Genomic DNA, 114468 nt, shown 5'->3' with positions numbered 1-114468 from the left:
AGGTAGACGAGGTCGGCACCGAGGACCTGTGCGGCGAGGATCGCCCGTCCGTCGCTGATTCCGCCTGCCAGCACCACCGGTCCGTCGAAACGTTCTCGAACCGCACGCACGAACGCGAAGGGATTGGCCCAGCCGGTCTGGCCGCCCGCGCCCGCGGTCAGCAGCACCAGTCCGTCCGCGCCGGCGTCGATGGCCCGCCGCGCATGCTCGAGGCTTGCGACATCGGCGAAGACTTGTGCTCCGGCGTCGTGCAATGGCCCGATGACCGGCTCGGGGGAGCCCACGCTGGTGATGACCATCTCCACCCGGTGGCGCAGGAGTACAGCCAGGTCGGAATCGCGGCGGGCATTGCTCCGGTGCACGACGAGGTTCGGTGCAATCGGCGCCGCTGTGGCGCCCGAATCGGCGGTCATCCGGTGCAGCCACGCGTCCAGTTCGCGCTCCGTCGCGGCATTGTGCGTCGGGAATGAACCGATCACACCGCTGCGGCACGCCGCGATGACCAGTTCGGGGCTGGACACAGCGGTCATGGGCGCCGCGATGACCGGCAGCTTGAGGCGACCGGTGAAAAGGGGCACAGGGGATGCACTCGCGGGCACAGTGAACCTCGGGATCCAGGGCAATAGTGAATTGAGAATAACTACGACGCCTTAGCCGCGTCAACGCGGAGCGGCCGGAGCGGACACCCTGCCAAACGGCTCTTGCTGCTAGTAGCCCAATCCACGCGGGATTGACAAAGTGATCCAGGTCACCAATGATGGGCACATTAGTAAATCAGGAACCGCATTCGCGTCGGTGAAGGAGCGCATCATCGATACCGGGAGGACGGTCGAGGCCATGGGCTTCGCCGCGCTGGCCGATCAGTTGGCCGGGGGGAGCGAAGATCGCGCCCGCGCCTTGACCGCCGCCAATGATCGAGCCAGCCGGGATCTGAGCGCCGTGTTGGATGCTCTTGGTCGCGTCCGTGAGTGTTCCGACGAAGTGGACACCCTGGACCGCGCAGCACGCGAACTCTGCGGGGTGGAGCTCTTCGACCGGGTGATGGTGTCGCGGGTCAGCGGCTCGACGTGGTTCCCGCTTGCGCTGTACGCAGCAGCCGGCGACGGCCGCGTCTCGCTCGACCTCGACGACTCCGGCGCTGGTGTCGACAATCTCCGGATAGCACTGGTCTCTCCGCTGATCGAGGCAGAAGTAGTGCGTCGCAGGCTGCCGGCGGTGGTCGCCGATGCCGATCACGAACCGCGCACCCATCGCCCACTCGTGGAGCGCACCGGTACCAAGGACTACGTCGTCGCGCCAGTTGTCGCCTGCGGCTCGGTGATCGGGCTGCTGCACGCTGATCTGCCGTTTGGCCAACGTCCGCTGACCGAGCTGGATCGTGATCTGCTGCGGATGTTCGCCGACGGCGTCGGGCTCGTCTACGAAGTGGCGGACCTGGCTTGGCGTCAGGAGCAACAGCGCCGAGCAGTCGCCGAGGCGTGTGAGGCCGCGGTACGAACTGTGGATGACTTGGGGTTCTCGGGCGTTGCGCGCATGAGCCCTTCACCCGACGGGATGTCGCCCGATCGCCCGTCGATTCCGGTTCTGGGCGCCGTCCGGGGCAACGCCAGCCAGCCACGCCCAGGGGCGCGGCTGGCCCGGTTGACCGCGCGGGAGCTCGAAGTCGTGGCGCTTCTGGCCAGCGGTGCGACGAATGCTCAGCTGGCGGATCAACTGACTGTCGCCGAGAGCACGGTCAAATCCCACGTGAAGCACATCCTGCACAAGTTGGGCGCCACCAATCGTGCCTCCGCGATTGCGTGCTACCTCAAGGAAACCCGTGACGACGAAGGGCGACCACGATGAGTGTCTCCATGGTCAGTGACAGCGCGCGGAGCGCCGCGGCGACCAGGTCCGGTGGCGACTGGTGGTCACGTGAGATCGAACTCGTGAACCACCTGAGGTCCCTGCGCGAGGCTGTCGCTCAGCAGATAGGCGGCTCGGTCACTCTTCCCGCGGTCGAATGGGACGTGCCGTGGCGATCGGCCGAGACCATCTCGGCGCTGACGCACCTGTGCATCGAGCAGTTGCGCAAGCTGCCCGGCAGCGAGATCGCACGCGCACAACAACTCTGCGACCTCGTCCTCGGCCTGCAACAGCTCGCGATGGACTGGTACCTGCACGACACAGCAATGCGCGGACAGCGTCTGGCCGACTGTGCTGCCGGGTTGAGCAGGCTGCGCGGTGTCAACGGTTCTGCGTCGCTTCTCGAAAACGCCTGCCGGGAGTTGGTGCTGCGGTGCGGTTTTCACCGCGCAGTGCTGTCCCAGGTCGAGAGCCGCGGGTGGAAACCGCTGATGCTGCATGATCGCTCGGCCGCGACCACCGGGTCCTGGTTCAGTGACTGGATCAACCAGACAGTGCCGCTGGTGGACGACGCGCCGGAGGCCGAAATGTTGTCACGTCGCCGCCCGTCGTTGGTGTACGACACCGCCAACGCGCCGGTGTACCGGCCGTTGATCGTGCAGGCCGGACAGTCTCGCTCCTACGTGGTGGCTCCGCTGGTCCATGGCAAGGATGTGGTCGGCTTCCTGCACACTGATCACCACCCGCTCACCCGCAGGGTCGACGAAGCGGACCGAGATGTGGCGTGGGCCTTCGCCGACGGATTCAGCCACCTCTACGAACGCGCCGTTCTCGTGGAGCGGCTGAAGGCTCAGCGCGACAGTGTTCGCGAACTGTTCTTCGGCGCCGTCGACCGGATCGACGAGCTCTGTGAGTCAGGCCTCGAGGCAACCCGGCATGCGGAGATGACGCACGACGATTCGACCGGCACGAACTCCGGCAGGGCGCCCGTCGGGCTCACCGAGCGCGAAGCCGATGTGTTCGGTCTGATGGTGACCGGGGCGAGCAACCAGGAAATCGCCGACCGGCTCGTGATCACCGAAGGTACGGTCAAATCTCACGTCAAACACATTCTCCGCAAGTACGGAGCGGTCAACCGTGCCCAGGCCATCGCGTGGGCGCTCAACGGCAGTTGATACTGCTTCAGGTGCTGACCGCGGGCAGCGGGCTGGTCGCCAGGAAAGCTCCGTTGTGGTACACCAGCGGGGCCGGCGTGACACCGTCGCGGTCATCGCAGTGGATCCGGGTGACCGCGGCGATCACCAGAGTCGAGTCGCCCGCCGGAATCAGTTGTTGCACATCGGCTCTCAACCATGTCGGGGTGTCGGCCAGTACCGGCTCGCCGGACTCCAGCAGGGACCAGGAGCGTTGATCGTTGAACCGGTGCTCGGCGCTTCGGGAGAACCGCTGGGCCAGCTCGCGCTGATGTTGGCCGACGATGTGCACAACCACCGATGCCGCCTGCCGCAGCGCCGCGATGCTCGATGAGGTGTGGGTGATGTTGAAGCACACCAGCGGGGGATTAAGCGAGAGAGAGGTCAGCGATGTCGCGGTGAACCCGACGGGGCCGGCCTGCGACATCAGCGTCACGATGGCGACCCCGGCCGGGTGTCGGCGCAGCGCTGCGCGGTAGGACTCCGGGGTGACGGTCATGCCGACTGCGATTCGTGCAGACCGAACCTGTTGACGCCGAGGGAGTTCAGGTGTGGGAGGACGACCTTCTCGATGAGCTCGATGACCACCGGGAGCAGGGGGAGAAGGACGGCCCCGTCGGCGATGCCCAGGGCGTGGAGGTCGCTGACCAGTCCCGCGAGCCCCGCCGGTGTTCCGACGTACAGAAGGGTGTCGGAACTTTGGCAGGAAGTCACGCTGGCAAGCAGCTCGCGAGCGGCCGGCGCCGTTGGGGCGATCATCACGTCGATGTCGACGAGGACGTCGACGTCGGGGTGCTGTTCGCGGGCCGTGGCCGCGCGCTGCGCCACCTCGCGCAGATCCCGTCCACGGACGCGGACGAACGCCGGCGCTGAGTCCGCACTCACGTCGTCGCCCAGGAATGTGACGACGCGTGGCGGCTTGTCCACCGCGATGTCATAGTCGGCCCGCAACCCCGTTGTCAATGTCATTGTGTCAGCACACCTTCAGCTGGCCGGATCGATGACGATCGCGAACGCCTTGTTCTCGATACCGCCCGACCGGTCGATCGAGATGAACTTCTCCTCGACGTACTCGTCGATCGCGTTCGGCCCGCCCTCCCGGCCCAGGCCGCTCTCCTTGTACCCGCCGAACGGGTAGGCGGGGTGGATCACATGCCAGTTGTTCACCCACACCATCCCGGCGTCCAGGCGACGGGCCACCTCGAGAGCGCGGGCTTCGCTGCCCCACACGCCGGCCGACAGACCATAGTTGGTGTCGTTGGCGATCTTGACGGCGTCGTCCACCGAGTCGTAGGTCAGCACGACGAGCACGGGACCGAAGACCTCCTCGCGTGCGATGCGCATGTCGTTGGTGACGTCGACGAAGATCGTCGGTTCGATCCAATAGCCCTTCTCGAATCCCGGACCTGCCGGTGACCGTCCGCCCAGGGCGATCGTCGCGCCTTCGTCTGCGGCGATGCTGAAGTAGTCTAGGATCCGGTCGCGCTGGTCTGCCGAGATGATCGGGCCCACATGGGTTGTCGGCTCCAGTGGGTCACCCAGCCGCAGCGTCGATGCGCGGGCCACCAGCTTGTCGACGATCTCGTCGCGTCGGCTGCTGGGTATCAGCAACCGGGTGCCGGCCTCGCAGGCCTCGCCGTTGTTGGCCATGCAGGCGAACAGCGCACCGTCGACCGCCATGTCGATGTCGGCGTCGTCGAGGATCACGTTGGCGCCCTTGCCGCCGAGTTCGAGGGTGACCCGCCGGACCGAGTCGGCGGACTGACGCAGGATGCTCTTGCCCACGGCCGTCGAACCGGTGAAGGCGACCTTGCGCACGCCGGGGTGCCCGGAAAGGTGAGCCCCGACGGGCTCGCCGTCACCGGAGACGACGTTGAGCACTCCCGGCGGCAGCCCGGCGGCGTCGAACTCACGGGCCAGCTCCAGTGGGAGCAGCGGAGCGTGCTCGTCGGGCTTGAGCACCACTGAGTTGCCTGCCGCCAGGGCGGGGCCGATCTTCCACACCGTGGTCAGCAGCGGGATGTTCCATGGCACGATCGCCCCGACGACACCGATCGGCTCCCGGACGACGATTCCCGTGGCCGGCACCGGCTCGATCGCGGGGCCTTCGGTCTCCCACTCGTAGGCTTGGGCGATGGCGGCGACATACTGCAGCTGGGCGGCAGAAAGGCCCACGTGCAGGGCACCGGTGATGCGTATCGTCGCGCCGTTCTCGCGGGATTGCAGCGCCGCGAGCTCGTCGCCACGGGCTGCCAGGCCTTCGGCCACGGTGTTGATCAAGGCGGCCCGTTCGGCGGGTGGGGTGCGGCGCCAGGTGCCCTCGTCGAAGGCGGCCTGCGCGGCGGCGACCGCGGCGTCGACGTGGGTGACGTCGCCCTTGGCGACCGTGGCCACGAGTTCCTCCGTTGCCGGGCTGCGGATCTCGTAGCTGTCGTCGGTGTCGATCCACTTGCCGTCGATGTAGAGCGGGTAGTCGTTGGTCATGGCATCTCTCCTCGTCACCCGATCTGTCGGGTTTTGTTCTGCCAGTAGGGGTTACGGATGGCCTTCTTGTCGACCTTGCCGGCCGGGTTGAGCGGCAGCTCGTCGGTGAACAGCACCTTCTTGGGTGCGGGAACGCTGCCAAGAGCCTTTTTGACGTGGCTGATCAGTTCGAGTTCGAGTTCGGAACCGGTGATCTCGCCGGGACGGGTCACCACCATGGCGAGCACCGCCTCTCCCCACTTCTGGTCGGGCACGCCGATGACGGCGGCCTGAGCGACGGTGGGGTGGGTGCTCAGCACGTCTTCGACCTGGCGTGGGAACACGTTGAAACCGCCGCTGACGACCATGTCCTTCTTCCGATCGACCAGGTAGAGGTAGCCGTCGTCGTCCATCCGGCCGACGTCCCCGGTGTGCACCCAGCCACCGCGCATCGTCTCGGAGTTGCGTTGCGGATCCAGGTAGCCCAGCATCTGGCCGAGTTGGCGGGTGCAGATCTCGCCGACCTCCCCGGTCGGCAGCACGGTGTCGTGGTCGTCCTGGATGCTGACCTGCACCCCGAACATCGGCCGGCCGGCCGAGGCCAACCGGGAAACCCACTCCTGCGGCGACTCCTGTTGTCCGGCGGCGTGTTCGTGCTTGCGCAGACACGACACGTAACCCTGCTCGGTGCCGGCGTAGGTCTGGATGAATATCGGGCCGAACTCCTCCAGCGCCTGCCGCAGCCGCTCCGGTGCCATCGGCGCGCCGGCGTAGATCACCGTCTGGAGGCTGGTGATGTCGTAGGCGTCTCGGCCGGCATGGTCGAGCAGCAGATAGATGATGGTGGGCACCACGGCGGTGGCGGTGACGCGGTGGCGTTCGATGTTGGTCAACAACGTCTCGACGTCGAGTCCGGGAAGCATCACGTTGGTGCCTCCGCGGACAAACGTCGGGATGGCGAAGATCTGGGTGAAGTGGGTGAGCGGTGCCCCGTGCGCGAAGACCTCGCCGAAGCGGATGTCGCCGATCTCCAGCCCTGCCGAGATCGCGTAGTAGCTCCACGTGAAGTGCGAGTTGACCACTCCCTTGGGCTCGCCCGTGCTCCCTGAGGTGAAGAGGACGTAGGCCTCGTCATGCTCATCGATGGCGACATCCGGTCGGTTGTCGGCGGCCGCGTCCACGACGGCGGTGAAGTCGAGCGCGTCCACGGCCGCCGTGCCGACCTCTCCGACCCGGACGAGGGTCTGGAGTTTGGGAAGCTGATCGCGGATCGCGGTGATCGCCCCCTCGAACTTGGCGTGATAGACCAAGGTGGTGGCGTCGGTCTGCGCAAGGTTGGAGCGGAACCCGTCGACTGCGGCCCGGGTCGGCATCTGCACCAACACCGCGCCGGCCGCCCAGACCGCCTGCTGGATGGGGATGAATTCCAGGCAGTTGGGCATCAGCAACCCGACCCGGTCGCCTTTCTGAACCCCGGCGCCGATGAGCGCGTTGGCAATGCGATTGCGCCACAGCCGCAGCTCGCGGTAGGTGATGCTGCGGTCGCCGTCCACGATCGCCGTGCGGTCTGCGTAATACGTGCAGGCCCGGTCGAGGACGTCGGGTAGAACCCCCCACATGCCGGGGTTGGAAGGCTTCACGGTGGCCGAACTCCCTACTGCGCGAGCGAGGCCGGGTCGAATCCCTCGACCCAATATTCCGGTGTGATGATCGGCAGGCCGAGCTCCTGAAGAACCGGGGTGTCGTTCCAGTAGGTGGTCTCCCGCGCGATCTTTCCCTCGGAATCAAGCTGCTGCCAGGTGATTCCACGTGTCTGGAGGGTCTTGCCTCCGGTCGGGACACCGCGGAATGTTGCCAGTCCTTCACCGGTCCAGTCCCACAGGATGACCACCGCCGGATTGCCGTTGACGCCGGCGAGTTGGAAGGCTTCGGTCGCGGTGAACGTGTGAACGCCCACGCCGTTGCCGGGGTCGGTGTTGGCGAACGGGGCCAGCCGCGGCCGCAGCTCGGCCTTGGTGATCGCCGTGTCCGTCACGTGGTCGGAGTCGGCGTGGTCGTCATAGACCAGGTCGTCGGCGTAGAGAGCGACAGCGTCGCCGGTGTCACTGGTCAGTGCGTTGGCCCAGCGGGCGGCGTGCTGCGCGGCCAGGGTGGTGTCGAGGCTCATGATGTTCCTTTCAGACCAGCGCCGGTGCTTTGGCCACGGCCGACGGGTCGACGGGCAGGCCGAGTTCGTGGACTGCCGTGGACACGTCCCAGAAGCTCGCCTCGCGCTTGATGCGGCCGTCGGTGTCGTAGATGTGGAACGTGATGCCGCGGGCGCCGGGCACCTTCCCGTTGGTGGGTACCCCGACGAAAGCGCCGGCGGTGGGGGCCTTCCAGGTCCAGCGGTAGATCGCCGCCTTGTCGTCGCCGACCACCTCGTCTATACGGAAGTTGTTGATTCCGATGCCGTTCTCGGTGTCGGCGTTGGCGTAGGGCGCGAAGACCCGCAGCAACTCCTCCTTGGAGGTGATCGTCTGGCCGAGGATCGGATCCTCGAACAGGAAGTCGTCGGCGTACAACGCGACGACGGCTTCTGGGCTGTCCCGGAAGGCCTTCAGCCATTTGACTGCGAACGTGTGGCTCATGAACGGTTCTCCTCGCTGGTGATGCAAGACATCTCCGAACGCTATGGAGATACCGAAGCGGCCACGACTACCGCGGGGAGGAAAGGGACTGCCCCATGGGGGGAGAAGCCCGGGTGACGGCTCCCCGCGGATGGCGTTGACCAGTGACGATCTCCCCCGATGTTGGAGCGAGTTACCCCTGGCGAGGGGTGTGGCGTGCGCACCATCCCGGCAGCATCGGTGCGAACCACACGAGTGAGGGAGTGACAATGCTGGAACAGGATCTGACCGACGAGGATTTCGAGCCGTACTTCGCCAAGGCACAGGAGGTGTCGCAGTTCTTCCGAGAGATCGGCCCCAAGCACGACGCCGAGAACACGTTCGCGTACCCGTCGATCGAGGTATTCAAGAAGTCCGGGCTGGGCGCCCTGCCCATACCGAAGGCGTTCGGTGGACCCGGCGGCAACATCCTTCAGGTCTCCAAGGTGGTCACGGAGATGTCCCAGGGCGACTCGGCGATCACGCTGGCCTACAACATGCACTACATCATGGTCGGCATCGCCGGGAACCTGATGAGCGAGGAACAGAACAAGTACTGGCTGGGCCGCGTCGCCGATGGTGAGTTGATGTTCGGGCCGTTCTCCGAACAGCGCGCCGGCTTCTCCGGCTTGGCCGACATGCAGGCAGTGCCCCAGAAGGGGGGCGGCTGGAAGCTTTACGGCAAGAAGACCTGGGGCACGTTGTGCGAGGCCGCCGACATCATCACCACCAACGCCACCGAAACCGACGCCGACGGCAACCTGCCGGACACCTTTGACGGTCGGGTGGCCGCCGAGAAACTGTTCATCGGCGACTTCAAGGTCGACGAGAACGGCGTCGGTGACGGTATCCGCATCGAGAAGACATGGAACGCACTGGGCATGCACGCGACCGGCACCCAGACCATCGTGTTCGACGGCTACTTCGTGCCCGAGGATGGCTTCGTCTCGCCCTGGCGCGCAGGCGCTTTCGGTGTGCTGGAGTGGGCGTCGCTGATGTTCGCCAGTATCTACCTCGGCATGCAGCAGCGCATCCTCGAAGAGACCGTCAAGGCGCTGTCCAAGAAACATCTCGGCGCGACGTTCGGTGCCATCGTAGCCGCCGACACCGAGGTCAAGAGCATCGGGCACATCATCGACGGCGTCGGCGACATGGCATCCCGCGTGGAGTTCAGCCGGCGGGTGCTGCATCAGACCTGTCAGGAACAGATGGAGGGCAAGGACAAGCTGTGGGCGCCGGAACTGCGGTTCCCGTATCTCGGTCTAGCCAAGACGTTCGTTGCCGACAACGTGATGCACATGTCGCGGCACGCGATGAGCATGGTGGGCGGACAGTCGTTCCGGAAGGGCGGCATCTTCGAGCGGCTCTACCGGGACTCGGCAGCCTCGATGTTCCAGCCGCTCAACGCCGACCAGACCCGCACCTACATCGGGCAGTTCCTGCTGGAATCCGCCGCCGCCAAAAGCTGATCCCGCCGACTGACGCAGAGTCGCACGTCTCGACGCCGAGGCGTGCGATTCTGCGTCTGCTTGTTTAACGGACAGCGCCCTTTACCCCCTCGACGACTGCCGATGTGGCCGCCTCCCCGAGGGGGTACGGCGTGTAGAGGGTGAAACGGTCCACGAGATCGCCGAACCTGCGCACGATCTCAACCCCGACGTCGGCCGGTTCGCCGGCGACCGCGAAGGTGGACAGCACCTCGTCGTCGATCAGAGCCGTCATGGTGGTCCAGTCGCCGGCCTTGGACAAGCGGTGCAGTTCGGTGTGCAGATCCCCCCAGCCGTGTAGGTCGAGCACTCCACGGTAGGCCGGAGTGGCGCCGTAGAAGGCGATCTGATGGCGAACCCGCTCGGTTGCCTCGAGATAGCCGCGTTCATCTGTGCCGGTGACGATCAGGCCGGGGTAGCAGATCGTGAAATCGGCACGGCCGCGCCCGGATTCACTCAGGCCGGCGTCGACCGCGGGAAGTGTCACCTCGCGCAGGTAGCGATCGGTGGTGAAACCGTGCACCAGAAGTCCGTCGGCGGCCTCGGCCGCCACTGCGGTCATCTTCGGGCCGACGGCTGCGATCACGACCGGCGGCGGGCCGAAGGGACTTGGCCCCGGGCTGAACATCGGCGTCATCAGCGTGTGCTGGTAATGATCCCCACGGAAGTCCAGATCGTCTCCCGTCTGCCAACTGCTCCAGATTGCCCGCAGCGCCTGGAGGTATTCGCGCATGCGTTCCGCAGGCGCCGACCAGGGCATGCTGAAGCGGCGCTCGATGTGCGGCTGGATCTGGGAGCCCAGGCCGAGCACGAATCGGCCGCGGCTGAACGTGTTGAGGTCGTTGGCGATGGCTGCCGTCGTCATCGGGCTGCGGGCGAACGCCACGGCCACAGCCGTTCCCAGTCGCATGGTGGGAGATTCCTGAGCCGCGACGAGCAAGGGCAGGAACGGATCCCGGCTGACCTCTGTCGACCAGAGGCCGTCGAATCCGATTCTTTCCGCGGCGTTGACTTGGTCGGTGAGGACGCCGAAGTCCGCCCCTCCGGTACCGTCGATCCCGCCGCCAATGTTGGTATCCACCTTCACGGGGCCAGCCTTGCACGTGCAGCGCGGGGTGCGAGGGCCGCACTACCCGGTGTGGGGAGGCATATCCTCCCTACTGGTGTGGAGGGAGATTGACCCCGGCCATAGATTTACGATATGGGACGCATGTCTGACGAGGTAATGCAGCATCCGCTGAATATGCTCTGGCAGAACATCTTCACGTGGGCGAGCTGGGTGATCGTCCTGATAATGCTCGTCATTGCCGTCTTCATGGGGCTGCGGCAACGTACCCCGTTCTATGTGATCGCCTGCCTGGCCGCGGCCGTGGCGGCGTTCGCGGAGCCGCTCTACGACGTCGCATTCGACCTGTGGTTCTACGATGCCCACGCTGACGGGACAGCGGGCGCCGCACTCAGCCACTTTTCCGCGTTCGGTGTGGTGCAGCCGATTTGGACGCACAGCGGATACGTCATCCTCTATGCCGCCGCCCCTCTCTATATCGGCAGGCGGATCTATGAAGGACGGTTGGGTCGGCGAGGCTTGTTTCTCGTTTGGGGGGCGGAGATCCTCATGTCGACCGCGTTCGAAGCCATCGGGACTGGAACTGGTGTCTATACCTATTACGGACCGTTCGTCGGACGCATCTGGAATTACCCGGCCGTCATAGGGGTGTTGGAGGGAACCCAAACTGTGCTCTTCACGGTTGTGGCGGTTCTGGTGTGGCGGAAGGTCTCGACCAGTTGGGGACTGTTGAGCATCTTCGTCGTGTTCCCCATGACCTTCTTCGGCGCGAATTTCGGTCTCGGTGCGCCGGTCATCATTGCATTGCATCTAGACAACGGACTGTCGACCGATGCGCTCGTCGCCGCCGCTACCATCGTCTCGATCTCGTTCTGCGCCTTGGTGGTGTACGGGCTGAGCAGGTACCTGCCGGATGCTCCGGTCAAGGACGCGCGGTCAGCCGCCGATGCCCAGCACCGCGCGGGCGGCTTCGGTGAGCAGCAGCCGAAGGCGGTGCTCGGCGAGACCGACGCCGTGGAACAGCGGTGACTGAATGGCCCCGATCGCGGCATGGACGACGGTGCGGGCGTCGGCGTCGTTGAGGTCGTCCCGCAGCTCGTCGACCAGGTGGACCCACTCCTCGAGGTAGAGCCGTTGTTTGCGGCGTAGCCGACGGCGATCCTCCTCCGGGAGGTTGTTGATCTCGTTGTGGTAGACCTGAGCCAATTCCCGGTCTGCGACCACGAACTCGACCTGGCCGGCGATGAGCTGGTCGAGTGCTGCGCTCAGGTCTCCCGTCGCGCCGAGGATCTGCTGTTCGTCCCGCAGCAAGTCGTCGATCACCCGGTCGAACAGCGCGACCAGAACGGCCGACTTGCTGTCGAAGTGGCGATAGACCCCCGAGCCGGTGATCCCCGCTGCGGCTCCGATGTCAGCGATCGACACTGCGTGGTAGCCGCTGCGGGCGACAAGTTCGGCGGCAGCTGCCAGAATCCGGGATTTGCGTTCGGGATCGCGGGTGCGCCGGGTGTCGCCGGCGCGCTCCGTGACGATGCTGCTCACCTCCATTTGTGTCTGGCGATTCATTATGCATCGTGTTCGAACTCACCATATCCGTCACCGATGGTGATTGACGACTCATCAGTGGGTGTCGGCCGCGGAAGCCAGTACTGGCTCAGCCGGTGATGTCGCGGCCCAGAGCGACCCGGGCGATGCTCCACAGTTGCACCTCGTTGGCGCCTTCGTAGATCTCGCCCACCTTGCTGTCCCGCCAGATCGATTCGAGATGGTTCACCGTGCCATCCGCAGTCAGTTGACGCACGAACCCGTACCCGCCGTGGACCTGGATGGCGTCGCGGGCAATGTCCACCGCAACTCGACTCCCGGTCACCTTGGCCATCGCTGCCTCAGGTTCAGCCCGTCCTGAGGTGTCCACCTTTCGGGCCGCCTTCTGATACAGCGATCGGGCCGACTCGAGGGCGATCGCGTGCTCGGCGAATTTGAACTGCCAATGCTGGAAACCGCCGAGTTTCGAGCCGAAGGCGCTGCGTTGACGCATGTGCCGCACGGCGTGGTCAAAGGCGCACTGTCCCATACCCACTCCCATGGCGGCGACGCCGATTCTTCCCATGGCCAGGCTCGCCAACGCGGTCGAGAGACCCCTGCCCGGTATGGCGATCACGTGTTCGTCGGGTACGAACACGTCGGTGAATTCCACGTCCGAGGTCAACTGGACGCGGTTACCCATCTTCAAGTCGGGATCGGCGACACAGACCCCGTCGGTATGCATATCTACCAACAGCATGGCTTGGCTGTCCTCGACGACACACAACACCGTCATGATGTCCGCGGCGCAGGAATTGGTGATCCAGCGCTTGCGTCCGTTGAGCCGATAACCACCCGTCACGGCCGTGGCCTGGGTGCGCATGGCGGCGGCCGAAAGATCGGTGCTGGCTCCAGGTTCGCTCGTTGCGAACGAGCCGACGATCTCGCCGCTGATGAGCCGCGGCAGGAATTCGCCGCGGATATGCGGCGGGGACCCGTCGAGGGTGCGGCCCACCAACAGCGCCTGACCGTCGTACAAGGCGGACGCGGCCCCCGGGGTGAAGTAGGCCAACTCCTCGGCAACGGTGGCCGCCGCCAGCACGGGGTACCGCAGACCCCGCCCGCCGACGTCGGTCGCGAACGGGACCGCGTACAGGCCGGCATCGGCGATGGCCTGATGGATGTCGTGCGGAAACGCTGCTTTGGATTCCGTTGCGTTGTTGAGTTCGGCGGCTCGCGGCCGCAGCGTCCTCTCGGCGAACTCGCGGGCCTCGGCCCGAATCTCGACCGTCTCCTCGGGCAGCAGCAGGTCGTCACTCAACGCAGTGGAGATCCGCGAAAGCCCCTCCAGCGAGGATGAATTCGGTTCGTGGCCTGTCAACGGGGGCGCGTCACTTCAGCGTGATGCGGATGGGCAGCCGTTTGAGCCCCCCGACGAAGAGTGTCGAAATCAACTCGGGCTCACCGGCCAACTCGACGGATTCGATCCGCGGGATCAGCTCGGCGAAGAAGCTGTTCATCTCCATGCGGGCCAATGACGCTCCCAGGCAGAAGTGCACGCCGTAGCCGAACGACAAGTGCTTGTTCGGGTCGCGACCGACGTCGAAGCGCATCGAGTCGTGGAAGACCTCCTCGTCGCGGTTGGCCGAGACGTAGCTCAGCAGTACCGCTTCGCCCTTCTTGATCGACACTCCGCGGACTTCGGTGTCGGCCTGGGCGGTGCGCATGAACTCCTTGACCGGCACGACCCAGCGGATCATCTCCTCGACCGCGGTGCCCATCAGCGAGGGGTCGGCCTGCAGCCGGGCCAGTTGGTCCGGGTTCTGGATCAGTGCCAGCAGGCCGCCGGCAATCCCCGCGCTGGTGGTGTCATGTCCGGCACTGGCGACGATCGCGTAGTAGGACAGCGTGTCCATGTCCGACATCGGCTCGCCGTTGATCGTCGCGTTGGCGATCGCCGAGGCCAGATCGTCGGTCGGCGTCTCCCGGCGCGAGGCGGTCAGCGCGGTGAAGTAGGCGAACATGTCCATGATCACGGCCATGAACGCGTCCGGGTTCGTGTCGCGCTGCATCTCTTCGTCGTTCTGACCGAACAGTTCCTGGGTGAGTTTTAGCATGAATGCGAAGTCGGATTCGGGCATGCCCAGCAGCGTCAGGATCACGTACAGCGGGTAGTTGACCGCGATGTCCTGGGCGAAGTCGAGTTCGGGACCCTTCTCGGCCATCTTGTCGACCCAGATCTTGGCCAACTCGTCGCAGCGAGTCTTCAGCGCTCGAAGCGCCGACGGCTTGAACCAGTCCGCGCCGATCTTGCGCAGGTCGCGGTGGTGCGGGTCATCGGTGTGAATCAGGGTGCGCAGACCGACGCCGGCTTCCCGTTCGGCGCGTTGCTTGTCGTCGAACTCGGCGACCTCGAGAAAGGGGCGGGGGTCATTGGTGAACAACTCGTTGTCCCGCTCGATGTCCATGACGTCGGCGTGCTTGGTGATCGCCCAGAACGGTGCATAGGGCGGCACGTCCACCCAGGACACCGGAGCGTGGGCCCGCAGATGGGCGAGCGCCTCCTGCAGGCGCGCTTCATCGGAGTAGGCCCTGGGCTCGGCGAGCACCCGGCCGGCCGGGTCCATGATCCGTGTGGCAGTCATGTGGTGCTCCTGTCGAGATGCGGCAACCGGCTGTCTATATCCAACGGCACGAAAACTCCCAGGTGTATACCGCCTACGGAATGTTTCATTGACCCGTTGGGGGTATCTCTGAGCGGCGAATCGCCCGAGGGGCGGTAGTACCCTTGTGCCGTGCGTCACAAGGATGCCGTGGCTACGGGCGAGGCGGCGGTTGCGGATGGGGATCGCCTGCGCGCGGTCCTGGATGGTCTGCGCTCGATCGCCGACGTTTCAGATCCGGACTGGCGGCCGCGGCTGTTCGACGCGCGCGCCATTGTCGATGGGGCATGGGCGGCACTGGCCGACGCCTTGGATGACAAACCGCAGGCCGGAGCGGTGCTGGAGTTGCTGCGCCGGCTGACGATTGCCGACGACACCCTTATGCGCTCTGCCGGCGCGCCCCGGCGCCCCGGCGCCTCGGGGAAGCGCTGGGACAGCTCGAGGCTGCACCGTCGACGCTGGCGGAGCTGATCAAGCTGGGTCCCCAGCTGACCCGCCTGCTGGGATTCGATCGTTCGATCTTCTCCCGGGTGATCGATGGGGTGTGGACCTCGGAGGCCGTCTTCGTCATCGATGATCCGAAATGGGCCGACGAGATCAACCGAATCGGCCAGGAAATGCCGCAACCGCTGATACCCGGCCTGCACGAGACGGAGATCGTGCGCCGCAGGGAAGCGATGATCGTCATCGACGTGCAGCGCAATTCGGGGGTGCACCGCCCGATCGCCGACGAATCCCGATCCGAGTCCTATGCCGCGGCACCGATCATGTCGGGAAACCAGGTGGTAGGGCTGTTACACGGAGACTGCTACATGCAGGGCCGCGACCCGAGCGGGGCGGATTGCGAAGCGCTCGCCGCGTACGCGAAGGGTCTGCAATTGGCGCTGAGCCGGGCCCGAGCCGCCGAACAACTCCACATGGTCGGCTCGCAGTTGCGTTCCATCGCCAACGACTGCCAGGACGGCGGCGCGTCCCTTCACGAATTCTCCTTCGACCGGGCGAGCCTCGTCGCTGAGGCTGGTTTTCCCCGTGCCGCCCGGGTGACAAAACAGGCTCTCCGGTCGGTGCGCTACCTCTTGACCGCGCGTGAGATCCAGATCATCGAACTCATGGCCAAAGGCTTGAGCAACTCGAGAATCGCTGAGCAACTGGTGATCTCGGAGGGGACTGTCAAGCAGCATGTCAAACACATCCTCCGCAAACTCGGTGCGGGAAATCGGGTCGAGGCGGTGTCGATGCTGTACCAGTCAGACGGTGCGTCTTAACCTCGACTGAGCCCTGAGACCCCCCTTATGAGAGAGGCGACCGCAGGGCGTGTTCGGTTAGCCTGCTCACTCATCGAGTGATTTCGCGAGGGGCCGCCATGACGTATGTCATCACGCAGAACTGTTGCAAGGATGCCAGTTGCGTGCCGGTATGCCCCGTCGAGTGCATTCGCCCGATCGGAGGCATGGGGTCGTTCACCGACACCGAGATGCTGTATATCGAACCGGACGTCTGCATTGACTGTGGCGCTTGCCAGGAGGAGTGCCCGGTCGGGGCGGTCTACCCGGAAGATGAACTCCCGCCGGAACTCGATCGGTTCCGGGAGATCAATGCCCGCTACTTCGAACATCATCCGCTGATGCCGGACGACGCCGCGCATGCCAGCCCGCATTCCGCCGTCAAGACGGGTTCGCTGCAGGTGGCAATTGTCGGCGCCGGCCCGGCCGGCTGCTACGCCGCTGATGAACTGATCCGGATAAAGGGTGTTGAGGTCGACCTGTTCGAGCGGCTGCCCACGCCTTACGGATTGGTTCGCTACGGGGTCGCTCCGGATCACCAACACACCAAGGCCATCACCCGGCTCTTCGACGAGACGCTCGACAACAGCCGACTGCACTGCTATTTCAACGTGCGCGTTGGCACCGACATCAGCCATGACGAACTGATGGCACACCACCACGCGGTCATCTACGCAGTGGGTGCATCCGAGAGCAGACAGCTGGGCGTCTCCGGGGAGACGCTGCCCGGCCACCATGCGGCAGCTGACTTCGTCGGCTGGTACAACGGCCACCCCGATAACGTCAACCGCAGTTTCGACCTGTCAGGGGAGCGTGCCGTCATCATCGGCAACGGCAACGTGTCACTCGACATCGTTCGAGTCCTGCTGTCGCCGCTGGAAACCCTTGCCGCCACCGACATCGCGGATCATGCCTTGGAAGCCCTGCGCGACAGTGCTATTCGGGAGGTTGTGATCCTGGCCCGGCGTGGGCCGCGGCATGCGGCGTTCTCGGTCGGCGAGTTCCTGGCCCTCGGTCTGCTGCCGAATGTCGACGTGATGATCGACGCGGACGACTTGGAGCCCGATCCCGACGACGATATCGAGACCATCATCAAACTCGAGGTCGCCCGTGATTACGCGCAACGCGAACCAACGCCGGGCAACAAGCGCATAGTGTTCCGCTTCTGCGCATCTCCGGAGGAGATTCTGGGCGACACCGGCCTGCACGGCGTGCGGGTGACGCTGCCCGATGGCGGAACCGAAGTCATCGAGACCCGACTTGTCCTGCGCTCGACCGGCTATCGCGGGGCGGCGATCACCGACGTGCCCTTCGACGTGGCGGCCGGAACCGTTCCCAACGACCGGGGACGGGTGGTCGACGAGACCGGGCGGGCGGTTACCGGGGTGTACGTCACCGGCTGGATCAAACGGGGTCCACGGGGAGTCATCGGAACCAACCGCACCTGTGCCGAGGAGACCGCCGCCCGACTCTGGGAGGACTTCGACGCGGGACTTCTGGCGTCGGAGGTTGGCGACCGCAACGAGATCGACGAGAGCCTCGCCGCCCGGGCCGTCACACCGGTGGGCCGGAAGGACTGGGCGGCCATCGACGAAGCCGAACGAGAGCGGGGCGCGGAATCGTCTCGGCCGCGGGTCAAGTTCGTCGATGTCGCCGACATGCTCGCCGTAGCCCGGGACTAGGACGTGAGCACACTGGCCCCCACCACGGACGGTCTCCGCCGGATGCCCGGTGCAGAAGGCATCTGGGCCCTGATCGGCGCCGACGCCGTCGTTTTCGCGATCCTGTTCGCGAGCTTCATGGCGGAACGGAGCCGCAATCCGGAGATCTTCGAAGCGGGCCGGCAGGCGCTCGACATGAATCTCGGTGGCATCGACACACTCATCCTCCTCACCAGTTCATGGACTGTGGCGCTGGCAATTCAGGCCATCAAGCGCAACGCTGTTCACCAGGTTCCGGGTCTCCTGCTGGCCGGGGTGCTGACCGGTGTGCTGTTCATGGCATCCAAGGTGATCGAGTACGCGGGCACGATCAACGACGGGATCACACCGGCCACCAACGCCTTCTTCATGTGGTACTTCACCTTGACCGGAATCCACTTGATCCACGTCCTGCTCGGCACCGGGCTGTTGACATTCGTATGGGCCCGTGCCCGCCGCGGCGCCGTCAACTCGGCGAATCTTGTTGTGCCTGAGAGCGTTGCCTCGTTTTGGCACCTGGTCGACCTGCTGTGGATCGTGCTGTTCCCACTGCTGTACCTGATGAAGGCGCAGTGATGTCGATCTGGCACGAGCGGGCGACGAAGGTGTGGCTGACGCTGATCGCACTGACGGTGGTCACCACCTGGGGACTGTCGAAGGACTTGTTCAGTCCTGCCGTCGCCGTGGGGGGGACGTTCCTCATCGCGGGCCTGAAGGTCAGATACGTGATGTTGGACTTCATGGAATTGCGGTACGCGCCGGCGGCCTCGCGGATCTTTTTTCAAGGCTGGATCGTCGTGGTCGTCGCGATCGTTCTCGGCTTCTGGTTCGGCTCGTGAAGTACGGAACTTCACATAAGGAAAGGTGACCTGATGTCAGCGGACGGCAGACCCAATTCGCTCAAGATCGGATTGTGGTGCAACTGGATTTTCGTGGCGTTGACCGCCGTCGGGTGGTTGGGCATCGCGCACTTCTTCGCCCCCGCGCGGGCGGATCTGGGTCTGGAAGCCACCAAAGTGTGGTTCACCGAGACCCATCGCACCGGTGTGATCGTCGGGTGCACGCTGTTCTACATCGGCGCCGGCCTCCTCACGCCAGGATCCATCGTGTTCGGCATGATGCTGTCGAAAATCGAAGGCCGGCACCCGTTGTGGTCGGCCACCACGGCGGTATGCGGGGTCTTCATCTCGCTGATCGTGTTTCTCAACTGCTGTGCCTGGATCGTGGCCGCCTATCGGCCGGAGTTCGGCGCCGACGTCATCCAATCCTGGTACGACTGGGCTTGGTTCGCCTTCCTCCTGGGCTGGATCTATCTGGCTATCGAGATGGCTGCCACCGGCATCGTCGAACTGATGGATGACCGACCCAACCCGATGATCCCGCGGTGGTTCACCTGGCTGACGCTGGCCGGCGCGCTGGCCATCTTCACCGCGGCCGGGCCGGCGTTCTTCAAGAGCGGCCCCTTCGCGTACCACGGCTTGCTGGCCTTCTACATGCCGGTCATGGTCTGGGGTTCGTACCTCTGCATCACCACCTGGTTCATGATGCGGGAACTCAACCGCGCGGCCTGACATCAGACAGCAGCCCCGGGGGTGAATCCCCGGGGCTGCTGTCTGCCGGCGAAAGCGGTTAAGCGCTCGGCTTCTTCTCCGGGGTCCAGGTGGCGGGCAGTCGCTTGGTGCCGTTCATGAAGTTGGATAGCAGCAAATCCGGCTCGCCGACCTCGAGATTGGGCATGCGGTGGTAGATCTCGCGCATCTGTGCCTTGAGAACCTCACGGCCCAGGATGTGGCCGAGGCAGTAGTGCGGGCCGCCCGCGCCGAAGGCCTGGTGCGGGTTGTGCTTCTCATCCCGGCTGATGTCCATCGTCTGGGAGTTCTCGAACACCTCTTCATCGCGGTTGCTGGCGATGTACCACAGGACGACCTTGTCGCCTGCCTTGAAGGTGACGTCATCGAGCTGGTAATCGCGAGTGGCGGTGCGGCGGAAATGCATCAGCGGCGGCTCCATCCGCAGTACCTCGTTGACCGCGTCGTCCACCCGGCCGTCGAAGTCCTCCATCAGGTAGGCGAGCTGAGCGGGATGCTGCTGGAACAGGTCCAGGGCGCTGGCCATCGCATGGCGAGTGGTGTCGTTGGCGCCCGCGGCGAGCAGGGCGAAGAAGACGCCCACCTCGTCCTGGTTCAGCTTTTTGCCTTCGTACTGTGCCTCGGCGACCCAGCTGAGCAGATCGTCCCCCGGATTCTTCATCCGCTCGGGCACCAGCTCGTTGGCGAGGGTGGCCAGCTTCATCGAGGCATCGGCGAACACCATCAACGGGGATCCGATGTGGGCGTACTCCGGGTCGTTCCAGCACGCGAACTGCTCCGCGGCGTCCATCGTGTACTGGATCTGGTCTTTGTCGGTGATCCCCAGCATGCTGCAGAACACTTGGCCGGGAACCTCTTTGGTGATCAGCTCGCACAGGTCGCCCTCGCCGCGGTAGGCGACGTCGTCGACGATGCCTCTGACGATGTCGGCGATCCTGTCGGTCATCTTGCGGATGTTGCGGGGGGTGAAGGCGACGGTGACGATGTTGCGCAACTCGGTGTGCCGGGGCGGGTCGGTCACGATGAAGGACAGCATGGTCTCCAGTTGCGGGAAATCATCGATGAAGACTCCCTCGGCCGAGCTGAACACCTCGACGTTGCGCGAGACCTCACGCAGGTGCTTGTGCTTGACCAGTGACCAGAAGCCCTTGGCGTTCTGCAGATTGGGATCCAGTGAGTCGGGCGCGTCATTCCAACTGATCGGTGTGTTGTTGCGCAACCAGGTGAACGCCTCGTGTCGGTAGGCGCGCGGCCGTTGCCAGAACTCCAGGGAATTCAGACGTGTGTCGATGCCCTCCGTGGAAGTGCTCATCGAATATCCCTCAACTCTCGCCTCTGCCGGGCAGCGGTCCCCCAGCGATGGTCGGTTAGACGCTACGGAGCATGTGACCGCGACCACATCGACTTATAGGGGCAACTTTTCCTGCCAGAGGTGGTATCCCTCGGCGGTGCCGTCACGGGGAGCGGGTCATCTGCCGGTACCGGGCCACGGCATCGGTGCGGTTGGAGGCGCTGAGCTTGTCCATGATGCGCCGGAGGTGCGATTTCACCGTTCCTTCGGAGATGAACAATCGGCCGGCGATCTGGACGTTGGTCCTGCCCGCAGCCAGCAGGTTCAACACCTGAAGTTCCCGGCGTGTCAGCTGGTCGGCGACACTGCTGGCGGTTCCTTCGGTCACCGGCGGGGCGGCCCGGGGCGGTTCTGGCGGTCCCGCCGTTGCGCCGCCATGTTCGGCATCACCCAGCCCGGTGAGGGAGTCGACGGCACGGAGGTGCTCGACGGCGGTGCCGCGCACCGCGTGCAGCTTGTCCATCACGATGTTGCGTTCCATGATCGCGCCCAGTCCCTCGGCGAACACGCCGAGTAGGTCGCGATCCTCGGGGCCGACATCACCGAATTCGGTTGGGGCATCAGCGTGCAGCAGTGCCACCGGCACCTGCCAGACATACACCGGTGCCGCGATGTAGACGTCGGGTTTGACGACACCGACGAGCTCGGTGTTCACCCGCGGGTCGCCTTGCGGGTGCTCGACGAGGATGGGTGTCTTGGTGTGAACCATCGCGCTCTCCGGCAGTGGGCAGGCGAGCCGACGTGGGTGTGCGCGTCCCGCTTCGAGCAACGCGCTGCTCATTGCCTCATTGCCGGTGGTGTGTGCTGAACGCACCAGCCATATGTTGTCCCGAATCAGCGAGAACAGCACCCGGCCGAAGCCGGCGCCACAGAGCTCGACGGGGATACGGTCGGCGAGCTCGCTGTTGACCGAGACGTTTCGTAGCCTGGCGAGAGCCAGTTTGGTTTCGGCAGCCCGGTGGCCTGTGGGCACCTCGGATGAGGGGCCTGACTCCGACGGTTCCGCCGATCGGTGCGGTGCTGCCACCAGGCTCACGCTAGGTGGCATCGATCGCGCGCCGCATCTCCCAAGAGGGGTAAGTGTGGGCGGCCGACGCGGAGTCCTAGAGATCGACGATCCGAATCGAGGCGGTGGGGCAACTCTCAGCGGCCTCCTCTACCTCGGCCCGCTTGTCGGCGTCCACCGTCTCGGTGAGCACCGTCATCCGGCCATCACCGTCTTCGGCGACCTCGAAGAACTCCGGCGCGTGCATCTCGCACAAACCGATCCCGGAGCACGTGGTGCGATTGAAGACTATTCGGCCTGCGACAGCCATCGTCGCCTCCTTCTGGCAAGTTTGGGTTCTACCCTTGTCCATCCGAGTACACCAAAGCCGCGTGAACCGCGGCAGTCTCCAAAGGGAGGACTATCGCGCCGAAAGGGGTAGTCCTCGCCGTTGGTGTTCAGCCTCGGAACACGCCGGGTGGTCCCGGCAGGTATGAGACGTTCCACTTGCGCCAGCCCTCCCCGTGCTGAACACCGCTGCCGATCCGAATCTGGCGCACGAAATCGCCGCATTCGCTTGCGGTACAGAGGATCTGGCTGCGTACGCGGTCCTTGACTTCTTCGGTCGAAAGTCCGTCGCGAAGGAAGAACTCGACCGACTTCCACGGCTGGCTCATCGTGCGTCCTTCCGGTAGCGCACCGGCTTCACCCGACAGTAGCGATGGGATCTGCGGTCCGCCATTGCCGTATGGGCGGACTTTCGTGCCTCGAATGGGGGTTACCTTGCATACATGACTGATAACCCCTGCGACCCTTCGCTGTGGACCCCGGTGACCGGCTTCGAGGAACTGACCGACATCACCTACCACCAGCACGTGCTCGAGGGCGTGCCGCAGCCGACGGTGCGGGTGGCGTTCAACCGGCCCGAGGTGCGCAACGCATTTCGTCCGCACTCCGTTGACGAGCTCTACCGAGCGCTCGATCACGCGCGGATGTCGCCGGACGTCGGGGTGGTGCTGCTGACCGGCAACGGGCCATCACCGAAGGACGGCGGGTGGGCGTTCTGCTCGGGTGGCGATCAGCGCATCCGCGGACGCAGCGGATACCAGTACGCGGAGGGGGAGACGGCCGACACCGTTGACGCGGCGCGCGCCGGCCGGTTACACATCATGGAGGTGCAACGGCTCATCCGGTTCATGCCGAAGGTGGTGATCTGCCTGGTCAACGGCTGGGCCGCCGGCGGGGGCCACAGCCTGCACGTGACCTGCGACCTCACGCTCGCCAGCCGTGAGCACGCCCGGTTCAAGCAGACCGACGCCGACGTCGGCAGCTTCGACGGTGGCTATGGCAGCGCGTATCTGGCCAAGCAGGTCGGACAAAAGTTCGCCCGCGAGATCTTCTTCCTCGGTGAGCCCTATACCGCCGAGCAGATGCATCAGATGGGTGCGGTCAACCGTGTGGTGGACCACGCCGACCTGGAATCCGTCGGACTGGAATGGGCGTCGAAGATCAACGGCAAGTCGCCGCAGGCGCAACGGATGCTGAAGTTTGCATTCAACCTGCTCGACGACGGGTTGGTGGGTCAACAGATCTTCGCCAGCGAGGCCACCCGGCTGGCCTACATGACGGACGAGGCCGTCGAGGGCCGAGACGCCTTCCTGGAGAAGCGTGACCCGGACTGGAGCCGGTTCCCGCGGTATTTCTAGTCGGTGTCCTTCGCAGGGGGTATACGCCGTCCGCCGATTTCACCCTTCTGGAAGATGTGGGGCGCCGGGGTCGGAGATCACTATTGCGGTAGGAAATCTCGACATCGATGAAAGGTGCGCCGTGCGTACTAAGGCAGCAGTCCTGTGGGAACTCGGCGGCAAGTGGGAGGTCGACGAGGTCGACCTGGATCCGCCCAAGGCCGGCGAGGTGATGATCAAGCTGACGGCGAGCGGTTTGTGCCATTCCGACCATCACCTGGTCACAGGTGACATCCCGGTGGGGCTTCCGTACGTGGGCGGCCACGAGGGCGCCGGCGTGGTCGCCGAAGTCGGGCCGGGGGTCACCGATGTGGCCGTTGGTGATTCGGTGGTGCTCAGCTTCCTTCCCGCGTGCGGCAAGTGCTCCTACTGCGCGCGCGGCATGACCAACCTGTGCGACCTTGGCGCACAGATCATTCAGGGCCCGCAGCTCGACGGCACCTACCGCTTCCACGCGCGCGGCCAGGGCCTGGGCCAGATGTGCCTGCTGGGCACCTTCGCCGAGTACACGGTGGTGCCGATGGCCTCGGTGGTCAAGGTCGACCCCGGGACCCCGCTGGACAAGGCCGCCGTGATCGGCTGCAGCGTGCCCACCGGTTTCGGCAGCGTGGTCAGGACCGCCGGTATCGGCCCGGGAGACTCCGTGGTCATCATGGGTGTGGGCGGGATCGGCGCCAACGCCGTGCAGGGCGCCAAGAGTGCCGGCGCCCGCCACATCGTGGCCATCGACCCGGTGGAGTACAAGCGCGATCAAGCCAAGATCTTCGGCGCCAGCCACTCGGTGCCCGATGTCGCCGCGGCCCAGGCCCTGGTCTCCGAACTGACCCGCGGCCAGATGGCAGACGCCTGTGTGATCACCACCGACGTCGCCGAAGGCGCCTACGTGGGCGAGGCGCTTAGTCTGGTCGGCAAGCGCGGCAGGGTGGTCGTCACCGCCATCGGTCATCCCACCGAACTGACCATGAGCGGCTCGTTGTTTGAGATGACTCTGTACGAGAAGTCCGTTCACGGATCGCTGTTCGGCTCGTCCAACCCGCGGCATGACATTCCGCGCTACCTGGAGATGTACAACCTCGGGGAGTTGATGCTCGACGAGCTGATCACCCGCGAATACACCCTCGATGAGGTCAACAAGGGTTATGACGACATGCTGGCCGGCCGCAACATCCGCGGCGTGATCCGGTTCTGATCGGCGGCGGATCAGCCGACGTTGGCGCCGGCGGTCGAGATCAGGCGGTGGTAGCGCGCCACCGCCTCGGTCCGATTGGTGGCACCCAGCTTGCGCAGGATGTGCTTGACGTGTGACTTGACCGTGCCCTCGGTGACGAAAAGCCCGGTGGCGATCTGGGCATTGGTCTTGCCGGATGCAAGGTTGCGCAGCACATCCCATTCCCGCGGCGTCAGCCGCTCGCTTCGCCCGTCGGTGAACATGGCGGCGTTACCCCGGCCGGGCTCGCCGTGCTCGATGCCGAAGTCCCCGTTGTCACCTATGTCGGTGGTGAAATCGTCGGCAATCGCCGTCACGCCGGCCAGGTAGTCGCTTGTCGCGCGCCGCACGGCTTGCAGGCGCTCCATCAGCTGGGCCCGTTCGATTGCCAGTCCGAGCCCCTCTGCATAAGTGCCCAGCACGCAGCGGTCGAATTCGTCGACGGCACTGTCGACGTCGCGGTCGGCGTGGATCATGGCGACGGGCTCACCCCACGCGAGCACCGGAGCGGCGACATAGCTCGCGGTATCGGTGAACCGGATGAACTCGGCGTGCACCCGGGGATTGGACTGCGCGTCACAGATCACCATCGGGGTACAGCGACGGACCATTTCGCTTTCCAGAAGCGGCCCCATGAGTCGCCGGGGATGGACCCGGCCGATATCGACGAGCGCCTGGCCGAAATCGGGATCGGTGACGGAGAACCCGGAGCGCGCCAGCCAGGTGCCTTGTTCGATGTTGGAGAACAGTGCACGGCGGAAACCGATCCGACGTGCCTCGATCGGCGCGCGTTCGGCGAGCGCACTTGTCGACGGGGCGTTTCGCAGCGCGGTAAGCGCCTCCCTGGCCCCGGCGGCGACCGCGGTGCGGCGCTCGAGCAATGCGTCTTTGACTTCGACCTGGGCCGCGACCGAATCCAACATCAGAGTCGCGACGCGGGTCGCCGGAAGTCCTTCGGGGTGGCTTTCCAAGACGTCCGCCAACGCCCGGCGGGCGGACCCCAGGGCGTGGTCACTGGCCTCCAGATCGGCACGCCCGGACAGCGGTGCCACAGCGTTGTCGCCGAGCAACCCGGCCGCTTCGCTGAGGATGTCGCGGGTTCGTTCGACACATTGGTTCGACATGGCCATCCTTTCCGTCAGACCGACGGCGGCAGGTAGATCGTCTTGTAGACCTGGAAGGCATCCAAGCCCTCCGGACCCAATTCCCGCCCGATGCCGCTGTCTTTGATCCCGCCGAAGGGAGCTACCGGGTCATTGGTGTAGTGGTTGACGCCAACAGTTCCCGACCGGACCTTTCGGGCGACGCTAACAGCGCGTTCGACATCGGATGACCAAACGGTGCCACCCAGTCCGTAATTGCTGTCGTTGGCAATCATTACCGCCTCTGCTTCGTCGCCGTACGGGATGACAGACAGCACCGGGCCGAAGATCTCTTCGCAGGACACTTGAGCCGTGTTGGTCATGTCGGCCAACACCGTCGGCTCGACGAACCAGCCGCGATCCAATCCCTTCGGACGTCCGCCGCCGGTGGTCAAACGGCCCTCCTGCTTGCCCTTGGCGATGTAGCCCTCCACCCGGTCGCGCTGTCGGCTGGACACAAGTGGGCCGATCTTGGTCTCCGGGTCCAGTGGATCACCAATGGTCAGCCCGGCCGCCAGCGCGGTAACGGTGTCGACGATCTCGGAATAGCGGCTGCGCGGTGCCAGCACCCGGGTGTTGAGCCAGCAGATCTGTCCGTTATTGAGCAGGGTGACGCCGAAGAACGACTCGATGTTCGCGCCGAGGTCGGCGTCATCGAGGACGATGGCGGCCGACTTGCCGCCCAACTCGAGGGTCACCGGACGAAGCAGACGGCCACACGTCTCGCCGATCGCCCGGCCCGCGGCGGTGGATCCGGTGAACGAGACCTTGTTGATTCCGGGGTGGGCCACCAGGTAGGCGCCGAGTTCACGCCCGCCGGGGACCACGTTGAGGACGCCCGCGGGCAGGCCCGCGGCCAGCGCCGCCTCCGCCATCAGGAAAGCGTCGAGCACGGTCTCTTCGGCCGGCTTGAGCACCATGGTGCAGCCGGCGGCCAGCGCGGGGGCGATCTTCAGGAACGAGATGCCCTGCGGCACGTTCCAGGGTGTGATGGCGGCGACTACACCGACTGGCTGACGAGAGACCAGCGCAGTCCCGCCGAGCATGCCGGGTCTGGCATCCTCAGCCGGCATGCTGTTCATCAATCCGCTGTAGTAGCGCAACAGCAGTGGGGGAAAGCCGGCTTCGAACTGGTGCGCAAGCCAGATCGGCATCCCGTTCTGCATCGAGACTCGGCGGGCGGTCTCCTCGCCGCGGGCTTCCAGTTCCGCAGCGAACCTCTCGAGCACCTCACCTCGCTGGGCGGGACTCCAGTTCGACCAGCCGTCGGGGTCGTCGAACGCGGCCCGCGCGGCGGCTACTGCGGTGTCGACGTCGGTTTCGCTGCCGCGCGGCACCGATCCGATCTGCTCCTCGGTGGTCGGGGAGTGCACGTCGATCGTTTCCGTCTTCGCCGGATCGGACCACTGGCCACCGATATAGAACTGACGGTAGTCGATCGACATGTGTGCCTCCCTGATGGCTGATGGTCAGCGCCATCCACGCCGCGCGTGTGATGGCTGTCACCACAGCGTGCCAAAGTGACGCCAAAAATACAACCTTTAAAAAGGTCAGGCCAAAAATGTGTCTGACTGCCCCGTCGCGGGCGTTGGAAATCAACTGGGGAAGCCGACCGAAATTCCCTCGTTGGCCAGCATCACCCCGATGATCCGACGGGCGTGTCCTGCGGCCACGTCGGCCTGAAACTCGGCGCCGGCCTGCCAGCGCTCGTATCCCGAGTGCTGGGACGCCATGTCAAGCACGGCGACATCGCGCCTTGCGACGCCGTCGAGGAACACCCGCAGTCGGTCGGTCGCAGCAGCCTCGCCGAGCGCATAGTTGCGGGACGCCGCCATGACGACGCGTGTCGATGTCTCGGTCTCGGGGGTGATGGCGTGGATACGGGTGGTGGACGACGCCTCGCCGGGAGCCGTCTCGACGTCCCATCGCTGCAGATGCAGGGCGGGCGAGGCGAAGGTGCCCATCTCGCGGCGCCGGTAGTCCACGGCGCGATCCAGTCCGCCGGCCTCGGCTTCCCAGTCGGTGGGACGTGCGGGCGGCAGTACCCGGGTGTAGGACACCGTGGTCTCGGTGACCTCCACCTCGCTGAAAGCAGGCATGCTGCGGATCGATTCCGGCATGTCCGCCGCATGCAGGATCGGTGCGTAGCTGAAATCCAGGTAATGCTCGTGGACCATCATGTAGTTCGCGGCCACGTCCCATGCGCTGTAGAACGTCTCCCAGCCGGACTGCCGGATCCACGGCACCGTCGGTGGCCGGCTGACGGCCGCGGCGCCGGGCGATCCCATCCAGATCCAGATGAACGGCGGATCTTCGAGCACCGGGAAGACCCGAACCCGCATGCCCGTGGGAACGCGGTGCTGGGAAGGAATGTGGGTGCACGTGCCGTCGTGGTCGTAGGTACAGCCGTGGTAGCCGCAGATCAGTTGCTCGCCGTCGACAAGGCTGTGCGACAACGGAAAAGCCCGATGGGCGCAACGATTCTCGAAGGCGCTCAGCCGACCGCTCGCAGCGCGCCACAGCACGACGTCGTCACCGAGCAAGCGCCTGCCGAGTGGCGTTGTCGTCACCTCGTCGGCAGTCGCTGCGACATACCAGCAGTTTCTGGGGTAATTGGCGGTCACAGGTCAAGCACCAGTCTTGGGGTTCGCGAGCGTGACACGCAAAGAATCATGTCGCCGGCCTCTTTGTCGGGCGCCTTCAATACCGAATCGAGGTGTTCCGGAACGCCTTCCAGCACTTTGGCCTTGCAGCTGCCGCAGACCCCTTCATAGCAACTGGTGGTGATCGGCACCCCCGCCTCTTCCACCAATTCCAGGATCGAGTCGCCGGCTTCCACCTCAAGGGTGATCCCGGATCGCTGGCACACGACTTCGAACCGCTCGAGTGCCGCGCTGTCGGTTTGAGCGCTCGGCGCTTTGGCGGCGAACCGCTCGATGTGCAGGGAGCCCTCCGGCCACTGTGCACACCGGTCTTCGACGGCACTCAGCAGCGCTTCGGGACCACAGCAGTACACGACGGTATCGACCTCGGGTTCACCTAGCAGAGAGTCGAGGTCGAGGAGGCCGCTTTCGTCGTGGGGCCACACGGTTACCCGATCAGGATGACGTTCGACCAGTTCGTCGACGAACGCCATGGAACGCCTGCTCCGTCCGCCGTACAAGAGGGACCAATCGGCTCCGGACAAGGCCGCGGCCTCCACCATCGTCATGATCGGCGTGATACCGATGCCCCCGGCGATGAAGCGATACTTTGGTGCATCCACGAACGCAAAGTGGTTGCGGGGTCCCCGCACTCGCACAACCGAACCCACGTGCAGTCGCTCGTGAACATATTGCGAACCGCCGCGGCTGGCCGGGTCGAGCAGTACCCCGATACGCCACGTCGTCAGATCGCGAGGGTCACCGCAGAGCGAGTATTGCCGGGTCAGACCGTCACCCAAAATCAGATCGATGTGAGCGCCAGGCTGCCACCTGGGCAGCTCGGCGTCGTCGGGATAGCCGAGGTCCAGCACCGCGACACCCTCGGCAGGGGTGCCGCGACGCCGCACGACCAACTCTGCGGTGAACTCGTGAACGCTTGCGCTCGGCATTGTGGAGATGGCTGCTGTCCTGATGGTTCAGCGGTTCAGGACACCGTCACCGTCGCAGGCAGGTGCTTGAGACCACCCACGAAGTTGGTATGTGTGACACTTCCCGGCCCCTGAACCTCGATGGACTCAAGGCGGGGCAGCAGCTGCTCGAACATCACCCGCAACTCGAGCTTGGCCAGGTGCTGGCCCACGCAGGTATGCGGACCGAAACCAAACGCCATGTGGTTATTGGGGCTGCGGTCGATGTCGAAGGTGTTCGGGTCCGAGAAAAGGTCCTCGTCACGGCAGGCCGACTGGAACAGCGGCATGATCCGATCACCCTTCTTGATGAGCTGGCCGTTCAGTTCGTGGTCCTGTTCGGCGCGGCGCATGAAGTGCTTGACCGGCGCGACGTAGCGCAGCCCCTCCTGGATGAGCTTGCCGATCAGGCTCCGATCCGACTTGACCCTGGCGAGCACGTCGGGATGCAGGGCCAACTGTTGCAGGGTCCCTGCGAGCGTCGCCGAGGTCGTGTCGTGGCCGGCCGTGCAGATGGCCATGAACCAGCCGTAGGAGTACGGAGCGGGCCAGTACTCGCCGTCGGGTGTCTTGGCCAGGGAGATCAAGGTAGCCAGATCGTCGCGCGGATTGGCTCGCCGGTCTTCGACGAGGACGTCGAAATACTTGTAGAAGGTCTGCACGGTTTCGGCGAACTGCTGGGCCATCGCCTCGGGGGACACTTCGACGGCCTCGCGCTGGTGCTCGGGATCGGCCGTTCCGAAGAACTCCTGGGTCAGCGCCATCATCTGGGGCTCGTCGGATGCCGGCACACCCAGCAAGGTCATGATCACGTGCAACGGATAGCCCAGAGCCCAGTCGTCGACGAGGTCGATCCGCTTGCCACCTGTCGAGAGCGACTTCAGTTTCTCGATGGACTCGTTGGCCAGTTCCCGCGCCTGCCCCTCCAGGGCCTTGAGCCGGGCCGGCTTGAAGTAGTCGAACACGATGTTCTTGACGGTGGTGTGCTCGGGTGGATCGAGAAACGGCAGGGCATCCATCAACCGCAGGCTGCCGCCGAGCATGCTCTTGGTGAACTCGTCGCCCGCCTGGTTGGTCAGGATGGGGTTGTGGGCCCCGGGTTGGGCGCCGCCGCCGGCGGAGAAGACCTCGGGCTGGAGGCTCTCCACTTCCTGGATGTCGGCGTACTTGCTGACCAGCCACAGCGGATCGTAACCCTCGACTACGGCCTTGCCCACCGGCATGTTGTCGCGCATCCACTTGTAGGCCTCGTACAGCGAGGCAAGATCGGCGTGACCCTCCGGCAGCACAATCCGGCGGGCGATCTCGTCCGGGAGGATCGCTTCCTTGGTGTCTTGGGCGGTTGTCACTGCTGTCCTCTTTCCGACGTGTCGTCCAGTGTTTCGGCGTGAGCCAAGTCTCACCGGGTTGACGCTCGCTTGCGTCACCACTAGGTGGAGTCCTTACTCCCGCTTTCGGGGTATGTCCGCGCGCCGTGGCCCGGTCAGGCCTCCGGACAGCCCTCGTCAATCCACTGCACGACCTGGGCGATCTCCTCGTCGGAGATCGGGTCGAGGTAGGCGGGCATCCGCATGATGCTGGCCCCGTCGGGCGCCGGTTCCAGGTCGGACCCGAACGGTGCCACGCCTTGCAGGGACTTGACCAGATTGGAATTGGCGCCGTCGCCGGGGGTCACCAGTTTGCGACCGCCCACCTTCATGGCAATGAATCGGTCCCTGGTCACGCCCCGCCAGAACGGACCGTGCGAGGACACGTCGGCATCCGGCCCGCCGACCGAGCGGTCGAGGATGTCGATGACGTCAGTGAAGTTCATTGCTGACTCCTTCAGCTCGGGATCGGTCATGCCGCGGAGATTCCGCCGTTGACACTGATCGCCTGTCCGGTCAGCTTTCCGGCGGCCGGGCTGCAGACGAACACGGCCAGTGCGGCGATGTCGTCCGCGTCCGGAACTCCCAGGGACGCCTGCTTGGCGGCGCTGGCGAACAGCTTGGCGCTGAATCCCTCGCCACTGGTGATGCGTTCGGTCGACGCGGTGCCGTGCACCAGTGACGGCGTCAGGGCGTTGGCCCGGATGCCGTGGCGTTTCTCTTCGATGGCGAGGGTGCGGGTGAACATCACGATGGCGGCCTTTGCGGCGCCGATCATGGCCTCCCCGGGTGTCGCCGTCTTGGCGGCGTCGGAGGCGACGTTGACGATGACGCCGCCCTTGCGGCTGCGCATTCCCGGCAGCACCGCGCTGGCCATATGCATCGCAGGGGTGGCCATTTCGGTGAGGATGCGGCTGATGTCGCTGGCGGGGATATCCTTGAAAAGCTCTGGCGCGATGCCGTCGGCGGCGGTGGTGCACATCATGATGTCGATCCCGCCGAGGAGCCGTTCGGCGTCAGCGGCGATCTCCGCCGCGTCTGCCGGATCCAGCGGGCTGCCGGCCAGGAAGTGGGCATCGGCGCCGAGATCGGTCAGCGACTTGGCGGCAGGCTCACCGCGTTCGGGGTTGCGGCCGACGATCACTATCCGCGGCACGCCGGCCTGGGCGAGGGCCTTGGCGGTGGCGAATCCGATGCCGGCGGTGCCACCGATGATCAGGGCGCCGCACTCGTTGAGGGCCTTGGGCGGTGGGAGTTCGTTCGCGGTGGTCACAATGTCTCCAATCGAATGATCTAAAGAGTTGTCCGGCAGACCACTTGGCTGCGGTTCTCCAACTCCAGGGCGGACAGGAACGAGTCGATCTCCGCGCTGCGGATCAACGAGTTCTTGGTTGCGCGAATGCCCTCGGCGCCGTTCTGGGCGATGTCCTCGGCGACGTCGATGGCCGCTGTCACGACCTCCTCGCCGTCGACAGGAACAATTCGGTTGGCCAGGCCCATCCGCACGGCTTCCTCGGCTTTGACGGTCCGCCCGGTGAACGAGATCTCCGCGGCGCGGGCCGGCCCGATCACCCGCGACAGGTGCCAGGAGGCGCCCAGTTCGCCGATGGACAGACCGACCCGCACAAAGCCGGCACTGAAACTCGCTGAGGCCGTTGCCAACCGGATGTCGGCGGACAAAGCCAGGGACAGCCCCCCGCCGGCGACCGGCCCGCTGATCGCGGCGATCACGGGGCAGGGCAGCGAGCGCAGACCCGACGTGCCGGCCGAGGCGGTGTCGACGAGTTCGTTGAATTCCGGGATGCTCATCTTGGCGATGACCTCGACCTCCTGCAGATCGAAGCCGGTGCAGAAGGTGGCCCCGCCGGCACCGGTGATGATCAGAGCGCGCAACGGCGCCTTCCGCAACGTGTGTGCATACCAGGCGATTTCGCCGAACATTTCGACGGTCTGGGAGTTCCCCCGGTCGGGCCGGTTCACCGACATCACCGCGATACCGGGCGCAGGTTCGGCGATGGTGAGCGTGTTGGCGTGGCCGAGTTCGGCCAGGATGTCGGCCATCGGCCGGGTGGAGACCCGGTTCCAGTCCGCCATCAGGCACCCGCGAAGTTGGGTGCGCGCTTCTCCCGGAATGCGGTCAGCGCCTCGGGCATGTCGGCGCACCGGGTGAGCAGTGCCTGCCCGCGGCTCTCCAGTTCGAGCGCCGCGGCGAACGAACTGATCTCGAGGTTGGACTGCAGGGCCCGCTTGGACAGCTTGATGCCGCCGGGGGAGTTGGCGCTGATCTGGCCCGCCATCTTCAGTGCGCGCTCGATCAGGTCGTCGGGTCCGGTGATGGCGTTGAGAAGCCCCAGCCGCTCGGCTTCCTCTGCCCCGACCATGCGACCGGTAAACGCGATGTCGGCGGCCTGCGCCGGCCCGATGAGCCGGGGCAGTAGCCAGGACGCGCCGAGATCGCCTGCGGATAAACCAATCTTGACGAAGGCCGTGTTGAACTTCGCACTCGGCGAGCCGAGGCGGATATCGGCCATCAGGCTCAGCGAGAACCCGCCGCCGGCGGCGGCACCGTTGACCGCCGCGATCACCGGGACCGGGATCGCGCGCACCGCGGCGAGCGCTCGGGCGGCCCGGTTCTGCTGGTCGAACATGCCCAGTGCAGATAACTCCGGCAGGCGTTCGGCGTCATCGAGGTCATAGCCGGCGCAGAACCCCGCGCCGGCGCCGGTGAGGATCACCACGCGAACGTCGTTGTCGTCGGCGAGATCGCGTGCGACCCGCTCCAGTTCGTCGAACATCACATTGGTCATCGCATTGAGCCGCTCGGGCCGGTTCAGTGTGATGAGGCATACCCCTGGGGCGGGTTCAGTCGCGATGAGTGTTTCGTAGTCGCCGCATTCCATGGTTTCTCCTTAGTTGCTAGGCGAAGTTCGGGCGGCGTTTCTCCACGAACGCCCGCAGGCCTTCGGCAGCCTCACCACGTTCGAAGAGGTCTTGGATCTGGTCCACTTCGTACCTGAGGCCCTCGGCCAGCGGCAGGTCCGCGGACGCGCCCACCGTGCGGACCACCGCCTGTTGCGCCGGTGCCGACGCGGCACACAGTTCGGTCGCGAGTTCGCGGGCCGAGCTCACCGCTGAGCCGGCCGGTGCCAGCCGGTCGACCAGTCCGATCCGCAGTGCCTCGGCGGCGTCGATCTGGCGGCCGGTGAGCATGATGTCCAGCGCCGCTCCGCGGCCCACGAGCCGGGGCAGCCGCTGGGTACCGCCGGCCCCTGGGATGAGGCCGAGCTTGACCTCGGGCAACCCCAGTTTGGCGTCGGCCCCGGCGACCCGCAGGGTGCACGCCATCGCCAATTCCAGGCCGCCGCCCAGGGCAAGTCCGTCGATCGCGGCGATCGACAGCGCGGGATGGCCGGCCAGCCGGCCCAGCCCGGAGCGCAGTCCGTCGCCGTAGGCCTTGAACGAAGTCGCGTCGACTGTCGTCATGTGCTTGATGTCGGCTCCGGCGGCGAAGAAGCCGGGCAGATACGAGGACACGATGAGCACCTTGGGGGCCGCGGTATCGGCGTGGTCCAGCGCGGCGTGCAGACCCTCGGTGATCGCCGGCCCCAGTGCGTTGGCCGGTGGGCGGTTCAGCGCGATGTGCAGAACCGGTCCGTCGCTCGACCAACTGACGGCTGTGGTCTCCTCGCTGACGCTCACGCCATCGTCAATCCACCGCTGACCGACAACGTCTGGCCGGTGATGTACTCCGCTGAGTCAGAGGCGAAGAACGTCACCGCCGCCGCGACGTCGGCCGGGCTTCCCAGCCGCTTCATCGGCACCGACCGGGCCATCCCGCCGATCACCTTGTCGGCGTCCTCCCCGGAGCTGTCCGCGAACTTGCGCAGGGCCGGGGTGTCAGTGGGGCCGGGGCAGACGGTGTTGACGGTGACACCCTTGGTGGCGACCTCGCGGGCCAGCGTCTTGCTGAAGGCGATGATGCCGCCCTTGGCGCCCGAGTAGACGGCCTCGAGGGAGGAGCCGACCCGGCCCGCGTCGGAGCCGATGTTGATCACCCGGCCGAAGCCGCGCTCGACCATCCCGGGAACCACGGTGTGGCAAACCCGCAGCGCGCCTTTGAAGTTGAGGTCCAGAATCCGGTTCCAGAAATCCTCGGTGGTCTGCAGGAACGGCATGAAGTCGTCCCACCCGGCGTTGTTGACCACGACCTCGATGTCCCCGAGTTCCTCGGTGGCGGTCTTGACTGCATTGCGAACCGACTCGGTGTCGGTGACGTCGACGAGCACGGCGATCGCCTTCCCGCCTGCGTCCGCGATGCGCTGGGCCGTCTCCTTGGCGGCGTCGAGGTTCAGGTCCGCGACAGCGACCCGAAAGCCGTGGGCGCCGAGGGCTTCGGAGATTCCGCCTCCGATGCCCTGGGCTCCGCCTGTGACGAATGCGACTCGATCGGTCATGAACTGCCTTTCGCTTTCAGTTGTGAGCGTTCGGTGGTGATGGTCAGTGGCAGCCGGAGGCGTCCGGGCCGGGGTTCCAGTCGACCGGTCCGGCCACGATGCAATGGCTGGTGAGTTTGCGGCCCAGCACCGCCTGGGCGGCGCGGGCCGCGTCGATGACGGCAGGCAGGCTCACGCCCGTCTGGACGCCCATCTCGTGAAACATGTTGAGCAGATCCTCGGTGGCGATGTTGCCGGTAGAACCGGCCGGGACCGGGCAACCGCCGAGCTCACCGAAGCTGGACTCGAAGCTGGTGCACCCGGCCTGCAATGCCGCGTAAGCGTTGGCCAGGCCCTGGCCGCGGGTGTTGTGGAAGTGTGCGGTGATCTCGATACCGGGCAGCCGCTCGATGGCCGCCGAGAAGATGTCGAAAACGTAAGCGGGATGTGCCATTCCGGTGGTGTCGCCGAAGCCGATCTCCCTGCACCCGGCAGCGGCGAACTGCTCGGCGAGTTCCAGCGTGCGCTCCATGGGAACCTTGCCCTCGAACGGGCAGCCGAATGCGGTCGCGATGACCGCCGTGGGCTTCAGATCCTCGGCGTCGATCCGTTTGGCCAGGACCTCGTTGTCGGTCATCGACTCGTCGATGAAGCGGTTGACGTTGCGCTTGTTGTGGGTTTCCGAGGCGCTGACGAACAGTGCGACCTCGTGGAACCGCTCGCGCACCTTCAGCGCGTTGTCCAGGCCGCGGCTGTTGGGAACCAGCACCGTCAGTGACACGTGGTCGGGAACATCGATGCTGCCCAGCACCTCGAGGGCGTCCGCCAGCTGCGGGATGACGTCGGGTCGCACGAAGCTGGCAACCTCGATGCGGTCCAGACCGGTCTGGCCGAGCTGGTTGATCAGGCTGATCTTGTCGGCGGTGCTGATGACCTCAGGTTCGTTCTGGAATCCGTCCCGGGGACCGACTTCCCGGATGTGGGCCCTGGCCGGAAGTTCGGGGCTCATAGCTGATGGATCTCCTTTTCTAGCTCGTCGCGGAATTCTGGGGCGGCGACGGTGACGAGGCGGCGCGCCCGTTCGTCGATGCTCTGCCCGCGCAGGTGGGCGGCGCCGTGTTCGGTGACGACGACGTCGACGTCGGCGCGGGCGGTAGTGACCACCCCGCCGTCGAGGCGAGGCTTGATCGTGGAGCGGCCGCGGAAGGTCGAGCGCAGCGCAATGATCGACCGCTTGCCGGTCAATGCGGCGGCTCGGGTGAAGTCGACCTGGCCGCCGACCGCGCCGACGTAGACGCCACCGCTGACCTCGGAACCGACCTGCCCGGAGAGGTCGACCTCAACGGCGAAGTTGACCGAGACCAGGGACGGCAGTTGAGAAAGCACCTGGGGGGAATGGGTGTAACTGGTCGGAAGGAACCGGACCGGCAACTCCGGGATGCTCTTGTAGAGATGGGAGGAGCCAAGCGCGGTGCCTGCCACGACCATCCCGGCGTCGAGTTCCTTGTGCCTTCCGGTGGCCACGCCCTGGTCCACCAGCCGCATCAGTCCGTCGGTGATCATCCCGGTGTGGAACCCGAGATCGCGATGTCCGGTAAGGGCATCGAGGACGGCGGCGCCGAGCGAGCCGACACCGAGCTGGAGGGTGTCCCCGTCGTCGATGAGTTCAGCGATGCACGAGGCGATCTGCCGATCGATGTCGTCGGGAGCGCGTGACGGGTCTTCGGGCAGCTTCCGGTCGGTCGTGATGGTGGCGGCGAAGCGGCCCAGCGGTATGGGTTGTGTTCCTGCGGTGGCGGGCATTTGGGCGTTGATCTCGGCGATCAGCACCCGCGCGTGAGGCACGGCGTCGGCGACGTAGTCGACCCCGATTCCCAGCGAGCAGCGTCCGTTCGCATCAGGCGGGGACACCTGTACCAGTCCGACGTCACACGGAAGCCGGCGTTCGGCGAACATCCGCGGAAGTGCGGAGTAGTGGCAGGGCACCACGTCGAGGCGGCCGCTGCGGCTCAGCTCCCGCAGCTCGCCGAGCCCACCGTAGGACACCATCGACATCGGCTCGGGCATCACGGCGAGCTGGTCGTTCCACGAGAGTCCGGTGAAAACGCTGATCGGGCCGATCCGTTCGTTCTGCGCGAACAACGCATCCACCAAGGGGCGGGGCTCGGCGGCTGCCTGTCCCCACCACAGCCCGTCACCTGAGGACAGGTACTTGGTGAAGTCGATCAAGAGGGCACTCGTTGCAGAATGGTTCCGGTGCCCAGCCCGCCGCCGCAGCACATGCTCACCAGGCCGAGATCGGCGTCGCGCCGTTCCAATTCGGCGACCATGCTGGCGATCAGGCGCGCCCCGGTGGCACCGACGGCATGTCCGAGCGCGATCGCTCCGCCGTTGACGTTGACCCGTTCGGGGTCGGCGTTCAGTTCGCGCTGCCACGCCAGCACCACCGAGGAGAACGCCTCGTTGATCTCGAACAGGTCGATATCGTTGACGGTCAGATCGTTGCGGTCCAGCAGCTTTCGGGTGGCCGGGATGGGTCCGGTCAGCATGATGATCGGGTCGACGCCGACCGTGGTCTGGTCGATGATGCGGGCACGGGTGGTCAAGCCGTGCCGCTCGGCGGCCTCGGTCGAACACAGCAGCACCGCCGCCGCCCCGTCGGAGATCGGGGAGGAACTTCCGGCGGTGATCCGCCCGCCCTCCTTACGGAAAGCCGGCTTGAGCCCGGCCAGTGTTTCGGCGGTGGTGCCGGGGCGCACGCACTGGTCGCTGGTGCGGGCTTCACCGTCGAGAGTCATCGGCACCATCTCGGCGTCGAAGCGGCCCTCGGCGATGGCAGCTGCGGCCAGTCGGTGTGAGCGGGAAGCGAATTCATCCATCTCGACGCGGCCGATGTCCCAGCGGTCGGCGATCAGCTCCGCACTCTCGCCCTGGTGGACGAAGTTGTACAGCTCGCGCAGTTCCTGCGGCCAGGGGTCGCCGTAGAGTTCGCTGATCTTGGCGGGGGAGTCGATCGGTACGTGCCCCATGTGTTCGACCCCGCCGGCGATGACGATGTCGTGGGTGCCGGATGCGATCAGTGCGGCGCCCATTTCGACGGCGGTCTGCGCTGATCCGCACCGGCGGTCCAGAACGGTGGCCGGCACCTCCGGTGGACAACCGGCCTGCAGCCAGGCATTGCGACCGATGTTGCGGGACTGCTCGCCGAACGGTGCGGTGCAACCGATGACGAGATCCTCGACGGCTGCCGGGTCGATGCCGCTGCGGTTGATCAGATCGGTGTAACAGGCAGCGAGCATGGCGTTGGGATGCACGTCGCGGAACCAGCCCCGCTCGCCGTGGGACTTGCCGATCGGCGTGCGTACCGCCTCCGCGATGTACACCGGGCGCCCGGCGCGGGTGAACGGACCATTGACTTTTCGTGCCATCTAGATCACGGTCCCGCCGTCGACCGGGAGCACCTGACCGGTGATGTAGGAGCCGGCGTCGGAGGCCAGGAAGACGAAGCTGGGGGCGATCTCCTCCGGAGTCGCCCAGCGGGCCAATGGAATACGGGCCAGCGTCTTGGCGGCCAGTTTCTCGTTGGACCGGATGTTCTCGGTCATGGCGGTGGCGGCCAATGGGGCGATCGCGTTGACCGTCACCGACTTGCGGGCCAACTCGCGCGCCAGGGACTTTGTCAGCCCGACTATCCCGGCCTTTGCCGCCCCGTAATTCACCTGACCGATGGTCCCCGTCAGGCCGGCCGCGGAGGTGACGTTGATGATGCGACCGCGTCCGTCGTCGGGCAGCAGCCCCTGGGCGGCGTGGCTGCACAGGAAGCTGCCGACCAGGTGGATGTCGATGATGCGCCGGAACGTCTCTTCGGTCTGGTCGGCAAGCATCGCGGGGGCGATGGCGCCGGCGTTGTTCACCAGGATGTGCAGTGTTCCGCCGGCCAGTGCGGCGGCCCGGTCGGCGGCCTCGGCCGCGGCCGAGGTGTCACGCACGTCGAGTCCGAAAGCGTCGGCGCGGCCGCCGCCCGCGGTGATCTCCGCAGCCACCGAGGCGGCCGCGGTGGAGTCGATATCCGTCACGAGCACTGCGGCCCCAGCAGCCGCGAAGGCCCCGGCCACCGCCGCACCGACACCGGACCCGGCGCCCGTCACCAGTGCCGACCGCTGGTCCAGGCGGAACGAGGCCGCCAACTGTTGGGACGTGATCATCAGTAGCTCCTCGGCAGCCCGAGCACGTGGGAGCCGAGGAAGTTCAGGATCATCTCCTGGCTGATCGGTGCGATCCGGGTCAGGCGCGCCTCACGGAAGTAGCGGGCGACGTGGTATTCCTCGGAGTAGCCCATGCCGCCGTGCGTCTGCAGCGCGCGGTCGGCTGCATCGAAACCTGCTTCGGCGCAGAGGTATTTGGCGGTGTTGGCCTCCCGGCCGCAGGGCATGCCCTTGTCGTACAGCCAGGTCGCCTTGCGGAGCATCAGTTCGGCGGCGTCCAACTTCGCCAGGGAGTCCGCCAGCGGGAATTGGATGCCCTGGTTCATGCCGATCGGCCGGCCGAACACTTCGCGCTCGTTTGCGTATCGAACCGCGGTGCGCAGGGCGGCGCGGCCGATCCCGAGTGCCTCGGCGGCGATCAGGCAGCGCTCCGGGTTCAGGCCGTCGAGGATGTACTTGAAGCCCTGGCCCTCTTCACCGACGCGGTCCTCGACCGGGATCTCCAGTCCGTCGATGAAGAGCTCGTTGGAGCTCACCGCGTTTCGGCCCATCTTGGGGATCGGTCGGATATCGACCTTGTTGCGGTCCAGGTCGGTGAGAAACAACGTCAGGCCATCGGTCTTGCGCGGCGAATCCTCGAATTTCGCTGTGCGGGTGAGTAGCAGGATCTTCTCGGACTCCAATGCCTTGGAGATCCACACCTTGCGTCCGTTGACGATGTAGCGGTCACCGTCGCGCTTGGCGAAGGTGGTGATCCTGGTGGTGTCGAGCCCGGCGCCGGGCTCGGTGACGCCGAAGCAGACGTGCAGGTCCCCGTTGACGATGCGGGGAAGGGTTCGGGCCTTCAACTCCTCTGAACCGTGCACGATCACCGGATGCATGCCGAAGATCGACATGTGGATGGAGCTCGCCCCGTTCATTCCGGCGCCGGACGCGGCCACCTCCTCGAGCAGCAGGCACGCTTCGCTTATGCCGTAACCGCTGCCGCCGTATTCCTCCGGGGTGGTGATGCCCAGCCAGCCGCCGTCGGCGAACGCGTCGTAGAACTCCTGCGGGAACTCGTGGTTGTGGTCCTTGGTCATCCAGTAGTGGTCGTCGAACTTGCCGGCCAGCTCTGCCACGGCGGACCGGATGGTCTGCTGATCGTCGGTCAGGGCGAAATCCACGGGTGTCTCCTGTTCAGCCGGCTATTATCAGAATGATACTAATGGACAGACCAAAAAGGAAGGTCCGGGCTGACTCATGAGGCCGCCGGTACCAACGGCAGCATCGTCGCGAGCCGCTCATTCCAGGCCTCGGGATTGCCGAACAGTGCACGGTCGAGCTTGGCCCGCTTGTAGAACAACTGAAGGTCGTACTCCCAGGTGTAGCCGATGGCGCCGTGCACGGTCAGTGCGGAGTCGGCCAGTTCGGCGCAGTGCTCGACGACCTGCGCCTTGGCCGCGGCGGCGTGCAGTCCGGCGTCGGGGCCGGCCTCCTGAAGCGAGGCCGCCGCCAGTAGCGTTATCGAATAAGAGGATTCAACGGTGACCAGCATCTGGGCGGCGGCGTGCTTGACGGCCTGGAACGCCGCGATCGGCTTGCCGAACTGCTTGCGTTGTTTGGCGTACTCGACCGTCATGTCGAGCATGCGTTCCGCGGCCCCCAGTGCGTCGGCGGCTACCAGCGCCGCGGCACGGTCCGCCAAGTGCCGCCGTGCCGCCTCGGTGCCGGCGACGCCGAGGTCCTGCGCCGGCGTGTTCTCGAAAACCACATCCGCGGCATGGCGGGACCGATCCAGCAGGGGGCGTGGCCGGACGCGCACACCTGCTGAGTTGCGGTCCACCAGCACCAACCGCGTGCCGTCGGCGACGTGCACCGGAACGACGAACCGGACGGCATCCTCGGCGGCCAGTACGCACGGCACCTCGCCCGAGACCGCGCCGTCGCGCAGATGCACCGCCGGGCCGGTCGGTGGAATCCGGTCGCAGCGCACTGCCACCGCGGTCAACTCGCCCTCTCCCAGTGCCGACCGCGTCAGTTCGTCCGGCAGGACGGCATCGGCTACCGCTCGGGCCAGCCAGCGACCCGAAGGTGCTGCCGTGCGACCCAATTCGCGAGCGGTGAGCGCCAGTTCAAGCATCCCGCCGCCTTGACCGCCGCGGGACTCGTCGAATCCCACCCCGGCCCAGCCGTCCTCGGCCAGTGTGTCGTCGAAGGTGCGATGATCGTCGGCGTCAAGCCAGGCCCGGACCTGTTCCGAGCCGGCCCGGGCGCCGAGCCAGTCGCGCAGCGATTGGGCGTAAAGGTTCTCTTCGTCGGACAGTTCCCAGTGCATTCGATTCTCTCCAGCTGTGTCGATGGGCGCAAGTGCTAAGGTCAGACCATTAGTGGGTCTGAGGAGGCTTATGGAGGGCGAGGCAGCGGCCCGTTCGTCGATCACGCTCGGCCCCGTCGACGTTCCCAAGGCGCCTGATGTTCTCGCCCGGGAGTTGCGGGAGCGCATCCTGAGCGGCGAACTCCCGGAAGGCGCCGCCCTTCCCGCTGAGCGGGAGCTGGTCAAGCAGACTCAGATGAGCCGGGCGACGGTGCGCGAGGCGTTGCGGATTCTGGAGGTCCAGAACCTGGTTCGGGTCAAGGCCGGCCGGGCAGGCGGAGCCTTCGTCCAACGTCCCAGCACGGCCTCGATGGCCAACACGGTCAGCATGTTGATCCGCGGACGGCAGATCAAGCTGGCCGACCTGATGGAAACCCGTGAGGCCCTCGAGCCGTACTGCGCCGAACTCGCGGCGGTGAAGCGGAGCGAGGAGGACCTCGAGACGCTGGACCGGGCCAACGAGGCTATCGCCGACCCGAAGTCCGACCTGGCCCGGTTTCTGCAGGCCAACGTCGACTGGCACGTCGGCGTCGCGATGGCCAGTCACAACGAACTTCTCATCGGCTTCATGACGGCGCTCTCGCAGGCCATCTACGCCGGCACCGAGAACGCCTCCTTCATCGATGCCACAGTGCGTGAAGTGACTGCGCGGGCGCACAAGTCGATCACCCGTGCGATTCGGGAGCGGGACGCCGAAGCTGCCGGCCGCAGGATGAGACGGCACGTGCATACCTATGCGTCGGCGGCGCTCAAGGTTGATCAACGCGACTCGATTTCCGTCGGCGATCCGTCGCCGACCGTGGATACCGTCGACGACTGACCTCGCACCGCGTCGCGGATGCGGTCGATCGCTTCGGGGTTCTCCGCCCCGGACAGGTCACCCGGATCGGTGCCCAGTGCCGCCGCGCGAATCGCCCGCCGCAGAATCTTGGCCGACCTCGTCTTGGGAAGGGCGTCGACTCGCCATACCTTCGACGGCGCGAACGGCTTGCCGAGCTCCTTGCCGACGATCTGCTTCAGCTCCCGGGAAACCGCCGTCTCGTCCACCGACGTCGGGGTCCGGGCGACCCAGAACGCCCACACCGCTTCTCCCTTGACCGGGTCGGGGACCCCAACCGCGGCGGCCTCGCTGACTGCGGGATGGGTTGACAGGGCGGCCTCGACCTCGGCCGGGGCGAGTCGCTTGCCTGCCACGTTCATCACGTCGTCGGAGCGCCCGAGGATGAACCACTGGCCTTCCGCGTCGACCATCGCGAAGTCTCCGTGGTGCCACAGGCCCGGGAACCGTGACCAGTAGGCGTCCAGGTAACGCTGGTCGTCCTTCCAGACCCCGCGGGTCATCGACGGCCACGGCTGGCGGCACACCAGTTCGCCGACCTGCCCTCGCACCGAACGGCCGTCATCGTCGACGACGTCGACGTCCATGCCGAGCGACGGACCGCCGAGTGAACAGCTGCGGATCGGCTCGACCGGGTACGGAGCCAGGAACGAGCCGCCGACTTCGGTCCCGCCGGAGAAGTTGATCACCGGCACGCGCTCACCGAAGACAAGCCGAGCCAGCCAGTCGTAGGAGCCCGGATCCCACGGTTCACCGGTGGACCCGAGCACGTGCACCGAAGAGAGGTCCCGTTCGTGGATCCGGTCCAGATCTGAACCCTTGAGAGTGCGGATCAGGGTGGGCGAGACGCCGAGCATCGAGATCCGATGCCGCTCAACGAGATCCCACAGTCGATAGTCATCGGGTATGTCGGGGGAACCCTCGTAGAGCACCAGGGTGGCGCCGTTGGCGTGGGTGCCGATGATCGACAGCGGGCCCATGATCCAGCCCATGTCGGTGATCCAGCAGAACACGCCGTCGCTGTCCATGTCGAAGGAGTAGGCCACCTCACTGGCAGTCTTGACCAGGAATCCGGCATGAGTGTGAACCGCACCCTTGGGCCGGCCGGTGGTGCCGGAGGTGTAGCCCAACATCAGCGGGTGCATCGCGGGAACCTGCTCGGTGACCAGTTCGGCCGGTGTCGCGGTGAGCTCGGACCAAGACGTGACGGTCACCTCGAAGTCGACATCGGTTGCGCTGCCGACGTTGTCGATGACGATGAGATGTTCGACGCCCGGGCAGTCGGGCAGAGCGGTCGCCAATTGGGGCAGCATCGCCACGGTCCGGCCGCGCCGGACGGTGCCGTCGGCCACCACTACCGCCTTGACGTCGGCGTCGTCGAGCCGGGAGGCGATGGCCGCGGCGGCAAACCCGGAGAACAGCGGAACCAGGACGGCGCCCAGGGCGGCCACCGCGTACACCGCGACGACCGCCTCGGGAATCATCGGCAGGTACAGGCCGACGGCGTCGCCGCGGCCGATACCGAGCCGCTTCAGTCCGGCGACAGCGGCGCCGACCTGATCGGCCAGTTCCCCGAAAGTCATTGTGCGAGTGGTGCCGTCCTCGGTCTCGTGCCGAACGGCGATGCGGCCCGGGCCGGCGTCACGCCAGCGGCGCAGGCACGCGTCGGTGATGTTGAGTTCGGCGCCGGTGAACCAGTCGGGATGCTCCACACCACCGCTGAGATCGAGGACCGCGGTGTACGGAGCGGCGAACTCGATGCCCAGATCGGCCAGGACCGCGTTCCAGTACCACGCCGGGTCGGCCACCGAGCGGTCCCGCAACTCGTCGATGTCGCGCAGGCCGTGCGCGCGGGCGAGTCGGGTGACGTTGGCGTTCTCGACATAGTCCGTTGTGGGCATCCAGCGGTAGTCGCTCATCTGGTCATTCCTTTTGGTCACTCCCGGGGCATGCCGAGGATTCGCTCGGCGACGATGTTGCGCTGGATGAATGTTGAGCCGCCGGCGATCGCGGTGCCCCGGCCCTGATTGGCCAGCCGTAGCCACCGCTCGGCGGCGGCGTCCGATCCGGCGGAGTCCTTCTGCGGCAACGAGAATTGTCCGTCGAGGTCGGCCAGCGAGAGGCCGAAGTCGGCGATGTCCTCCACCAGTGGGCAGAAGAACAGCTTGCCGATGGAGGTCACCGGGCCCGGTGGCTCCCCGCTTGCAGCGCCGCTGATCACCCGCTGGCTGATGCAGTAGTGCGTCAGTGCGCGGCCGTACAGGTCGGCGATGTGCTGGCGGATCAGCGGGTCGGTCCCCAGCGGGTGCCCGTCGTCACCGGTGCGCGCGGCAATCTCGGCGATGAGGTCTTTGACCGCCCCGGTGGTATTGACCCGCCCGGTCGCAATGGCGACCCGCTCGAAGGCCAGCGTCCCCATGGCCACCCGCCAGCCGTCGTCGATCGCGCCGACGACGTCGGAGTCCGGGATGAAGACGTCGTCGAGGAACACCTCGTTGAACTCGGCTTCGCCGAGCATGTGCTCGAGCGGGCGGATACGGACCCCGGGTGCAGCCATGTCCAACAGGAAGTAGGTGATGCCCTTGTGCCGGGGGCCACCGCCGGTGCGTGCCAAAAGGATTGCGTACGAGGATAACTGGGCGCGGCTGGTCCAGATCTTCTGGCCGTTGATCTTCCAGCCGCCGTCGACCTTGACGGCCGTGGTGCGCAGGGAGGCCAGATCCGAGCCGGATTCCGGTTCGGAGAACAGTTGGCACCAGATGTGTTCCCCGGTGAGGATCGGCCTCAGATAGCGTTGCTGCTGTTCGGTTGTGCCGAAGGCGATGATGGTCGGGCCGCCGAAGTCCTCACCGATGATGTTGAGCCGCTCGGGCGCGCCGGCGCGGTCCATCTCCTCGGTGAAGACCGCCTTGGTCTTGGCATCGGCCCCCCCACCGCCGAACTCGCTCGGCCAGGACAGGCCGGCGTAGCCGGCGTCGAACAGCAGTCGCTGCCAGCGTCCCCAGTAGTCTCGCTTGTCCTCCAGTCGGTGCGGTTCGGGGCCGCCGAGCGTCGGTACGGTCTCAGCGAGCCAAGCCTGGATCTGGTGGCGGAACTCTGCTTCTGCGGGACTGTCCTTGAGGTCCATAACTCCTGTTCCTGTGAAGGCGCTCAGTCGGATTCGGCCACTTGCTTGCGCAACACGTGCTTCTGCACCTTGCCGGTGGCCGTTATCGGCAGGTTGCTGACGTTGATCACTTTCTCGGGGGTCTTCTGGATCGCGACACCGTGTCCGGTGAGGTACGCGCGGAGGTCTTCCACTGTCGGTTCGGGGTGACCGTCCCGGGTGACGACGAAGACGGCGACCCGCTCACCGAGACGACTGTCGGGATAACCCACGACGGCCGAGTCGCTCAGTGCGGGATGGGTGACCAGGTGGTCCTCGAGTTCTCGGGCACTGATGTTCATCCCGCCCCGGATGATGATGTCCTTGGTTCGGCCGGTGACCCGGACGTAGCCGTCGGCGTCCATGACGCCGAGGTCCCCGGACCGTGACAGGCCGTCGGGGGTGAACAGCGCTTCTGTCTCGGCGGGATCGCCGAGGTAGCCGATCATGTGCGACGGACCACGGTAGGCGATATCGCCTTCGGCCCCGCGGGGAACCTCCGTGCCGTGTGCGTCGACGACCGCGACGTTGTGTCCGGGCTGCGCCGAGCCGTCGGAATTCAGTGCCCGGCTGGTGTCGTCGGCGACAGTGCAGGTCGTGGTCATGAGGTTCTCGCTGCGGCCGTAGAGGCTCAGCACTTTCAGGTGTGGCAGCGTCTGGTGGGCGCGTTCCACCACGGCCCGAGGGATCGGCGAGCCGGCGCACACCCATAGACGGAGGCTGGACAGGTCGTCGCGCTGGGAGTCGTAGGCTTCGAGCAGCATCTGCAGGAAGGTGGTCGCGGTGACGGCCTGGGTGCAGCCGAACCGGGCGATCTCGGCGGCGCCCCCCTTCGGTTCCCACTCCGCCATCAGGTGGGTGGCGGCGCCCTTGAGCAGAGGCACCAGAACGCTGGTGACCAGGCCGGTGGTGTGGGTGATCGGCGACGGCCCGAATTGAACGTCGTGCTCGGTGTATCCGAAGGCATCGGTGAGGGTGCGCGCCCCCGAGCAGTACGTGTTGAAGGTGTGGACGCAGCCCTTGGGCCGCGAGGTCGTGCCCGAGGTGTAGACGATGAGGAACGGGTCGTCCGGACTCGGCTGTGCCGGCAGATCGGCGCTGTCGGGAACGGTGTCGGCGCGTGCCGAGTCCAGGGTGGTGACTCGGCTGCCGTCCGTGGCGGCGACGGCGTCAGCTGCCGCGTCCGGGCGAGTCACCAGGATGTCCAGACTCGGACGCTCTGCTTGGACGTCGCGGTACATGTCCAGGTAGTCGAAACCCTTGAAGGTCGACGGTGTGATGATGGCCCGGATGTCGGCGTGGCCGGCCACATAGCCGACCTCGTCGCGCCGGTAGATCGGCATGATCGGCACGGTGACGATGCCCAGCCGCGACAGTGCCGTCACCACCTCGATGAACTCCACCCAGTTCGGCAGCTGGACCGCGACGGCGTCCCCGGCGCGCCAGCCGCGGGCGTGGAAGCCGGCGGCCAGTCGCAGCGCTGAGTCGTGCATCTCGCCATAGGTCAGACAGCGTTGCCCGTCGGTGGCGAACACCTTGTCCGGTCGCTGTTCGGACTGGGCGGACAGCAAGTCGAACATCGTCTCGTCGCTCCACAGTCCGGCGTCGCGATAGGCGCGAACGTCCTCGGACGTGTAGCGATCGGTGTACTTACCAGGTTTCATCGCTGCTCATTCCTCCGCAGATCTCCGAAACATTATTATGGTCAGACCAATAGTGCAAGATCGGTGTCGTCACGAGTTGCGCCAGACCGGCGCTCGCTTCTCCTTGAATGCCTGGACTCCTTCAGCAAGGTCCTCGGTGGTGAAGGCCAGGGCGAGCTGGGCCTGCAGGTAGTCCAGTGCCGCATCCAGGGGGAGGTCGCGGGTTGCGGCAATCGCGTTCTTGCCCAGCCCGAGCAGCAGTGGGGACTTCGACGCGATGGTGGCGACCCAGTCCTGCACCGCGTCGTCGAAGTCCTCGTCAGCGACCACCCGATTGAGCAGCCCGGCATCCAGGGCCTCGGATGCCGACAACAGCCGGCCGGTCATCATCAGCTCGTTGGCGGCCAGTCGGCCGGTCGACCGGAAGATGAGTGCGGAGATCATGAACGGGAAGGCGCCGATGTTGATCTCTGGGCAGCCCAGGCGGATCGACTGTTTGGCGATCACCAGATCGCAGGCCAGTGCGATGCCGAGTGCCCCGGCGAGCACGTCGCCGTTCGCCGCGCACACCACCGGCTTGCCGATCGACATCAGCGTGCGGAACAGGTCCGGGAACTTGTTGAGACCGCTGTACTTGGTGATGGTCGGCCGGGTGTCGGCGAAAGCGTCCAGGTTGCCGCCGGAGGAGAACACCTTGTCGTGGGAGGAGGTCAGGACGATGACTCGGACCTGCGGGTCGGCGGCTGCGCGGTTGAGACCGTCCATCAACTGGTCAAGTAGTGTGTCCGACAGAGCATTTCGCCGCTGCGGATCGTCGAGGATCAGGTAGGCGGCCAGCGGTGCGCCGGGCTCCGGGCCGACGGGGCGAGGGTCGTACGCGACGAGGGTCTGGGTCATGAATGCTCCAATACGGTCTTGCCGGATCCGCGATTTGTCTCGAGGTGTTGATGGGCCCGGGCCGCCTCGTCGAGGGGAAATACTCGGTCGATAGCGGGCGGCGGTACCCGGTGCTCGGCGAGAAGGCCGATCAGCCCGGCGAAGTCGCGGACATTGCCCATGGTGGTGCCGAGCAGGTCGTATTGCCCGAAGTAGAACTTGCGGACATCCATCGGGGCGGTCTCGGCCGCATTGGCGCCGAGCACCACCAGTCGGCCGCCCGGGCGCAGGGCGCGGATCGATTCAGTCCAGCGGCCCACCGGGTCCAGCACCAGATCGAATCCGGCGCCCGATGGCGACATCGCGCGGGCCTGCTCCGGCCAGTCCGGGTCGGTGTGCAGCACACCGTCGCCGGCCCCTTCGGCGACCGCATGGGCGATTTTGTCCGCCGCCGACGACGTGACGATGACCGCGGCACCGGCGCGGGAGGCCAATTGCACTGCCATAGTGGCGATTCCGCCGCCTGCGCCGACCACCAGCATCGTCTCGCCGGCTCGCAGCCGGCCCCGGGCGAACAGTGCACGATAGGTGGTCAGACCCACCAGCGGTAGAGCGGCGGCCTGCACCCAGTTGAACCCGGCGGGTTTGGGAGCCAGGCATTCCGCCGGGACGCTGACCAGTTCCGCGTAGGTACCTGGGCGGTGGTCGCCGAGGATCTCCCAGCCCGGCGACGGGGCGTCGTCGCGCTCACCCCAGTGCAGGGACGGCACGATCACCACCGCCTCGCCGGTGTCACGGCGCACTCCGGCGCCGTCGGCGCCGATCACATGCGGCAGCGGCGAGTTGTAGCGCCCCTGCCGAACCAGGACGTCATGCCAGTTCAGTGCCGCGGCTTTGAGTTCGACGGTGACCCACCCGGGCTTGTCGACCGGATCCGGGAACGAGGCCGGTTGCAGGACCGCCGGTGGGCCGAACTCGCGGAGGACGACGGCATGCAAAGCGTCAGACCAGGCCGAGTTGGGTCAGCAGGGTGCCGACGTTCCAGTAGGCGTGCACCGATGTCGCGCGGCCGGCATCGTCGACCTCCCAGACGTCCGTTCCGGCGACGTCGAAAGCCTGTCCGGTGGGCGGCACTCCGGGCGGGAAGCCCTCGCCGGTATGGGTGCCGGTCATCCGCCACTCCTGCGTCACCCGGTTGTTGGCCGTGTCGACGAGCGGGTCGCCGACCGGATGGAACGCCATGTCGGGGAACCCGCTCCAGGCGGCGGTGAAGAACCCGGCCGCGCCGTCGCGGTCGGTGATCGGTTCCGGCAACGAGGGGTCCTGCCAGTCGACGGTCTCGGCGATCACGTCGAGTGCGGTGTCGAGGTCGCGTTGGGTCCACGCGGCGAAATAACGGGCGGGATACCCGGCGAGGTCGGAGGTCATCCGCGAAAGGTAACGCCGCCGCGGACGCTCCGGCGTCCCCCTTAGGAGGGGTTTTCGGCCGCCACACGACGGGGCGGAGTCATTTGAGCGTCGGGCGGTACTCATACGAGCGGCTGCGGCTGAGCGCGAACTCGAGGATCCCGCGACCGGTGACTTCTCCCATCCGGAACTCCGCCAGGCGGTCGGTGAGCGACGAGTCCAGTGTGCGGGCGTTCACAGATCCGTCGAGCGGGTAGACGTCGAATTCGAGGTGGTCGATACCGGCCGGCTTTCCGTGGTGACCGCCGTACCCGCCGCCGGCCATGTAACCGCCTTTGGCCGAAGCGTCGATCTCCATCGGGTAGCGCCGTCCGCCGGCGGTCCGCACGTCGAGGGTGCCGGACTGCAGATCCAGTGAATCGTCGAAGTCCAAGTCATGTGTCACGTCCACGATCACGTCGAGCGCGCCGTCCTCGTGCATCACCGCGCCTTCGAGCAGCACGCGGCGGTGGTCACGGGTTTCGACGAGCAGGAAGCCGACGGAGTACTCGGGGAACTGCGCCTGGCACCACAGGTGCGCTCCCTGCCTGCCGGACATGGTGCGGACACCCCGGGACCGGTCGCGCTGACCGAACCAGCGGTCGACCGATCGGGACTTCCCGTCGATGGTCAAAGTGCCTTCGTAGTAACCGGACTGGAAAAGATGGTCGAAGGACGAGGGGGCGCCTTCAGCGTTGGTTACCGCGATCTCACCGATCCACGCCGGCGTGCGGGCACGCCAGATCAGGTCGAATTCGACTTGCGAAGGATTCGCCGCCAGTTTCAGCTCCCAGACCTTATTGGGTTCGACGACGCGGAAGCGGAACGGTCCGGCTCCGCCTCCGTCGGTGGCGCTGAGTTCGGTTGAGAAGCGGAGATTGCGTTGCTGATCTTCGGTACTCACGATGACAAAGCCGTCAGCGGTGTCGCGCGGTGGGTAACTGCCGAAGCCGAAGATAACCGACGGATGTCCCTGGTCGCGCGGGTGCATGTTGAACACGAATCGGTCGAAGAACCGATCCGGTAGACCCTGGACACCGGGCTGGACCAGCTCATCATGGAAAACTGCCGGTTCCGTCATGGACGCTCCTCTATCGCTTCCTCGGCCTCCTGCAGGAATGCAGGCACCAGCCGGGGGTCGTCGTAGTACGGGTCACCGTGCCCACTTGCCGCGCGGCGCCCCGAATAGTCGTACAGGACAGCGAGTTTCCACAAGGCGAGCGTGGTGTACCAGCGCAAGCCCGACAGGTCGCGACCTGTAGCGCTGGCGTAGCGATCCGCCAGCTGTGACCGGGTCGGGTAGCCCTGCTCACACATCGCGAGGCCGAGTTCCGCTGTCGGGTTAAGCGGACGGCCGGCTTCCGGAACGGTAGCGAGGAAGTAGCCGAGGTCGAGCAGCGGGTCGCCGATGGTGGCCAATTCCCAGTCCAGGACGGCAGCGACCCGTCCAGGCCCTTCGGGGGCAAGCACCACATTGCCGAGGCGGAAATCGCAGTGGATGATCGAATCTCCCGATTCTCCTGGAGTATTCGCCGTCAGCCAGGAGAAAACCGGCGCAAACCGCGGCGGTGGATCGCCGTTGTCGTCGGCGACGAGTCGATTGATGGTCCGCAGATGCCGGGCATTGAAACCTGCGGGGCGGCCGGCATCGGCAAGGCCGGTCGATCGCCAGTCGACGGCGTGCAACGCCACCATCGTGTCGATGAGACTCGCGCCGATCTCCGCCCGTGCGGTTGGGGCGTCTAGCGGTGCCGGGGTCGACGAGGTCACGACCGGGCCTGCGATGTAGCTCATCACATACAGCGGGACATCGAGGATCTCGCCGGCCTGCGCCGTCGCCAAGACCCGCGGCGCCGGAACGGTCGTCTCCTGCAGAGCGGTGAGGAACCGGGCCTCGCGAAGCACATCGTGTGCACCGGGAGGGCTCGGCGGCGGGGGCGGGCGGCGCACGATGACCTGACGGTTCCCGTCGGAGACCAGATACGTCAGGTTCGAGTGACCGTCACCGATTCGCCTCGTCGTGAGTTGGCCCGAAAGTAGACCCCTGTCCGCGAGGAAGCTTCCCAACGCTCGCAGGGTTTCGTCGGTCCAATGCCAGCTCACTCGGCGACCCAGTCACTCGCCACGAAACACCGGCTTGCGCTTCTCTGTGAAGGCGGACAATCCATCTCGGGCGTCTCGCGAGGCTGCGACGCGCGCCAGAGCCTGTGCCTCATCTTCGAGTTGCGCCTCGAACGGCGTACCTAGCGAACGCGCCAACAGCCGACGGACCTCGCCGTATGCACGGGTCGGACCCGCGCTGAGCCGCTCGGCGGCCTTACGTGCCGCCTCGTCGACGGCGTCATCGGACAGGACGTAGTCGACAAGGCCGACTTCATGCGCCGTCGCTGCGTCGAGGACCTCGCCCAGCAACAGATACCGGCGAGCGCGGGCGATGCCCATTCGTGACGCGAGGCCGAAACTTGCCCCGAGGTCGCAGGTGAATCCTATGTGGGAGTAGGCGGCCGCAAAGGACGCCGACTCCGCGCTGAAAACGAGATCGCAATTGGCGATGATCGACACCGCCCCTCCGGCGGCTGTGGCATGAACACACGCAATCAGCGGAGCGTCCATGCGCATCAGCCTCGCCATAGCCGTATGCAGTCCGATTGTGCTCTTCAGCACGGTGGCCGGCGCGGAGTCGATATCAGTTGTGAACTGCTCCAGATCACCCCCGACGCTGAAGTGGGAGCCTGTCGCACGCAACAGAACCGCCCGGATGCCGCTTCGCGAACTGAGTTCGACTGCCAGCAGGCCGAACTCGTGACAGAAGGTTAGATCGAAACTATTGCCGCGCTGTGGTCGACTCAGGGTGACGACGGCCAACCCGTCGTCCACATGGAGCTGAAATGATTTGTAGCCCAATGCGATCCTGTCCTTTCGACGATTCCGTGTTCCGCCGCGGCTCGCGGCGGCAATCCTGAGTCCTTTGCTACGTATTCGCCTTGGACTGCAACTCCTGCATATCCCAATAGTCGCGGTAGCTTGTGATCTTGCCGCTGTCATTGAGCGTCAGCACCCCGGCCACCGGAATGGATACGATGACGGTTCCATCGCGATCGATCAGGTCATCGGTCCGCTCTGTCCAGACGACTTCCCCGGTCTGTCCGATTCGCACCATTCGCACTTGCACTGTCTCCAGGTTGTAGCCGACCCGGAATTGATCAAGCAGTGCGATAGCCTCTGCAGCGCCATGTGTCTCGGGGATGCCGGGAGCAGCCAGCCAAGGCGCATCCGCGGTCAAGGTGTCGGTGAAAGCGGCACAAAGCTCGCCGTAGCTGATGCTCCAGCGTGCGAAGAAGTATTCAACTTTCGTAATGTGATGCACTTTCAGAGACTCCTCGTTGGTGGCGGTCGCCAGCTCACTCGGCGAACGTGATCTTGACGGGCAGGTTCTTCAGTCCGCCGACGAACGTGGTCTGTACCACCTTGGCCGGGCCGGTCAACTCGATGGATTCGATCTTGGGCAGCAACTCTTCAGCCATGATCCGAAGTTCCTGCTTCGCCAGCGCCATACCGATGCACAGATGCGGACCGTACCCGAAGGCGATGTGCTTGTTCGGGTGGCGGTCGATGTTGAACACATCGGGATCATCGAATACGTCGGCGTCGCGGTTGGCCGACTGGTAGAGCAGCATCAACCGATCGCCGACGTTGATCGAGCGGCCGCGCAGCTGATACGGCTCCAAGGCCGTGCGCATGAAGTGTTTGACCGGCGAGGACCACCGCAGCGTCTCGTTGACCCAATCCGGGATCAGCGAAAGATCGTTGCGGATGCGTTGCAGCAGCGCAGGATTCTCGGCTAGCGCCTGAATTCCGGTGGCTAGTGTCGCCGACGTGGTGTCATGGCCGGCGGTGGCGACGGCCACGAAGTACCCGTACGCGGTCTCTGGCGGGTAGAGCTCCCCGGCCTCGGTTCGCGCTGTGGCGATGATGGTCGCCAGATCGTCGCGTGGATTGGCCCGCCGGTCCTGAAGCAGGCCATCGAAATACCCGTAGAAGTCTTGGACCGCCGCGGCCCACTGCTGCGCGGCTGCGGCCGGCGAGAGCGGCTCGATGTCCTCGCGGATTGCGTCGGGGTCGGCGGTACCGAAAAGATCCTGGCTCAGCGACATCATCCGAGGTTCGTCGGCCTCTGGGAGGCCGAACAGGCTCATGATGACGTGAAGGGGATAGAACTTAGTGAAGCCCTGGACGAAGTCGAGTTCGCCATCGGTCTGCAGCAACCGGTCAACGGCTTCCCTGGCCAGTGCCCTGATGCGCGTCTCCCACTGCTCCAGGTTTCTGGGCCGGAACCAGTCCGCGGCGATATTGCGGACCTGAGTGTGCTCCGGCGGATCGAGATAGGGCAGCGTTTCCAGGATCCGCAGACTCCCGCCCGTCAGCGACTTGGTGAACTCGTCTCCGGCGATGTTGGTCAGGATCGGGTTCTCCGAACCCGGTTTGTCCCCGCCGCCGTTGGTGAAGATCTGCGGCTGACGCTCGATCTCCATGATGTCGGCGTGCTTGCTGACCAGGTAGATGGGATCGAAACCGTCGACGTAGCCGATACCCAGCGGGTTGTTCTCCCGCAGCCATCGGTAGGCCTCGTACAGGGCCACCTCGTCGCGGTGGCCCTCCGCCAGGATGATCTGTTTGGCCACCCAGTCGGGGACAGCAAAATCTGTTTGTCTCTGAGTGGATGTCATCGGTGTTCTCCTTTAGTTGTGTGGCTCTTCGGGTGCGCGGTCATAGGGAATCGCCCAGCAGGCTCTCCCGCAGTGCGCGTTTGAGCACCTTGTTGCTGGCGGTTAAGGGCAGCGAGTCGGTGAAGTGGACTTGTTTGGGCACCTTGTAGCCGGCAATGAGTGGACGGCAGTGCTCGATGACCCGGTTTTCGGACAGTCCCGAACTCGGCTCGGCGACGACGACCGCGACCACCCGTTCGCCCCATTTCTCATCCGGTAGGCCGACGACCGCGCACATCATGACGCCGTCGAGGCGCAGCACGACCTGTTCGACCTCAGTGGAGTAGACGTTGGATCCCCCGGTCACGATCATGTCCTTGATCCGGTCGACGAGAAACAGCAATCCATCGGTGGTGCGGTATCCGCAGTCGCCGGAGTAGTACCAACCGTCGCGGAAGGCGGACGCTGTCGTTTGAGGCCGGTTGAAGTACCCGGTTATCAGCGACGGTGAACGGATCAGAAACTCGCCTACTTCGCCGGGCGGCAACTCACCACCGTCGGTGCCGGCGATCTTGATCTCGACTAACGGCAGCGGGCGGCCGCAAGACTGCAGTACGGTCTCATCTTCGAGTCGGTGGTCAGCGGCCGACAGGACCGTTACGCCGGCGCTCGTCTCGGTGGCGCCGTAGAAATTCGCGAAATCACAGTCGATTTCGGCCAGAGCACGTTTGAGCAGGCTCAGCCCGATAGCCGCGCCTGCGTAGATGATCAGCCGTACTGATGAATAGTCCGCACCGGCGGCGGCCGGGTCGTCGAGCAGCATCTGGATCACGGTGGGGACCAACGGCACCACCGTGGGTCGCTCGCTCGCGATGATTTCGATGAGCCGTGCGGGTGTCGGCATGGAGTGGACCGCCACCGGAACTCCGTTGTAGAGCGCCTGCAGGGCAAGTCCGACACCCATGGCGTGAAACAGCGGCATGACGGTCAGCATGAGGTCATCGGAGGTATAGCCGAAGGACGGCTCGAGATGCTCGCAGAGCCGCAGATAGAGGTAACCCTGGTGGGACAACTGCGCACCCTTGGGCCGGCCGGTCGTGCCCGAGGTGTACATCAGGATGGCCGTGTGCCAGGGGTTGACGTCGACGGCTGGGTCCTCCGTCGGAGCCGCGCGGGTCAGGGTGTCCAACTCGTCGGTTCCCGTTCGGGCCGAGTCGAATCCGATGACCCTTAGATTTCCGCCGCTTGAGGTGGCGAGGTCTTTGGCGAGATCCAGATACTCGCGATCCGCGATGAGCACCCGAGGCTTTGCATCGGCCAAGATCTCTTCGATCTCTGGAGCGGCCAGCCGCCAATTCAACGGGAGTAGGGCCGCACCCAGCTTGTTGGCTGCGAACAGGACCTCGAAGTATCTGGCGGTGTTCTTGGCCAGAAATGCGACGCGGTCTGCGGCCACGACGCCGAGACCGGCAAGTGCATTCGCGATCTGGTTCGAGCGGGAGTTCAACTGGGCGAACGATATCCGGCCGGTATCGTCACGCAATGCGAGCCGACCGGGCTCAGTCCGCGCATAGTGCCGCGGGATATCACCGAGCGTCTTGATCTCTGCGTACAGCCACATGTGAAGTCTCCTCAGCCCACGGATATTCCGCCGTTGATGCTGATCGCCTGCCCGGTGATTCGGGCGGCAGCAGGACTCGCGAGATACAGCGCCATCGACGCGAGGTCGTCCGGAGTGGCGACGCCCAGATGTGCCATGGCGGCAGCCTTCTCGAACAGCTTTGCGCTGAAGGGATCCGAGCCGATCAGCGCCGCGCCCGGGGTGTCGGAGATCAGCGACGGGGTGAGGACATTGATGCGCACGCCTTCGCGCTTGACCTCCAGGGCAGCGGCTTTGGAGAACATCACGATCGCCGCCATCGCCGCACCGATCAGTGTTTCCCCGGGCGTGGCGACCTTGGCGGCGTCCGAGGCCACGTTGATGATCGAGCCGCTGCGATTGTCCCGCATGGCGGGTAAGACCGCCTGCATCATGTGCAGTGGCGGCAGGATGATCTCGGTGATGCGCTGCTGGACAGTCTCGATCGGGATGGTGTGCAACAGTCGCGGGTGGTCACGGGGACCGGTGGTATTCATCAGTACGTCAATTGATCCGAGCAGCGCTCGACATTCCGCCTCAGCGCGCATTGCGTCGTGCGGGTCTGCCGCGTCGACGCGGACAAAGCTCACGTCACAGTTGGCCGCGCGGGCCAGAACGTGTTCTCGGGCCGATTGCCCCCTCGCGTCGTTGCGGCCGAGGATCACCACCCGAGCGCCCTGCTCGGCGAACTGGGCCGCCGTCTCCAGCCCGACGCCCGCCGTACCGCCGAGTACTGCGACGCCGGTACTCATCGCACCTCGTTGAGGATCTCGGGCAGCGACGATCGGTGGAACCCATCGAACGCCTCGTTGTTCGTGGCGGGCTGCAGATCCCACCATCCCCGCCGGGCGTTGGGGGCGCCGCCGTCGATCCGGATGCACGATCCGGTGATGTAGCTCGCCGCCCGGGACAGCAGGAATACGATCGCGGCCGACACCTCGGCCTCGGTTCCGAACCGCTGCAGGGGGATACCGGGGGTCAGATCGTTCTGGATGAACGCGGTGTCCTTGGCTTCGTAGGTGTCCAGACCTTGCGAGGCAATCGAGCCGGGGGCGACGGTGTTGACCCGAACACCCGACTCCGCCCATTCCGTTGCGGCGCACTCGCTGAGTGTCAGCATTCCGCCGCGGGCGGCGGCGGAATGGGAGAAGTGTGGCCAGCCGTGCCAGATGTCGGCGATCATGTTCACGATTGAGCCGCCGTGGTCGACCATCCACCGGTTGTAGACCTCGCGCATCACGATGAATCCACCGGTCAGATTGCTGCGGACGACCGCCTCGAAGCCCTTCGTCGAGATGGACTTCATCGGAGCGCGATACTGGCCTCCGGCGTTGTTGACCAGGCCGTCGATGCGCCCCCGGTCGACCAGCACCTGCTCGACCGTGGCGATGACCGAGTCCTCGTCACGGATATCGGCGATATGGGTTGATATCGAGCCCCCATCGGATTCGATCTCGCCGCGGACCCGCTCGAGCTTGCCGGTACTGCGTCCGACTATCGCGACATGCGCTCCGAGAGAGGCCAACTCGTGCGCGGTACAGCGCCCGATGCCGCTGCCGCCGCCGGTGACGATGACTGTCCGGCCGGCGAACAGGTCCTGCCGGTAAATGGAATCGTAAGGCACGTTTCGTCTCTTTTCAGGTGTCGGAGTTCGTCGTGGCGCGGTCCTGGTCGCGGCGCTGGATGAACTCCTCCTTGCGCTCGACGATCTCCGGGTCGCCCATCGTCGCGTAGCCGTACAGACATTCGAGTCGCAGCTGATCGTCCAGCGGCCGTCCAATGACCTCGAGAATCGTCTGCTTTGCCGATTCCACCGCGGCCCTCGGATTCCGCAGGATCTTGGCCGCGATCTCCTCTGCGGTCGAGATGACCTGATCGTGTGGCACAACGCGATTGACCAGATGTATCTCCTTGGCGCGCTGCGCGTCGATAGGTTCACCCATCAGTTCCAGCTCCATGGCGATGCCGACGCCGACCGTGTTGACCAGTCGGACGATGCCGCCGTCGGCGAAGTGCATGCCTCGGCGAATATGGAAGAACCCGAAGTTGGCCCGCTCGGAAGCGACTCGGATGTCGCAGGCCAGTGCCAGTTCGATGCCGCCGCCGATCACCCAGCCGTTCAACCCGGCGATGATCGGTTTGGGGGTGCGGTGCAGACCACGTGTGATCCGGCCCGCGAACCCTTTCTCCAGCACGCTGCGTCCGAGGTCGGGCCCGGCGTTGAGCCACGAATCGACATGGGTCTTGAGATCCGCGCCTGCACAGAAAGTGGTGTCGCCCGAGCCGGTGAGGATCGCCACGCGGACCTCGGGGTCGTCGCGGAACCGCGTCCATGCTTCGAAGAGCAACTCGTCGGTCTCGGTGTCGATCGCGTTGTGGACCTCGGGCCGATTCAGCGTGACGTAGGCGATCTGCCCACGCTTCTCGTAGATCACTTTCGGCATGGGGCGTCCTTCTTCCGGGGTCATGTCGCGACCGCATCTCGGCCGGCTTTTTGCCGGGCTATGACCAGTTTCATGATCTGTGCGGTGCCGTCCCCGATCTGCAGCCCGAGGACGTCGCGTAGCCGCTGAGCGAAGGGCATCTCCTCGCTCCAGCCGCCATGTCCGTGCAGGAGCAGGCAGGTTTGTACGATCTCGAAGGCGAGTTTGGGCCCCCACCACTTGCACATTGCCGCTTCGGCGGTGTGCTGTAGTCCATTGTCTTTGAGCCACAGCGTTTTCAGGCAGAGCAGTCGGCATGCTTCGAGTTGGGTCTCCGCCTCGGCCAGGGGGAATGACACGCCCTGGTTGGCGATGAGCGGTCGGCCGAAGCTCGTGCGCTCGCTGGTGGACTTCCAGGTCTCATCGAGGGACTGCCGGGCAACGGCGAGGCACTGCAGCCCGATCAAAGCACGGCTGTAGTCGAAACCCTGCATCACTTGGACAAAGCCCTTGTTCTGACCGCCGATCAAGTGATCGGCCGGAACGACGACGTTGTCGAAGAAGACCGCTCCGCGGCCGGCGCAGCGGCCGCCGAGGTCGTCGAACTCGGTCGCGCTGATACCCGGGACATCCATGGGTACGAGGAAGGCGCTGATACCCCGCGCACCGCTGGCCGGAGTGCCGGTGCGGGCCCAGACGATCGCGAACTGGGCCTGGGTGGCGAAGGTGACTGAGTTCTTCTCGCCGTCAAGGATGTAGGTGTCGCCGTCCCGGATGGCGCGCACTGTCAGGCTGGCCGCGTCGGACCCGCTGCCCGGTTCGGTCAGTGCGATCGCCGGTATCGCCTCGCCCGCCGTCATCATGCGTAACCACGGACCGACGACTTCTGGGTCGCCGTGCGCGGCGAGCACGGCTCCACTCAAGGACATCGTCACCAGGAGCTGACCGATGTTGTAGTCCGACCGGCAGATCGCCTCGAGGACGAGACCCGTCGTGGTGCAGTCAACTCCGAGCCCGCCGAACTCCTCAGGTAATTCCACTCCGAAGAGGCCCAGTGCGCCCATTGCGCGCAAGGTGTCGCGGTCGTACCGGCCCTCTCGTTCGCGCTGCTTGTAGTAGGGGGCGAGCTGTCGCTCAGCGAAGCGAGAGGCGACGTCGACCAACGCCGCTTGCTCTTCGCTGATCGCGAAGTTAAACCCCGTCATGGAGCTCCTCGGCCGAAGCGTTCGGCCGCAGCGGGCAGGCTGCGGCGGATACCAGTGTGAGAAGCCGGCCCGCCATCTACGTCAGCCCAATGGGTGATGTTCATCGCTCAACACAATGATTCGTGTGTTTGAATCCCAGATGCGGGGCTCGGGCTTGCGGAGGTATGAGGTGGAAAGAACGAGCGAGATCATCTCTCGGGCTGAGGAGATCATCAGCAGGTCGGGAGACGCGCGCCGTCAGGCGCTGCTGGCTCACGCATTCACCGACCCGGTGGCGCGCCACCGGCTCGACGATCTGCTCTCTGAGGTCAAAGCCGCGCTGGCTGAATCTCCGGACGGCCCCGCGCTGCTGGCGGTGGTGGCCGACATCGTCAGCGAACGGCGACGGCTATACATCCATGACTCCGCTGAGCGAGAACGCGCGGACTCCGCAGTGACAAGCGCGCTCAAGCGGCTTCGCGGCCTGGGCTCCAGTGCGGAGATGTCACGCCGGGCGCCTGCGGAACTGCGCGAAGCCTGCGGCTTCACCAGGGTGATGATTTCGTCGGCCCGAGGTTCGAGATGGATGCCGGACACCATGCGCCCCAGTGATCATGCCGATCCGGATGCCGCCGAATTCGCGCGATTCGCAAAGAATGACAACGAGATACCGCTCGCTCACCTGCTGCCGGAAACTCAGATGGTGCGGCATCGGTTGCCGGTGCTCGTGTCCGAGACCAGCCCGCACGCGTATAAGCCACTGGTACAAGTGACGAAGACGACGTCATATGTCGCGGCCCCGATTGTGGCCAAGAGGCGAGTGATCGGTTTCTTCCATGCCGACCGAATCGGCCAACGCGGGGAAGTCTCCCAGAGCGATCGAGATAGCATCGCGCTGTTCGCCGCCGGGTTCGCGGTGATGTTCGAGCATGCAGTCCTGAATGAGCTGCTCGCGCAACAACGGGCCCGGTGGACTGCCGGGTTAAGGGCGATCATCGACGCGCTCGACGGACCCGCCGTCGCGACTCCTGCGGGGACCCCGTTGGACGCTCGCGGCGACGTGGTGGTTCCGCCACATGACGACCCGGCGCCGGGCAAGCACGGCCGGACTCTCACCGAACGCGAGCGCCAGGTCGTGAGACTGATGGCAAGCGGCGCGACGAACCATGCCATCGCCGGGGAGTTGGTGTTGTCTGTGGAAACCGTCAAGAGCCACGTCAAGAACATCATGCGCAAACTCCATGCCACCAGTCGCGCCGGTGCGGTCGCCACGTACCTGCAGTCAGTTCCCAAGGAGGTTGGTGCGACGTGATTTACCGAGCGCCCAGCCGACATCGCTCCGGACCGGAAGTCGCGGCAGATCTCGCGAGGTTCACCCGCAAGGCGTCACGGTCGATCGGCATCCAGCCGGTGTCGATGTCCGAATTGAGGGCTGACCCGAGCCGGATTGACGAATTGTTCCGGCGTCTCATTCCGCAGATCGTCGAGGAGACCCAGAGACGAGGCGACGACACGGCGACTGCGCGCACGCTGGTATCTATGGCTGTGGAGGTCGCCGATCTCGACCACGAGTGGCGCCAATGCCGTCAGCGAGAAGCCGAGCGGGCCCGGGAGGATCTCGCGGCTAGCTTGCTGCGGCTGCCGTCATTGCGTACCGACCAGGACAACGCTGAGCAGATCTGCGAAGGGGCGTCCCGTGGATGCGGCAGCGAGCGAGTGTTGTTCGCGTGGATCCATGCGGAGAATTGGGTGCCGGTCAGCAGCTTCCGGGCCGGGTCCCGGAAAACGCGACCCCGGGTCACAGCCGAGGAGCCGCTCAGCCGGCTCCCGATCGAACGGGGCGTGGTGGAGCGTCGTCAGGCGGCCCGAGTGCGCGGTCCGGGTGATGGTCCGCAGCCGGTCGCGGTCTCACAACTCATGGGCCGTAGTTCGTTCGCGATCGCGCCCGTCGTGGCTGAGGACAGGATCGTCGGCCTGATCTACGCCGCCGAGTCTGCGGCGTCACTTTGCCGCAATCCAGATTTGAGCGTTCGGCTGGGCCGATATGCCAATTGCCTCGGCGGCCACCTCGAACTGGTGAGAATTCTGCGGCGCCTCGATACTCGGTCCGCGCAGGTCCGACAGGCACTCTCGGGCCTGCAGCACGCGGTGACGGAATCGGATACCAGCGTCGACCTGATGCAGTTGGTCGGTCGAGAACAGGCCGGTCCGTCCGCTGACGAGACGGACAGACGTAACTCGCCACCGCTGGTGAGCGTGGAGAGCGAGTTCACTGCCAGGGAGGGCGAGGTCATGACGCTGATTTCGGCCGGGCTCGACAACAAGCAGATCGCAGAGCAGCTCGCCATCGCCGAAAGCACGGTCAAGTCGCATGTTCAGCACATGTTGCGCAAGGCGGGAGCCGTCAACCGGTCCGAGCTCATCGGCCAGTTTTATGCGGCCGGTCCACCGAGCCCGGGGCGCTAGCCAAGCGCACGCAAGCCGTTGCGCACCTCGGTGATGAACGTCTCCGGCCGCTCCAGTGAGGGAAAGTGACCGCCGCGGTCGGGCTGGCTGTAGTACCGCAGATCCGCGAATCGGGTTCTGGCCCATCGCTCGGTCATGGTGAACAGGTCCTCCGGAAAGCAGCTGTAGGCAGCCGGCACCGTGACCGGGGTGAAATCGGTGAGCAGGCCTTTGAAGCTCTCCCAGTACAGCCGGGCCGAGGACGCCGCGGTCGCGGTGAACCAGTACAGCGAGATGTTGTCGAGCATGGTGTCGCGCGAGATGACGTTCTCCGGGTGGCCGTCGCAGTCGGTCCAGGCCTTGAACTTCTCCAGAATCCAGGCGCACTGCCCGGCCGGTGAGTCGGTCAGGCCGTAGCCCAGTGTTTGCGGCCGGGTGCTCTGCTGCTGGGAGTAACCGCTTTCCCAGTCGAGGTAGTTCTGGAACTTGCCCAGCTGACCCATCTCCTCGGCGGTCGGCTCGCCGAGCTTCATCAGCTCCTCCGGGCTGCAGAGCGCGAGGTTGACGTGGATGCCGGCCACGACTTCGGTTTGTGCGTAGCCCATCGTCGCAGCAATGCCTGCGCCCCAGTCGCCGCCCTGGACGTAGAAGTGCTCGTATCCCAGCCGTTTCATCAGTTCCGCCCAGGCCGATGCGATCCGCGCGACCGACCACCCGGCTGTGGTGGGCTTGCCGCTGAACCCGTAGCCCGGCAGCGAGGGCACCACTACGTGATAGGCGTCCTCGGCGTTGCCACCGTGCGCGACCGGATTACGCAGCGGCTGAATGATGTCGAGGTGCTCGACCACCGATCCAGGCCAGCCGTGGATGATGATCAGCGGCGTGGCGTTCGGTTCCGGGCTCGGCGCATGGACGAAGTGGATGTCGAGACCGTCGATGGTGGTGATGCCCTGGTCGAAGGCGTTGATCTTGGATTCGAAGCGGCGCCAGTCGTAGTCGGTTGCCCAGTAGTCGCAGACGTCCTTGACGTAGTCCAGCGGGATGCCCTGCGACCAGTCGGCGACGGTCTCCGGCTCCGGCCAGCGTGTCCGTGCGAGGCGTTCGCGCAGATCTTTGACTGCGGCTTCCGGAACATCAGTGGTGAAGGAAGTCAGCATGATTCGGCTCCTCTGCAGAAGATGCGGGCGTCGGTGGGATGAGGGTCAGCGGGCCGCGAGGGCCTGGAAGCTGTCGAGGTCGCGGGTGTGTTGGGCGGCGCGCTCTATCCATTGCTTCCAAAGCTGGTCTCCCCGCTCGCTGCGTCTGACTGCGCCGGCGCCGAATACGCCGATCTGAAGAGGATGGATGGCCAGGACCCGGTAGTCGTCCCACGCTCGCTCAGCGGGGTAGTCGTCGATTCCCTGCGCTGCGAGCTCGTTCTGATACAGCCGCACGAGATCCCGCTCAGCGCTGCGCCGATCCTCGATGTTCAGACTGGTGCTCAGGAAGTACGCGACGTCGATGGGTCCGTATCCGTATCCCACGCCCTGCCAGTCGAGCAGTGCGACCGGGGTGCGGCCTCCGCGCGCGTCGAAGAGCAGATTGTCGGCACGAACATCACTGTGCCACAGACATAATGGCGTTCTGATGAGTTGATTCCACTTGGCACGGAGGGCGTTGAGTTTGGCTGCCTGCCTCAGGTCCGACTCCGCCACCAGCTCGCCGAATGTCGCCGGGAACGCCTCAACGGTGGCCGGGAAGTTCCCCGTGATGTCCGAGAAGGACGCGATGGCGCCCTGTAACCAGTCCATCGTGGCGAGTCGGTCGTCGCGCCATGATCCGGCGTGGAGAGCCGCGAGTTGTTGGACAACCAGTGCGGCCTCGTCGATTGTGCAACCGACGAGCTGATCGACCGCCCGTGCGGGGGCCAGATCGTCCATCAGGAGCACGAACTCGGCGCCGTCGTCGGTGACCTCGGCGTGCAGCGGGGTCGGAAGCGCCACCGCGGAAAGCCGCGGTGCCAACTGCTGATAGAAGAGGATCTCGGTGCGGTAGTAGCCGGACTGTTGTCCGAAGGTGCGGCTGGCCTCATCGCCCGAGGCGAACTTGCCGACGACCGTCCCGGGCCCGGCACCCGGCGGGTCGTATTCGAGCGTGAAGCGGTACGAATCGGCCAACTGCCCCGTGCCGCAGGGTTCCCGGTTCGCCGACGTCACGGCCGCGTCCTCGCCGAGAACGCCTGATCGGCGAAGTGCCCATGTCAGCCACTCCGCGCTGACCTCTTCCGGGCGGATGTTCGCGGCTTGGGTCGTAGCCATTGGCAGACCACCTCATTCGTTGCTGCAGGAGCGCCGTCGGTATCGGCGTCGCAGCGGAATGCTAGGGCAGCGCCGGGCGATCGCCGTCGAACTTCGGCCGAACCTGCCCCTTCGGAGAACGAAACATGACCCCTTCGGATGGCGCGGCTGCGGGAATCCTGATGCACACTGCAGTGAGGTCTACTGAGAAAAGTGGGGAATGGTGGCGGCTACAAGCGAGGACTTGCCGACGACGATCGAAGAGGCTGACGTCGTCATCGTCGGGGCCCGGTTGGCCGGGACCGCGACCGCTGTTCCGCTGGCGCGCTCCGGACTTCGCGTGGTCGTGTTGGACAAGGTCCGCTTTCCGTCGGACACCCTGAGCACCCACGCGATGGTGCCGAGTGGCGTCCAGGAGCTGCTCTTGATGAGCGCGCTCGACCGCGTCTTGGCGCTGGGCCCGGCCAAGCCTCGATACCTGGCGGTCAACGACGGCAGCGTGTCATTCCGGGAACGCTTCCGCGAGTATCAGGGCATCGACTTCGGCTTGTGCATACCGCGTGATCAGCTCGACGTGCTGCTGGTGGAGACCGCCCGCGATGCCGGAGTGGATGTCCGGGAGCACTGCAGTGTCGAAGACGTGGTGTGGAAGGGCGAGCGTGCCGCGGGCGTTCGCTACCGAATCGGTGGCCGGCCGGGTGAGGTCCACGAGATCCACGCGCGTGTGGTGGTCGGTGCAGACGGGCGTAGATCGCGGACTGCCGCTGCACTGGGAGTGTGGGAGCCCTATCGCGGGTCGAAGAACCTGCGTGGCTTCGCGTTTCGCTATATCGACGACCCGGTCGGCATCAAGAACCAGAACGCGTACGAGATATTCCGGGCAGACACAAACATGGCGCTCGTGCTGCCGAGTTCTCCGGCAGGCAGGACGATCGTCGTCCACATGTGCGATGCCAGGGACATCCCTCGGTTCCGGGAGGCGCCGGAGGACATGTGGGAGGAGAAGTTGGCTCGCGACCCGCGGTTGCGAGCGCGTATCGGAGACGCGACGAACATGAGCAAGATGCGGATCACCGATGACCTGTCGTCGTTTTACCGGCGTTCCAGCGGCCCGGGTTGGGCGCTGACGGGCGATGCCGGCCACTTCAAGGACCCGGTCACCGGCAACGGGCAGCGCGATGCCCTCAAGCACGGCCGTCTGCTCGGCCAGGCCATTGCCCGAACCCTCGGCGATGAGCGGGCGTTGGATGTGGCGTTGCGCGACTACGAACGCGAACGCGACCGCGACACGATCTCGACCTATCACTGGGGCAACCGGGAGACCCACCCGAAACCGAGCAGTCCGCTGGTCCACGAAGTATTGCGCGGTTTCGTCGGCGACGAAAACCCCGACTTCTCTGACACGTTCAACAGAGGGCGTCCAGTGGAACAGGTGATCAACGTTCGCCGTCTGGTCAATGGACTCATCGCAGCGCTGCGTCAGCCAGGGGCGGATCGCCCGGCGATTCTGGCCGAAGTGGCGTCACAACTACCACACGAGATCGGCATCCGACGGCACCGCCTCCTCGACGGATTCCGGTCGACGAAGCCGGTCTCGACGGAGAACGCGGGATGGAGCATCGGCAAGCCGCCGGTGATTCCGACACATCGGGCGGCGGCGACGCGCACCAAGGACGCTCCCGAAACCGCTGTCGTGGCTGCGGGCCGCGTCGACGCCGAGAGGATCTGAGTGAGGGAGACGACGGTATGTCATCCGCCGCGCTGACAGGAGTGGCTTTCCCGCCCGAGCACGCGTTCCGTCACACGATGGGTCCGGATGGCCGGGAGTCGCTCGCCCACATGCTCATGTTCCCCGAGTTCGGGGTTGCCGGATTCATCTATCCGACCGTTCGAGCAGACGGGCATGCCAAGGGACGGGCCTCCGTGTTCGGTCCCGCACTGGCCGAACCGATCCACGAGCAGGTCGAAGAGGTCGTGCCCGGGTCCATGAATTTCGATGATTGGCGCACCGGGCCATTACGGATGCGAGTGATAGAACCCCACCAGCGCGTCGACATCGCGTGGGAGGGCGAGACCATCAAGTTCGTGGGCCGCTACGTGGCGATGCACCCGGTCTATGCGTTCAGCATGCACCCCCTGGGGAATCCCGGGTACTACGGCGACGACCGGACCGAGCAACATGGCCGCGTCACTGGGCGGCTCATTGCTCCCGGAATCGATCAGCAGGTCGAGGGATTCATGGTCCGAGATCACTCCTGGGGACCACGGATCTGGGGTCTCAACCAGCACTACAAGTGGTTTCACGCGATCACTGCGGCCAGTTCGATCCACTTCTTCGAAATGGACTCATTCGGCCGCAAGCAAGTTCGCGGCTACCTCTACCGTGACGGCCGGCTCGCGAACATTCTGTCGGTGGATTGCGACGTGGAGTACGACGATCAGATGCTGCACCGCCGGCTACGGGCGACCGTCGTCGACACCGAGGGCCGCACGGCGCGCGTTGATGCCGTGACCTTCGCCAGCGTCTCGATGGAGTTCGATCCGATGGTTTACAACAGCGAAGCGGCCGTGACCGTCGACATCGACGGTGACGTGGGAACCGGGTGGGCCGAATTTTGCTGGAATCGAAGCTATCTGAACTACGCGCGCCAATACGTGACCGCCTATAGCTGATCAGCCGGAAGCCGTGCCGGGTAATCGCGTCATCACATCGGCTCGGCGGCGGCGAGGACCCTCGCGATGCTGAGCGCGGTGGTGTGAACGGCCGGGCCCATGCGCCGGATGTCGACCTTGCCAATCCATCCCGATGCCGACACTGCGGCGATCGGAGGTCCGTCATTCACACGAACGGCGCTGGCGACACACGCCACCCCGACAGCAGATTCCTCGTGCTCGTAGGCCATGCCACTGGATTTGATCCACGCCAACTGGCGCCGCAGCGCCCCCGACGACGTGATCGTCCGGGGACCGACGCGTCCGAGTCCTGCAGCGATTGCGGCGTCGATCACATCGCTCGACGACCCGGCTAGGAGCGCCTTGCCGACGCCGGTCGCATGCGCCGGAAGGCGCCGGCCCACCGCCGAGGGGAATCGCGGGGCGTCACGTCCACGCAGGATCTCCACGTAGACGACATCGGTGCCGTCGAGAATCGCCAGATGGATCGTCTGCCCCGAGGCCTCCCGCAGATCTGCCATGAAAGGCAATGCCACCTCCCGCACCGACCGTCGCCGGGATGCCCGCTCACCCAATTCGAACAGTCGGAGCCCGAGAACCACTTTCCTTCCGTTGCGCTCCACGAAGCCGACGCTCTCCAGATCCTTGACGAGCCGTGACACGGTGGCTTTCGGAATGGCTGTCCGGCGCGCCAATTCGTTCACCCCGAGGCTGGTCTCATGGGGCTCGAAGGCGGCCAGAAGCGCCGAGATCCGTCGCACCACCGATGTCGAGGAATCGACTCGCGAAGTGTTCCGTTCTTCGGGACGCATGCCTTGAGTGTGTGCCGTCGCCCGGGGAAAATTCAAGGATGAGCACAAAAGTCGCCATCATCGGTTCCGGAAACATCGGCACCGATCTGCTGATCAAGATCAAGCGGCTCGCCGGCGAGGAACTCGAGACCGTCGCACTGGTGGGTATCGACCCCGAATCCGATGGCCTGTCCCGGGCGCGGCGGCTCGGCATCGACGCCGTCTCCACCGGCGTGCAGGGACTGGTCGAGCATCCGCGGTTCGACGAGATCGACATCGTCTTCGACGCAACCTCGGCCAAGGCGCACGAGCACAACGACTCGATCGTGCGCCCATACGGCAAGCGGTTGATCGACCTCACCCCGGCAGCGGTCGGGCCGTACGTGGTGCCGCCGGTCAATCTCGACGCCCACCTCGACGCCCCGAACATCAACATGGTGACCTGCGGCGGGCAGGCGACCATCCCGATGGTCGCGGCCATTTCGCAGGTGACACCGGTGTATTGGGCCGAGATCGTCGCCTCGATCGCATCCAGGTCGGCAGGTCCGGGGACCCGGGCCAACATCGACGAGTTCACCGAGACCACCTCCAAGGCGATAGAGCAGGTCGGCGGTGCCGCGCACGGCAAGGCGATCATCATCTTGAATCCTGCTGAGCCCCCGTTGATCATGCGCGACACGGTGCTCGCGCTGGTCGGCGAGGACCGCAAGGACGAAATCGTGGCTTCGATCGTGGCGATGGTGGCCACGGTCGCCACCTATGTGCCGGGATACCGGCTCAAGCAGGCGGTGCAGTTCACCAAGGTCGAGGAATCGATGGCCACCCTCACCGATGCGCCCGGGCCGCTGTGGAAGGTGACGGTGTTCCTCGAGGTCGAGGGCGCCGCGCACTACCTGCCGGCGTATGCCGGAAATCTGGACATCATGACGTCCGCGGCGCTGCGGGTAGCCCGCGCGATCGCGGCGCACAAAGTGGAGGCATAAAGATATGGGTAACGCACGGACGACCGCCAGTGACGGCCTGGCCCTCTACATCCAGGACGTCACCTTGCGGGACGGGATGCATGCGATTCGGCACCGGATCACTCCGGAGAACGTGGCCGCCATCGCCGCCGCGCTGGACCGGGCCGGAGTCGATGCCATCGAGGTGTCCCACGGTGACGGACTCGCGGGGCACTCGCTCACCTACGGACCGGGCAGTCACACCGACTGGGAGTGGCTGGAGGCCGCGGCGTCGAGCATTCACCGGGCGAAGCTGACGACGCTGCTGTTGCCGGGGATCGGAACCATCCACGAACTCGAGCGCGCTCATGAGTTGGGCGTGGCGTCGGTGCGGGTGGCCACGCACTGCACCGAGGCCGACGTCTCCGCCCAGCACATCGCGAAGGCGAAGGAGTTGGGCATGGACGTGTCCGGGTTCCTGATGATGTCGCACATGGCACCGGCGCCGGAGTTGGCCCGTCAGGCAAAGCTGATGGAGTCCTACGGTGCCGATTGCGTCTACGTGACGGACTCCGGTGGCCGGTTGACCATGGACGCCGTCCGCGACCGGGTTCGGGCCTACCGGGAGGTGCTGGAACCGGACACCCAGATCGGGATCCATGCCCACCAGAACCTGTCGCTGTCGGTGGCGAACTCCGTCGTCGCCGTCGAGGAGGGCGTCATCCGGGTCGACGCGTCGCTGGCCGGCCACGGCGCGGGCGCGGGGAACTGTCCGATCGAACCGTTCGTAGCGGTGGCAGATCTGCTGGGGTGGAAGCATTCCTGTGATCTCTTCGGGCTACAGGATGCTGCCGACGACCTGGTGCGTCCGCTGCAGGACCGCCCGGTGCAGGTCGACCGGGAGACGCTGACGTTGGGTTACGCAGGGGTGTACTCGAGCTTCTTGCGGCACGCCGAAAATGCGGCTTCCACTTACGGTTTGGACACCCGCGACATTCTGGTCGAGGTGGGTCGCCGGGGTCTGGTCGGCGGCCAGGAGGACATGATCACCGACGTCGCGCTCGACCTGCGCAACCGCAGGGGCAATTAGGCGGCATTCCCGGCGAAGCCCACGGCCACCGAGCCGATGCCGTCGATCGTCGAGGCGTACGTGCTGCCGGGCCGCGCCGGCACCATCGGCCCCAGCGCCCCGGACAGCACGATGTGCCCGGCACGAAGTGGTGAGCCGTTGTCGCGGGCGGTCCTGGCCAGCCACTGCAGCGCCAACAGCGGGCTTCCCAGGCAGTCCGAGCCGCGGCCCTGCGACACCGTGGCGCCGTCCTCGGTGAGCACCATGGCGCGGGAGACGAAGTCGATGTCGGCGACCGGAATTCGGGACTCGCCGAGGACGAACAGCGCCGAGGAGCCGTTGTCGGCAACGGTGCCGACGATGCTGATCGACCAGTCCCGGATACGGGAGTCGACGATCTCGATCGCCGGTACCGCGACGCCCGCCGCGGCCCGGACCGCGTCCTCGGACAAGTCGTCGACGAGGTCTGCGGCGAGAATGAACGCGATCTCGGCCTCGACCTTGGGTTGCAGCAATCGGCCGGCCGGGACAGTGGCGCCGTCGATCACCCGCATGTCGGCGAAGAGCATCCCGGAGTCGGGTTGGTCGACCCCGAGTTGGCGCTGCACCGCCGGGGACGTCAGGCCGATCTTGTGGCCGACGATGGTGCGCCCGCGGCGAAGAGAGTCCTCGGTGATGAGGTTCTGCACTGCGTAGGCGGACGCGATATCGTTGTCGCCGAGGATGTCTCGCACCGGTTCGCATTGACGCGGGGCGTCGGCAGCGGCGATCAACCGGTCGGCGGCGTCGTGTAGTCGAGATCGAGTCAGGGTCATGGTCTCCTCTGTTGTTCACGGGCGTCAGCCCATGCTGGCGCCGCCGTTGATGTAGATGGTCTGCCCGGTGATGAATCTGCTGTCGTCGCCGGCCAGGAAGGCGACGGTGGCGGCCACCTCCGCCGGGGTGCCCGGCCGGCCCAGCGGCACGATGGCGGTGCCCTGGTCGACGACCTCCACGAGGCGCGGGGGCGCCTCGCCCGAGGCGAACAACGCCGACAGTTCCGGCGTCAGCACGTAGCACGGAGCGACGGTGTTGGCGGTGATGTCGGCATCGGCGAACTCGCGGGCCAGACCGGTCATCATCGCGTGCACCCCGCCCTTGGCGGCGTTGTACATGGCGTGGTCCATCAGGCCGGTGCGTACCGAGTCGGCCCCGATGTTGATGAGCCGGCCGTGTCGGCGAGACACCATGTGCGGCAGAACCGCCCGGGTGCAGCGGATGGTGGTCCACAGATTGTTGTCGATGGTGGCCTGCAGGGTCTCCTCGGTGTGCTCGAGGGTCGGCGTGATCACCCCGCCGCCGGCATTGTTCACCAGGACGTCGATGTGGCCCAGCTCCGCGATCGCGACTTCGGCGAGATTATCGGCGACACCGGACTTCTGGAGCTCGCCCACGAAGCCTCCGGCGATCGCCGCCTGCGTTGCCACCCGCTCGAGGTCGGCTTCGGAGCGGGTGGCGGCGAACACCCGGGCGCCGTCGGTGATCAGCCGCTCGATGATGCCCAGACCGATGCCGGAGGAGGCGCCGGTGACGATCGCGGTGCGACCCGCGAGCGCTCCGCTCACAAGATGATCGCCACGTCACCGACACCGCGCAGGTCGGTCAGATCGAGTTCCGCGCGCTTGTAAGCGATTCGGAACCCGTTGCTGGTCAACCGCAACCGGTAGTGATACTTGCCGACGTAGGCGCTGGTCCGGCCGTCCCGGCATCGCCACACCGTGAACGACGCGCTCACCGGCAACTCCTCGCTCGGCTCTCCGAGGCGCACGTTGAAAACCTGGTGGTTGGTGCGTGAGTGCGGATACTCGCGATGGGCCCGGCGGTTGTTGAGCCGTTCCACCCTGGCTTGCATCCGCCGGTGATCATCGTCGATGAGCAGCAGATCGCGGTCCGAATCAGCGTCCAGTTTGTCGTTGCACGGCACCTCGTACCGGGCGTCGAGCTCATAGAGTTCGAGCCAGCCGTCGAGGTTCCACGCGTCCAGCAGTGCCGCCTCGTGGTAGAGGAAATCCTCGACTTCGGCGCGGGTGACGACGCGAGTGGCGGCGGTCATCGCGCACCGCCCAGGTCCGCTGCGTCACCCATCTGCTGCTGCCATCGTCTCCAGAACTCCCTCATCTGTTGCTCGTCGTTGGCCATCGGTCCACGGCCCATGCCCCGGGAGATGTCGTTCCATTCGACTCCGCCGCTGCTGAATCCGGTCTGGCACGATTCGAGCGCCTCGACGTCGTCGGGGGTGGCGAAACCGCCGGGGCCGAGGAAGGTCAGGAAGCTGTCGAGCCTGCGCTCACGCAGGCTGGGCACCTCGTCGGTGGGAGCCAACTCCCAGGCTGTCACGTCCACCCGGTTGGGAGCGGGGGAGAACATCGTGCGAACCGTCACTGCCATGATGTCGTTGATGATCAGATTCGGGTAGATGATCAGGTTGCGGTTGACCTCGCACATCTTGTGGGCCCGCTCCGCGCCGTACCGCTCGGTGAGCTCAGCGCGGATACGGTCGATCTCGACCTTGGCATCCTCGCCGAACAACGGTTCCCACTTGGCAACCGGGCGGCCCCAGGGTGCGGAGTACTCGATCACCGCGTGCCCGTTGCCGAGTTTGACGGCCTGACCGATCACGCCGCCCTGCAGGTCGGTGCCGATCGACACCAGGTACTTGAAGTAGGTGTCGTGGGTGGAAGCCGCATGATAGCCGTCGGCGCTGTTCTCGATCAGCAGCTTGTAGTTCGCGTCGAAGCTGTATTCGTTGGTACCCTTGATGATTTCGACCGATCCGCCGCAGCCGTCGACCACCAGATCGATGTACTCCTTCGCGCCGGCCAGCCACGTCGGCAGGTCGACGACATCGGCGTCGAAGCAGGCGAACACGAAGCCTCGGTAGGAGTCCACCCGGGCGACCTTGGCCAGCGACAACCTGTCGAAGTCCAATCCGTTGGAATAGCCCTCTCTGTCCGGGACGCCCTTGAGTTTGCCCTCGCTGTCGAAGGACCAGGCGTGGTAGAAGCACTGGAACACCTTCGAGTTGCCGGAGTCCTGCCGGCAGACCAGCGCCCCGCGGTGGGTGCAGGAGTTGTGGAAGACGTTGACGTCGCGGCTTTTTGCACCGCGGACCATGAAGATCGGCCGGCCCGCGAGATTCCTGCGAACGAAATCGCCGGGTTTGGGAACCTCGGACTCGTGGCCGACGTAGAGCCAGGAGTGCCCGAAGACCCGTTCCACTTCGGCTCGATGCACCTCCGCAGAGGTCATCGCCGAGCGATGCACCCGGAACGTCTGGTTGTCCTGGTCGTCGATTACCAGCGGTTCATGGGCGGGGGCGGTGGTGTCGTGCGTCGTCCAATCCTCGACTGTGCTCATGTGCGCTCCAAATAGGTTGCGACCAAGGCGGAGAACTCGTCTGCGCGGTCGATCTGGGTCCAGTGTCCGCATCGGCTGAATACGTGTAGGTCTGCGTTGGGCAACAGGTCGAGCATCGTCACCGAGACCGCCAGCGGCACGACCTTGTCCTCCCGGCCGTGGATCAGCAGGGTGGGCGTGTCGATGGCACGTACCTCTTCGGCGGTGATCGACAACTCGGACCCCTTGTGTTTGGGATCGAAGAACATCGCGCGGTAGGCCTCGTAGGCGCCGTCGGCGATGCTGGCTTCATAGCGGATGGTCACCAGTTCCTCGGTGATCAGGTTCGGATCGACGGCGAAGAAATTCTTCAGTAGATGCCGCATCGCCTCGTGCGACGGCTCGTAGGCGCGCAGCGCAGCCAGGCCCTCGGTCGGGGTCATCCCGACACCGGGGGAGCCCATCAGGACCATCCTGCTGATCCGTTCGGGATCATCGGTCGCCATTTGGAGGGCGATCCGGCCGCCGAGGGAGTTGCCGACGATCGCGGTGCGAGCGATGCCCTGCGCGTCGAGGAACGCCCACACGTGATCGGTCCAAGTGCGCAGCGAGTACACGATGTCGTCAGGACGCTCGGTGGCTCCGAATCCGACGATGTCGGGTGCCAGAACGTGGAGACGTCGGGACAGCGGGCCGATGTTGAGCTGCCAATTGGCCGTCCCGGATACGCCGGGGCCGGAACCGTGCAGCATCAGCACCGTTTCGCCGGAGCCGGCCTCGAGGTAGCTCGTTCGGATACCGCCGGCATCAACGATTTTCGGCGCGGCGATGGTCGTTGTCATTCCTGATCTTCTTCCTGGAGGATCGCGAAGCACTTGTTGGAGTTGAAGACATCGGTGACGACGAGTTCCGACCACGTCAGCTCGAGACCGAGTTCGGCGGCGGCGCCGGTCATGCAGAACCAGTTGAGCAGTTCCTGCTGGCCGGACTCGAGGATGTCCTGGGAGGTGGTGGCCTGCCAGCTGTCGTAGTCGCCCGTGGTCAACATCTCGTAGAGCCGCAAGTCGGAAGCGGTATCGGGGGACAGCCGCCAATTCTTGTCGACTAGGAACGCATGCGACCAGCTCGACGAGGCGACCAGGGCCACCCGCAGGTCGGTGCGGGCGAACGCGCCGGCCACCGCGCGGCCCAGCGCGAAGCAGCGGGCCGGGGTGGGCCCGACCGGATCGAGTCGTTCACCCCGGGTCTGCGCGAACGTCACCAGTCCGCCGCGGCGGGCGATCACATGCGGGCCGTAGCAATTCACCGTGATCGGGAGCAGCGGATAGGGGAACTTCGACCCGGCATCCGGGTAGTCGAGGAACAGTTGGGTGTTAACGATGGCATGTGGGAACGCCGAATCCTTGCGCTTCTCATACGAGTAGGCCATGTCGAATCCGCGCTCGATCAACTCACTGGTGAGCCAGCGGGCCTGGTCTGCGGCACTGCGCAAGGTGATGGTGGTGTGCTCGGGCAGTCCCCAGGCATTGGGGCTGCCGCGCTCGTTCATCAGCTCGAACGGCTCGGCTTCGATATCGGGGTACGCCAGTACACAGAACGGCGGGATGATCTCTTCGCGGAAGTTCTCGTACTGGTCGTCGCCCCATACAACCACCACGTCCGGCTTGAATTCGTCGAGCGCCGCACGGCAGCGAGCGAGATTGTCCACCAACGCCTTTCGGTGTTGGGTGGCTGCACTGACACCCTTGTCTGCTCCCCACTCCCGGCGCATCAACTCCGGCCAGTTCTCGGGGTTCTTCGCCGACTCGGGAATGTCGGGGTCATTGAGGGTCCAGCGCAGCAGGCTGGCCATGTGCTCATCCGTGCCCGCCAGCAGCGGATAGTGCGTCAGGCCGAGTCCAAGGAAGTGTGCCATAGTGATCCTCCAAATTTGTTCTGCTGATCCGGGCTCTGAGGTCGGGGGGAAGGTCGGCGACGATGTCGTCGAGCGGGTCGGGCGCTGCGGGGAAGGGGTAGTCGGATCCGAACACCATGTGGTCGGCGCCGACGACCTCGGCTGCGGCCAGCAGTCCGTGACGGGTGTAGGTCAGCGAGTCGCACCACAGCGACGCGGCCAGCCGACTGGGGAGTTCCGCCGAATCCGCTGCCATTCCACCGATCTGAGCGCCCTTGTCCAGTCGGCCGATGATCGCGGGCAGCGCGCCGGCGCCGTGCGCCAGGCAAAGACGGACCCCGGGCCGGCGGACCAGAGCCCCACTGGTGAGAAGCGAGGCCGCCGCCGTCGCGGTCTCGATCGGCATACCCGCGCCGAAACCCATCCCCAGTCCGGCCATTCGGGTGGGAAGGTCCTCGTCGCGGGGATGGATGAGGACCAGTGCGCCGAGTTCGTGGGCGACCGCGAAGAACCGGTCGAAGCGTTCGTCGGCGAGTTCGTCGCCGCGAACCTGGGTGGCGATCTCGATCCCGAGGAAGCCGGGGCGGGCCATGCACCGGCGCAGCTCGGCGACGGCGAGGTCGGGGTCCTGCAGTGCCACCGCGCCCAGGGCGGCGAACCGGGTGGGGTGTTCGGTGACGATCCGGGCGAAGAAGTCGTTCTGGGCTTCGGCCAGTTCCGCGGTGCCGGTGGGGTCGGCCTCGTAACAGAAGGTCACCGGGATCGGCGAGATCACCTGGAGGTCAACACCGTCGCGGTCCATGTCGGCCAGCCGGGCGACCGGTGACCAGCAGCGATGGTCGATCTGCCGGTAGCGTCGCGCGCCGTAGTGCAGCCATCCCGTGGTCTCCCCGGTGCGCTCCACACTCGGCCAGCGGTCACCACCGTGGCACCGGCTCAGGTCAGGCAGGTCCGTATCGACGGCATGGGTGTGCACGTCGATCAGGCCGCGGGACGAGCGAGAGGTGATGGCGAACCTCCATGGATGAGTGGGGTCCGGATCAGCCTAAAGTAATGTGCATGCACAATTCAAGATGTTTATGCAGAATGTTGTGGATCACATCTGCTTGGTGGTAGGAGTTACCTATGTGTGGGGGGTGTCCGGTGGCGCGGAGATCAGGGGTGTTGCGGGGTGTGCGGCGTGCGATCCGGGTCGTCGGCCCTGATCAGGTCGCGGTCGTGGCGGTTGATCGCTTCGACGAACGCGGCCTGATCGTGGACAGAGATCGCGGCCACGATGTCGTCGTGCACGACGAGGCTGCCGGCCACCAGCGGCTCATGGCCATCGACGAAGGTGACCCGGCTCAGCACTGCCTTGATGCTGGTGATGATCAGCTGGTGCATGCCTTCGAGCACCGGGATGTGGGCGGCGGCTGCGACGACGGCGTGGAATCTCAGCACGGCGTCGAAGAATTCGGGCGCCGTCCTGCTGGCCCGCATGCCGACCATCGCCGTCCGCATCGCGGCGATGTCGTTGCTGTCGGCCCGTTCGAAGGCGGCCTTGGTGAGTCCGAACTCCAGGTACAGGCGCGCCTCGAAAAGGTCGAGCGGGTGCGGGTTGGACGGCTGAAACCACAGGTCCAGCGCTCCAGTGCGCACCTGTGGCGGGGTGTTGGCGACGGTGATGCCCCCGCCGGGCCCTGGCCGAACCGACACCAGGTCGCGATCCCGCAGGATTCTCAGCGTTTCGTTCATCACCGTCGGGCTGATGCCGAACCGGTCCATCAACTCCGAGCGCCGGCCGAGGTGGGCACCCACGGGCAGGCGTTCGGACATGATCTCGTGCTCGAGGTCGGCAGCCACCACTTCGGCCCGCGACGAGCGCGCCGCCGGTTCACGGCGTGCCATCCATGGCCTCCTTCGACGCCGGTGATCCGACTATCCGTGATAGTAACTTCAAGGAGACGACAGTGACCGAATCCACCGCCGCAAGCCAGGTCTACCGCACCGCCCGCGATCTCCTGATTGCCCGCCGCGAGGACTATGACGCCGTAGCGCCGGGTTTCCAGTGGCCGGATGTGGGTGGCAGGTTCAACTGGGCGATCGACTGGTTCGACCATATCGCCCGCGGCAATCCGCGGACCGCGCTGCGCATCGTCGGCGATGACGGAACCGATGAGTCCTACTCGTTCGACGAGATGGCCCACCGATCCGACCGCCTGGCGAGGTGGCTCGCTGACGGTGGCGTCACGCCAGGGGCCCGCGTGATGCTGATGCTCGGCAACCAGGTTGAGCTATGGGAGTCGATGTTGGCTGTCATGAAACTCGGCGCGGTCATTCTGCCCGCTACCACGGCACTGGGGGCCAGGGACCTCGCCGACCGACTCGCGCGTGGCGGGGTCGCACACGTCATCACCAACGCCTCGGAGACCGAGAAGTTCGCCGACATTCCCGGCGACTACGGCCGGATCGCGATTGGTGATGCACCGCCTCTGTGGCGAAGCTACCGCGACTCCGAATCCGTCACCGGCCCAGAGCCGTTCGACACGCAGACCGCGCCGGACGACGCGATGCTCGTCTACTTCACGTCGGGCACGACGAGCCATCCCAAGCTCGTCGAGCACACTCACCGCTCATATCCCGTCGGTCACCTGTCGACGATGTACTTCATCGGGCTGCGGCCGGGGGACGTTCACCTCAATATCAGCTCACCGGGATGGGCGAAGCATGCCTGGAGTTCGTTTTTCGCCCCCTGGATCGCCGAGTCCACGATCGTGGCCTACAACTACGCCAGATTCGACCCGGCGCGGTTTCTGGAGATGCTGCAGCATGTGGCCGTGACCTCCCTCTGCGCGCCACCGACCGTGTGGCGCATGCTGATTCAAGCCCACCTCGGTGAGAAACCGCCCGCGCTGCGGGAGGCGCTGGGTGCCGGTGAGCCGCTCAACCCGGAGGTGATCGCACAGGTCCGTAGCAGCTGGAACCTGACCATCCGGGACGGGTTCGGCCAGACCGAGACCACCGCGCTGATCGGCAACACCCCTGGTGCCGTCGTCAAGCCGGGGTCGATGGGCCGGCCGCTGCCCGGCATCCCGATCGAGATCGTAGATCCCCTCACCGGCGCGGTAGCCGACGAAGGTGAGATCTGCCTGCGCCTGCAGGATCGGCCGGTGAATCTTATGACCGGTTACCTCGGTGACCCCGAGCGCAACGATGCTGTCATGGCCGGTGGTTACTACCACACCGGTGACGTGGCCAGCCGGGACGCCGACGGCTACATCACCTACATCGGCCGCACCGACGACGTCTTCAAGGCCTCCGACTACAAGATCTCCCCGTTCGAGCTGGAGAGCGTGTTGATCGAACATCCGGCTGTGGCCGAAGCCGCCGTGGTTCCCGCGTCGGACGCGATGCGGCTGGCAGTGCCGAAGGCCTACATCAGTTTGGCCGCCGGCTGGGCACCCGACCGGGCGACGGCCGACGCGATCTTCGCGCATGCCCGCGCAAACCTGGCCCCATACCAGAGGATCCGCCGCATCGAGTTCATGGAGTTGCCCAAGACGATCTCCGGCAAGATCCGTCGTGTCGAACTACGCAATCGGGAGAACACGACCGCCGAATTGCCCGACGAGTTCAGGGAAGGCTGACCGCTGATCGGATATGCCTCGACCGGGGGACGAAGTCTCTATCGGGAGGGGTGTGACCGGAGCGGCGGAATCCAGCATTGTTGCCGTGATGGCGGCAGTCTCTTGATGATGGTCAACTTTGGTATTATGGTATGACCAAATGCGAGTTGTACACATCGACCCCGGGCGGCTGGCCGGCTTTCAAAGACGAAGGACGACAACATGACTGAGTTCACCGACATCACCTACGAAGTCGACAACGGTTTGGCGTGGATCACCATCAACCGTCCCGAGCGCTACAACTCATTCCGCGCCCGCACCATCGACGAGCTGATCCGGGCGTTCAAGCTCGCCTGGGGCAGCGCCGAGGTGGGGGCGATCTGCCTGACCGGGGCAGGTGAGAAGGCGTTCTGCACCGGCGGAGACCAGAAGCAGCGCGCAGAGACCGGTGACTACGGCCCCTCGGACAGCGGCCTGTTCGAGGTCGACTCGCTGCACCGGGTGATCCGCGACGTGCCCAAACCGGTGATCGCCGCGGTGAACGGCTTTGCGATCGGCGGTGGTCACGTGCTGCACGTGCTGTGTGATCTGACGATCGCATCCGAGACTGCGGTATTCGGCCAGAACGGCCCCCGGGTCGGTTCCTTCGATGCCGGCTTCGGCACCGGCTACCTGGCCCGCGTGGTCGGCGAGAAGCGTGCCCGCGAAATCTGGTTCCTGTGCCGCAGGTACTCGGCTCAGCAGGCCTACGAGTGGGGTCTGGTCAACAAGGTGGTGCCTGCCGATCAGCTCAAGGCCGAAGTGCGGTCCTGGGCCGACGAGATCCTGCAGTTGTCGCCCACGTCGCTGAAGGTTCTCAAGCAGTCCTTCAATACCGACACCGAGCAGTTCGCCTCCGTTGGGCAGATGGCCTACTCGAACCTCAAGCTGTTCGGCGAGACTCCGGAGGCCAAGGAGGGCATTACCGCCTTCAACGAGAAGCGGGCCCCCGACTTCGCGCCGTACCGGGGCAGTTGAGTAAACGTGTTCACCGCTGAGCAAACCGATTTCGCACGCGCGATCGAACAGTTCTGTGCCGAACGCTGCGCCACCGCGGGACAGCGTTCGGAGCTGACCGACGGTGGTCGGCTTTCCAACAGCCCCGAACTGCTGTCACGACTGGCCGATCTGGGATGGCTGGGGGTGTCGCTTCCGGCGGAGTACGGCGGCGGGGGAGCCGGCATGGTCGAGGAGTGCATCTTCCTCGAGGAGACCGCCCGCGGGCTCGCGCCGATCCACGCCTACGGGACCGGGCTCACGGCGGCCCAGACGTACCTGCGCCATGGCACCGAGGAACAGAAGAAAGAGGTGCTGAACAACCTGTGCAGCGGGCGGTTCGAGGCGATCGCGCTCTCCGAGCCCGGGGCCGGCTCCGACCTCGGCTCGGTTCGCACCCGAGCTGTCCGCGACGGCGACCGGTTCCTCATCAACGGTCAGAAGACTTGGATCACCGCCGCCCATCTGGCCGATCACATGCTGGTGCTGACCCGCACGTCCACCGAGGGCAGTAAGCACCAGGGCCTCACCCTGCTCTACTTGACCACCGACACACCCGGACTGGACATCAAGCCGATCATCACGATGGACGGCCACACCGTCAACGAAGTCTTCTTCACCGACGTGGCCGTCCCTGCCGCGAACGTCGTCGGCGGAGTTGGCGACGCCTGGCACCGGCTGATGCGCGGTCTGAACGTGGAGCGGCTGATCATCGCGGCGATGTCCATCGGAGCTGCGCGGCGCTCGCTGGAGGACACCATCGCCTATGTCAAACAGCGCGAACAGTTCGGTCGCTCGATCGGAACCTTCCAGGCCGTCCGGCACCGCCTCGCCGACCTCGTCGCCGAGATCGACTGCTGCCGCGCCTACGTCTACCAGGTCGCGGCCCAGATCGACGCCGGCCTCGAGGACCAGCTGGCCCGCGAAGGATCGATCGCCAAGATGAAGTGCACCGAGGTCGCCAAGCTCGCCGCCTTGGAAGGCGTGCAGCTGATGGGCGGCAACGGTTACACCGTCGAGTATGGGATGGAGCTGCAGGTGCGCAAGGCGCTGGCTCCCCCGATCTATGGCGGAGCCAATGAGGTTCAGCGTGACATCATCGGGAAGAGCCTGGGGCTATGAGCACGCGAAGCATCTACACACCGGATGCCCTGGCCGACAAACGGATTCTGATCACCGGCGGCGGTACCGGCCTCGGCCGAGGTGTGGCGGCCCGATTGGTGGCGCACGGCGCGCAGGTGCACATCTGGGGTCGCCGCGAGGCCGTGCTGGCCGAGGCCGTCGCGGAGATCTCGGCCGGCCATCCCGGCTCGGCACACTATCAGGCGGTGAACGTTCGTGATTACGAGGCAGTTTCGGCGGCGGTCGACGAGATCTGGACTCAGCACGGCCCGTTGACCGGTCTGCTGAACAACGCGGCGGCCAACTTCATCGCGCCGACCGCGACGCTGAGCCCGCGTGCGTTCGAAGCCGTCACGTCGACGGTGATGACCGGATCGTTCAACACCACTCTGGCGATCGGGAAACGTTGGATCGCGCAGGGACTGCCGGGATCGGTGCTGTCCAACTTGACCACCTGGGTGTGGAGTGGGTCGGCGTTCGTCGTGCCCTCGGCCATGGCCAAGGCCGCCGTACACGCCATGACAATGTCCCTGGCTGTCGAGTGGGGCCGCTACGGGATCCGGCTCAACGCGCTGGCACCCGGACCGATCCCCACCGAATATGCCTGGGAGATGCTCAATCCCACCGACGAAAGCTCGGCCGGCGCGACCCAGGTCGACCAAATTCCGATGGGACGTGCCGGCACCATCGACGAACTGGCGAACCTGACCATCTTCGCCTTCTCCGACGCGTGCGACTATCTGACCGGAGAGACCATCGCCATGGACGGCGGCCAACGCCTAGCCGGGCCGAACACGTTCGCTGCGCTGACCGCGATGAGTGACGAGGATTGGGCGCAGGCACGACAGCACAGCACGGCCGCCTCGGCGGCGGCCAAAGCTGCTCGAACCGTCTGAGACAGGACGAAAGGTTCCCGCTGTGAGGGTCATTGCCTCGATCGACGACGCCGCCGCCGCCGTCGGCACCGAGCTGGGGGTCAGCGACTTTCTGACGGTGGATCAGCCGCGCATCGACAGCTTCGCCGAGGCGACCGGTGACCGGCAATGGATCCACGTCGACCCGCAGCGGGCCGAGCGGGAGAGCCCCTATGGCACCGCCATTGCGCACGGCCTGCTGACGCTGTCGCTGATCCCGGATCTGAGCAAGCAGTGCTTCGTCGTCGAAAACGCCAGAATGGGAATCAATTACGGGTTCGGCAAGGTGCGCTTCATCGAGCCGGTGCGAGTGGGCTCGCGACTGCGGGTGCGCTCGCATCTGCTCGACGCGTCCCGAATTGACGATGCCACTGTGCATCTGACGGTCCGTCACACCGTCGAGCTGGACGCCAGTGACCGGCCGGCTGCGGTGGCAGAGATGATCGGACGGTACGTCTTCTGACGGCAGTCGGTGTCACCCGGCCCGAACTTGGTGGCTGCCCTCGCTGGGCCACCATCTCCACGACGGCGTTCTCCCGTTGCGCTTCACCGTCGAGAAAGCGTCAACGGTTGGTACCTCCGCGGGTCCAGCGCGTAGTCCCGCTCGCCGAGGACACCGTGGTCTCGGTCATCTAGACGCCGCTGAAGACGGGCATGTTCTGCTGTGGTGCGGGATGTCTCGGGCATGGACGATCGGCGCTCAGCCGGATGTGACCAGGGCCGTCCACCGATCCTCATGGCGATAATCCGGTCCCGCCTTCGAGGGATCCCGACCTCACCGCACCTCGAATGCCGATGACAGCAAACCAGCCCGGGTGGGTGTGGAGGGGGCCGAGTGACTCCGAAGGGGCATGTTTATCCCCCATAGTGGCGCTGTTGCGCTGTGGCCCGCGTCGATAGCGTTTCCCCTTATGACTTGCGTCGAAGGTGACTGCCTGTGCGCCGGGATCGCGGCTGCCCTCGCATCCGCAGCGCGGGTCCGCCGCCATCGACGGGTTACCGGTCACAGGGGTGTGCGGTCGTGACACTGGCAACCTCCGCCACCAAGCCGCTGCGCGGTGTCGGCGAGTTCTTCGCGATGTCGCTGGACACCTTCGTTCAGATGTTCAAGCCGCCGTTTGCATGGCGCGAGTACGTGTTCCAGTCGTGGTTCGTGGCACGAGTGTCCGTGCTGCCGGCCCTGATGCTGACGATGCCCTACTCAGTGCTGCTGGTCTTCACGTTCAACATTCTGCTCACCGAATTCGGGGCAGCGGACTTCTCCGGCACGGGCGCCGCGATCGGCACCGTGAACCAGATCGGGCCGATCGTCACCGTCCTGGTGGTCTCCGGAGCCGGTGCCACCGCCATGTGCGCCGATCTCGGCGCACGGACCATTCGAGAAGAACTCGATGCCATGCGGGTGATGGGCATCAACCCGATCCAAGCGCTTGTCGTTCCCCGTGTGTTGGCAGCCACGACGGTGGCTCTGGCTCTCTCCGCGACGGTCATCCTGGTGGGCTTGGTCGGCGCATTCTTCTTCACCGTGTTCATCCAGAACGTCTCGGCGGGTGCGTTCATCGCGGGACTGACGCTGCTCACCGGGGTCTCCGACGTCATCGTGTCGCTGGTGAAGGCCACCCTGTTCGGGATGTCTGCAGGCCTTATCGCCTGCTACAAGGGAATCTCGGTCGGCGGTGGTCCGGCCGGTGTCGGCAACGCGGTCAACGAAACCGTGGTGTTCACCTTCATGGTGTTGTTCGCGATCAACGTCATCGTGACCGCGGTCGGTATCCAGTTCACGGTGCAATGAGATGACGCGATGACTGCGGTTCCGAGCAAGCCCAATCCGCGGCTTCGCCGCGTATCCGAAAGCTTGTCCGGCGGCTGGAATCAAATCGGTGAGCAGGCGTACTTCTACGCCAAGACGGTATCTTCGATTCCCGATGCGGTCGTCAGTTACCGCACCGAGCTCTACCGGCTCATCGCGCAAATGGGTTTGGGCGCAGGAGCACTCGCGGTCGTCGGTGGCACAGTGGCGATCGTGGGCTTCCTCACCATCACGACTGGGGCCTTGGTGGCGGTGCAGGGGTACAACCAGTTGGCATCCGTCGGGTTCGAAGCGCTGACTGGCTTCGCGTCGGCGTTCTTCAACGTCCGGCTCATCGTGCCGGGAACCACGGCAGTGGCACTGTCGGCAACCATCGGCGCCGGTGCAACAGCCCAACTGGGTGCGATGCGAATCAACGAGGAGATCGACGCGCTCGAGGTCATCGGCATACGCAGCGTGACGTACCTCGCCTCCACCCGGGTCATCGCCGGCGTGATCGTCGTTATCCCGCTGTACTGCGTGGCGGTCATGATGGCCTTCCTGGCGGCCCGCACCGGCACGACCTTGATCTACGGCCAGGGGTCAGGCGTGTATGACCACTACTTCAACACTTTTCTCAATCCCACCGATCTGATCTGGTCGTTCTTTCAGGTGGTGGCGATCGCGGTGGTGATCATGCTGGTGCACACCTACTACGGGTACACCGCGTCCGGCGGGCCGGCCGGGGTCGGCGAGGCAGTGGGCCGGGCCGTGCGGACTTCGATGGTGGTCGCGGCCGTCGAGATCATATTCATATCGCTTGCCGTCTATGGCCAGTCCGGCAATTTCAATCTGGCGGGGTAGCGGATGGATACCCGTGAACGACGTTTTCACCCCCGCTGGTGGGCACTGATGCTGTGCGCGGCTACTGCCATGTTCATCGTCGTCACCTCAGCGATTTTTGCCGGCACTTTCGTGTCTTCGGTGCCGGTGACGCTGACGTCCGAACGATCCGGTCTCATCATGGAGACCAACGCGAAGGTGAAAATGCGCGGTGTCCAGGTCGGCCGGGTCAGCCACATCGGCGCGGGCCAGCACGGGGCCAGGTTGATCCTGGAGATAGATCCCGATCAGATCCAGTACATCCCAGCCAACGTCGAGGCGGAGATCAACGTGACCACCGCGTTCGGCGCGAAGTTCGTGGAGCTGGTCGCGCCGAAGCAACCGAGCAAAGAACGGCTCGCTGCCGGCGCGGTTGTGCAGAGCAGGAATGTCACCACAGAGGTGAACACCGTGTTCGAGAATGTCGCCGACCTACTCGAGATGATCGATCCGGCGAAGCTGAACGCGGTGCTCTCCGCGGTGGCCGACGCGGTGCGCGGGCAAGGTGAGCGGATGGGTCAGGCGACCACCGATCTCAATCAGGTCTTGACAGCGCTCAACGACCGCAGCGAGATCATTCGTCAGGACTGGCGCTCATTCAAGAATTTCAACGACACCTACGCCGCCGCGGCCGACGACATTCTCACCGTCCTCGACGCCGCCAGCACCACCAGCACCACTCTCGTGGATCATTCGGCCTCACTGGACAATTTGCTGCTCAACGTCCTCGGGTTCGCGGACTCCGGGACCAACCTGCTCGCCAACACCAAGGACAATCTGGTCGCGTCCGCCGACCTCCTCGAGCCCACCGCGGACTTGCTGAACAAATACAGCCCCACATATGCCTGCATGCTGCAGGGCATGCAGTTCAACCTGGAAAACGGCGGGTATTCGGCGTTCGGCGGGACCGACGGCCGAACGCTGCACTTCGACGTCGCTCTGCTGCTCGGCAACGACCCCTACTCGTATCCGGAACATCTGCCGATCGTCGGCGCCAAGGGCGGACCGGGCGGGAAGCCGGGCTGCGGATCATTGCCCGACGTTGCGAAGAACTTTCCGGTGCGCCAGCTGGTGACCAACACCGGGTGGGGGAGGGGCGTGGATATTCGACCCAACCCCGGCATCGGGCATCCCTGTTACGCCAACTGGCTCCCGGCGACGCGCGCGGTCCCAGAGGCGCCCAGCGTCCGCCAGTGCATCCCGGGACCGGCGATCGGACCGGTCCCGTATCCGGGAGCGCCGCCCTACGGCGCACCGCTGTACGGGCCCGGTGGCGTGCCGCTGTGGCCGGGCGTCGCGCCGGCGCAGGCAGAACCGGGGCCGGCCAGACCCACCACCAATGGGCAGACACCACCGTGAGCGCCGACGAAGGACCGAATCGGGAGATTTCGCTGTGAAGGAACTGAAGGCCGCTGGGGTGCGCCTGGGAATCTTCCTGACCGTGTGCGCCCTCGGTGCGTTCCTCTTGGTGGCCGTGTTCGGGCAGGTCCGGTTCGGGGAAGGCAAGAACTACCTCGCCCAGTTCGTCAACGTCTCCGGCCTGCGCGAGGGTGACATCGTCAGGATCGCCGGTGTCGAGGTCGGCAAAGTCCAGACGATTACGGTCAACCGGGACGCGACGGTGACGGTCGAGTTCTCGGCCGACGAAACCGTCTCTCTCACTGAAGGATCTCGCGCGGCGATTCGCTACGACGACCTGATCGGCAACCGTTTTCTCGCTCTTTTGGAGGGCGCCGGGTCGCTTCAGACGCTCAAACCAGGTGGCACGATTCCTATGACCCGCACCGAGTCCGCATTGGATCTGGATACGTTGATCGGTGGATTTCGTCCGCTTTTCCGGGCGCTGGACCCCGCCCAGGTCAACGAGTTGACCGCACAGTTGATCGAGGCGTTCCAGGGACAGGGGCCGACGATCGGCTCGTTCCTGAATCAGGCCGCCGCGGTGACCAATACCCTGGCCGACCGCGATGTGCTGATCGGGGAGGTAGTCGACAACCTCAACGTCGTGCTGGGCTCGCTGGGTGGCCAGACCGAGAGGTTCGACAACGCGGTGACGTCGTTATCGGAACTGGTGCAGGGGCTTTCAGACCGTAGGAGCGACCTCTCCGATGCAGTTGCCTACGTCGACGCCGGTGCCGGGTCGTTTGCCGATCTGATGTCGCAGACCAGGGCGCCGTTCCGCAAGGTGGTTCAGGAACTCGACCGGGCGGCGGGAATCGCGGTGGCCGACCACGAATACCTTGACCGCTTCATCAATGAGCTGCCAGACAAGTACCGGGCCCTGAACCGCCAGGCGATGTACGGCGACTTCTTCAGCTTCTACCTGTGCGACTTGGTGCTCAAGCTCAACGGGAAAGGGGGCCAGCCGGTGTACATCAAGGTTGCCGGCCAGAGCACAGGGAGATGCGCACCGAAATGAAGACGTTCTCAGAACGCAGCCCGGTGCTCATCGGGATCATCGGCATCTCCATCGTGGCCACGATCACGATGGCCGCCCTGAACTATCAGAAGCTGCCGTTCTTCAGTCAGGGAACGGATTATTCGGCCGAATTCGCCGACGCCGGCGGGCTGTTCACCGGTGCCGCCGTCGAGGTCTCCGGTTACACCTCCGGAAAGGTCAAGAGTATCGAACTCGACGGCCAACAGGTGCGTGTGACGTTCTGGGTGGCCGACAACATTCACATCGGGGAACGCTCCGAGGCCCGGATCATCGCCAAGAGCCTTCTGGGCACCAAGGTGCTCGAGGTGCTTCCTCGCGGTGACAACCCGCTCGTCGAGACCATCCCGATGGACCGGACGACGTCGCCCTACCAGCTGCCCGACGCGGTGGGCGACCTTGCGACGACGATCGGCGGCCTGAACACCGTCCAGCTATCGGAATCGTTGACCACCCTGGCGCAGACCTTCTCCGACACCCCGGAAGAGTTGAGGTCCGCGGTTCAAGGTGTGGCGCGCTTCGCGCAGACACTCAACCGACGCGACGCCAATCTGCGCAACCTGCTGCAGAACGCCGCCAAGGCGACGGGTGTGCTCGCCAAGCGGACCGACCAGGTGGTCAGCCTGGTGCGGGAGACCAATGCACTGCTTGCCGAGTTGCGTACGCAGAGCGCAGCACTCGACAACATTTGGTACAGCCTCTCCGCGGCCGCGCAGCAACTCAAGGGGTTCATCGGCGAGAACCGGGTGGAGTTGCGGCCTGCCCTGGACAAGCTCAACGGGGTCTTGACTATTCTCGACAATCGTAAGGAACGCCTGCAGCTGGCGGTGAAAGGTCTCAACACCTATGCCATGTCTCTTGGCGAGTCGATCTCCTCGGGACCGTTTTTCAAAGCGTATGTCGTCAATCTGCTGCCGGGTCAGTTCGTCCAACCGTTCATCGATGTCGCGTTCTCAGACCTCGGACTCGACCCGAATGTGCTGCTGCCCTCGGAGTTGACCGACCCGCCGACCGGTCAGGCCGGCACCCCGGCGCTTCCGGTGCCGTTCCCGCGAACGGGTCAGGGAGGCGAGCCGCATCTGACCCTGCCCGACGCGATCACCGGCAACGCCGATCCCAACCTGCCTGTTCAGTCACCGGGCCGGTACCCGTATCGAGAGCCGCTGCCGGCACCACCGCCGGGCGGCCCGCCGCCCGGGGCGCCCGCACCCGCCCCGCCGGGGCTGGAGTCGGTACCGGAACCGACGCCCGCACCCGTCTATGTACCTGCACCGGGTGAGGTCCCCGCCGCATCAGGAGCCCAGCCGTGATCGCCGGTGTGCTGTCCCGCAAGTTCCTGACCGTGGCCCTGGTGCTGGTGCTCATCGGCGGGGTGATCACTGCAGTGCGTGCGTCCGGTCACAGCGCCCGAACCCTGGTGGTCGGCTTCTTCGACAACAGCACTGCGCTGTTTCCCGGCGACGACGTCCGCATCCTTGGCGTGCCGGTGGGAAAAGTGGACAGGATCGAGCCGCAGCCCGACCGTGTCAAGATCTGGTTCTGGTTCGACAGTGACGTCAAGGTCCCGGCCGACGTCAACGCGGTCATCATGTCGCCGCAGCTGGTGACCGGTCGGGCGATCCAACTGACGCCCGCGTACGCCGACGGCCCCACGCTGCAGAACGGCGCCGAGATTCCGCAGTCCCGCACCGCTGTGCCGGTCGAGTGGGATGACGTGCGCGAACAACTTCAGCGGGTGAACGAACTGCTGCAGCCCACCGAGCCGGGCGGGGTGAGCACGTTGGGTGAGTTCATCACCACCGCCGCCAACAATCTGCGCGGGCAGGGCCCGGCCATCCGCGACACCATCATCAAGCTGTCGCAGACGTTGTCCGCGCTCGGAGACCACAGTCAAGACCTCTTCGGAACATTCAAGAATTTGTCGACGTTGGTGTCCGCGCTGGAGGACAGCGCTGGTCTGCTCGAGCAGCTCAACGGAAACCTGGCCGCGACAACGGCGTTGGTGGCCGACGACCCCAACAAGGTCGGGCAGACGGTCGAAGACCTCAACTCTGTTGTCGGTGATCTGCAGAGCTTCGCCGCCGACAACCGTGAGGCCCTCGGCACCACCTCGGACAAGCTGGGATCGATCACCACGGCGATGGTCGAGAGCCTCGACGACATCGAGCAAGCACTACACCTTGCACCTGCCGCGTTTCAGAACTTCAGCAACATCTTCGAGCCGGCCAACGGTTCCTTCACCGGCGCGCTGGCGGTCAACAACTTCGCCAACCCGATCGGCTTCCTGTGCGGAGCGGTCCAGGCCGCATCCCGCCTGGGCGCCGAGCAATCCTCGAAACTGTGTGCCCAGTATCTGGCGCCAATCATGAAGAACCGACAGTACAACTTCCCGCCCTTGGGATTTGACCTGTTCGTCGGGGCGCAGGCGCGACCCAACGAGGTCACCTTCAGCGAGGACTGGATGCGGCCCGACTTTGTTCCGCCGGCCGCACCGGGCGCTCCCGCCGCTGCCGGGGCGCCGCTGCCGGCCGGGCCGTTGGCCGCTGAGGCGACTGCGCCGGATTCCCCCGCGCCAGAGACGGTTTCGACAGATCCCAGTGCCGGTCTACCTGGCTTGATGGTTCCTCCCGGAGGTGGCTGATGAGACGCACCCGCGACCGCCACCGGATGGACAGCCGCAGCCGCATGGCAGCGCTGCTGATCATGATCATGGTCTTGGGAGTATCCGGCTGCGGTGACTGGCGCGGGCTGAACTCGCTACCCATGCCCGGCACCCAGGGCACGGGACCGGGTTCCTTCATCGTCCAGGCGCAGATGCCCGATGTGAACAATCTCCAGCAGAACTCGCGAGTGCGGGTTGCTGATGTGTCGGTCGGCACTGTCACGGACATCGAGCGCCAGGGTTGGCATGCCTTGGTGACCATGTCGTTGAGTGGCGACGTCGACCTGCCGGCCAACTCCACCGCCAAGCTTGGACAGACCAGCTTGCTGGGTTCGCAGCACATCGAACTTGCACCCCCGACAGACATGGCCCCAGAAGGCAGGTTGCGCGACAGGTCGGTGATTCCGTTGGCGAACAGCGGGCTCTACCCGACCACGGAGCAAACGCTGGCGGCGTTGTCGGTGGTGCTGAACGGCGGCGGAATCGGTCAACTCCAAGACATCACAACGGCATTCAGCACGGCGTTCCGGGGCCGCGAGAAAGACGTGCGGAGTCTGATCCACCAACTCGACCGATTTACCGCATACCTCGACGATCAGTCCGGCGACATCATCGCGGCAACCGAGAGCCTGAACCGCCTGGTCGGCAAGCTGGCGCGGCAGCAGCCTGTGCTGGATCGAGCGCTCGAAACCATCCCCGATGCGCTCGCGGTACTCAACGATGAGCGGCAGGCCCTCGTCGACGCAGCCGATCGGCTGGGCGAATTCGGTGCCATGGTCACCGATACGGTCAATCAATCCACAGAAGACATAGTCAAGATCCTGACGGAATCCGGACCGGTCCTGGAATCTCTGGCGAACGCCGGCCCGAGCCTGACCCGCGCGCTGAGCGGAATTCTGACGTTCCCCTTTCCGAACGAGACCATCGAGACGTGGCAGCGGGGCGACTACGCCAACCTCACCGCCATCGTCGACCTCACCTTGAGCCGTGTGGATGCGTCACTGTTCACCGGCACCCGGTGGGAGTGCGACCTGACGTGGTTGGAGCTGCAGTGGGGGCGCACCATCGGCCAGTACCCCAGCCCCTGCACGGGGGGCGGCCCGAACACCCCGGGTAACCCGCTGACCGCTCCCTACCGCTGGGACCAGGGGCCGTAATGCACCTACACCGTTTGGCCAAGATCCAGCTGGCGATTTTTTCGGTCATCGCCCTCGTCGCCATGGCATTCATGGCCCTGCAATTCATGAAGTTGCCGGCCAGGCTCTTCGGTGTCGGCCAGTACACGGTGACGGTACAGCTCCCGAAAGCCGCCGGGCTCTATGCCAGTGGCAACGTCACGTACCGGGGCGTCGAAGTGGGCCGGGTGCAATCCGTGGACTTGAGCGACACGGGTGTGACGGCTGTGCTGTCGCTGAGATCCGACATCGACATTCCGTCTGATCTCGCAGCCGAGGTGCACAGCCAATCGGCGATCGGTGAGCAGTACGTGCTGTTGCTGCCCCGCGATGGCACCTCGCCGCCGCTCCGGGACGGGGACGTGATTGCGCTCGCCGACACCAGCGTGCCACCCGACATCAACACCATCCTCGGTCAGGTGGTCACCGGTCTGCAGGCAATACCCAAGGACGACCTCAGGACCGCCATCGACGAGTCGTATACGGCGGTGGGTGGGCTAGGGCCCGAACTGACCCGAATTGTTCACAACTCCATTGACCTGTCGATCGAGGCGCGGGAGAACCTCGACCCGCTCATCGCGTTGATCGAGCAGTCGCAGCCGGTGCTCGATTCACAGACCAACACCTCCGATGCGATCCAGGCCTGGGCGTCGAACCTGGCCACCGTGACCAGCGAACTGCGAACACATGATGAGGACATCGCCGGTCTGCTGGACAACGGCGGCCCCGCGTTCGGTGAAGCCCGTCAGCTGATCGATCGCCTGCAACCCACCTTGCCGATCCTGCTGGCGAATCTGGTCAGCGTCGGCGAAGTCGCGCTGACCTACCAGGCGAACATTGAGCAGGTCCTGGTGCTGCTTCCTCAAGTCACCGCTGAAGCGGGGGCAACATTCTTGGCCAACCGGGACACCAAGCAGGACTACCGGGGCGAATATCTCAGCTTCAACCTGAACATCAATCTGCCGCCGCCGTGCACTACCGGGTTCCTGCCGGCCAGCCAGCGGCGGGCGCCCACGTTCGAGGACCACCCGGAACGCCCGCCGGGCGACCTCTACTGCAGAACCCCGCAGGACTCGATGTTCAATGTGCGCGGCGCCAAGAACACCCCCTGTGTGACGAGGCCCGGCAAGCGTGCGCCGACGGTGAAACTGTGCGAGAGCGACGAGCAGTATGTGCCGCTCAACGACGGCCTCAACTGGAAGGGCGACCCTAACGCGACGCTGTCCGGTGAGGCGATCCCGGATCTGGGGCCCGGCACACCGGATGCCCCACCGCCTGCCGCGCCCGCACCACCACCGCCGGCGGTCGCCACCTACGACCCAGCCACGGGCAGCTATGTCGGACCTGACGGAAAGCAGTACCGGCAGTCCGACCTCGCACAGTCCGCGCCAGCCGAGCAGACCTGGCAGACGATGCTGCTGCCGCCGCAGTGATTGCCGCCGCAACCCCGTGAAACTGGGGCTGCAGCTGGGGTATTGGGGAGCTTCAACCGCCGAGCAGCCACGCAGGGGCCTTTGCTCAGGGCGCCCCCCAGCAGCGCTGCAATCCCTGCGTGACGTCGATGCTGGGAACGCCCGGTTGGGGGTCATCGGTGACGAGCGCGACACCGGTGGTGATCATGTCGATCCCCTGATTCGGGATCGGCCTCCTCCCAGATTCGAGGTACTCGGCGACGGCATCGATGCCCCCGGTGGCCATCTCGAGCGGGTACTGCTGAGCCGTCGCCCCGACGAGCCGCTCCCGGACCAGCTTCATCCCCGGATCACACCCCCCGTCGACGGAGACGACCGTGGCGTTGTTGCCCGCCGACTGCAGCGCCTCGACGGCGCCGCTGGCCGCGGGCTCGTTGATCGTGTAGACGAGATTGATGTCGGGATTGTCGGCCAGGCACCGTTGCATCCCGGCGCGACCCTCGTCCTTGGCGCCCAGGGTGGTCTCGTGGCAGGCGATGCGGTAGGTCCCCTGGCTGTAGTTGCCGGTGGGGGCTTCGTCACCCTTGTATTCGGGATCGGCGACGGCGATGCCCATGCCGGTGAGGAAGCCCTGATTCCTGGCGGAGTCGGACTCGACTCCGCGGTTGCCGAACAGGTCGAGCATCGCGATGACGGCGGGCTGGCCGTTCAGTTTCCTGGCCGCCCACGCCCCGATGAGCCTGCCGGCCTCGAAGTTGTCCGTCGCGAAGGTGATGTCCGCCGCGTCGGGGTCGGCGGGTTTGGTGTCCATGGCGACGACGAAGATGCCGGCCTTGCGGGCCCGCGCGAGCGCTCCGTCGACGCCGGGTCCATTGGGCGTGATCAGAATGGCCTTGTCGCCCCGGTCGACCGCGGCGTTGATCGCCGCGACCTGGCTGTCGACGTCGCCGTCCTGGGTTCCTGCAGCGACGGACAGATTCAACCCCAGCTTGGTGGCACGCTCCTGTGCGCCCTTCTCGATCGTGACGAAGAACGGATTCGTCGTCGTCTTGATGATCAACGCCACGCCCGGCGGTGCGTCGCTCGTTGAGTCTGTGCTCTGGCACGCCGCCGTACCCGTGATCGCCAACGCGCACGTCGCGGTAAGGCCGGCCAGTCGCCAAGCCGCTCGTGGGTTCACGAAGTCGAACATGAGATCCCGCCCCTCGTCGGTGCCGGGACAGGGCCACGTCCCGTGCGACCGGTGAAATGCTGACACCTGAGTCTAGGCGGTGCTCGGTTGCCAGATGGACGAGTCGAAAATGTTGTGCCGTAGGCATTCTCGCTCGCCGCGTATTGACGCTCCGGCCAATTCCGACGGGGGTCGGGGTGCGGTCAGGCCGACGCCGCCGGGCTGCCGGGCAGGGGCGCCTCCTCGATCGTGTCCGCCGCCGTCGGGGAGGGTCGCCGATTGGTCCGCCGCGCGGTCAGCAGCATTGCCGTACCGATGACGACTCCGGTGAGGACCAGTGCGGGCCAGAACAACGCTTGGGTGATCGCGATTCTGCGTTGCACCTTGACGCCCCGTCGGGCGATCGAACCCGCTTTACCCGTGACGCTCACGAAAGGCACCTCCGTCCGATGGCATTGCAGCGGCGTACCCCCGACTTCGCCCAGGCAAACCCGCCCCCGTCGTCACGTGGTGGGCGATCGGTCCTGGACATCGGGGCCGTCGTGATCGTCGGGAGAGGCGTGCTCGTCGAAGCTGACGTCCACGCGCTGAAATCCCTTGGCGCGCTGCGCTTCGGCCTGTCCGGAATACATCTTGCGGTCGGCGGCGGTCAGGTCCACGTTGTCGGTGAACGGGGTCAGCAATGCGCGGGGATGCAGCCCGTCGACCCGCACGGCGTTGATCTCCGCGCACACCAACAGCGACGTGGACACCAGGTAGAGAAACGCCAGCAGCCCCAGAACGATGGCGAACACGCTGTTGGTGACACTGGCGGACGCCGCGACCCGGGTGACGAAGGCCGCGCCGAACCACTGCAACATCTGCCACAGCAGTGCCGCGAGCACCGCGCCCGGGAGCACCTCCCGGTAGGTCAAGGACCGCGCGGTGGTCACCCGGAACGCGACGACACACACCGCCGTGTTCAAGGCAACGGAAGCGATGACCACACCCCCCGTGCCGAGGATGCCCAGGCTGGTCGAGATCCTGCCCACGGCGGTCAGCAGCGTGGTGGCGATCAGCGCCGAACCCAGCACCATCAGCAGCAGCAGGCTGCGGATTCGCGACCTGATCGGGTCACGGCGGACGAACCTGGGCACCGCCCACACCGTGTCCATGGCGTTCTGCAGGGCTTGGCCGACGCCGAGGCCGCCGTAAAGTGCTCCGGCGATTCCGACGACCACCGCAATGGTGCCGCCGCTGAGTGCCTCGGGCCTGTTGAGCTGGTCACTGAGGAGGGGAAACTGGCTGACGGCCGAGTTGACGATGCTCGCGCGCCACTCCGGCCGGCCCGACAGCACCACCCCCAGCGCCGTCGTGAGCAGAAGCAACAACGGGAACAGTGAGACGAACGCGTAGTACGTGATGAGCGCCGCCAGGAAGTGGGCCTGGTCGTCGACGTACTTGTAGACCACTGCGAGGACGAAGCCCGCGGCCCGGCTCTTCTGCTGCAAGCGATCCAGCCACCCCAGCATCGCGACCTCCACGAAACCACGCGGCCCTGCGCCGCCGAGTGCCATATACCCCGTTGGTCAGGGGTCTCAAGCGGCGGGACCCCCAATGTCGCTGAACAAGCAATGTCGCTGAACCAGGCGCCCGGACACGCTTTGGCGCTGGTTGTCTGCCCCGATTGCCGCCGTTGAAACGTTCGTCGCGGTGGATACGTGTCTCATTTCGCGCCGTTTGTGGACTTTGCGCGCCGGGTATCAGGGGGGACAACAGATGATTGCCCGCCACCGGCGGGACACGGCGCAGAGGCGCCGGTAGTGCGAGAAAGAGCGGAACTTTGATGACGGACAGGGCTGGCCAGCACTCCAGACATCGTTTGCCGGTGCGCCGTCGCCGCGCGCGTGCCGCGGCCATGAGCCTGCTGCCCGCCGCGGCGGTGACCGCAGGCGTCTGGACGTACGCGACCTACGTGGAGACGCCGGCGCCGCGTCCCGTACAGGCGGTCGCCGCACCGACGCTTGTCCAGCAGGTGGGGCGAATCATCGCGGTGACCGAGTATTCGGTGACCACCCGCGCAGACGACGGGACAGTGATGACGTTCCTCATCACCCCGAACACCAACAGGATCGGCGTGGGCGATGCCGGAGAAGGCAGTGCGGCAACGCAGTTCGCTCCCGATCAGCTGGTGACCGTGGTGGGCAAGATCCAGAACGGGACGACGGTCGCCACGGCCCTGGCCGATGACAGCGCCGTTGGCCCGGATGGACCCCCGATGGACTACGCGCTCGGTGGTGCGTGACGGCCGGGAGACCGATCACTTCGTGACTGTTACTTCTCGAGAGCGGGACCGTCAGTCTTACGGTAGGACCCACCGCTAGGATGACCACCGATGACGAGCGATGATGACGTGACGGTGTCCGGGCAGCGGGCCCTGGTGATGGGTGCGAGCGGCAACGTGGGGGCATGCGTGACCCGCCACCTCGCCGCCGGCGGCGCAGACGTCCGGGTCCTGTTGCGAAAAAGCAGTTCCGTCAAGGGAATCGAAAATCTCGACGTCGAGCGCGTGATCGGTGACCCGTTCGACCCGGAGACGGTGGCCGCCGCGATGGCCGATCGCGACGTCGTCTACTACTGCATCGTCGACACCAGGGCGGAGCTGCGGGATCCGGCTCCCCTGTTCGCGACCAACGTCGAGGGTCTGCGCAAGGTCCTCGACGTCGCGGTGCACGCCGACCTGCAGAAGTTCGTCTTCCTGAGCACGATCGGCACCATCGCGGTCGGTAGGAACGGCGCAACCGTGGACGAGGACACCCCGTTCAACTGGGCCGATGAGGCCGGCGGCTACGTCGAATCGAGGCGGGCCGCCGAGGAGCTGGTGTTGGCCTACGCCGAGCGCGGGCTGCCCGCCGTCGTGGCGAACGTGTCCAACCCTTACGGGCCGCCCGATTGGCAACCGCGGCAGGGGATGTTCGTCCAGCTGGCGGCACTCGGGAAGCTGCCGTTCTACATCCGTGGCGTCGCCGCCGAGGTGGTCGGCATCGACGACGTCGCCGACGCGATGCTGCGCGCCGCCCAGCGGGGACGGGTAGGACAGCGCTACATCATTTCCGAGCGGTACATGACACATCGTGAGCTGGTGACCATCGCCGCTGACGCGGTAGGCGCGCGACGACCGCGCTTCGGCATGCCGATGGCTGTGGTCCACGGATTCGGTCACCTGTCCGACGCGGTCGGCGCGGTCCTGGGCCGCGACGTTCCCATCAGCAGGCAGGGTGCCCGGTTGCTGGCGTTGACGTCTCCGGCCAGCCACGCCAAGGCCACCCGCGAACTCGGCTGGCATCCCAAGCCGACCGAGCAGTTCATCAAGCGCGCCGCCGAGCACTACGTCAGTCGAAGCAGCTGAGCGGTCTGTACCGGTCGCCCGATCACCGGTCGACGGAGTGCGCGGAATTTCTCTGGGTACTACGGCGGTTCTCCTCTTTGTTGCCGCATGCAGCCAATGACCGAGGGAGACGCCCATGTCCGATCACCGCACCGTGCGACGAGTTCTGGTCATGGCCGGTGTCGGTGGCGTCGCCGCGGCCGGCCTGATCGGGCCGGGTGCCGCCAGCGCGGACGCCGCGGAGTCCTGTCCCGACGTCGAGGTCGTATTCGCGCGCGGCACGGCCGAACCGGCGGGTCTCGGCCGGGTGGGACAGGCCTTCGTCGAGGAGCTGCGCAGCGACCTCGGTGGCCGCAGCGTCAACGTCTATGCGGTGAATTACCCTGCCTCGTACGACTTCCTGCAGTCTGCCCCCCAGGGCGCCGACGACACCAGCGCCCACGTCCAGGCCACGGTCGCCAGCTGTCCCGACACCAGCATCGTCCTGGGTGGGTACTCCCAGGGGGCGGCGGTGGTCGATCTCATCACCGCGGATCCCAACGCGACATTCGGGTTCGGCCGGCCGATGCCGCCGGCCGTCGCCGACCACGTCGCCGCAGTCGCGGTCCTCGGCAACCCGTCCGACAAGATCGGCCGACCGCTGACCGCGATCAGCCCGCTGTACGGCGCCAAGACCATCGAACTGTGCAACGGGATGGATCCGGTGTGCTCCGACGGTGACAACCGCGCTGCCCACAGCCTGTATGTCGAGTCCGGGTTGGCAAGTCAGGCAGCGCAATTCGTGTCGGGCAAGGTCGCCGCACCTGCCCCGGCCGAGGTGTTGGTCAACACCTCGGACAAGGTCGGCTGACTTCGGGCGGCCACCACCGGGATCGAGTGCATGGTCCGTAGGCTGAGATGACGAGTTGCGCAGAATCGCGGTGACGGCGAAGCATCGGACGGTCAGTCGTATGACGGCGAAAGCGAGGGTGGTGGGGCGCCGCACCGGTCAGAATCGAGTCCTCGACCCACGGACACGGAAGGCCGCATCACGATGGCGCAACGTCAGCCCACCCGCGGCGGCGACAGGATCGACGCAGGCCAACTGGCTGCGCTCTCGGCGGTGGTGGAGTTCGGCAGCTTCGACGCCGCGGCCGAACACCTGCATGTCACCCCGTCGGCGGTGAGCCAGCGCATCAAGGCCCTCGAGCAACGCGTCGGCCAGGTCCTGGTCCTGCGGGAGAAGCCCTGTGTGGCAACGGCTGCTGGCACCCCCTTGCTGAGGCTGGCGGCGCAGACCGCGCTGCTGGAAACCGAGGCGCTCGCCGAGATGAGCGGGGGGTCCGCCGAGCGTCCCCGAATTGCTCTGGCGGTCAACGCCGATTCGATGGCGACGTGGTTCTCCGGGGTCTTCGCCAGCCTGTCCGGCGTGCTGTTCGACGTTCGGATCGAGGACCAGGATCACTCCGCTCGACTGCTGCGCGAGGGCGTGGTGATGGGTGCGGTGACCACCGAGCGCAACGCCGTTGCCGGGTGCCGGGTGCAGTCGCTCGGGGTGATGCGCTACCGACCCGTCGCGACCCGCGAGTACGTGAAGCGCCATCTGCCCGACGGGTTCACCGTTGGAGCCGCGGCCACTGCGCCGTCGCTGGCGTGGAACCGCGACGATGCCCTTCAGGATCAGCTGGTGCGCAAGGTGTTCCGTAAAGCGGTTCGGCGGCCGATCCACTACATCCCCACCGCGGAGGGGTTCGGTGCGGCGGTGCGTGCCGGGCTGGGCTGGGGTATGTATCCAGAACGACTCCTCGACACGTCGTTCGTCCCGATCACCGATCAGCACCTCGACGTGCCGTTGTACTGGCAGTGCTGGAAGCTGGACAGCTCCACGGTCGCGCGGGTCACCGAGGCGGTTCGAGCGGCCGCGACGGGACTGCACAGGGGCCGGTGACAGAATCGCTGGCATGCCCGCGTCGGTGAAGGTCCGCATCCTCGGCGTCGGGATGGGTCCGCAGCACGTCACTCCCGAGGTCGCGGAGGCGCTGCGATCCGTCGACTACGTGCTGGCCGCCGAGAAAGCCGACGACGACCCACTGCTCGCGCTGCGACGGGAGATCGTGGCAGCGCATCCGGGTGCCGCAGGTCCAGTCGAAGTGATCGCGGTGCGCCACCCCGAGCGCGACCGCTCCGCCGGCCTCGACAGCCATGGATACGAGAGGGCTGTGACCGACTGGCACGCCGCCCGCGCGGGCGCATACGCCGACGTCCTGCGGGAGCGGGGCGGCACGGCCGCGTTCCTGGTCTGGGGTGATCCGTCGCTGTACGACTCGACCATCCGGATCGTCGAGAAGATCCGCGAGCTCGGCATCGACGTGGACTACGACGTCCTGCCCGGCATCAGCGCCCCGCAGCTGCTCGCCGCCCGGCATCGCATCGTGCTGCACGAGGTCGGCCGCCCGGTGCACGTCACCACCGGCCGTCGGCTGCAGGAGGCGGTCGCGGCCGGTCTCGACAACATCGTCGCGATGCTCAACCCGCCACCGGAGCGGCTCGACTTCACCGGACTGCAGGACTGGACGATGTGGTGGGGCGCCAACCTCGGGGCGGCGGGCGAGCAACTGGTGACCGGCCGCCTCGGCGACGTGCTACCCGTGGTTGCCGACGCCCGCGCCGCGGCGCAGGCCCGCGACGGCTGGGTGATGGACCTGTTCCTGGTGAGGAAGACCTGATGGCAGGCTTGCTGGTCGCGGGCACCACGAGCGATGCGGGCAAGAGCGTGGTCGCCACCGGCCTGTGCCGCGCCCTGGCGCGCCGGGGAGTGAAGGTGGCGCCGTTCAAGGCGCAGAACATGTCGAACAACTCCATGGTGTGCGGGGAGGGGGTGGAGATCGGGCGCGCGCAATGGGTGCAGGCGCAGGCGGCGCGCGCGACTCCCGAGGCCGCGATGAACCCGGTCCTGCTCAAGCCGGGCAGCGACCGGCGCAGCCACGTCGTGCTGATGGGACGGCCGTGGGGCGAGGTCTCCTCGTCGGACTGGCTGCAGGGACGGCGCGCGCTGGCGGCCGCCGCGCACGCGGCCTACGACGATCTGGCGTCGCGCTACGACGTCGTCATCGCCGAGGGCGCCGGCAGTCCGACCGAGATCAACCTGCGCGCAGGCGATTACGTCAACCTCGGCCTGGCCCGGCACGCCGGCCTGCCGACGGTGGTGGTGGGGGACATCGACCGGGGTGGGGTCTTCGCCGCGTTCTTCGGCACCGTCGCGTTGTTGTCGCCCGAGGATCAGGCGCTGGTCGCGGGCTTCGTCGTGAACAAGTTCCGCGGCGATCTGGACCTGTTGGCGCCCGGCCTGCGTGATCTGGAGCGGGTGACCGGCAGGCGGGTCTACGGCACCCTGCCGTGGCGTTCGGACCTGTGGCTGGACTCCGAGGACGCGCTCGACCTGCAGGGACGGCGCTCACCACGGCCGGGCGCCCGCCGGGTGGCGGTGGTGCGCCTGCCGCGCATCAGCAACTTCACCGACGTCGACGCGCTCGGCCTCGAGCCCGACCTCGACGTCGCGTTCGCCTCGCACCCCCACGCGCTCGCCGATGCCGACCTGGTGGTGCTGCCCGGGACCCGCTCGACCATCGCCGACCTGGCCTGGTTGCGGTCCCGCGGTCTGGACCGCGCCGTGGTGGCGCACGCGGCCGCCGGAAAGCCGCTGCTCGGCATCTGCGGCGGCTTCCAGATGCTCGGCCGCACCATCAGCGATCCCGAAGGCATCGAGGGTTCCGCCACCGAGGTCGAGGGTCTCGGACTGCTCGATGTCGAGACGAATTTTGTTGCAGCCAAAGCGCTTCGGCTCCCCGAAGGGCAGTGGCTCGGGGCGCAGGCCGCCGGTTACGAGATCCATCACGGCCGGATCACCAGGGGGCCGGCGGCCGAGGAGTTCCTCGGCGGTGCACGCGCCGGCCAGGTGTTCGGCACGATGTGGCACGGCGCGCTGGAGGGTGACGCGCTGCGGGCACGGTTCCTGGGCGAAGCCCTCGGGCTCGATCCCTCCGGGGTCTCGTTTCCTGCCGCCAGGGACGCCCGCCTCGACCTACTCGGCGATCTCGTCGAGGAGCACCTCGACGTCGACGCGCTTCTCGACCTCGTCCACGGCGGACCGCCCGCGGATCTGCCCTTCCTACCGCCGGGTGCCCCGTGAGCACTCCGCGGATCCTGTTGCTCGGCGGTACGGCGGAAGCCAGGGCACTCGCCGAACTCCTGGTCGCCGACGGCTTCGATGTGACCACGTCGCTGGCCGGGCGGGTTGCCGACCCGCGGCTACCGGTCGGCGACGTGCGCATCGGGGGCTTCGGCGGGGTGGACGGACTGCGGTCGGCGTTGAGCGACTGCGACGCCGTCGTCGACGCGACACATCCGTTCGCCAAGAACATCTCGGCCAACGCCGCCGCCGCGTGCACGACCGGGCAGACCCGCCGACCGCTGCTGCGGCTGGAGCGACCCGGATGGTCGGACCGGTCGCGCGAGTCGTGGCACTGGGTGGACTCCCACGAGGAGGCGGCGAAGGTGGCCGCCGGGCTGGGTGAACGCCCTTTTCTCACCGTCGGACGCCAGGAACTCGCCCGCTTCATTCCCGACCTGCGGGACCGGTCGGTCCTGGCCCGCGTCGTGGACGTTCCCGAGATCGCGCTGCCACCGGCGTGGCGGCTGCTGACCAGCCGCGGCCCCTACGCGTTGGCCGGGGAGTTGGCCGTGATGCGCGAACACCGCGCCGACGTGCTCATCACGAAGGATTCGGGCGGCGAGCACACCTGGCCGAAGATGGTGGCAGCCGGCCAACTCGGCGTGCCGGTCGTCATCGTGCGCCGCCCGCCCCGTCCGGCCGGTGTGCCGGCGGTTCACAGCGTCGACGAGGCGAGGGACTGGGTGCGGGCCCTCACTACGATGGCGGGGTGAGAATCCTGGTCACCGGTGGCGCGCGCTCCGGTAAGTCGCGCCACGCCGAAGGGCTGCTGGGCGCGGCGGCCGCCGTGACCTACATCGCCCCGGGCCGGCCCGCCGACGGCAGCGACCCGGACTGGGACGCCCGGGTGGCGCGCCACCGCGGCGACCGTCCGGAGCACTGGCACACCGTGGAGACCGCCGACGTCGCTGCCGCGGTTGCCGACGCGGGCGGCGCGGTGCTGGTCGACTGCCTCGGCACCTGGCTGACGGCGCTGATGGACGCCGGGTCGCTCTGGGACGCCCACGACGTGCACGAGGCGCTGACCCCCCGCATCGAGGCGCTGGTCGGCGCCCTCGCCGCGGCACCCGAGGCCGTGGTGGTGACCAACGAGGTCGGCCTCGGCGTGGTGCCCGCGCACCGATCGGGGGTGCTGTTCCGCGACCTGCTCGGCATCGTCAACCAGCGGGTGGCGGCGGCGTGCGACGAGGTGCACCTGGTGATCGCGGGCCGGGTCCTCAAGATCTGACGCTCAGCGCGGCCGGTAGCGCTCCTCGTGCACCACGGTCGCCAGCGACGAGCGCCTGCGCCAGCCGTGACGCTCCAGGTCCGGGGTGTCCGGAAGCTCGGCGACCGGCCCGACGCACAGCCACGCGACCGGGCGGACATGTGCGGGCATGCCCACCAGCTCACGGAGGAAATCCTCGCGGTAGAACGACACCCATCCGACCCCGAGACCCTCGACAGTCGCTGCGAGCCAGAGGTTTTGGATCGCGCAGACCACCGAGTAGAGTCCGGCATCCGGGATCGCGTGCCTGCCGAGGACCTGCGGGCCGCCCCGGCTCGGGTCGTAACCGACCACGATGCCGAGGCCGGATTCGCAGATGCCCTCGATCTTGATGCGCGCGAACGTCTCCGCGCGCTCACCCGCCAGTGTCGCGGCGAACACCTGACGCTCGTGCGCCACGTGGTCCCGGAACGTGCGCAACGTCTGCGGCGATCGCACCAGCACGAAATCCCACGGCTGCGACATGCCGACCGACGGAGCGGCGTGCGCGGCGAGCAGCATCCGCTCGAGCACGTCCTGGTCGACCTGCTCACCGGTGAACTCGCGCCGGGTGTCGCGACGGCGGTTGATCACGTCGTAGAGCGCGCTGCCCGCGGGTGATTCGACGGCCGTCATCGCAATCCCTCGATGCGCTTGACCGATCGGTCGCGCGCCGGGTCGTAGAGGTGACTCTCGCCGGCTTCCGGGTCCGGCCTGCCCGCGAGCGCCCGCCCGACGAGGATCACGGCGGCCTGCCGCAGCCCGGCGGCCTCGACCGCGTCTGCGATGTCGGCCACCGTGCCGTGCAGCACCTGCTCCTGCGGCTGCGACGCCCGATACACCACCACCACGGGGCAGTCCGGCCCGTGATCCGGTTCCAGCTCGGCCATCAACTCCCGCGTCCGGGTGACGGCCAGATGCAGCACCAGCGTCGCGCGGGTTGCGGCAAATGCCTTGAGCGACTCCGTCTCCGGCATCGCGGTCGACCGCTGCCGGGTGCGGGTGAGCACCACGGACTGGGCGACGAGCGGGACGGTGAGCTCACGGCCGACGCGCGCGGCGGCGGCCGCGTAGGCGGGCACCCCCGGCGTCACGGACCACGGCACCCCGGCCGCGTCGAGGCGACGGGTCTGCTCGGACAGCGCCGAGTACACCGACGGATCTCCCGATACCAGGCGCACCACCCGCCGGCCGGCGCGGTAGCCGTCGATCAGGTGCGCGACGATGACGTCGAGGTCGAGGTGTTCGGTGTCGACCAGTTCGGCGTCCGGTGAGCAGTTCGCCAGAACCTCGGCGTCGAGGTAGGTCCCGGGAAACAGGACGGTCTGGGCTTCGCCGAGCAACCGGGCGGCCCGTACGGTCAGCAGATCCGCGGCACCGGGGCCGGCGCCGACGAATCGCACGGCACGGTCGTCCTCCATCGATCCGCAGTGTAGGCGAGCGGAGCGGGCGCGCCGCCGAGCGCACGGTTTGTGACGGATCTGGGCCGCCGATAGCCGTCAGAAACCGTACTTTCGTGATGGCACGTGACCTGGCGCCGCGGAGGCGCTCAGGCGTTGGCCAGTTCCGGCGGGTTCGCCGCCGACGGATCGGGGTTGGCCAGGGGCAGCCCCATGAAGCGGCGTGCGTTGTCGCCCATGAAGTCGTACGTCCGGCGCACGTCCATGCCCTCGGCGTACTTCCAGAACCCCTTCGGCTCGGCCAGGCCCTCCGGGTGCGGGTAGTCCGAGCCGAACATCACCTTGTCCCAGCCGACGGTGTTGACGACGTCGGAGACACATCCCTCCCAGAACGGGCTGACCCAGATGTTGCGGCGGAACACTTCCAACGGGTGCTCGGGGAAGTTCTGCGGCATCTTCTTGGCGAGTTCTTCGAAGTCGTTGAACAGCGGGAAGATCCACGAGCTGCCGTTCTCGACGCTGGCGATGCGCAGCGTGGGGAAGCGGGTCAGCGTCCCGTGGCAGATCAGCGCGGTGATCATGTCGGCGATCTCCCGATGCCCAAGCACCATCCAGCGGAACGCACTCTGGGCCATGAAGTTCTGCGTATACGGTGGCTCCCATTTACCGACGTAGTCGTCGAGCGGCGGATAGCTCGCGTGCAGCACGATCGGCAGCCCGGCGGCTTCGACGTCGCGCCAGAAGGGATCGAACTCGGGAAGCGCGGGGGAGCGCCAGCCGCGGATCCCGTGCACCGGTCCGGGCTTGATGAGTGCGACCTTGGCGCCGTTGGCCAGCAGGTAGTCGAGTTCGCGCCGGGCGCCGTCGACCTCGGAGAGGTTGATGATCGGGGTGGAGAACACCCGGCCCTCGTAGTCGAAGCTCCAGTGCTCGACCATCCACTGGTTCAGTGCATGGATGACGGCCAGCGTCAGCTCGGGATCGTCGGCGGTGGCGTGCTCGATGAGGCTGGCCAGCGTGGGGTAGTTCAGGGCCTCACGCACGCCCTGCCGATCGAGTTCGGCGACCCGGTCGGCCGGGTTCCTGGTGGCCGCGGGAGCCTCGATCGCCGGTCCCTGCATCTCCCGCAGCGTCAGGCCCTCGGTGTTCTCGCCGGCGAAGAACTTCTCGTGCGCACCGGGGGCGGCAACCCGCTCGAACGTGGGGTTCGGGATGAAGTCGGAGACCCGGTTGTTGATGACGATCCGGGTCTGGCGGCCGAACTGCGCGAACTGGACAGCCCGCGAGTACTTCTCGGGCAGGTACTTCGTCAGCGCCTCCGGCGTCTCGTACATGTGCTGGTCGGCATCGAAGATCGGCGCGTCGGTGAATTGGGTCATCAGCAGTCTCCCGGTCCGCATACGGTAAGCGTTACAGTACCAGCCGTCCGATCGGACAGAGCACAGGTGCGCGGCGGTCCGGTGGTCCCGCGGACGATGAGCGTCGGTTCCAGCACGACGTCGGCGGCCCGGCTCGACGTGTGCCGATGCCGGGGTGAGGATCGCGTCGGCGTTGCCGGTGCTGTGCTGGTCGGGTCCCGACGAGGACGCCCGCGAGGCGGCGGTGCGCAACGGGAAACGCGTCGTGCAGATCACCGTGGATCTCGGCGTGAACGTGATCAACACCGGGTTCTTCGGGCGCCCGGAGAAGATCGAGGGGTCCGAGCGGTGCTTCTTCCGGTCGATGGAGGAACTGTTGCCGATCTTCGAGTTCTTCTCGGACCTGGCCGGCATCGGCTTCTACGACCGCGACGACACCGTCATGGTGTCCTCGGTGTTCGCCGAAGACGAAGACGCCCACGACGTATCCCGCTACCAACTCACAACCATCACCGACTACCTCAACAAACACCACCGACGCGGCACCCACCGCAGTGCTGAGTGACGATTCCGTAAGTAGGGTTCCAGGGGTAACGACAAGAAGGAAATCCAACCCGGAAGAGCGACGTAGGCACCTGTGCGACGCCGCGATCGCGCTGCTGGCCGAAGATGGCGCGCGTGGGCTCAGCCACCTCAAGGTGGACCGCCGCGCCGGGGTGCCCGATGGCACGACGTCGTTCTACTACCGGACCCGTTCTGCGTTGCTGCACGGCATCGCGAAGCAACTCGTCCGCTACGACATCGAAGCCTTCACCGCGGCCTTCGAGGAAGATCCGGGAGATGGCGTCGGCCTGGCCGCGCTGGCCGAGCAGATGATGCGGATCCGCGAGGAACCGAGTCTGTCCCGGACGCGGGCACGTCTCGAACTGACGATGCTGTCCAAACGCGACGCCCACCTCGCCGCCGGTTTCCAGGAAGTTTTCGAGAACTACCGCTCGCTGGCCGAGCGCCTCGTCGTCGGAATCGCCCCCGTCCGGGGGGCGGTGAACCAGGAGTTGGTCGCCGAGCAGGCATCGGTGCTGCTGACGTACCTCAGCGGGTTGGTTTTCGGGTTCGCCAACGGATCAACCGAACCGGCCAGCCGCGAGCACGTCCAGCGCCAGATCCGCGCGGTCATCCTCGGCGTGGCCGCCGAACACCGCTGACCGACCTACACCCGCGGAGTGGGTGCGGGCGGCGGGGGCGGCACCGGCATGCACAGGCCGGTCTGGGTGTCGAGGAACTTGCCGGGTACGCAGAAGGGCGAGCATCCGTAGATGACACCCGTCTCACCGGGCGGGCACTGCGCCGTCGAGACCGGCGCGGTCGTGGCGACGGCGGAGAGGGGCACGGCAAGGGTGGCGGCGGCGATGACCGCCGCGACGGCGTAACGGGCAATCGGCTGTGTCACGGCAGACCTCTCAGTTCGGGATACCGGTGGCGACGCGCGGGGCGTCCTTGGCGGGGGCGGTGAGCACCAGTTCGGCCACCCTGGCCCGGTGCTGTTCGGCGCTGCCCAGCAGTGCGGCGTCTGTATAGGCCCGCTTGTAGTACAGGTGCGCCTGGTGCTCCCAGGTGAACCCGATACCGCCGTGGACCTGGATCGTGTCCGTGGCAATCCGCGTTAACGCCGACGAACACGTCGCCTGCGCGATGCTGACCGCGAGGGCCGGGTCGTCGGACAAGTCCGTGAGTGCCCAAATCGCATGGTAAGCAGTCGATCTCGCGTGCTCGAGCGCAACGAGGTCGTCGGCCAGGCGGTGCTTGACGGCCTGAAACGATCCGATCGGCCTGCCGAACTGCAGACGGCTCTTCGCATACTCGACCGACAGGTCGAGCAGATGCTGTGCCGCGCCGACCTGTTCGACTGCCAGCAACGCCGAGCCGACCTGCAGCGCGTGGGTGATCACCCGCTCGGCCTCCTCGGGACCTGCGATGAGCCGCCCGGGCGCATCGAGCAATCCGACGGTGGCCTGAGGCCTTGTCAAGTCCAGCGTGCCCAGCGGAACACGTTGTACCCCAAGGTTGTCGGTGCCCACGGCGTAGAGCCCGATGCCGTCCGGACCGTTCGCGGCGACGAGGAGGACGTCTGCCACCCGCGCGTCGACGACCCGTTCGACGGTTCCGGACAACGCCCAGCCACCTCCGGTCGGTGTCGCGTCGACGGTGACGGCCGCGGCGTCGAACGCGCCGGCCACGTCGCCGACGGCGAACGCCGCGGTGCGGGCGCCGTCGAGCAGCGGCATCAGCAGGTCGCTACTCTCCGAGGCCGCGACCAGCGCGGGGATGGCGAGATACACGGTGCCGAACAACGGGCCGCACGCCAGCGCGGCGCCCAGTTCCTCGACGGCGACCGCCTGGTCGACCAGGGTGCCGCCGGCGCCGCCGTCGGACTCGGGCACGGCCAATCCCAGGACGCCCAGTTCGGATCCCAGCCGAGTCCACACTTTCGCGTCGAACGGCGGATCGGATGTCATCTGGGCGCGCACCGAGGACTCCCCGAGGAACTCGCCGCAGAAACCGCGCACCGCGGCGCGAAGCTGATTCTGCTCGTCCGTGAAGGTGAACTCGGCGCTTCGTGCCTCAGCGCTGCCTTTGGGCTGATCCTCAGCCACGCGGAACCTCCTTCCACGGCATCCCGGCGTCGGCACGCAGGTCCCCGGGCAGCCCGAGCACCCGTTCGGCGAGGATGTTGCGCATCACCTCGGAGGTGCCCCCCTCGATGGTGTTGGCGCGGCTGCGCAGGAACCTCTGCTGGATCGGGCCGCGCCAGTCCTCGACATCGCGGTCCCCATCGTCGTTCCCCTGGCCACGGCCCCGCATCTCGTAGCCGTCGTACATGATCCCCTCCGGTCCGAGCAGATCCATACAGAACTCGTAGATGTGCTGATTGAGTTCGGCGCCGACGAGCTTGCCGACGGACGCTTCCGGGCCGGGTCCTCCGACGGTCGCCGTCGCCCTGGATCGCTCGGCGGTCAGTCGCTGGGCCTCGGCGCGCAGCCACAGAGAAGTGAGGCGGTCCTGGAGCACCGGGGTGTGCAGGTCCGGTCGCGACGCCCACAGCGCGACGGCATCGCCGATGGTGCCTGCCCCGCGCCTGCTGCCGCTGCCGCCGAGCGCACTGCGTTCGTTCATCAGCGTCGTCATCGCGACCCGCCAGCCGTCGCCGACCCCGCCCAGCCGGTAGGCGTCCGGGATGCGCGCGTCGGTGATGTAGACCTCGTTGAACTCGGCGTGGCCGGTCAGCTGCCGCAGCGGACGGGTCTCGACGCCTTCGGCTTGCATGTCGAGGACGAAGTAGGTCAGGCCGCGATGCTTGGGCACGTCGGGGTCGGTGCGGGCCAGGAGCAATCCCCACCGTGCGCGGTGCGCCAGGCTCGTCCACACCTTCTGTCCGTTGACGACCCAGGTGTCGCCGTCGCGAACCGCCGACGTCGCCAGGCCGGCGAGGTCCGAACCCGCGCCCGGTTCGGAGAACAGCTGGCACCAGATGTCCTCGGTGGTCGCCAGCGGCCGCAACAGGGCCCTGCGGACGTCGTCGGTCTGAGCGTGTTCGCGCACCGTCGGGGCGGCCATCCCGTAACCCATCGGGTTGAGCGACAGCGGAACGGGCCCACCGGCGTCCTGCAGGATGCGGTCGGCGACGGCCTGGAGGCCGCGGGAGACACCGAGGCCACCGAGACGTTCGGGGAAATGCACCCAGGACAGGCCCGCGTCGAAGCAGGCACCGAGAAATCGTGAAATGGGCACCGAACGCGGGTCGTGTTCGGCGACCACTCGGTGTGCGGCCTCGGTGACCCGGTCGGCATCGGTGGCGCTCATAAGAGCACAGTAAAGCCTGGCGGGCCGGCCGATGGTCGACTCAGCGGTCTGGGGCGAACAATCAGCCCGCCGTGCGCGGGCGAACAATCATCCCGCGGTCAGCGCGAGGTGCTCCGCATCTGACTTGTGGCGACGGTGTAGTAGGTAACGGAGCCACCGAACATCGATTAACACAGTGATCCTTTACGCGGTCTTGGTGAGAAGTGGGAGTAGCTGACGCCGTGCCACCATGGCGTCGGCGAAATGGTTGAGCGCTTCGGGAACGGAACCGGCGGCGTCGAACTCGATGCCGCACTCGCCCAGCGCCTGCTCTACGGAGCGGCTGGCGACCAGCGACCATTCGACCCCGGCAGCGGTGCAGACGTCGTCAACGGTGAACAGCAACGAAATGGCTTCCCGGTCAAAGGAAATGACGTCACTGAGGTCCAACACGAAAGGCTTCTCCGCGAGGATGAAGCGCCGGACATGCCGACGGACACACTCGACGTTGGCGTCATCGACGGCGCCCTTGATCGTCACCACGGTGGCCAGCTGGCGGCAGTGCGCCCGAATGCTGGCGCCATCGCAGTCGAACGTCGGATTGCCGTACATGGTGGCCTCCCTCGATCTGTGCTGACATGGCCCGCCGGTTGGCGACACATCACTCAACGTAATGAGCCAATCTAAGGCCGCGGGGAGTAACGACTAATACTTCGGTAAGAACTGCAAACGGGGCGCCCAGCAAACTCGTCGGTAACTTGGCGTCAACCGCGGCGTTGCTGCTGCGAACCGGTATAGCCCGACCACGGGCTGTAATCGGCCAGCAGGGCCTCCTGCGGCGGTCGGACGTCCTCGGCAACATGCTCGAGATTGATCCTGATGCGGTACCAGATCGAACTCGGCCCGCGCATGCCGTCGACGAGGATGTCCGCGGGTTCCAGCTTCTCGGCCGCCGCCGGATACTTGTCGCGCCATTGCTGCAGCGCGGCCATCGCCTCGTCCTTGGTCTTGGTGCGCGCGATCTCGATCAGCGGCTTGGTGGATTGCCTGCGGCCGTCGGTGGATCTGCGCGCGCCCTTCGGCGCCTTCTCCGCCGGCCCCAGCCGGTCGGCCAGGTCCAGCAGCGACTCCAGGCCCCCCGCGGCGTCGTCCATCCCCTCCCACGGATCGCCGACCTGCGCGAAGCGCTTCGGCACGGTGGCGACGGTGAACACCTCGGGTCGGCAGTCGGCCACCTCGTCCCAGAACAGCGGCGTCGACACTCGGGCGTCGGGCGTCGCGCGCACCGAGTAGGCGGACGCCACGGTGCGGTCCTTGGCGTTCTGGTTGAAGTCGACGAAGACGCCGTGGCGTTCCTCTTTCCACCATCGCGCGGTGGCCGACTCCGGCGCGCGCCGCTCGACCTCGCGCGCGACCGCCTCGGCCGCCAGCCGGACGAACTTGAACGGCCAGCGACGGTGGATGCGCGCGTAGATGTGAAAGCCCCGCGAGCCCGACGTCTTGGGCCACGCCACCAGTCCGTGATCCTCGAGGACCTCACGGGCGACGAACGCGACGTCGAGTATCTGACGCCATCCGACGCCCGGCATCGGGTCGAGATCGACGCGCAGCTCGTCGGGATGGTCGAGATCGTCGGCGCGCACCGGATGCGGATTGAGGTCCACACACCCCATGTTCACCGCCCAGATCAGACCCGCCGCGTCGTGCAGGACGGCTTCCTTCGCCGACGTCCCTGACGCGTACTTGAGCTCGGCGACGTCGACGAAGTCGGGGCGCTTCTCGGGGGCGCGCTTCTGGAAGACCGCCTCCTGTTCGATGCCCTTGACGAACCGCTTGAGGATCATCGGCCGGTCCCGAACGCCGCGCAGCGCACCGTCGGCGACGGCGATGTAGTAGTGCATCAGGTCCGCCTTGGTGAGCCCGAGGTCGCCGAAAACCACCTTGTCCGGATGGGTGATGGGCACCTGCTGTCCACCGACCTCCAAATACTGGGGAGCGGGCACCACCTCATCGTAGGATCCCGGTCGATCTGCGAGCCCGGTCACATAAAGTTGTCCGCATGTCCAAGCTCAGCGATCTTCCGGTTCAGGCGCTCGCCAAGGTTCAGCAGTCAGTCGGCAAGGCCGCCGGAAAATACTGGGAGCGGGGCTCGGCCGAGCTGCACTACGCCCGCAAGATGTTCGAGGCCGGCGCCCTGAAGCTGGAGGCGCCGCAGGACATCGCCGCGTTGGTGGCCGACATCCGGCGCTGGGGTGAGTTCGGGATGATCCCGGCGCTCAACGCCCGCCGTCATCCGAACCGGGTCGCGGTGATCGACGACTTCGGCGAGATGACGTTCTCCGAACTCGACAGTGCCGCCAACGCCGTCGCCAACGGCCTGCTCGCCAAGGGCGTCCAGGGCGGCGACGGGGTGGCGGTCCTCGCTCGCAACCACCGGTGGTTCCTCGTGTCGGTGTACGGCGCGGCGAAGGTCGGCGCGCGGATCATCCTGCTCAACAGCGAGTTCTCCGGCCCGCAGATCAAGGAGGTCTCCGAGCGGGAGGGCGGCAAGGTCATCATCTACGACGACGAGTACACCGCCGCCGTTTCGCAGTCACAACCCGAGTTGGGGAAGCTGCGGGCGCTGGGAGTGAACCCTGACCGGGCCGAATCTTCGGCGGCCGCCGAGGGTGACGAGACGTCGGGCAGCACCGACGAGACCCTCGAGGAGCTGATCGCCCGCACCGGCACGCAACCACCACCGAAGGCGTCCAAGCACTCGTCGATCATCATCTTGACCAGTGGCACCACCGGGACGCCGAAGGGCGCCAACCGCAGTGCCCCGCCCTCACTGGCGCCGATCGGCGGGGTGCTGTCGTCGGTCCCGTTCAAGGCCAAAGAGGTGACGTCGCTGCCCGCGCCGATGTTCCACGCGCTGGGCTTCCTGCACGCGACCATCGCGATGATGCTGGGCTCGACGCTGGTGCTGCGGAGGCGATTCAAGCCGGCCACCGTGCTCGCCGACATCGAGAAGAACAAGGTCACCGCGATCGTCGTGGTGCCGGTGATGCTGTCCCGGATGCTCGACGAGCTCGAGAAGACCTCACCCAAACCGGATCTGTCCTCGCTGCGCATCGTGTTCGTCTCCGGCTCGCAGCTCGGCGCCGAGCTGGCCACCCGAGCGTTGAAGGACCTCGGTCCGGTGATCTACAACCTCTACGGTTCCACCGAGGTCGCGTACGCGACCATCGCTGGGCCGCAAGATCTTTCGATCAATCCGGCCACAGTCGGCCCGGTGGTCAAGGGCATGAAGGTCAAGATTCTCGACGACAACGGCAACGAACTCCCGCGCGGTGAGGTGGGCCGGATATTCGTCGGCAACTTCTTTCCGTTCGAGGGTTACACAGGCGGCGGCGGCAAGCAGATCATCGACGGCCTGCTGTCCTCGGGGGACGTGGGTTACTTCGACGACAACGACCTACTCTATGTCAGCGGCCGCGATGACGAGATGATCGTCTCCGGTGGCGAGAACGTGTTCCCCGCCGAGATCGAGGACCTCGTCAGCGGCCACCCGGAGGTCGTCGAGGCGACCGCGCTGGGTGTGGAGGACAAGGAGTGGGGCGCCCGGCTGCGCTGCTTCGTGGTCAAGGCCGAGGGTTCCTCGATCGACGAAGACACCATCAAGGCCTACGTCAAGGAGAACCTGGCCCGCTACAAGGTGCCGCGCGAGGTGGTGTTCCTCGACGAACTGCCGCGCAATCCCACGGGCAAGATCCTCAAGCGCGAGCTCCGCGACATGGACGTCGAGTAGTCCGTTCGCCGAAATGGCATTCCAGCCAATTTGACCTTGCGGTCGCCCGTTCGGGGGTGAAAATGGGTCGGTGGTCGCCTTGCGACGCCGTCTCTGCATGGTTCTTCGAGGCCNGCATTCCAGCCAATTTGACCTTGCGGTCGCCCGTTCGGGGGTGAAAATGGGTCGGTGGTCGCCTTGCGACGCCGTCTCTGCATGGTTCTTCGAGGCCGGATTCCAGCCGGGCGCTGGAGTCGCGTTATGGGCCCTTCATTGTTGCCGCCGTTGGTATTTGGCGATCGAGCACGCGGATTAGATTTTCTGTTGGCCCTGCGGCTCCACGAGGCGACCACACCCTGAAGTGGGCCCTTCATTGTTGCCGCCGTTGGTATTTGGCGATCGAGCACGCGGATTAGATTTTCTGTTGGCCCTGCGGCTCCACGAGGCGACCACACCCTGAAGTGGTGGTGGACACGCATAGAAGTGGAGGTCAAAGATGCTGGCAGAATCCGAGGACTCAGAACAGATCATCGCCAGGGTCGCGGCCCTGGATATCGGCAAGGCTGAGCTGGTGTGTTGTGTGCGGNTCCCGGGCCGGGGCAGCAGACGCCTGCAGGAGGTGTCGACCCATTCGACGATGACCCGGTCGTTGACCGANCTGGCCAGTCACCTGGTCGAATCCGGNGTNCAGCGGGTGGTCATGGAAGCCACCTCCGATTATTGGAAACCGGTGTTCTACCTGCTCGAAGCCCACGGCCTGGACCCGTGGCTGGTCAACGCCCGCGACGTCAAACACCTACCCGGCCGNCCCAAGACCGATGTGCTCGACGCGGTGTGGCTGGCCAAGCTGGCCGAACGCCAGATGCTGCGCCCCAGTTTCGTCCCACCCCCGGCGGTCCGGCAGTTGCGGGATCTGACCCGCTACCGCAACGANCTGGTCGGGGCGCGCACCGCCGAGCGCAACCGCGTCGAAAAGCTCCTCGAAGACGCCTGCATCAAGCTCTCGGTGGTGGCCAGCGACATCTTCGGNGTCTCCGGGCGGGCGATGATGGCCGCGCTGATCGCCGGTGAACGTGACCCCNNNGCCCTCGCGCAGCTGGCACGTTCCCGGATGCGGACCAAGATCAGCCGCCTNGAAGAGGCCTTCAACGGCCACTTCNACGANCACCACCGGTTCCTGCTGGCCCGCATGCTGGCCCGCCTCGACGGTATCGACGCCGACATCGCCGCGGTCGACGAACAGATCGAAGCCCACCTGGCCCCTTTCGCCGCAGCGGCAGCCCGCCTCGATGAGATCCCCGGTATCGGGCCCGTAGCCGCCGCTGTCATCCTCGCCGAAATCGGCACCGATATGTCGGTCTTCCCGACCGCGGGCCACCTGTGCTCCTGGGCGAAATTCAGTCCCGGCATCAAATCCTCGGCCGGCAAAACCAAAGGCAATGCCTCCACCGGGCACGGCAACCGCTACCTGGCCCAAATCCTGGGCGAAGCCGCCCTCGCCGCCAGCCGCACCGACACCTTCCTGGGCCACCGCTACCGACGCATCGCCCGACGACGCGGTAACAAACGCGCCCTGGTCGCCGTCGGACGCTCCATCCTGGTCATCATCTGGCACCTACTGGCCGACCCGGACACCACCTACACCGACCTAGGACCCGATCACTACACCAAACACCTCAACCCAGAGACCAAGAAACGCAACCACATCCGCCAACTCGAAGCACTCGGCTACACCGTCACCCTCACCCCAGCAGCCTGACCCACAACACCAACACCCCCGCCGTCACCACACGGCCATACCGACGCGCAGACTCCACACCCAACTCACCGCCATTTTCGGATTAGCAG

The 114468-nt window shown here is 66.0% G+C and carries 113 protein-coding genes and 1 pseudogene (1 of these 114 only partly in view); 44 read left to right on the top strand and 70 right to left on the bottom strand.

Translation table 11 applies throughout. The features are described from left to right. Positions 1-530 carry the 5' portion of an NAD(P)H-dependent flavin oxidoreductase gene (locus tag H7I57_RS27875; protein WP_264027653.1) on the bottom strand. It extends 346 nt beyond the left edge of the window, so 530 of the gene's 876 nt are visible here — the first part of the coding sequence; its start codon is at positions 528-530; its stop codon lies off the left edge, out of view. 265 nt (positions 531-795) lie between these two features. Here H7I57_RS27875 and H7I57_RS27870 point away from each other — a divergent pair, with 265 nt between their 5' ends. Together H7I57_RS27870 and H7I57_RS27865 are read left to right on the top strand one after the other, a co-directional pair. Beyond that, complete coding sequence (locus tag H7I57_RS27870) at positions 796-1845, top strand: LuxR C-terminal-related transcriptional regulator (protein WP_264027652.1); 1050 nt, start codon at positions 796-798, stop codon at positions 1843-1845. Beyond that, entirely contained in the window at positions 1842-3020 is a 1179-nt protein-coding gene (locus H7I57_RS27865) for a LuxR C-terminal-related transcriptional regulator (protein ID WP_264027650.1), read from the top strand. Before H7I57_RS27870 ends, H7I57_RS27865 begins: the two co-directional genes overlap by 4 nt. A gap of 7 nt (positions 3021-3027) precedes the next feature. Here H7I57_RS27865 and H7I57_RS27860 read toward each other — a convergent pair whose 3' ends face one another. Genes H7I57_RS27860 through H7I57_RS27835 form a run of 6 tightly spaced genes read right to left on the bottom strand, consistent with a single transcriptional unit; the run spans position 3028 to position 8131 of the window. Then, the gene (locus H7I57_RS27860; protein WP_264027648.1) at positions 3028-3537 is read right to left on the bottom strand and encodes a flavin reductase family protein; all 510 of its coding nucleotides are present in this window, start codon (positions 3535-3537) and stop codon (positions 3028-3030) included. Beyond that, entirely contained in the window at positions 3534-4007 is a 474-nt protein-coding gene (locus H7I57_RS27855; protein ID WP_264027645.1) for a hypothetical protein, read from the bottom strand. The genes H7I57_RS27860 and H7I57_RS27855 overlap by 4 nt, the downstream gene beginning before the upstream one ends. Before the next feature lie 15 nt (positions 4008-4022). Continuing rightward, a complete protein-coding gene (locus H7I57_RS27850; RefSeq protein WP_264027644.1) occupies positions 4023-5522 on the bottom strand; it encodes an aldehyde dehydrogenase family protein in 1500 nt (499 codons plus the stop codon). A gap of 14 nt (positions 5523-5536) precedes the next feature. After that, on the bottom strand, positions 5537-7120 hold the full coding sequence (locus H7I57_RS27845; protein WP_264027668.1) for an acyl-CoA synthetase: 1584 nt from the start codon (positions 7118-7120) through the stop codon (positions 5537-5539). 35 nt (positions 7121-7155) lie between these two features. Continuing rightward, the gene (locus tag H7I57_RS27840; RefSeq protein WP_264027643.1) at positions 7156-7668 is read right to left on the bottom strand and encodes a ketosteroid isomerase-related protein; all 513 of its coding nucleotides are present in this window, start codon (positions 7666-7668) and stop codon (positions 7156-7158) included. A gap of 10 nt (positions 7669-7678) precedes the next feature. Then, positions 7679-8131 (bottom strand): nuclear transport factor 2 family protein, encoded by a 453-nt coding sequence (locus H7I57_RS27835; protein WP_264027642.1) that lies wholly within the window; start codon positions 8129-8131, stop codon positions 7679-7681. 248 nt (positions 8132-8379) lie between these two features. Between H7I57_RS27835 and H7I57_RS27830 the strand changes: the two genes are divergently transcribed. Continuing rightward, a complete protein-coding gene (locus H7I57_RS27830) occupies positions 8380-9618 on the top strand; it encodes an acyl-CoA dehydrogenase family protein (protein WP_264027640.1) in 1239 nt (412 codons plus the stop codon). 64 nt (positions 9619-9682) lie between these two features. Here H7I57_RS27830 and H7I57_RS27825 read toward each other — a convergent pair whose 3' ends face one another. Then, the gene (locus H7I57_RS27825) at positions 9683-10723 is read right to left on the bottom strand and encodes a TIGR03617 family F420-dependent LLM class oxidoreductase (RefSeq protein ID WP_372510475.1); all 1041 of its coding nucleotides are present in this window, start codon (positions 10721-10723) and stop codon (positions 9683-9685) included. Positions 10724-10837: 114 nt separating this feature from the next. On the opposite strand from H7I57_RS27825, the gene H7I57_RS27820 reads away from it, so the two are divergent. After that, on the top strand, positions 10838-11731 hold the full coding sequence (locus tag H7I57_RS27820; protein WP_264027637.1) for a hypothetical protein: 894 nt from the start codon (positions 10838-10840) through the stop codon (positions 11729-11731). On the opposite strand, the gene H7I57_RS27815 is transcribed toward H7I57_RS27820, so the two are convergent. From H7I57_RS27815 to H7I57_RS27805, 3 genes are all read right to left on the bottom strand, one after another. Then, entirely contained in the window at positions 11639-12244 is a 606-nt protein-coding gene (locus H7I57_RS27815) for a TetR/AcrR family transcriptional regulator (RefSeq protein WP_264027636.1), read from the bottom strand. The two genes, H7I57_RS27820 and H7I57_RS27815, sit on opposite strands and share 93 nt — an antisense overlap. Before the next feature lie 112 nt (positions 12245-12356). Beyond that, a complete protein-coding gene (locus H7I57_RS27810) occupies positions 12357-13547 on the bottom strand; it encodes an acyl-CoA dehydrogenase family protein (RefSeq protein WP_264027634.1) in 1191 nt (396 codons plus the stop codon). 70 nt (positions 13548-13617) lie between these two features. Then, positions 13618-14871 carry a cytochrome P450 gene (locus H7I57_RS27805; protein WP_264027632.1) on the bottom strand — a complete coding sequence of 418 codons (1254 nt, stop codon included), beginning with the start codon at positions 14869-14871 and terminating at the stop codon, positions 13618-13620. A 150-nt stretch (positions 14872-15021) separates the two neighbouring features. On the opposite strand from H7I57_RS27805, the gene H7I57_RS27800 reads away from it, so the two are divergent. The 6 genes from H7I57_RS27800 to H7I57_RS27775 all read left to right on the top strand — a co-directional run bounded on the left by H7I57_RS27800 (position 15022) and on the right by H7I57_RS27775 (position 19443). Next, the gene (locus H7I57_RS27800; protein WP_264027631.1) at positions 15022-15360 is read left to right on the top strand and encodes a hypothetical protein; all 339 of its coding nucleotides are present in this window, start codon (positions 15022-15024) and stop codon (positions 15358-15360) included. Then, positions 15318-16154: a LuxR C-terminal-related transcriptional regulator gene (locus H7I57_RS33615; RefSeq protein WP_372510478.1), complete on the top strand. Its 837-nt coding sequence runs from the start codon at positions 15318-15320 to the stop codon at positions 16152-16154. Before H7I57_RS27800 ends, H7I57_RS33615 begins: the two co-directional genes overlap by 43 nt. Positions 16155-16252: 98 nt before the next feature. After that, positions 16253-17854: an FAD-dependent oxidoreductase gene (locus tag H7I57_RS27790; protein ID WP_264027629.1), complete on the top strand. Its 1602-nt coding sequence runs from the start codon at positions 16253-16255 to the stop codon at positions 17852-17854. Positions 17855-17857: 3 nt separating this feature from the next. Then, positions 17858-18448, top strand: a complete 591-nt coding sequence (locus tag H7I57_RS27785) for a cytochrome c oxidase subunit 3 family protein (RefSeq protein WP_264027628.1) — start codon at positions 17858-17860, stop codon at positions 18446-18448. Continuing rightward, positions 18448-18711 (top strand): cytochrome C oxidase subunit IV family protein, encoded by a 264-nt coding sequence (locus H7I57_RS27780; RefSeq protein ID WP_264027627.1) that lies wholly within the window; start codon positions 18448-18450, stop codon positions 18709-18711. Before H7I57_RS27785 ends, H7I57_RS27780 begins: the two co-directional genes overlap by 1 nt. 33 nt (positions 18712-18744) lie before the next feature. Next, on the top strand, positions 18745-19443 hold the full coding sequence (locus H7I57_RS27775; protein ID WP_264027626.1) for a hypothetical protein: 699 nt from the start codon (positions 18745-18747) through the stop codon (positions 19441-19443). 58 nt (positions 19444-19501) lie between these two features. Here H7I57_RS27775 and H7I57_RS27770 read toward each other — a convergent pair whose 3' ends face one another. The 4 genes from H7I57_RS27770 to H7I57_RS27755 form a co-directional block, all read right to left on the bottom strand. Then, positions 19502-20773 carry a cytochrome P450 gene (locus H7I57_RS27770; protein ID WP_264027625.1) on the bottom strand — a complete coding sequence of 424 codons (1272 nt, stop codon included), beginning with the start codon at positions 20771-20773 and terminating at the stop codon, positions 19502-19504. 142 nt (positions 20774-20915) lie between these two features. Continuing rightward, positions 20916-21839 (bottom strand): helix-turn-helix transcriptional regulator, encoded by a 924-nt coding sequence (locus H7I57_RS33610; protein ID WP_264027624.1) that lies wholly within the window; start codon positions 21837-21839, stop codon positions 20916-20918. Positions 21840-21915: 76 nt separating this feature from the next. Next, positions 21916-22128, bottom strand: coding sequence for a ferredoxin (locus H7I57_RS27760; protein WP_264027623.1), 213 nt, complete (start codon positions 22126-22128; stop codon positions 21916-21918). 127 nt (positions 22129-22255) lie between these two features. Then, positions 22256-22474 (bottom strand): hypothetical protein, encoded by a 219-nt coding sequence (locus H7I57_RS27755; protein ID WP_264027622.1) that lies wholly within the window; start codon positions 22472-22474, stop codon positions 22256-22258. Between the two features lie 114 nt (positions 22475-22588). Here H7I57_RS27755 and H7I57_RS27750 point away from each other — a divergent pair, with 114 nt between their 5' ends. Beyond that, positions 22589-23503, top strand: a complete 915-nt coding sequence (locus H7I57_RS27750) for a 1,4-dihydroxy-2-naphthoyl-CoA synthase (protein WP_264027621.1) — start codon at positions 22589-22591, stop codon at positions 23501-23503. A 121-nt stretch (positions 23504-23624) separates the two neighbouring features. Beyond that, positions 23625-24731, top strand: a complete 1107-nt coding sequence (locus tag H7I57_RS27745) for an NDMA-dependent alcohol dehydrogenase (RefSeq protein ID WP_264027620.1) — start codon at positions 23625-23627, stop codon at positions 24729-24731. Between the two features lie 11 nt (positions 24732-24742). Here the strand turns inward: H7I57_RS27745 and H7I57_RS27740 are convergent, their stop codons facing one another. The 17 genes from H7I57_RS27740 to H7I57_RS27660 form a co-directional block, all read right to left on the bottom strand. Further along, entirely contained in the window at positions 24743-25873 is a 1131-nt protein-coding gene (locus H7I57_RS27740; RefSeq protein WP_264027619.1) for a helix-turn-helix transcriptional regulator, read from the bottom strand. 14 nt (positions 25874-25887) lie between these two features. Then, positions 25888-27336 carry an aldehyde dehydrogenase gene (locus tag H7I57_RS27735; protein WP_264027618.1) on the bottom strand — a complete coding sequence of 483 codons (1449 nt, stop codon included), beginning with the start codon at positions 27334-27336 and terminating at the stop codon, positions 25888-25890. Positions 27337-27486: 150 nt separating this feature from the next. Continuing rightward, complete coding sequence (locus H7I57_RS27730; protein ID WP_264027615.1) at positions 27487-28515, bottom strand: Rieske 2Fe-2S domain-containing protein; 1029 nt, start codon at positions 28513-28515, stop codon at positions 27487-27489. Continuing rightward, positions 28512-29483, bottom strand: coding sequence for a PDR/VanB family oxidoreductase (locus tag H7I57_RS27725; protein WP_264027613.1), 972 nt, complete (start codon positions 29481-29483; stop codon positions 28512-28514). The genes H7I57_RS27730 and H7I57_RS27725 overlap by 4 nt, the downstream gene beginning before the upstream one ends. 35 nt (positions 29484-29518) lie before the next feature. Further along, a complete protein-coding gene (locus H7I57_RS27720) occupies positions 29519-30850 on the bottom strand; it encodes a cytochrome P450 (RefSeq protein WP_264027612.1) in 1332 nt (443 codons plus the stop codon). 134 nt (positions 30851-30984) lie between these two features. Next, positions 30985-31314 (bottom strand): hypothetical protein, encoded by a 330-nt coding sequence (locus H7I57_RS27715; RefSeq protein ID WP_264027610.1) that lies wholly within the window; start codon positions 31312-31314, stop codon positions 30985-30987. Between the two features lie 26 nt (positions 31315-31340). Next, a complete protein-coding gene (locus H7I57_RS27710) occupies positions 31341-32141 on the bottom strand; it encodes an SDR family NAD(P)-dependent oxidoreductase (protein ID WP_264027609.1) in 801 nt (266 codons plus the stop codon). 20 nt (positions 32142-32161) lie between these two features. Then, positions 32162-32962 carry an enoyl-CoA hydratase/isomerase family protein gene (locus H7I57_RS27705; protein ID WP_264027607.1) on the bottom strand — a complete coding sequence of 267 codons (801 nt, stop codon included), beginning with the start codon at positions 32960-32962 and terminating at the stop codon, positions 32162-32164. Continuing rightward, positions 32962-33768 carry an enoyl-CoA hydratase/isomerase family protein gene (locus tag H7I57_RS27700; protein ID WP_264027606.1) on the bottom strand — a complete coding sequence of 269 codons (807 nt, stop codon included), beginning with the start codon at positions 33766-33768 and terminating at the stop codon, positions 32962-32964. The genes H7I57_RS27705 and H7I57_RS27700 overlap by 1 nt, the downstream gene beginning before the upstream one ends. A gap of 16 nt (positions 33769-33784) precedes the next feature. Further along, positions 33785-34567: an enoyl-CoA hydratase/isomerase family protein gene (locus H7I57_RS27695; RefSeq protein ID WP_264027605.1), complete on the bottom strand. Its 783-nt coding sequence runs from the start codon at positions 34565-34567 to the stop codon at positions 33785-33787. Then, positions 34564-35322: an SDR family NAD(P)-dependent oxidoreductase gene (locus H7I57_RS27690; RefSeq protein ID WP_264027604.1), complete on the bottom strand. Its 759-nt coding sequence runs from the start codon at positions 35320-35322 to the stop codon at positions 34564-34566. Before H7I57_RS27690 ends, H7I57_RS27695 begins: the two co-directional genes overlap by 4 nt. 43 nt (positions 35323-35365) lie before the next feature. Continuing rightward, complete coding sequence (locus H7I57_RS27685) at positions 35366-36310, bottom strand: hydroxymethylglutaryl-CoA lyase (RefSeq protein ID WP_264027603.1); 945 nt, start codon at positions 36308-36310, stop codon at positions 35366-35368. Further along, positions 36307-37530 (bottom strand): acetyl-CoA hydrolase/transferase family protein, encoded by a 1224-nt coding sequence (locus H7I57_RS27680; RefSeq protein WP_264027602.1) that lies wholly within the window; start codon positions 37528-37530, stop codon positions 36307-36309. The genes H7I57_RS27685 and H7I57_RS27680 overlap by 4 nt, the downstream gene beginning before the upstream one ends. Next, complete coding sequence (locus tag H7I57_RS27675) at positions 37527-38729, bottom strand: thiolase family protein (protein ID WP_264027601.1); 1203 nt, start codon at positions 38727-38729, stop codon at positions 37527-37529. Before H7I57_RS27675 ends, H7I57_RS27680 begins: the two co-directional genes overlap by 4 nt. Further along, positions 38730-39506, bottom strand: coding sequence for an SDR family NAD(P)-dependent oxidoreductase (locus H7I57_RS27670; RefSeq protein ID WP_264027598.1), 777 nt, complete (start codon positions 39504-39506; stop codon positions 38730-38732). Beyond that, positions 39506-40672 carry an acyl-CoA dehydrogenase family protein gene (locus tag H7I57_RS27665; protein WP_264027597.1) on the bottom strand — a complete coding sequence of 389 codons (1167 nt, stop codon included), beginning with the start codon at positions 40670-40672 and terminating at the stop codon, positions 39506-39508. The genes H7I57_RS27670 and H7I57_RS27665 overlap by 1 nt, the downstream gene beginning before the upstream one ends. A 74-nt stretch (positions 40673-40746) precedes the next feature. Further along, on the bottom strand, positions 40747-41823 hold the full coding sequence (locus H7I57_RS27660; RefSeq protein ID WP_264027595.1) for an acyl-CoA dehydrogenase family protein: 1077 nt from the start codon (positions 41821-41823) through the stop codon (positions 40747-40749). Between the two features lie 70 nt (positions 41824-41893). Here H7I57_RS27660 and H7I57_RS27655 point away from each other — a divergent pair, with 70 nt between their 5' ends. After that, on the top strand, positions 41894-42682 hold the full coding sequence (locus tag H7I57_RS27655; protein ID WP_264027594.1) for a FadR/GntR family transcriptional regulator: 789 nt from the start codon (positions 41894-41896) through the stop codon (positions 42680-42682). Here the strand turns inward: H7I57_RS27655 and H7I57_RS27650 are convergent. The 16 genes from H7I57_RS27650 to H7I57_RS27575 form a co-directional block, all read right to left on the bottom strand. Further along, a complete protein-coding gene (locus H7I57_RS27650; protein ID WP_264027593.1) occupies positions 42622-44619 on the bottom strand; it encodes an AMP-binding protein in 1998 nt (665 codons plus the stop codon). The genes H7I57_RS27655 and H7I57_RS27650 overlap by 61 nt on opposite strands. A gap of 17 nt (positions 44620-44636) precedes the next feature. After that, positions 44637-45827 (bottom strand): acyl-CoA dehydrogenase family protein, encoded by a 1191-nt coding sequence (locus H7I57_RS27645; RefSeq protein WP_264027590.1) that lies wholly within the window; start codon positions 45825-45827, stop codon positions 44637-44639. A gap of 23 nt (positions 45828-45850) precedes the next feature. Then, complete coding sequence (locus H7I57_RS27640; protein ID WP_264027589.1) at positions 45851-47509, bottom strand: AMP-binding protein; 1659 nt, start codon at positions 47507-47509, stop codon at positions 45851-45853. A gap of 69 nt (positions 47510-47578) precedes the next feature. Next, positions 47579-48385 carry an enoyl-CoA hydratase/isomerase family protein gene (locus H7I57_RS27635; RefSeq protein WP_264027587.1) on the bottom strand — a complete coding sequence of 269 codons (807 nt, stop codon included), beginning with the start codon at positions 48383-48385 and terminating at the stop codon, positions 47579-47581. Beyond that, positions 48382-49362 carry a quinone oxidoreductase family protein gene (locus H7I57_RS27630; RefSeq protein ID WP_264027585.1) on the bottom strand — a complete coding sequence of 327 codons (981 nt, stop codon included), beginning with the start codon at positions 49360-49362 and terminating at the stop codon, positions 48382-48384. Before H7I57_RS27630 ends, H7I57_RS27635 begins: the two co-directional genes overlap by 4 nt. Positions 49363-49366: 4 nt before the next feature. Continuing rightward, complete coding sequence (locus tag H7I57_RS27625) at positions 49367-49792, bottom strand: ester cyclase (RefSeq protein ID WP_264027584.1); 426 nt, start codon at positions 49790-49792, stop codon at positions 49367-49369. 79 nt (positions 49793-49871) lie between these two features. After that, positions 49872-50891: an Rv3169 family protein gene (locus H7I57_RS27620; RefSeq protein WP_264027582.1), complete on the bottom strand. Its 1020-nt coding sequence runs from the start codon at positions 50889-50891 to the stop codon at positions 49872-49874. Further along, positions 50888-51913 (bottom strand): phosphotransferase family protein, encoded by a 1026-nt coding sequence (locus H7I57_RS27615; RefSeq protein WP_264027579.1) that lies wholly within the window; start codon positions 51911-51913, stop codon positions 50888-50890. The genes H7I57_RS27620 and H7I57_RS27615 overlap by 4 nt, the downstream gene beginning before the upstream one ends. A 12-nt stretch (positions 51914-51925) precedes the next feature. Further along, a complete protein-coding gene (locus H7I57_RS27610) occupies positions 51926-52675 on the bottom strand; it encodes an enoyl-CoA hydratase/isomerase family protein (protein WP_264027578.1) in 750 nt (249 codons plus the stop codon). A gap of 106 nt (positions 52676-52781) precedes the next feature. Continuing rightward, positions 52782-53177, bottom strand: coding sequence for a limonene-1,2-epoxide hydrolase family protein (locus tag H7I57_RS27605; RefSeq protein ID WP_260756436.1), 396 nt, complete (start codon positions 53175-53177; stop codon positions 52782-52784). Between the two features lie 34 nt (positions 53178-53211). Beyond that, on the bottom strand, positions 53212-54537 hold the full coding sequence (locus H7I57_RS27600; RefSeq protein WP_264027576.1) for a cytochrome P450: 1326 nt from the start codon (positions 54535-54537) through the stop codon (positions 53212-53214). A gap of 40 nt (positions 54538-54577) precedes the next feature. Further along, positions 54578-56137, bottom strand: a complete 1560-nt coding sequence (locus H7I57_RS27595; protein WP_264027574.1) for a long-chain-fatty-acid--CoA ligase — start codon at positions 56135-56137, stop codon at positions 54578-54580. Between the two features lie 11 nt (positions 56138-56148). Next, positions 56149-56907 carry an SDR family NAD(P)-dependent oxidoreductase gene (locus tag H7I57_RS27590; protein ID WP_260756439.1) on the bottom strand — a complete coding sequence of 253 codons (759 nt, stop codon included), beginning with the start codon at positions 56905-56907 and terminating at the stop codon, positions 56149-56151. Then, the gene (locus H7I57_RS27585) at positions 56904-57779 is read right to left on the bottom strand and encodes an SDR family oxidoreductase (RefSeq protein ID WP_264027570.1); all 876 of its coding nucleotides are present in this window, start codon (positions 57777-57779) and stop codon (positions 56904-56906) included. The genes H7I57_RS27590 and H7I57_RS27585 overlap by 4 nt, the downstream gene beginning before the upstream one ends. A gap of 13 nt (positions 57780-57792) precedes the next feature. Continuing rightward, positions 57793-58599: an enoyl-CoA hydratase/isomerase family protein gene (locus H7I57_RS27580; RefSeq protein ID WP_264027569.1), complete on the bottom strand. Its 807-nt coding sequence runs from the start codon at positions 58597-58599 to the stop codon at positions 57793-57795. A 20-nt stretch (positions 58600-58619) separates the two neighbouring features. Continuing rightward, entirely contained in the window at positions 58620-59783 is a 1164-nt protein-coding gene (locus H7I57_RS27575) for an acyl-CoA dehydrogenase family protein (protein WP_264027567.1), read from the bottom strand. Positions 59784-59952: 169 nt separating this feature from the next. On the opposite strand from H7I57_RS27575, the gene H7I57_RS27570 reads away from it, so the two are divergent. Continuing rightward, positions 59953-61074, top strand: a complete 1122-nt coding sequence (locus H7I57_RS27570) for a response regulator transcription factor (protein WP_264027565.1) — start codon at positions 59953-59955, stop codon at positions 61072-61074. A 233-nt stretch (positions 61075-61307) separates the two neighbouring features. Continuing rightward, entirely contained in the window at positions 61308-62228 is a 921-nt protein-coding gene (locus tag H7I57_RS33605) for a helix-turn-helix transcriptional regulator (RefSeq protein WP_264027563.1), read from the top strand. On the opposite strand, the gene H7I57_RS27560 is transcribed toward H7I57_RS33605, so the two are convergent. Together H7I57_RS27560 and H7I57_RS27555 are read right to left on the bottom strand one after the other, a co-directional pair. Beyond that, complete coding sequence (locus H7I57_RS27560; RefSeq protein ID WP_264027561.1) at positions 62225-63364, bottom strand: epoxide hydrolase family protein; 1140 nt, start codon at positions 63362-63364, stop codon at positions 62225-62227. The genes H7I57_RS33605 and H7I57_RS27560 overlap by 4 nt on opposite strands. A 45-nt stretch (positions 63365-63409) precedes the next feature. Next, the gene (locus H7I57_RS27555; RefSeq protein WP_264027560.1) at positions 63410-64504 is read right to left on the bottom strand and encodes a phosphotransferase; all 1095 of its coding nucleotides are present in this window, start codon (positions 64502-64504) and stop codon (positions 63410-63412) included. A 199-nt stretch (positions 64505-64703) separates the two neighbouring features. Here H7I57_RS27555 and H7I57_RS27550 point away from each other — a divergent pair, with 199 nt between their 5' ends. Both H7I57_RS27550 and H7I57_RS27545 read left to right on the top strand, forming a co-directional pair. Continuing rightward, positions 64704-66212 carry an NAD(P)/FAD-dependent oxidoreductase gene (locus H7I57_RS27550; protein WP_372510471.1) on the top strand — a complete coding sequence of 503 codons (1509 nt, stop codon included), beginning with the start codon at positions 64704-64706 and terminating at the stop codon, positions 66210-66212. Positions 66213-66229: 17 nt separating this feature from the next. After that, the gene (locus H7I57_RS27545) at positions 66230-67156 is read left to right on the top strand and encodes a DUF7064 domain-containing protein (RefSeq protein ID WP_264027556.1); all 927 of its coding nucleotides are present in this window, start codon (positions 66230-66232) and stop codon (positions 67154-67156) included. A 32-nt stretch (positions 67157-67188) separates the two neighbouring features. Here the strand turns inward: H7I57_RS27545 and H7I57_RS27540 are convergent, their stop codons facing one another. After that, positions 67189-67968: an IclR family transcriptional regulator gene (locus H7I57_RS27540; RefSeq protein ID WP_264027554.1), complete on the bottom strand. Its 780-nt coding sequence runs from the start codon at positions 67966-67968 to the stop codon at positions 67189-67191. Between the two features lie 38 nt (positions 67969-68006). Here H7I57_RS27540 and H7I57_RS27535 point away from each other — a divergent pair, with 38 nt between their 5' ends. After that, positions 68007-68930, top strand: a complete 924-nt coding sequence (locus H7I57_RS27535; RefSeq protein WP_264027553.1) for an acetaldehyde dehydrogenase (acetylating) — start codon at positions 68007-68009, stop codon at positions 68928-68930. A 4-nt stretch (positions 68931-68934) separates the two neighbouring features. After that, positions 68935-69978, top strand: coding sequence for a 4-hydroxy-2-oxovalerate aldolase (dmpG, locus tag H7I57_RS27530; RefSeq protein WP_264027551.1), 1044 nt, complete (start codon positions 68935-68937; stop codon positions 69976-69978). Here dmpG and H7I57_RS27525 read toward each other — a convergent pair. From H7I57_RS27525 to H7I57_RS27490, 8 genes are all read right to left on the bottom strand, one after another. Then, entirely contained in the window at positions 69975-70772 is a 798-nt protein-coding gene (locus H7I57_RS27525) for a 2-keto-4-pentenoate hydratase (RefSeq protein WP_264027550.1), read from the bottom strand. The two genes, dmpG and H7I57_RS27525, sit on opposite strands and share 4 nt — an antisense overlap. Before the next feature lie 24 nt (positions 70773-70796). After that, entirely contained in the window at positions 70797-71561 is a 765-nt protein-coding gene (locus tag H7I57_RS27520; protein ID WP_264027549.1) for an SDR family NAD(P)-dependent oxidoreductase, read from the bottom strand. After that, entirely contained in the window at positions 71558-72049 is a 492-nt protein-coding gene (locus H7I57_RS27515) for an aromatic-ring-hydroxylating dioxygenase subunit beta (protein ID WP_264027547.1), read from the bottom strand. The genes H7I57_RS27520 and H7I57_RS27515 overlap by 4 nt, the downstream gene beginning before the upstream one ends. Next, complete coding sequence (locus tag H7I57_RS27510; RefSeq protein ID WP_264027545.1) at positions 72046-73353, bottom strand: aromatic ring-hydroxylating oxygenase subunit alpha; 1308 nt, start codon at positions 73351-73353, stop codon at positions 72046-72048. Before H7I57_RS27510 ends, H7I57_RS27515 begins: the two co-directional genes overlap by 4 nt. Further along, positions 73350-74174: an alpha/beta fold hydrolase gene (locus H7I57_RS27505; protein WP_264027543.1), complete on the bottom strand. Its 825-nt coding sequence runs from the start codon at positions 74172-74174 to the stop codon at positions 73350-73352. The genes H7I57_RS27510 and H7I57_RS27505 overlap by 4 nt, the downstream gene beginning before the upstream one ends. Beyond that, complete coding sequence (locus tag H7I57_RS27500) at positions 74171-75247, bottom strand: DODA-type extradiol aromatic ring-opening family dioxygenase (RefSeq protein WP_264027542.1); 1077 nt, start codon at positions 75245-75247, stop codon at positions 74171-74173. Before H7I57_RS27500 ends, H7I57_RS27505 begins: the two co-directional genes overlap by 4 nt. Further along, entirely contained in the window at positions 75189-76202 is a 1014-nt protein-coding gene (locus tag H7I57_RS27495) for an amidohydrolase family protein (protein ID WP_264027541.1), read from the bottom strand. Before H7I57_RS27495 ends, H7I57_RS27500 begins: the two co-directional genes overlap by 59 nt. A gap of 179 nt (positions 76203-76381) precedes the next feature. Beyond that, entirely contained in the window at positions 76382-77113 is a 732-nt protein-coding gene (locus H7I57_RS27490) for a FadR/GntR family transcriptional regulator (protein ID WP_264027540.1), read from the bottom strand. A 2-nt stretch (positions 77114-77115) separates the two neighbouring features. Here H7I57_RS27490 and H7I57_RS27485 point away from each other — a divergent pair, with 2 nt between their 5' ends. From H7I57_RS27485 to H7I57_RS27425, 13 genes are all read left to right on the top strand, one after another. Beyond that, entirely contained in the window at positions 77116-78852 is a 1737-nt protein-coding gene (locus H7I57_RS27485) for an AMP-binding protein (protein ID WP_264027538.1), read from the top strand. 201 nt (positions 78853-79053) lie between these two features. Continuing rightward, a complete protein-coding gene (locus H7I57_RS27480; protein WP_264027536.1) occupies positions 79054-79848 on the top strand; it encodes an enoyl-CoA hydratase-related protein in 795 nt (264 codons plus the stop codon). Positions 79849-79854: 6 nt separating this feature from the next. Further along, positions 79855-80988 (top strand): acyl-CoA dehydrogenase family protein, encoded by a 1134-nt coding sequence (locus tag H7I57_RS27475; RefSeq protein WP_264027534.1) that lies wholly within the window; start codon positions 79855-79857, stop codon positions 80986-80988. Further along, the gene (locus H7I57_RS27470) at positions 80985-81884 is read left to right on the top strand and encodes an SDR family oxidoreductase (RefSeq protein ID WP_264027532.1); all 900 of its coding nucleotides are present in this window, start codon (positions 80985-80987) and stop codon (positions 81882-81884) included. Before H7I57_RS27475 ends, H7I57_RS27470 begins: the two co-directional genes overlap by 4 nt. Positions 81885-81906: 22 nt before the next feature. After that, a complete protein-coding gene (locus H7I57_RS27465; protein ID WP_264027530.1) occupies positions 81907-82365 on the top strand; it encodes a MaoC family dehydratase in 459 nt (152 codons plus the stop codon). A gap of 615 nt (positions 82366-82980) precedes the next feature. After that, positions 82981-83694, top strand: a complete 714-nt coding sequence (locus H7I57_RS27460) for an MlaE family ABC transporter permease (RefSeq protein WP_264027665.1) — start codon at positions 82981-82983, stop codon at positions 83692-83694. Positions 83695-83703: 9 nt separating this feature from the next. After that, on the top strand, positions 83704-84555 hold the full coding sequence (locus tag H7I57_RS27455) for an ABC transporter permease (protein ID WP_264027528.1): 852 nt from the start codon (positions 83704-83706) through the stop codon (positions 84553-84555). Positions 84556-84558: 3 nt separating this feature from the next. Further along, positions 84559-85932 carry an MCE family protein gene (locus H7I57_RS27450; RefSeq protein ID WP_264027527.1) on the top strand — a complete coding sequence of 458 codons (1374 nt, stop codon included), beginning with the start codon at positions 84559-84561 and terminating at the stop codon, positions 85930-85932. Between the two features lie 34 nt (positions 85933-85966). Continuing rightward, the gene (locus tag H7I57_RS27445; protein ID WP_264027526.1) at positions 85967-86992 is read left to right on the top strand and encodes a virulence factor Mce family protein; all 1026 of its coding nucleotides are present in this window, start codon (positions 85967-85969) and stop codon (positions 86990-86992) included. Further along, on the top strand, positions 86977-88320 hold the full coding sequence (locus H7I57_RS27440) for an MCE family protein (protein ID WP_264027524.1): 1344 nt from the start codon (positions 86977-86979) through the stop codon (positions 88318-88320). The genes H7I57_RS27445 and H7I57_RS27440 overlap by 16 nt, the downstream gene beginning before the upstream one ends. Next, positions 88317-89651 (top strand): MCE family protein, encoded by a 1335-nt coding sequence (locus tag H7I57_RS27435; protein WP_264027522.1) that lies wholly within the window; start codon positions 88317-88319, stop codon positions 89649-89651. Before H7I57_RS27440 ends, H7I57_RS27435 begins: the two co-directional genes overlap by 4 nt. Before the next feature lie 44 nt (positions 89652-89695). Further along, complete coding sequence (locus tag H7I57_RS27430; protein ID WP_264027663.1) at positions 89696-90829, top strand: virulence factor Mce family protein; 1134 nt, start codon at positions 89696-89698, stop codon at positions 90827-90829. Continuing rightward, complete coding sequence (locus H7I57_RS27425; protein WP_264027519.1) at positions 90829-92280, top strand: MCE family protein; 1452 nt, start codon at positions 90829-90831, stop codon at positions 92278-92280. Before H7I57_RS27430 ends, H7I57_RS27425 begins: the two co-directional genes overlap by 1 nt. A gap of 85 nt (positions 92281-92365) precedes the next feature. Here the strand turns inward: H7I57_RS27425 and H7I57_RS27420 are convergent, their stop codons facing one another. The 3 genes from H7I57_RS27420 to H7I57_RS27410 form a co-directional block, all read right to left on the bottom strand. Then, on the bottom strand, positions 92366-93439 hold the full coding sequence (locus H7I57_RS27420; RefSeq protein ID WP_264027517.1) for a substrate-binding domain-containing protein: 1074 nt from the start codon (positions 93437-93439) through the stop codon (positions 92366-92368). 194 nt (positions 93440-93633) lie between these two features. Beyond that, a complete protein-coding gene (locus H7I57_RS27415; RefSeq protein WP_264027515.1) occupies positions 93634-93861 on the bottom strand; it encodes a hypothetical protein in 228 nt (75 codons plus the stop codon). A 72-nt stretch (positions 93862-93933) separates the two neighbouring features. Beyond that, complete coding sequence (locus H7I57_RS27410) at positions 93934-94941, bottom strand: YihY/virulence factor BrkB family protein (RefSeq protein ID WP_264027661.1); 1008 nt, start codon at positions 94939-94941, stop codon at positions 93934-93936. 356 nt (positions 94942-95297) lie between these two features. Between H7I57_RS27410 and H7I57_RS27405 the strand changes: the two genes are divergently transcribed. The 8 genes from H7I57_RS27405 (at position 95298) to H7I57_RS27370 (ending at position 102235) form a co-directional block, all read left to right on the top strand. Continuing rightward, the gene (locus tag H7I57_RS27405; RefSeq protein ID WP_264027514.1) at positions 95298-95714 is read left to right on the top strand and encodes a hypothetical protein; all 417 of its coding nucleotides are present in this window, start codon (positions 95298-95300) and stop codon (positions 95712-95714) included. Between the two features lie 90 nt (positions 95715-95804). After that, positions 95805-96818, top strand: coding sequence for an NAD-dependent epimerase/dehydratase family protein (locus tag H7I57_RS27400; RefSeq protein ID WP_264027512.1), 1014 nt, complete (start codon positions 95805-95807; stop codon positions 96816-96818). A 115-nt stretch (positions 96819-96933) separates the two neighbouring features. Further along, on the top strand, positions 96934-97647 hold the full coding sequence (locus H7I57_RS27395; RefSeq protein WP_264027510.1) for a cutinase family protein: 714 nt from the start codon (positions 96934-96936) through the stop codon (positions 97645-97647). A gap of 183 nt (positions 97648-97830) precedes the next feature. Continuing rightward, positions 97831-98724, top strand: a complete 894-nt coding sequence (locus H7I57_RS27390; RefSeq protein WP_264027508.1) for a LysR family transcriptional regulator ArgP — start codon at positions 97831-97833, stop codon at positions 98722-98724. A 13-nt stretch (positions 98725-98737) separates the two neighbouring features. Beyond that, positions 98738-99502: a precorrin-6A synthase (deacetylating) gene (cobF, locus tag H7I57_RS27385; protein ID WP_264027506.1), complete on the top strand. Its 765-nt coding sequence runs from the start codon at positions 98738-98740 to the stop codon at positions 99500-99502. Continuing rightward, entirely contained in the window at positions 99502-100965 is a 1464-nt protein-coding gene (locus H7I57_RS27380; protein WP_264027504.1) for a cobyric acid synthase, read from the top strand. Before cobF ends, H7I57_RS27380 begins: the two co-directional genes overlap by 1 nt. Next, complete coding sequence (locus H7I57_RS27375) at positions 100962-101720, top strand: cobalt-precorrin-6A reductase (RefSeq protein ID WP_264027502.1); 759 nt, start codon at positions 100962-100964, stop codon at positions 101718-101720. Before H7I57_RS27380 ends, H7I57_RS27375 begins: the two co-directional genes overlap by 4 nt. After that, positions 101717-102235, top strand: a complete 519-nt coding sequence (locus H7I57_RS27370) for a bifunctional adenosylcobinamide kinase/adenosylcobinamide-phosphate guanylyltransferase (protein ID WP_264027500.1) — start codon at positions 101717-101719, stop codon at positions 102233-102235. The genes H7I57_RS27375 and H7I57_RS27370 overlap by 4 nt, the downstream gene beginning before the upstream one ends. Before the next feature lie 3 nt (positions 102236-102238). On the opposite strand, the gene bluB is transcribed toward H7I57_RS27370, so the two are convergent. The 3 genes from bluB to H7I57_RS27355 all read right to left on the bottom strand — a co-directional run bounded on the left by bluB (position 102239) and on the right by H7I57_RS27355 (position 105032). Continuing rightward, a complete protein-coding gene (gene bluB / locus H7I57_RS27365) occupies positions 102239-102889 on the bottom strand; it encodes a 5,6-dimethylbenzimidazole synthase (protein WP_264027496.1) in 651 nt (216 codons plus the stop codon). After that, complete coding sequence (locus H7I57_RS27360) at positions 102886-103674, bottom strand: cobalt-precorrin-4/precorrin-4 C(11)-methyltransferase (protein ID WP_264027494.1); 789 nt, start codon at positions 103672-103674, stop codon at positions 102886-102888. The genes bluB and H7I57_RS27360 overlap by 4 nt, the downstream gene beginning before the upstream one ends. A 128-nt stretch (positions 103675-103802) precedes the next feature. Beyond that, positions 103803-105032, bottom strand: a complete 1230-nt coding sequence (locus H7I57_RS27355) for an amidohydrolase family protein (RefSeq protein ID WP_264027493.1) — start codon at positions 105030-105032, stop codon at positions 103803-103805. A gap of 139 nt (positions 105033-105171) precedes the next feature. Here H7I57_RS27355 and H7I57_RS27350 point away from each other — a divergent pair. Beyond that, positions 105172-105576 (top strand): annotated as a pseudogene (locus tag H7I57_RS27350) (hypothetical protein); the annotation flags it as partial. 91 nt (positions 105577-105667) lie between these two features. Next, the gene (locus tag H7I57_RS27345) at positions 105668-106216 is read left to right on the top strand and encodes a TetR/AcrR family transcriptional regulator (protein ID WP_372510477.1); all 549 of its coding nucleotides are present in this window, start codon (positions 105668-105670) and stop codon (positions 106214-106216) included. A 5-nt stretch (positions 106217-106221) separates the two neighbouring features. Here the strand turns inward: H7I57_RS27345 and H7I57_RS27340 are convergent, their stop codons facing one another. The 5 genes from H7I57_RS27340 to H7I57_RS27320 all read right to left on the bottom strand — a co-directional run bounded on the left by H7I57_RS27340 (position 106222) and on the right by H7I57_RS27320 (position 110854). Then, entirely contained in the window at positions 106222-106461 is a 240-nt protein-coding gene (locus tag H7I57_RS27340) for a hypothetical protein (RefSeq protein ID WP_264027490.1), read from the bottom strand. Between the two features lie 10 nt (positions 106462-106471). Continuing rightward, on the bottom strand, positions 106472-107665 hold the full coding sequence (locus H7I57_RS27335) for an acyl-CoA dehydrogenase family protein (RefSeq protein ID WP_264027488.1): 1194 nt from the start codon (positions 107663-107665) through the stop codon (positions 106472-106474). Next, the gene (locus H7I57_RS27330) at positions 107658-108872 is read right to left on the bottom strand and encodes an acyl-CoA dehydrogenase family protein (protein ID WP_264027486.1); all 1215 of its coding nucleotides are present in this window, start codon (positions 108870-108872) and stop codon (positions 107658-107660) included. Before H7I57_RS27330 ends, H7I57_RS27335 begins: the two co-directional genes overlap by 8 nt. Before the next feature lie 183 nt (positions 108873-109055). Continuing rightward, a complete protein-coding gene (locus tag H7I57_RS27325) occupies positions 109056-109463 on the bottom strand; it encodes an STAS domain-containing protein (protein ID WP_264027484.1) in 408 nt (135 codons plus the stop codon). Between the two features lie 152 nt (positions 109464-109615). Beyond that, a complete protein-coding gene (locus H7I57_RS27320) occupies positions 109616-110854 on the bottom strand; it encodes a DNA polymerase domain-containing protein (RefSeq protein WP_264027482.1) in 1239 nt (412 codons plus the stop codon). 56 nt (positions 110855-110910) lie between these two features. On the opposite strand from H7I57_RS27320, the gene fadD2 reads away from it, so the two are divergent. Together fadD2 and H7I57_RS27310 are read left to right on the top strand one after the other, a co-directional pair. Then, the gene (gene fadD2, locus H7I57_RS27315) at positions 110911-112641 is read left to right on the top strand and encodes a long-chain-fatty-acid--CoA ligase FadD2 (protein ID WP_264027480.1); all 1731 of its coding nucleotides are present in this window, start codon (positions 110911-110913) and stop codon (positions 112639-112641) included. A gap of 475 nt (positions 112642-113116) precedes the next feature. Next, a complete protein-coding gene (locus H7I57_RS27310) occupies positions 113117-114379 on the top strand; it encodes an IS110 family RNA-guided transposase (protein ID WP_264027479.1) in 1263 nt (420 codons plus the stop codon). Positions 114380-114468: the final 89 nt, after the last annotated feature.

The sequence above is a fragment of the Mycolicibacterium pyrenivorans genome, from assembly GCF_025821625.1.
GTDB lineage: Bacteria > Actinomycetota > Actinomycetes > Mycobacteriales > Mycobacteriaceae > Mycobacterium > Mycobacterium pyrenivorans.
Note: the sequence above shows the minus strand (reverse complement) of the source record. Positions and strands in the feature narration are given on the sequence as shown.

Coding starts and splice junctions, on each gene's coding strand:
- H7I57_RS27865 (WP_264027650.1), top strand. CDS start 1,842: ATGAGTGTCTCCATGGTCAGTGACAGCGCGCGGAGCGCCGCGGCGACC.
- H7I57_RS27860 (WP_264027648.1), bottom strand. CDS start 3,537: ATGACCGTCACCCCGGAGTCCTACCGCGCAGCGCTGCGCCGACACCCG.
- H7I57_RS27855 (WP_264027645.1), bottom strand. CDS start 4,007: ATGACATTGACAACGGGGTTGCGGGCCGACTATGACATCGCGGTGGAC.
- H7I57_RS27850 (WP_264027644.1), bottom strand. CDS start 5,522: ATGACCAACGACTACCCGCTCTACATCGACGGCAAGTGGATCGACACC.
- H7I57_RS27845 (WP_264027668.1), bottom strand. CDS start 7,120: ATGTGGGGGGTTCTACCCGACGTCCTCGACCGGGCCTGCACGTATTAC.
- H7I57_RS27840 (WP_264027643.1), bottom strand. CDS start 7,668: ATGAGCCTCGACACCACCCTGGCCGCGCAGCACGCCGCCCGCTGGGCC.
- H7I57_RS27835 (WP_264027642.1), bottom strand. CDS start 8,131: ATGAGCCACACGTTCGCAGTCAAATGGCTGAAGGCCTTCCGGGACAGC.
- H7I57_RS27830 (WP_264027640.1), top strand. CDS start 8,380: ATGCTGGAACAGGATCTGACCGACGAGGATTTCGAGCCGTACTTCGCC.
- H7I57_RS27820 (WP_264027637.1), top strand. CDS start 10,838: ATGGGACGCATGTCTGACGAGGTAATGCAGCATCCGCTGAATATGCTC.
- H7I57_RS27805 (WP_264027632.1), bottom strand. CDS start 14,871: ATGACTGCCACACGGATCATGGACCCGGCCGGCCGGGTGCTCGCCGAG.
- H7I57_RS27790 (WP_264027629.1), top strand. CDS start 16,253: ATGACGTATGTCATCACGCAGAACTGTTGCAAGGATGCCAGTTGCGTG.
- H7I57_RS27780 (WP_264027627.1), top strand. CDS start 18,448: ATGTCGATCTGGCACGAGCGGGCGACGAAGGTGTGGCTGACGCTGATC.
- H7I57_RS27775 (WP_264027626.1), top strand. CDS start 18,745: ATGTCAGCGGACGGCAGACCCAATTCGCTCAAGATCGGATTGTGGTGC.
- H7I57_RS27770 (WP_264027625.1), bottom strand. CDS start 20,773: ATGAGCACTTCCACGGAGGGCATCGACACACGTCTGAATTCCCTGGAG.
- H7I57_RS27760 (WP_264027623.1), bottom strand. CDS start 22,128: ATGGCTGTCGCAGGCCGAATAGTCTTCAATCGCACCACGTGCTCCGGG.
- H7I57_RS27755 (WP_264027622.1), bottom strand. CDS start 22,474: ATGAGCCAGCCGTGGAAGTCGGTCGAGTTCTTCCTTCGCGACGGACTT.
- H7I57_RS27750 (WP_264027621.1), top strand. CDS start 22,589: ATGACTGATAACCCCTGCGACCCTTCGCTGTGGACCCCGGTGACCGGC.
- H7I57_RS27740 (WP_264027619.1), bottom strand. CDS start 25,873: ATGTCGAACCAATGTGTCGAACGAACCCGCGACATCCTCAGCGAAGCG.
- H7I57_RS27735 (WP_264027618.1), bottom strand. CDS start 27,336: ATGTCGATCGACTACCGTCAGTTCTATATCGGTGGCCAGTGGTCCGAT.
- H7I57_RS27725 (WP_264027613.1), bottom strand. CDS start 29,483: ATGCCGAGCGCAAGCGTTCACGAGTTCACCGCAGAGTTGGTCGTGCGG.
- H7I57_RS27715 (WP_264027610.1), bottom strand. CDS start 31,314: ATGAACTTCACTGACGTCATCGACATCCTCGACCGCTCGGTCGGCGGG.
- H7I57_RS27705 (WP_264027607.1), bottom strand. CDS start 32,962: ATGGCGGACTGGAACCGGGTCTCCACCCGGCCGATGGCCGACATCCTG.
- H7I57_RS27700 (WP_264027606.1), bottom strand. CDS start 33,768: ATGGAATGCGGCGACTACGAAACACTCATCGCGACTGAACCCGCCCCA.
- H7I57_RS27690 (WP_264027604.1), bottom strand. CDS start 35,322: ATGACCGATCGAGTCGCATTCGTCACAGGCGGAGCCCAGGGCATCGGA.
- H7I57_RS27685 (WP_264027603.1), bottom strand. CDS start 36,310: ATGAGCCCCGAACTTCCGGCCAGGGCCCACATCCGGGAAGTCGGTCCC.
- H7I57_RS27675 (WP_264027601.1), bottom strand. CDS start 38,729: ATGGCACGAAAAGTCAATGGTCCGTTCACCCGCGCCGGGCGCCCGGTG.
- H7I57_RS27670 (WP_264027598.1), bottom strand. CDS start 39,506: ATGATCACGTCCCAACAGTTGGCGGCCTCGTTCCGCCTGGACCAGCGG.
- H7I57_RS27660 (WP_264027595.1), bottom strand. CDS start 41,823: ATGCACTGGGAACTGTCCGACGAAGAGAACCTTTACGCCCAATCGCTG.
- H7I57_RS27655 (WP_264027594.1), top strand. CDS start 41,894: ATGGAGGGCGAGGCAGCGGCCCGTTCGTCGATCACGCTCGGCCCCGTC.
- H7I57_RS27650 (WP_264027593.1), bottom strand. CDS start 44,619: ATGAGCGACTACCGCTGGATGCCCACAACGGACTATGTCGAGAACGCC.
- H7I57_RS27645 (WP_264027590.1), bottom strand. CDS start 45,827: ATGGACCTCAAGGACAGTCCCGCAGAAGCAGAGTTCCGCCACCAGATC.
- H7I57_RS27640 (WP_264027589.1), bottom strand. CDS start 47,509: ATGAAACCTGGTAAGTACACCGATCGCTACACGTCCGAGGACGTTCGC.
- H7I57_RS27635 (WP_264027587.1), bottom strand. CDS start 48,385: ATGACCCAGACCCTCGTCGCGTACGACCCTCGCCCCGTCGGCCCGGAG.
- H7I57_RS27625 (WP_264027584.1), bottom strand. CDS start 49,792: ATGACCTCCGACCTCGCCGGGTATCCCGCCCGTTATTTCGCCGCGTGG.
- H7I57_RS27620 (WP_264027582.1), bottom strand. CDS start 50,891: ATGACGGAACCGGCAGTTTTCCATGATGAGCTGGTCCAGCCCGGTGTC.
- H7I57_RS27600 (WP_264027576.1), bottom strand. CDS start 54,537: ATGACATCCACTCAGAGACAAACAGATTTTGCTGTCCCCGACTGGGTG.
- H7I57_RS27595 (WP_264027574.1), bottom strand. CDS start 56,137: ATGTGGCTGTACGCAGAGATCAAGACGCTCGGTGATATCCCGCGGCAC.
- H7I57_RS27590 (WP_260756439.1), bottom strand. CDS start 56,907: ATGAGTACCGGCGTCGCAGTACTCGGCGGTACGGCGGGCGTCGGGCTG.
- H7I57_RS27580 (WP_264027569.1), bottom strand. CDS start 58,599: ATGCCGAAAGTGATCTACGAGAAGCGTGGGCAGATCGCCTACGTCACG.
- H7I57_RS27575 (WP_264027567.1), bottom strand. CDS start 59,783: ATGACGGGGTTTAACTTCGCGATCAGCGAAGAGCAAGCGGCGTTGGTC.
- H7I57_RS27560 (WP_264027561.1), bottom strand. CDS start 63,364: ATGCTGACTTCCTTCACCACTGATGTTCCGGAAGCCGCAGTCAAAGAT.
- H7I57_RS27555 (WP_264027560.1), bottom strand. CDS start 64,504: ATGGCTACGACCCAAGCCGCGAACATCCGCCCGGAAGAGGTCAGCGCG.
- H7I57_RS27550 (WP_372510471.1), top strand. CDS start 64,704: ATGGTGGCGGCTACAAGCGAGGACTTGCCGACGACGATCGAAGAGGCT.
- H7I57_RS27545 (WP_264027556.1), top strand. CDS start 66,230: ATGTCATCCGCCGCGCTGACAGGAGTGGCTTTCCCGCCCGAGCACGCG.
- H7I57_RS27540 (WP_264027554.1), bottom strand. CDS start 67,968: ATGCGTCCCGAAGAACGGAACACTTCGCGAGTCGATTCCTCGACATCG.
- H7I57_RS27535 (WP_264027553.1), top strand. CDS start 68,007: ATGAGCACAAAAGTCGCCATCATCGGTTCCGGAAACATCGGCACCGAT.
- dmpG (WP_264027551.1), top strand. CDS start 68,935: ATGGGTAACGCACGGACGACCGCCAGTGACGGCCTGGCCCTCTACATC.
- H7I57_RS27525 (WP_264027550.1), bottom strand. CDS start 70,772: ATGACCCTGACTCGATCTCGACTACACGACGCCGCCGACCGGTTGATC.
- H7I57_RS27515 (WP_264027547.1), bottom strand. CDS start 72,049: ATGACCGCCGCCACTCGCGTCGTCACCCGCGCCGAAGTCGAGGATTTC.
- H7I57_RS27510 (WP_264027545.1), bottom strand. CDS start 73,353: ATGAGCACAGTCGAGGATTGGACGACGCACGACACCACCGCCCCCGCC.
- H7I57_RS27505 (WP_264027543.1), bottom strand. CDS start 74,174: ATGACAACGACCATCGCCGCGCCGAAAATCGTTGATGCCGGCGGTATC.
- H7I57_RS27500 (WP_264027542.1), bottom strand. CDS start 75,247: ATGGCACACTTCCTTGGACTCGGCCTGACGCACTATCCGCTGCTGGCG.
- H7I57_RS27490 (WP_264027540.1), bottom strand. CDS start 77,113: ATGGCACGCCGTGAACCGGCGGCGCGCTCGTCGCGGGCCGAAGTGGTG.
- H7I57_RS27485 (WP_264027538.1), top strand. CDS start 77,116: ATGGCCTCCTTCGACGCCGGTGATCCGACTATCCGTGATAGTAACTTC.
- H7I57_RS27480 (WP_264027536.1), top strand. CDS start 79,054: ATGACTGAGTTCACCGACATCACCTACGAAGTCGACAACGGTTTGGCG.
- H7I57_RS27470 (WP_264027532.1), top strand. CDS start 80,985: ATGAGCACGCGAAGCATCTACACACCGGATGCCCTGGCCGACAAACGG.
- H7I57_RS27460 (WP_264027665.1), top strand. CDS start 82,981: ATGTCGCTGGACACCTTCGTTCAGATGTTCAAGCCGCCGTTTGCATGG.
- H7I57_RS27455 (WP_264027528.1), top strand. CDS start 83,704: ATGACTGCGGTTCCGAGCAAGCCCAATCCGCGGCTTCGCCGCGTATCC.
- H7I57_RS27450 (WP_264027527.1), top strand. CDS start 84,559: ATGGATACCCGTGAACGACGTTTTCACCCCCGCTGGTGGGCACTGATG.
- H7I57_RS27440 (WP_264027524.1), top strand. CDS start 86,977: ATGCGCACCGAAATGAAGACGTTCTCAGAACGCAGCCCGGTGCTCATC.
- H7I57_RS27430 (WP_264027663.1), top strand. CDS start 89,696: ATGGCAGCGCTGCTGATCATGATCATGGTCTTGGGAGTATCCGGCTGC.
- H7I57_RS27425 (WP_264027519.1), top strand. CDS start 90,829: ATGCACCTACACCGTTTGGCCAAGATCCAGCTGGCGATTTTTTCGGTC.
- H7I57_RS27410 (WP_264027661.1), bottom strand. CDS start 94,941: ATGCTGGGGTGGCTGGATCGCTTGCAGCAGAAGAGCCGGGCCGCGGGC.
- H7I57_RS27400 (WP_264027512.1), top strand. CDS start 95,805: ATGACGAGCGATGATGACGTGACGGTGTCCGGGCAGCGGGCCCTGGTG.
- H7I57_RS27395 (WP_264027510.1), top strand. CDS start 96,934: ATGTCCGATCACCGCACCGTGCGACGAGTTCTGGTCATGGCCGGTGTC.
- H7I57_RS27390 (WP_264027508.1), top strand. CDS start 97,831: ATGGCGCAACGTCAGCCCACCCGCGGCGGCGACAGGATCGACGCAGGC.
- cobF (WP_264027506.1), top strand. CDS start 98,738: ATGCCCGCGTCGGTGAAGGTCCGCATCCTCGGCGTCGGGATGGGTCCG.
- H7I57_RS27380 (WP_264027504.1), top strand. CDS start 99,502: ATGGCAGGCTTGCTGGTCGCGGGCACCACGAGCGATGCGGGCAAGAGC.
- bluB (WP_264027496.1), bottom strand. CDS start 102,889: ATGACGGCCGTCGAATCACCCGCGGGCAGCGCGCTCTACGACGTGATC.
- H7I57_RS27360 (WP_264027494.1), bottom strand. CDS start 103,674: ATGGAGGACGACCGTGCCGTGCGATTCGTCGGCGCCGGCCCCGGTGCC.
- H7I57_RS27355 (WP_264027493.1), bottom strand. CDS start 105,032: ATGACCCAATTCACCGACGCGCCGATCTTCGATGCCGACCAGCACATG.
- H7I57_RS27330 (WP_264027486.1), bottom strand. CDS start 108,872: ATGAGCGCCACCGATGCCGACCGGGTCACCGAGGCCGCACACCGAGTG.
- H7I57_RS27325 (WP_264027484.1), bottom strand. CDS start 109,463: ATGTACGGCAATCCGACGTTCGACTGCGATGGCGCCAGCATTCGGGCG.
- fadD2 (WP_264027480.1), top strand. CDS start 110,911: ATGTCCAAGCTCAGCGATCTTCCGGTTCAGGCGCTCGCCAAGGTTCAG.